The sequence below is a fragment of the Actinoplanes sp. NPDC051861 genome, assembly GCF_040681145.1.
Classification (GTDB): domain Bacteria; phylum Actinomycetota; class Actinomycetes; order Mycobacteriales; family Micromonosporaceae; genus Actinoplanes.
In genome coordinates this window covers 336,542-451,884 of the sequence record NZ_JBFAYE010000002.1, presented here as the reverse complement: position 1 = coordinate 451,884, position 115,343 = coordinate 336,542, and the positions used below count along the sequence as shown (strand labels likewise).

At 70.7% G+C, this 115,343-nt stretch carries 106 protein-coding genes and 1 tRNA gene (2 of these 107 running past the window's edge); 50 read left to right on the top strand and 57 right to left on the bottom strand.

What is annotated here, in order from left to right; genetic code table 11:
* On the top strand, positions 1-3,626 hold the 3' portion of the coding sequence (locus AB0M02_RS08775; protein ID WP_364223687.1) for a hypothetical protein. The gene continues 1,543 nt to the left of window position 1, outside the view; the window shows 3,626 of its 5,169 coding nt (coding positions 1,544-5,169); the start codon falls outside the window, past its left edge; it ends in the stop codon at positions 3,624-3,626.
* 1 nt (position 3,627) lies between these two features.
* Here the strand turns inward: AB0M02_RS08775 and purE are convergent, their stop codons facing one another.
* The 3 genes from purE to AB0M02_RS08760 form a co-directional block, all read right to left on the bottom strand.
* Positions 3,628-4,125 carry a 5-(carboxyamino)imidazole ribonucleotide mutase gene (gene purE / locus AB0M02_RS08770; protein ID WP_364223685.1) on the bottom strand — a complete coding sequence of 166 codons (498 nt, stop codon included), beginning with the start codon at positions 4,123-4,125 and terminating at the stop codon, positions 3,628-3,630.
* Positions 4,126-5,268 (bottom strand): 5-(carboxyamino)imidazole ribonucleotide synthase, encoded by a 1,143-nt coding sequence (locus tag AB0M02_RS08765; RefSeq protein WP_364223683.1) that lies wholly within the window; start codon positions 5,266-5,268, stop codon positions 4,126-4,128.
* 221 nt (positions 5,269-5,489) lie between these two features.
* A complete protein-coding gene (locus AB0M02_RS08760; protein ID WP_364223681.1) occupies positions 5,490-7,523 on the bottom strand; it encodes a thioredoxin domain-containing protein in 2,034 nt (677 codons plus the stop codon).
* A gap of 75 nt (positions 7,524-7,598) precedes the next feature.
* On the opposite strand from AB0M02_RS08760, the gene AB0M02_RS08755 reads away from it, so the two are divergent.
* Positions 7,599-8,882: a DUF4143 domain-containing protein gene (locus AB0M02_RS08755; RefSeq protein ID WP_364223679.1), complete on the top strand. Its 1,284-nt coding sequence runs from the start codon at positions 7,599-7,601 to the stop codon at positions 8,880-8,882.
* A gap of 6 nt (positions 8,883-8,888) precedes the next feature.
* Here the strand turns inward: AB0M02_RS08755 and AB0M02_RS08750 are convergent, their stop codons facing one another.
* The 3 genes from AB0M02_RS08750 to mca form a co-directional block, all read right to left on the bottom strand.
* Positions 8,889-11,426, bottom strand: coding sequence for a bifunctional diguanylate cyclase/phosphodiesterase (locus AB0M02_RS08750; RefSeq protein WP_364223677.1), 2,538 nt, complete (start codon positions 11,424-11,426; stop codon positions 8,889-8,891).
* A 236-nt stretch (positions 11,427-11,662) separates the two neighbouring features.
* Positions 11,663-11,983, bottom strand: coding sequence for a hypothetical protein (locus tag AB0M02_RS08745; protein ID WP_364223675.1), 321 nt, complete (start codon positions 11,981-11,983; stop codon positions 11,663-11,665).
* Between the two features lie 16 nt (positions 11,984-11,999).
* Positions 12,000-12,881, bottom strand: coding sequence for a mycothiol conjugate amidase Mca (mca, locus tag AB0M02_RS08740; protein ID WP_364223673.1), 882 nt, complete (start codon positions 12,879-12,881; stop codon positions 12,000-12,002).
* A gap of 53 nt (positions 12,882-12,934) precedes the next feature.
* Between mca and AB0M02_RS08735 the strand changes: the two genes are divergently transcribed.
* Together AB0M02_RS08735 and greA are read left to right on the top strand one after the other, a co-directional pair.
* The gene (locus AB0M02_RS08735) at positions 12,935-13,411 is read left to right on the top strand and encodes a DUF4307 domain-containing protein (RefSeq protein ID WP_364223671.1); all 477 of its coding nucleotides are present in this window, start codon (positions 12,935-12,937) and stop codon (positions 13,409-13,411) included.
* 151 nt (positions 13,412-13,562) lie between these two features.
* Positions 13,563-14,057: a transcription elongation factor GreA gene (gene greA / locus AB0M02_RS08730; RefSeq protein ID WP_364223669.1), complete on the top strand. Its 495-nt coding sequence runs from the start codon at positions 13,563-13,565 to the stop codon at positions 14,055-14,057.
* Positions 14,058-14,118: 61 nt separating this feature from the next.
* On the opposite strand, the gene ilvA is transcribed toward greA, so the two are convergent.
* The 3 genes from ilvA to AB0M02_RS08715 are packed head-to-tail and all read right to left on the bottom strand — an operon-like array spanning position 14,119 to position 17,918.
* Positions 14,119-15,363, bottom strand: coding sequence for a threonine ammonia-lyase (ilvA, locus tag AB0M02_RS08725; RefSeq protein WP_364223667.1), 1,245 nt, complete (start codon positions 15,361-15,363; stop codon positions 14,119-14,121).
* Positions 15,364-15,385: 22 nt separating this feature from the next.
* Complete coding sequence (locus AB0M02_RS08720; RefSeq protein ID WP_364223665.1) at positions 15,386-16,744, bottom strand: amidase family protein; 1,359 nt, start codon at positions 16,742-16,744, stop codon at positions 15,386-15,388.
* A 22-nt stretch (positions 16,745-16,766) separates the two neighbouring features.
* Positions 16,767-17,918: a cystathionine gamma-synthase gene (locus AB0M02_RS08715; protein ID WP_364223663.1), complete on the bottom strand. Its 1,152-nt coding sequence runs from the start codon at positions 17,916-17,918 to the stop codon at positions 16,767-16,769.
* A 24-nt stretch (positions 17,919-17,942) separates the two neighbouring features.
* Here AB0M02_RS08715 and AB0M02_RS08710 point away from each other — a divergent pair, with 24 nt between their 5' ends.
* Genes AB0M02_RS08710 through AB0M02_RS08695 form a run of 4 tightly spaced genes read left to right on the top strand, consistent with a single transcriptional unit; the run spans position 17,943 to position 20,082 of the window.
* The gene (locus AB0M02_RS08710) at positions 17,943-18,389 is read left to right on the top strand and encodes an HIT family protein (protein WP_364223661.1); all 447 of its coding nucleotides are present in this window, start codon (positions 17,943-17,945) and stop codon (positions 18,387-18,389) included.
* 2 nt (positions 18,390-18,391) lie between these two features.
* A complete protein-coding gene (msrA, locus tag AB0M02_RS08705) occupies positions 18,392-19,054 on the top strand; it encodes a peptide-methionine (S)-S-oxide reductase MsrA (protein WP_364223659.1) in 663 nt (220 codons plus the stop codon).
* A gap of 29 nt (positions 19,055-19,083) precedes the next feature.
* A complete protein-coding gene (locus tag AB0M02_RS08700) occupies positions 19,084-19,428 on the top strand; it encodes a hypothetical protein (protein ID WP_364223657.1) in 345 nt (114 codons plus the stop codon).
* A gap of 3 nt (positions 19,429-19,431) precedes the next feature.
* Positions 19,432-20,082, top strand: a complete 651-nt coding sequence (locus AB0M02_RS08695; protein ID WP_364223655.1) for a nucleotidyl transferase AbiEii/AbiGii toxin family protein — start codon at positions 19,432-19,434, stop codon at positions 20,080-20,082.
* 41 nt (positions 20,083-20,123) lie between these two features.
* Here the strand turns inward: AB0M02_RS08695 and AB0M02_RS08690 are convergent, their stop codons facing one another.
* The 3 genes from AB0M02_RS08690 to AB0M02_RS08680 all read right to left on the bottom strand — a co-directional run bounded on the left by AB0M02_RS08690 (position 20,124) and on the right by AB0M02_RS08680 (position 21,743).
* Positions 20,124-20,639, bottom strand: a complete 516-nt coding sequence (locus AB0M02_RS08690) for a SigE family RNA polymerase sigma factor (RefSeq protein WP_364223653.1) — start codon at positions 20,637-20,639, stop codon at positions 20,124-20,126.
* The gene (locus AB0M02_RS08685) at positions 20,636-21,235 is read right to left on the bottom strand and encodes a permease-like cell division protein FtsX (RefSeq protein ID WP_364223651.1); all 600 of its coding nucleotides are present in this window, start codon (positions 21,233-21,235) and stop codon (positions 20,636-20,638) included. The genes AB0M02_RS08690 and AB0M02_RS08685 overlap by 4 nt, the downstream gene beginning before the upstream one ends.
* A gap of 61 nt (positions 21,236-21,296) precedes the next feature.
* Positions 21,297-21,743 (bottom strand): VOC family protein, encoded by a 447-nt coding sequence (locus AB0M02_RS08680; RefSeq protein WP_364223649.1) that lies wholly within the window; start codon positions 21,741-21,743, stop codon positions 21,297-21,299.
* Between the two features lie 150 nt (positions 21,744-21,893).
* Here AB0M02_RS08680 and AB0M02_RS08675 point away from each other — a divergent pair, with 150 nt between their 5' ends.
* Positions 21,894-22,208 (top strand): hypothetical protein, encoded by a 315-nt coding sequence (locus AB0M02_RS08675; RefSeq protein ID WP_364223647.1) that lies wholly within the window; start codon positions 21,894-21,896, stop codon positions 22,206-22,208.
* Here the strand turns inward: AB0M02_RS08675 and AB0M02_RS08670 are convergent.
* Positions 22,199-22,360: a hypothetical protein gene (locus AB0M02_RS08670; RefSeq protein WP_364223645.1), complete on the bottom strand. Its 162-nt coding sequence runs from the start codon at positions 22,358-22,360 to the stop codon at positions 22,199-22,201. The two genes, AB0M02_RS08675 and AB0M02_RS08670, sit on opposite strands and share 10 nt — an antisense overlap.
* A gap of 93 nt (positions 22,361-22,453) precedes the next feature.
* Here AB0M02_RS08670 and AB0M02_RS08665 point away from each other — a divergent pair, with 93 nt between their 5' ends.
* From AB0M02_RS08665 to AB0M02_RS08650, 4 genes are all read left to right on the top strand, one after another.
* On the top strand, positions 22,454-23,881 hold the full coding sequence (locus AB0M02_RS08665) for a CYTH and CHAD domain-containing protein (RefSeq protein ID WP_364223643.1): 1,428 nt from the start codon (positions 22,454-22,456) through the stop codon (positions 23,879-23,881).
* The gene (ppk2, locus tag AB0M02_RS08660) at positions 23,878-24,837 is read left to right on the top strand and encodes a polyphosphate kinase 2 (RefSeq protein WP_364223641.1); all 960 of its coding nucleotides are present in this window, start codon (positions 23,878-23,880) and stop codon (positions 24,835-24,837) included. The genes AB0M02_RS08665 and ppk2 overlap by 4 nt, the downstream gene beginning before the upstream one ends.
* A 295-nt stretch (positions 24,838-25,132) precedes the next feature.
* Positions 25,133-26,035 carry a ribonuclease Z gene (locus AB0M02_RS08655; protein WP_364223639.1) on the top strand — a complete coding sequence of 301 codons (903 nt, stop codon included), beginning with the start codon at positions 25,133-25,135 and terminating at the stop codon, positions 26,033-26,035.
* A complete protein-coding gene (locus AB0M02_RS08650; protein ID WP_364223637.1) occupies positions 26,032-26,538 on the top strand; it encodes a GNAT family N-acetyltransferase in 507 nt (168 codons plus the stop codon). Before AB0M02_RS08655 ends, AB0M02_RS08650 begins: the two co-directional genes overlap by 4 nt.
* 311 nt (positions 26,539-26,849) lie before the next feature.
* Here the strand turns inward: AB0M02_RS08650 and AB0M02_RS08645 are convergent, their stop codons facing one another.
* The gene (locus AB0M02_RS08645; protein WP_364223635.1) at positions 26,850-27,095 is read right to left on the bottom strand and encodes a hypothetical protein; all 246 of its coding nucleotides are present in this window, start codon (positions 27,093-27,095) and stop codon (positions 26,850-26,852) included.
* Between the two features lie 191 nt (positions 27,096-27,286).
* Between AB0M02_RS08645 and AB0M02_RS08640 the strand changes: the two genes are divergently transcribed.
* On the top strand, positions 27,287-28,219 hold the full coding sequence (locus AB0M02_RS08640) for a trypsin-like peptidase domain-containing protein (protein ID WP_364223633.1): 933 nt from the start codon (positions 27,287-27,289) through the stop codon (positions 28,217-28,219).
* Positions 28,220-28,427: 208 nt separating this feature from the next.
* Complete coding sequence (locus tag AB0M02_RS08635; protein ID WP_364223631.1) at positions 28,428-29,447, top strand: DUF695 domain-containing protein; 1,020 nt, start codon at positions 28,428-28,430, stop codon at positions 29,445-29,447.
* Here the strand turns inward: AB0M02_RS08635 and AB0M02_RS08630 are convergent.
* Together AB0M02_RS08630 and AB0M02_RS08625 are read right to left on the bottom strand one after the other, a co-directional pair.
* On the bottom strand, positions 29,444-30,802 hold the full coding sequence (locus AB0M02_RS08630) for a cystathionine beta-synthase (protein ID WP_364223629.1): 1,359 nt from the start codon (positions 30,800-30,802) through the stop codon (positions 29,444-29,446). The genes AB0M02_RS08635 and AB0M02_RS08630 overlap by 4 nt on opposite strands.
* A gap of 3 nt (positions 30,803-30,805) precedes the next feature.
* A complete protein-coding gene (locus tag AB0M02_RS08625) occupies positions 30,806-31,150 on the bottom strand; it encodes a YkvA family protein (protein ID WP_364223627.1) in 345 nt (114 codons plus the stop codon).
* Positions 31,151-31,340: 190 nt separating this feature from the next.
* On the opposite strand from AB0M02_RS08625, the gene AB0M02_RS08620 reads away from it, so the two are divergent.
* From AB0M02_RS08620 to AB0M02_RS08600, 5 genes are all read left to right on the top strand, one after another.
* On the top strand, positions 31,341-32,357 hold the full coding sequence (locus tag AB0M02_RS08620) for an SGNH/GDSL hydrolase family protein (RefSeq protein WP_364224501.1): 1,017 nt from the start codon (positions 31,341-31,343) through the stop codon (positions 32,355-32,357).
* 16 nt (positions 32,358-32,373) lie between these two features.
* The gene (locus tag AB0M02_RS08615) at positions 32,374-33,162 is read left to right on the top strand and encodes an SGNH/GDSL hydrolase family protein (protein WP_364223625.1); all 789 of its coding nucleotides are present in this window, start codon (positions 32,374-32,376) and stop codon (positions 33,160-33,162) included.
* 56 nt (positions 33,163-33,218) lie between these two features.
* On the top strand, positions 33,219-34,463 hold the full coding sequence (locus tag AB0M02_RS08610) for an acetyl-CoA C-acetyltransferase (RefSeq protein WP_364223623.1): 1,245 nt from the start codon (positions 33,219-33,221) through the stop codon (positions 34,461-34,463).
* 70 nt (positions 34,464-34,533) lie between these two features.
* The gene (locus AB0M02_RS08605) at positions 34,534-35,676 is read left to right on the top strand and encodes a hypothetical protein (protein WP_364223621.1); all 1,143 of its coding nucleotides are present in this window, start codon (positions 34,534-34,536) and stop codon (positions 35,674-35,676) included.
* Positions 35,677-35,678: 2 nt separating this feature from the next.
* Entirely contained in the window at positions 35,679-36,116 is a 438-nt protein-coding gene (locus tag AB0M02_RS08600; protein WP_364223619.1) for a GNAT family N-acetyltransferase, read from the top strand.
* Here AB0M02_RS08600 and AB0M02_RS08595 read toward each other — a convergent pair.
* From AB0M02_RS08595 to eno, 18 genes are all read right to left on the bottom strand, one after another.
* Positions 36,109-36,417, bottom strand: coding sequence for a hypothetical protein (locus AB0M02_RS08595; RefSeq protein ID WP_364223617.1), 309 nt, complete (start codon positions 36,415-36,417; stop codon positions 36,109-36,111). The genes AB0M02_RS08600 and AB0M02_RS08595 overlap by 8 nt on opposite strands.
* Before the next feature lie 86 nt (positions 36,418-36,503).
* Positions 36,504-37,340, bottom strand: a complete 837-nt coding sequence (locus AB0M02_RS08590) for a Bax inhibitor-1/YccA family protein (protein WP_364223615.1) — start codon at positions 37,338-37,340, stop codon at positions 36,504-36,506.
* Between the two features lie 180 nt (positions 37,341-37,520).
* Positions 37,521-37,603 (bottom strand) — tRNA-Leu (locus tag AB0M02_RS08585).
* 49 nt (positions 37,604-37,652) lie between these two features.
* Entirely contained in the window at positions 37,653-39,005 is a 1,353-nt protein-coding gene (locus AB0M02_RS08580) for an NAD(P)/FAD-dependent oxidoreductase (protein WP_364223613.1), read from the bottom strand.
* Positions 39,006-39,104: 99 nt separating this feature from the next.
* Positions 39,105-39,668 (bottom strand): hypothetical protein, encoded by a 564-nt coding sequence (locus tag AB0M02_RS08575; RefSeq protein WP_364223611.1) that lies wholly within the window; start codon positions 39,666-39,668, stop codon positions 39,105-39,107.
* 1 nt (position 39,669) lies between these two features.
* On the bottom strand, positions 39,670-40,950 hold the full coding sequence (locus tag AB0M02_RS08570) for a DUF58 domain-containing protein (RefSeq protein WP_364223609.1): 1,281 nt from the start codon (positions 40,948-40,950) through the stop codon (positions 39,670-39,672).
* Positions 40,943-41,932, bottom strand: a complete 990-nt coding sequence (locus tag AB0M02_RS08565) for a MoxR family ATPase (protein WP_364223607.1) — start codon at positions 41,930-41,932, stop codon at positions 40,943-40,945. Before AB0M02_RS08565 ends, AB0M02_RS08570 begins: the two co-directional genes overlap by 8 nt.
* 13 nt (positions 41,933-41,945) lie before the next feature.
* On the bottom strand, positions 41,946-42,521 hold the full coding sequence (locus AB0M02_RS08560; protein ID WP_364223605.1) for a hypothetical protein: 576 nt from the start codon (positions 42,519-42,521) through the stop codon (positions 41,946-41,948).
* Positions 42,518-43,228 carry a DUF4129 domain-containing protein gene (locus tag AB0M02_RS08555; RefSeq protein WP_364223603.1) on the bottom strand — a complete coding sequence of 237 codons (711 nt, stop codon included), beginning with the start codon at positions 43,226-43,228 and terminating at the stop codon, positions 42,518-42,520. Before AB0M02_RS08555 ends, AB0M02_RS08560 begins: the two co-directional genes overlap by 4 nt.
* A 43-nt stretch (positions 43,229-43,271) precedes the next feature.
* Complete coding sequence (locus AB0M02_RS08550; protein WP_364223601.1) at positions 43,272-44,024, bottom strand: uracil-DNA glycosylase; 753 nt, start codon at positions 44,022-44,024, stop codon at positions 43,272-43,274.
* A 54-nt stretch (positions 44,025-44,078) separates the two neighbouring features.
* A complete protein-coding gene (locus AB0M02_RS08545; protein ID WP_364223599.1) occupies positions 44,079-44,687 on the bottom strand; it encodes a hypothetical protein in 609 nt (202 codons plus the stop codon).
* A 100-nt stretch (positions 44,688-44,787) separates the two neighbouring features.
* Positions 44,788-45,765 (bottom strand): hypothetical protein, encoded by a 978-nt coding sequence (locus AB0M02_RS08540; protein WP_364223597.1) that lies wholly within the window; start codon positions 45,763-45,765, stop codon positions 44,788-44,790.
* Positions 45,762-46,091, bottom strand: coding sequence for a PadR family transcriptional regulator (locus tag AB0M02_RS08535; protein WP_364223595.1), 330 nt, complete (start codon positions 46,089-46,091; stop codon positions 45,762-45,764). The genes AB0M02_RS08540 and AB0M02_RS08535 overlap by 4 nt, the downstream gene beginning before the upstream one ends.
* A 206-nt stretch (positions 46,092-46,297) precedes the next feature.
* Entirely contained in the window at positions 46,298-47,197 is a 900-nt protein-coding gene (locus AB0M02_RS08530; RefSeq protein ID WP_364223593.1) for a Ppx/GppA phosphatase family protein, read from the bottom strand.
* Positions 47,194-47,685: an amino-acid N-acetyltransferase gene (locus AB0M02_RS08525; RefSeq protein ID WP_364223592.1), complete on the bottom strand. Its 492-nt coding sequence runs from the start codon at positions 47,683-47,685 to the stop codon at positions 47,194-47,196. Before AB0M02_RS08525 ends, AB0M02_RS08530 begins: the two co-directional genes overlap by 4 nt.
* Positions 47,672-48,169 (bottom strand): DUF501 domain-containing protein, encoded by a 498-nt coding sequence (locus AB0M02_RS08520; RefSeq protein WP_364223590.1) that lies wholly within the window; start codon positions 48,167-48,169, stop codon positions 47,672-47,674. The genes AB0M02_RS08525 and AB0M02_RS08520 overlap by 14 nt, the downstream gene beginning before the upstream one ends.
* Complete coding sequence (locus tag AB0M02_RS08515; protein ID WP_364223588.1) at positions 48,169-48,741, bottom strand: septum formation initiator family protein; 573 nt, start codon at positions 48,739-48,741, stop codon at positions 48,169-48,171. The genes AB0M02_RS08520 and AB0M02_RS08515 overlap by 1 nt, the downstream gene beginning before the upstream one ends.
* A 95-nt stretch (positions 48,742-48,836) precedes the next feature.
* The gene (eno, locus tag AB0M02_RS08510; RefSeq protein ID WP_364223586.1) at positions 48,837-50,120 is read right to left on the bottom strand and encodes a phosphopyruvate hydratase; all 1,284 of its coding nucleotides are present in this window, start codon (positions 50,118-50,120) and stop codon (positions 48,837-48,839) included.
* A gap of 170 nt (positions 50,121-50,290) precedes the next feature.
* Here eno and AB0M02_RS08505 point away from each other — a divergent pair, with 170 nt between their 5' ends.
* The gene (locus AB0M02_RS08505) at positions 50,291-50,935 is read left to right on the top strand and encodes a hypothetical protein (protein WP_364223584.1); all 645 of its coding nucleotides are present in this window, start codon (positions 50,291-50,293) and stop codon (positions 50,933-50,935) included.
* 125 nt (positions 50,936-51,060) lie between these two features.
* Positions 51,061-51,711: a hypothetical protein gene (locus AB0M02_RS08500; protein ID WP_364223582.1), complete on the top strand. Its 651-nt coding sequence runs from the start codon at positions 51,061-51,063 to the stop codon at positions 51,709-51,711.
* A 92-nt stretch (positions 51,712-51,803) separates the two neighbouring features.
* Here AB0M02_RS08500 and AB0M02_RS08495 read toward each other — a convergent pair whose 3' ends face one another.
* From AB0M02_RS08495 to mfd, 4 genes are read right to left on the bottom strand one after another with little or no spacing between them, the layout of a single operon-like run.
* Positions 51,804-53,420 carry a DUF885 domain-containing protein gene (locus tag AB0M02_RS08495; protein ID WP_364223580.1) on the bottom strand — a complete coding sequence of 539 codons (1,617 nt, stop codon included), beginning with the start codon at positions 53,418-53,420 and terminating at the stop codon, positions 51,804-51,806.
* Between the two features lie 10 nt (positions 53,421-53,430).
* Positions 53,431-54,390: a nucleoside triphosphate pyrophosphohydrolase gene (locus AB0M02_RS08490; RefSeq protein ID WP_364224499.1), complete on the bottom strand. Its 960-nt coding sequence runs from the start codon at positions 54,388-54,390 to the stop codon at positions 53,431-53,433.
* Positions 54,387-55,145: a hypothetical protein gene (locus tag AB0M02_RS08485; RefSeq protein WP_364223578.1), complete on the bottom strand. Its 759-nt coding sequence runs from the start codon at positions 55,143-55,145 to the stop codon at positions 54,387-54,389. The genes AB0M02_RS08490 and AB0M02_RS08485 overlap by 4 nt, the downstream gene beginning before the upstream one ends.
* 2 nt (positions 55,146-55,147) lie before the next feature.
* Positions 55,148-58,777, bottom strand: a complete 3,630-nt coding sequence (gene mfd, locus AB0M02_RS08480; protein ID WP_364223576.1) for a transcription-repair coupling factor — start codon at positions 58,775-58,777, stop codon at positions 55,148-55,150.
* A 194-nt stretch (positions 58,778-58,971) separates the two neighbouring features.
* Here mfd and AB0M02_RS08475 point away from each other — a divergent pair, with 194 nt between their 5' ends.
* The 5 genes from AB0M02_RS08475 to ppc all read left to right on the top strand — a co-directional run bounded on the left by AB0M02_RS08475 (position 58,972) and on the right by ppc (position 68,447).
* Positions 58,972-60,753 (top strand): enoyl-CoA hydratase-related protein, encoded by a 1,782-nt coding sequence (locus AB0M02_RS08475; RefSeq protein ID WP_364223574.1) that lies wholly within the window; start codon positions 58,972-58,974, stop codon positions 60,751-60,753.
* 96 nt (positions 60,754-60,849) lie between these two features.
* Positions 60,850-62,553, top strand: a complete 1,704-nt coding sequence (locus tag AB0M02_RS08470) for a glycosyltransferase family 2 protein (RefSeq protein ID WP_364223572.1) — start codon at positions 60,850-60,852, stop codon at positions 62,551-62,553.
* Positions 62,550-64,499, top strand: coding sequence for a galactose oxidase-like domain-containing protein (locus AB0M02_RS08465; RefSeq protein ID WP_364223570.1), 1,950 nt, complete (start codon positions 62,550-62,552; stop codon positions 64,497-64,499). The genes AB0M02_RS08470 and AB0M02_RS08465 overlap by 4 nt, the downstream gene beginning before the upstream one ends.
* Positions 64,500-64,502: 3 nt before the next feature.
* Positions 64,503-65,525, top strand: coding sequence for a glycoside hydrolase family 6 protein (locus AB0M02_RS08460; protein ID WP_364223568.1), 1,023 nt, complete (start codon positions 64,503-64,505; stop codon positions 65,523-65,525).
* 126 nt (positions 65,526-65,651) lie between these two features.
* Positions 65,652-68,447 (top strand): phosphoenolpyruvate carboxylase, encoded by a 2,796-nt coding sequence (ppc, locus tag AB0M02_RS08455; protein ID WP_364223566.1) that lies wholly within the window; start codon positions 65,652-65,654, stop codon positions 68,445-68,447.
* A gap of 220 nt (positions 68,448-68,667) precedes the next feature.
* Here ppc and AB0M02_RS08450 read toward each other — a convergent pair whose 3' ends face one another.
* The 6 genes from AB0M02_RS08450 to AB0M02_RS08425 form a co-directional block, all read right to left on the bottom strand.
* Complete coding sequence (locus tag AB0M02_RS08450; protein ID WP_364223564.1) at positions 68,668-69,378, bottom strand: ABC transporter permease; 711 nt, start codon at positions 69,376-69,378, stop codon at positions 68,668-68,670.
* Complete coding sequence (locus AB0M02_RS08445) at positions 69,378-70,331, bottom strand: ABC transporter ATP-binding protein (RefSeq protein ID WP_364224497.1); 954 nt, start codon at positions 70,329-70,331, stop codon at positions 69,378-69,380. The genes AB0M02_RS08450 and AB0M02_RS08445 overlap by 1 nt, the downstream gene beginning before the upstream one ends.
* 8 nt (positions 70,332-70,339) lie before the next feature.
* Positions 70,340-71,206 (bottom strand): ABC transporter permease, encoded by an 867-nt coding sequence (locus AB0M02_RS08440; RefSeq protein WP_364223562.1) that lies wholly within the window; start codon positions 71,204-71,206, stop codon positions 70,340-70,342.
* Positions 71,199-72,113 carry an ABC transporter ATP-binding protein gene (locus AB0M02_RS08435; protein WP_364223560.1) on the bottom strand — a complete coding sequence of 305 codons (915 nt, stop codon included), beginning with the start codon at positions 72,111-72,113 and terminating at the stop codon, positions 71,199-71,201. The genes AB0M02_RS08440 and AB0M02_RS08435 overlap by 8 nt, the downstream gene beginning before the upstream one ends.
* 42 nt (positions 72,114-72,155) lie before the next feature.
* Positions 72,156-73,382, bottom strand: coding sequence for an acyltransferase (locus tag AB0M02_RS08430; protein WP_364223558.1), 1,227 nt, complete (start codon positions 73,380-73,382; stop codon positions 72,156-72,158).
* Between the two features lie 106 nt (positions 73,383-73,488).
* On the bottom strand, positions 73,489-74,826 hold the full coding sequence (locus AB0M02_RS08425; RefSeq protein ID WP_364223556.1) for a glycosyl hydrolase: 1,338 nt from the start codon (positions 74,824-74,826) through the stop codon (positions 73,489-73,491).
* A gap of 181 nt (positions 74,827-75,007) precedes the next feature.
* On the opposite strand from AB0M02_RS08425, the gene cysC reads away from it, so the two are divergent.
* The 9 genes from cysC to AB0M02_RS08380 all read left to right on the top strand — a co-directional run bounded on the left by cysC (position 75,008) and on the right by AB0M02_RS08380 (position 85,877).
* A complete protein-coding gene (gene cysC / locus AB0M02_RS08420) occupies positions 75,008-76,528 on the top strand; it encodes an adenylyl-sulfate kinase (protein WP_364223554.1) in 1,521 nt (506 codons plus the stop codon).
* 97 nt (positions 76,529-76,625) lie between these two features.
* Entirely contained in the window at positions 76,626-78,317 is a 1,692-nt protein-coding gene (locus tag AB0M02_RS08415) for a Wzz/FepE/Etk N-terminal domain-containing protein (RefSeq protein WP_364223552.1), read from the top strand.
* Positions 78,314-79,678, top strand: coding sequence for a hypothetical protein (locus AB0M02_RS08410; protein ID WP_364223550.1), 1,365 nt, complete (start codon positions 78,314-78,316; stop codon positions 79,676-79,678). Before AB0M02_RS08415 ends, AB0M02_RS08410 begins: the two co-directional genes overlap by 4 nt.
* A complete protein-coding gene (locus tag AB0M02_RS08405) occupies positions 79,675-80,904 on the top strand; it encodes a hypothetical protein (RefSeq protein ID WP_364223548.1) in 1,230 nt (409 codons plus the stop codon). Before AB0M02_RS08410 ends, AB0M02_RS08405 begins: the two co-directional genes overlap by 4 nt.
* A 5-nt stretch (positions 80,905-80,909) precedes the next feature.
* Positions 80,910-81,788: a sulfotransferase domain-containing protein gene (locus AB0M02_RS08400; protein WP_364223546.1), complete on the top strand. Its 879-nt coding sequence runs from the start codon at positions 80,910-80,912 to the stop codon at positions 81,786-81,788.
* A complete protein-coding gene (locus tag AB0M02_RS08395; protein ID WP_364223544.1) occupies positions 81,785-83,320 on the top strand; it encodes an MATE family efflux transporter in 1,536 nt (511 codons plus the stop codon). Before AB0M02_RS08400 ends, AB0M02_RS08395 begins: the two co-directional genes overlap by 4 nt.
* Positions 83,321-84,055 (top strand): class I SAM-dependent methyltransferase, encoded by a 735-nt coding sequence (locus AB0M02_RS08390; RefSeq protein ID WP_364223542.1) that lies wholly within the window; start codon positions 83,321-83,323, stop codon positions 84,053-84,055.
* Positions 84,048-85,043 (top strand): glycosyl hydrolase, encoded by a 996-nt coding sequence (locus tag AB0M02_RS08385; RefSeq protein WP_364223540.1) that lies wholly within the window; start codon positions 84,048-84,050, stop codon positions 85,041-85,043. The genes AB0M02_RS08390 and AB0M02_RS08385 overlap by 8 nt, the downstream gene beginning before the upstream one ends.
* A 282-nt stretch (positions 85,044-85,325) precedes the next feature.
* On the top strand, positions 85,326-85,877 hold the full coding sequence (locus tag AB0M02_RS08380; RefSeq protein WP_364223538.1) for a DUF4262 domain-containing protein: 552 nt from the start codon (positions 85,326-85,328) through the stop codon (positions 85,875-85,877).
* Here AB0M02_RS08380 and AB0M02_RS08375 read toward each other — a convergent pair.
* The gene (locus AB0M02_RS08375) at positions 85,832-86,617 is read right to left on the bottom strand and encodes a WecB/TagA/CpsF family glycosyltransferase (protein ID WP_364223536.1); all 786 of its coding nucleotides are present in this window, start codon (positions 86,615-86,617) and stop codon (positions 85,832-85,834) included. The two genes, AB0M02_RS08380 and AB0M02_RS08375, sit on opposite strands and share 46 nt — an antisense overlap.
* A 62-nt stretch (positions 86,618-86,679) precedes the next feature.
* Between AB0M02_RS08375 and AB0M02_RS08370 the strand changes: the two genes are divergently transcribed.
* The 4 genes from AB0M02_RS08370 to galT all read left to right on the top strand — a co-directional run bounded on the left by AB0M02_RS08370 (position 86,680) and on the right by galT (position 90,476).
* Complete coding sequence (locus AB0M02_RS08370) at positions 86,680-87,609, top strand: sulfotransferase (RefSeq protein ID WP_364223534.1); 930 nt, start codon at positions 86,680-86,682, stop codon at positions 87,607-87,609.
* The gene (locus tag AB0M02_RS08365; protein WP_364223532.1) at positions 87,606-88,520 is read left to right on the top strand and encodes a glycosyltransferase family A protein; all 915 of its coding nucleotides are present in this window, start codon (positions 87,606-87,608) and stop codon (positions 88,518-88,520) included. The genes AB0M02_RS08370 and AB0M02_RS08365 overlap by 4 nt, the downstream gene beginning before the upstream one ends.
* Before the next feature lie 91 nt (positions 88,521-88,611).
* The gene (locus tag AB0M02_RS08360) at positions 88,612-89,388 is read left to right on the top strand and encodes a DeoR/GlpR family DNA-binding transcription regulator (protein ID WP_364223530.1); all 777 of its coding nucleotides are present in this window, start codon (positions 88,612-88,614) and stop codon (positions 89,386-89,388) included.
* Positions 89,385-90,476: a galactose-1-phosphate uridylyltransferase gene (gene galT, locus AB0M02_RS08355; protein WP_364223528.1), complete on the top strand. Its 1,092-nt coding sequence runs from the start codon at positions 89,385-89,387 to the stop codon at positions 90,474-90,476. The genes AB0M02_RS08360 and galT overlap by 4 nt, the downstream gene beginning before the upstream one ends.
* Position 90,477: 1 nt before the next feature.
* On the opposite strand, the gene adhE is transcribed toward galT, so the two are convergent.
* Positions 90,478-93,066 carry a bifunctional acetaldehyde-CoA/alcohol dehydrogenase gene (gene adhE, locus AB0M02_RS08350; RefSeq protein ID WP_364223526.1) on the bottom strand — a complete coding sequence of 863 codons (2,589 nt, stop codon included), beginning with the start codon at positions 93,064-93,066 and terminating at the stop codon, positions 90,478-90,480.
* Positions 93,067-93,149: 83 nt separating this feature from the next.
* A complete protein-coding gene (locus tag AB0M02_RS08345) occupies positions 93,150-94,367 on the bottom strand; it encodes an NADP-dependent isocitrate dehydrogenase (protein WP_364223524.1) in 1,218 nt (405 codons plus the stop codon).
* 113 nt (positions 94,368-94,480) lie between these two features.
* Between AB0M02_RS08345 and AB0M02_RS08340 the strand changes: the two genes are divergently transcribed.
* The 4 genes from AB0M02_RS08340 to AB0M02_RS08325 all read left to right on the top strand — a co-directional run bounded on the left by AB0M02_RS08340 (position 94,481) and on the right by AB0M02_RS08325 (position 96,848).
* On the top strand, positions 94,481-95,071 hold the full coding sequence (locus AB0M02_RS08340) for a hypothetical protein (protein ID WP_364223522.1): 591 nt from the start codon (positions 94,481-94,483) through the stop codon (positions 95,069-95,071).
* A 79-nt stretch (positions 95,072-95,150) separates the two neighbouring features.
* Entirely contained in the window at positions 95,151-95,717 is a 567-nt protein-coding gene (locus AB0M02_RS08335; protein WP_364223520.1) for a hypothetical protein, read from the top strand.
* Between the two features lie 3 nt (positions 95,718-95,720).
* On the top strand, positions 95,721-96,254 hold the full coding sequence (locus AB0M02_RS08330) for a hypothetical protein (protein ID WP_364223518.1): 534 nt from the start codon (positions 95,721-95,723) through the stop codon (positions 96,252-96,254).
* A gap of 18 nt (positions 96,255-96,272) precedes the next feature.
* Positions 96,273-96,848, top strand: a complete 576-nt coding sequence (locus tag AB0M02_RS08325; protein WP_364223516.1) for a hypothetical protein — start codon at positions 96,273-96,275, stop codon at positions 96,846-96,848.
* Between the two features lie 87 nt (positions 96,849-96,935).
* Here AB0M02_RS08325 and mdh read toward each other — a convergent pair whose 3' ends face one another.
* Positions 96,936-97,886: a malate dehydrogenase gene (mdh, locus tag AB0M02_RS08320; RefSeq protein ID WP_364223514.1), complete on the bottom strand. Its 951-nt coding sequence runs from the start codon at positions 97,884-97,886 to the stop codon at positions 96,936-96,938.
* A gap of 190 nt (positions 97,887-98,076) precedes the next feature.
* On the opposite strand from mdh, the gene AB0M02_RS08315 reads away from it, so the two are divergent.
* Complete coding sequence (locus AB0M02_RS08315; protein WP_364223512.1) at positions 98,077-98,955, top strand: DUF559 domain-containing protein; 879 nt, start codon at positions 98,077-98,079, stop codon at positions 98,953-98,955.
* 381 nt (positions 98,956-99,336) lie between these two features.
* On the opposite strand, the gene purH is transcribed toward AB0M02_RS08315, so the two are convergent.
* Both purH and purN read right to left on the bottom strand, forming a co-directional pair.
* Complete coding sequence (gene purH, locus AB0M02_RS08310) at positions 99,337-100,896, bottom strand: bifunctional phosphoribosylaminoimidazolecarboxamide formyltransferase/IMP cyclohydrolase (RefSeq protein ID WP_364223510.1); 1,560 nt, start codon at positions 100,894-100,896, stop codon at positions 99,337-99,339.
* Positions 100,893-101,510: a phosphoribosylglycinamide formyltransferase gene (gene purN / locus AB0M02_RS08305; RefSeq protein WP_364223508.1), complete on the bottom strand. Its 618-nt coding sequence runs from the start codon at positions 101,508-101,510 to the stop codon at positions 100,893-100,895. Before purN ends, purH begins: the two co-directional genes overlap by 4 nt.
* A 142-nt stretch (positions 101,511-101,652) precedes the next feature.
* Between purN and AB0M02_RS08300 the strand changes: the two genes are divergently transcribed.
* A complete protein-coding gene (locus AB0M02_RS08300) occupies positions 101,653-102,003 on the top strand; it encodes a DUF4190 domain-containing protein (RefSeq protein WP_364223506.1) in 351 nt (116 codons plus the stop codon).
* A 59-nt stretch (positions 102,004-102,062) separates the two neighbouring features.
* On the opposite strand, the gene AB0M02_RS08295 is transcribed toward AB0M02_RS08300, so the two are convergent.
* From AB0M02_RS08295 to AB0M02_RS08280, 4 genes are all read right to left on the bottom strand, one after another.
* Positions 102,063-103,538 carry a DUF6350 family protein gene (locus AB0M02_RS08295; protein WP_364223504.1) on the bottom strand — a complete coding sequence of 492 codons (1,476 nt, stop codon included), beginning with the start codon at positions 103,536-103,538 and terminating at the stop codon, positions 102,063-102,065.
* A gap of 107 nt (positions 103,539-103,645) precedes the next feature.
* Positions 103,646-104,527 (bottom strand): succinate--CoA ligase subunit alpha, encoded by an 882-nt coding sequence (sucD, locus tag AB0M02_RS08290; protein ID WP_364223502.1) that lies wholly within the window; start codon positions 104,525-104,527, stop codon positions 103,646-103,648.
* A gap of 4 nt (positions 104,528-104,531) precedes the next feature.
* The gene (gene sucC / locus AB0M02_RS08285; RefSeq protein WP_364223500.1) at positions 104,532-105,710 is read right to left on the bottom strand and encodes an ADP-forming succinate--CoA ligase subunit beta; all 1,179 of its coding nucleotides are present in this window, start codon (positions 105,708-105,710) and stop codon (positions 104,532-104,534) included.
* Between the two features lie 557 nt (positions 105,711-106,267).
* A complete protein-coding gene (locus tag AB0M02_RS08280) occupies positions 106,268-106,672 on the bottom strand; it encodes a cobalamin B12-binding domain-containing protein (RefSeq protein WP_364223498.1) in 405 nt (134 codons plus the stop codon).
* Between the two features lie 411 nt (positions 106,673-107,083).
* Here AB0M02_RS08280 and AB0M02_RS08275 point away from each other — a divergent pair, with 411 nt between their 5' ends.
* A complete protein-coding gene (locus AB0M02_RS08275; protein ID WP_364223496.1) occupies positions 107,084-107,827 on the top strand; it encodes a M23 family metallopeptidase in 744 nt (247 codons plus the stop codon).
* Between the two features lie 143 nt (positions 107,828-107,970).
* Entirely contained in the window at positions 107,971-108,789 is an 819-nt protein-coding gene (locus tag AB0M02_RS08270; RefSeq protein ID WP_364223495.1) for a M23 family metallopeptidase, read from the top strand.
* An 8-nt stretch (positions 108,790-108,797) separates the two neighbouring features.
* Here the strand turns inward: AB0M02_RS08270 and pcrA are convergent, their stop codons facing one another.
* Positions 108,798-111,197, bottom strand: coding sequence for a DNA helicase PcrA (pcrA, locus tag AB0M02_RS08265; RefSeq protein WP_364223493.1), 2,400 nt, complete (start codon positions 111,195-111,197; stop codon positions 108,798-108,800).
* A 169-nt stretch (positions 111,198-111,366) separates the two neighbouring features.
* On the opposite strand from pcrA, the gene AB0M02_RS08260 reads away from it, so the two are divergent.
* Positions 111,367-113,205, top strand: coding sequence for a bifunctional metallophosphatase/5'-nucleotidase (locus tag AB0M02_RS08260; protein WP_364223491.1), 1,839 nt, complete (start codon positions 111,367-111,369; stop codon positions 113,203-113,205).
* A gap of 229 nt (positions 113,206-113,434) precedes the next feature.
* A complete protein-coding gene (locus AB0M02_RS08255; RefSeq protein ID WP_364223489.1) occupies positions 113,435-113,725 on the top strand; it encodes a chorismate mutase in 291 nt (96 codons plus the stop codon).
* A gap of 114 nt (positions 113,726-113,839) precedes the next feature.
* Here the strand turns inward: AB0M02_RS08255 and AB0M02_RS08250 are convergent, their stop codons facing one another.
* A complete protein-coding gene (locus tag AB0M02_RS08250) occupies positions 113,840-114,250 on the bottom strand; it encodes a hypothetical protein (protein WP_364223487.1) in 411 nt (136 codons plus the stop codon).
* Positions 114,251-114,511: 261 nt separating this feature from the next.
* Positions 114,512-115,343, bottom strand: the 3' portion of a protein-coding gene (locus AB0M02_RS08245) for a dipeptide ABC transporter ATP-binding protein (protein ID WP_364223485.1). 176 nt of this gene lie beyond the right edge of the window; the window shows 832 of its 1,008 coding nt (coding positions 177-1,008); the start codon falls outside the window, past its right edge; it ends in the stop codon at positions 114,512-114,514.

The following is a 115,343-nucleotide window of genomic DNA, read 5'->3' as shown; positions in this document are numbered from 1 at the left end:
GGCTCGCCGACGTGATCGATCAGCGCTGGACGCTGGTCGTCGCCGGCGCGGTGGTCGCGATCGCCGGCGCGGTCGTCGGGATGCTGCCCGAGCCGGTACGCCGGGGCCCGCAGTACGCCTCCGCCGCCGCTCTCGCCCTGATCGGCCTGATCGTCGCCCTGGACGCGCTGAAGGCCGCAGTCGCACCGGTCGCCGCCGCCCGGCCGATCTGGAACGCCGACACCACCGCCTACTCGCAGCAGCTCGCCGACGCCGTCGGCCCGTCCGGCTGGCTGCTCGCGTTCAGCGCCCTGCTGCTCACCATCGGCGCCGCCCTGGCCCTGCCCGAGGGGATCCGGCACGAGGGTGCCGTGGCGGGCATCGCCCTGACCGCCCTCGCCGTGCCCGCCTCGCTCGGCCTGCCCTGGTCCGAGGCGCCCTGGCCGCTCGTGCTGGCCTCCATCGGGCTGGGCGCGGCCGGGCTGTGGGCCAGCACCCACCGGGTCGCCGTCGCCCACGTCGCCGCCGCCGGTGTGGTCGGCCTGTTCGGCGCCGGCGCCGCGCTGAGCGCCTCCTGGCTGACCGCCGCCGTCCTGACCGCGATCGCCGGTGCCGGTGTGATGGTCGCGATCGCCGCACGGCAGATCCCCGTCCGGCTCTTCGCCTGGCTCGTCGGCGACTGGGCCGCCGGCGCCGCCGCGCTCGCGCTGCCCGGCGCCGCGGTCACCGCCGCGCTCGCGATCTCCGACCCGGGCGGCGGTCCTCCGCCGACCGCCGGGTCGACCGTGCCCGCGCTCGCCGCCGGCTTCCTCGCGGTGGCCGGCACGCTCAGCTACGCGGCCGTGTTCCAGGTGGCCCGGCGCGAGATCAGCCTGCCGCTGACCGTCGGCACCGGCCTGGGTGCGGTCGCGATGGCGATCGCCGCGCTCTTCGCCCCCGGCGCCACCGCACCCGACCTGTGGGTGGGCGCGCTGCTGCTGGGCGCCGCCGGCCTGCTGTTCTTCGCCAAGTCGATCGACGCCCGCGGCCGGACCGACCGTTCACTGGACGGCCCGGACATCGCCGCCGCGGCCGCCACCGTCGCGATCTGCGGCGCGCTGGCCCGGGTCGCCGCGCTCGCCTTCCCGGACGCGCCGCTCGCCGTCGCCGGCGTGGTGGTGCTGCTCGTCGGCCTCGGTGTCACCGTGCTGCAGGACGACTGGCGGCGTGGACCGGCCCGGGGCCTGGCCATCGCCGCGGGTGTGGTCGGCGCGATCGCCGGCTGGCAGGCGCTGGTCGGCGGCCTGAAGATCCTCTCCGCGCCCGGCCCGCTCTGGGGCGCCGACCTGAGCCAGTACGCGGCCGACCCGCCACCCGGCGCCTGGCAGGCACCGTTCGCGCTCGTGATGATCGCGATCACGGCCGCCATCGCGATGCCGAAGCCGCACTCGTCGTACTTCTCCGGCCTGGCCGCCGCGCTCGCCACCGTCGGCGCGCCGTACGCCTTCGGCCTCCCCTGGTGGTCACCGCTGCTGATCGGCGGGGCGGTCGCGATCGCGTACGCCCTCGCCGCGGTCGCCGCCGTCCACCCGGCACCCGCGCGTGCCCGTGCCGCGGTCGCCGGCGCCGTCCTGCTGCACGCCTGCGCGACCGCCCTGGTCCAGCCCTGGTCGACCGCGCTCGCACTGCTGCTGGTCGTGATGCTCGGCGCCCTGGTCGCCGTGATGGCCCGGGTACCGCCCCGGCCCGTCGCCGCCACCGACGAGCCGGTGCCCACCGTCGAGTTCGTCCAGCTGGAACCGGGACAGCCCGCCGTGCTGGTGCTGCCCCGGCACCGGGCCCAGATCGGCGGCGCGGCGACCGCCTCGGCGCTGCTGGCCCTGCCCGGCGTCTTCGCCGCGTTCGCCGCCGACCAGGGTCACGGCACCCAGGTGGTGCTGACCGCCGCGCTCGCCGGTTCCAGCCTCGGCCTGGCCCTGCTCGCCGCCGTCGGCCGGCACATCGCGCAGTACCTTCCCTGGGCCACGATCGGCCTGGTCCTGGGCGCCACCATCACCGCGATCACCTCGCTGCCCACCAACTACTCGACGGCCCTGTACGCCGCCGCGGCCGCCCTGCTCGGCGTACTCGCCGAGATGCTGCGCGGCGCCGTTCCCGCGCCCATCGAGCGGATCGCCCCGATCGAGTTCCCGCCGACGTCCCGGTTCGCCCGGGGCCGCCGCGGCGCGTTCCGGTCCAGCGGCCTGGGCGGCGGCTGGCTCGAACGCTGGCTCGCCGACCCGGCCACCGGCGCGGTGGGCATGGCGCTCATCCCGACCGTCCTGGCGCTCTTCTCGCTGGCCCCGGCGCTGCGGGCCGCCTTGATCGACCCGATGCAGCAGCTGAAGGCGATCTGGGAGGGCCCGGTCGCGGCACTCGCCACCCCCGACGCCGGCAACGTCGACGCCACCGGCGCGCTCGCCGCGCTGCTGCTCACCGGCGCCGCGGCCCTGGCCGCGATCGGCTTCGGCGGCCGGGCGTCGGAGGCCGTACCGGTGGTGCTCCCCGGCATCGCGCTGACCCTGCTGATCACGCCGATCGCGCTCGGCGCGGCCTTCCCGGCGGCGACCGGCGCGGCGCTCGTCGTCTTCACCATCTCGATGCTCGGCCTGGCGCTCACCCCGCCACCGGTGGTCACCCGCGCGCCGCTGCTGCGCACCACCCGCAACGTGGTCTTCGTGATCGGCCTGCTCGCCGGCGGTGCCGGGCTGTCCGGCAGCCTCGCCGAGCAGACGCTCACCCTGTTCACGCTCGGCAGCGCGATCGGTGTCGGCCTGGTCGCGGCGATCGGCGGTCGCACCCAGATGGCCCGCATCCTGGGCTGGCTGTTCGCCGCGCTGATGGGCCAGGCGTTCGTGATGACCGGCGCGATCGCGGCCGGCCTGGAACGGCACTGGGCCGCGTTCGGCGTGCTGGCCGTCGGCGCCGCGCTGCTCTCGCTGGAGGCGGCGCTGCCACGGCTGGGGCTGCCGCAGTACCGGGCCGAGGCGGTCACCGTCGAGTGGTGCGGCTACGCGTCGGCGGTCATCGCCGGTGTGCTGGCCTACGACTCGCTGCCCCATCTGGCGGCGCTGCTGGCCGCGTGGGGTGCGGTGCTCGGCCTGACCGCGTCGCGCCCGGACCGGACCCCGAACCAGCGGCGGACACTGTTCTGGGTGGCCGTCGGCTTCGAGATCGTCGGCTGGTGGCTGTTCATCGCGCTGGCCGAGGTGGGGCTGCCGGAGGCGTACACGCTGCCGTTCGCGGCGCTGGCGCTCGCGGTCGGTGTGGTCGAGGCGCACCACCGGCCCGATCTGAGCAGCTGGGCGGCGTACGGCCCGGCGCTGCTGGCCGCGTTCGTCCCGACGGCCGGCATCGTGCTGGCCGGCAACGGCGGCGACCTGCGCGAGGTGCTGCTCCTGCTCGGCGCGGTGATCACGCTGATCATCGGCTCGCGGACCCGCCAGCAGGCGCCCGTGGTCGTCGGCACCGTCGCGACGGTCATCGCCGCGTTCCGGTTCGCCTTCACGCTGGGCGGGCCGTGGCTGATGCTCGTACCGATCGGCGTGGTGCTGCTGTTCCTCGGCGCCACGAGCGAGAGCCGCCGCCGCGCCCAGGAACTCCGCAACGCCGTCCGAGGGATGCGGTGAACTAGCCCATCAGTTTGGCGCGCAGCGCCGCGTCCTTCTCGGCGACCAGCTTCTCCAGGCTCGCCTGGAAGCCCGCCATCCGCTGCCGCAGCTCCGGGTCGGACGCGCCGAGGATCCGCACCGCGAGCAGCCCCGCGTTGCGTGCCCCGCCGATCGACACCGTCGCCACCGGCACCCCGGCCGGCATCTGCACGATCGACAGCAGCGAGTCCATGCCGTCCAGGTGCTTCAGCGGCACCGGCACACCGATCACCGGCAGCGGGGTCAGCGACGCCACCATGCCCGGCAGGTGCGCCGCGCCGCCGGCACCCGCGATGATCGCCTTGATGCCACGGCCGGCCGCCGTCTCGGCGTAGTCGACCATCTTGCGCACGGTCCGGTGCGCGGAGACGACACCGACCTCGAACGGCACCTCGAACTCGGCGAGCGCGACCGCCGCGGCCTCCATCGTCGGCCAGTCGGAGTCGCTGCCCATGATGATCCCGACCACGGGTGCCATCTAAACGCCTTCCTGAAGCCACTTGGCGGCGCGCGCCGCCCGCCCGCGCACACTGGTCAGATCGTCGCCGAGCACTGTCACATGCCCGATCTTGCGGCCTGGCCGGACCTGCTTGCCGTAGAGGTGCACCCGCGCACCCGGATCCGCCGCGAACAGGTGATGCAACCGCTCGTCGATCGAGATGCCACCCGGCTCACCACCGAGCACGTTCGCCATCACGACGACCGGCGCGGTCAGCGCGGTGGAACCCATCGGATAGTCCAGCACCGCCCGCAGATGCTGCTCGAACTGCGACGTCCGGGCACCCTCGATGGTCCAGTGCCCCGAGTTGTGCGGGCGCATCGCCAACTCGTTCACCACGATGCCGCTGTCCGTCTCGAACAGCTCCACGGCCAGCAGCCCCACCACACCCAGCGCGTTCGCCAGGTCGATGGCCAGCTGCTGCGCCTCCAGCGCCCGCTCCTCCGGCAACCCCGGCGCCGGCGCGATCACCTCGACGCAGATGCCGTCCCGCTGCACGGTCTCCACCACCGGATACGCCGCCACCTGTCCGAACGGCGACCGCGCCACCAGAGCCGCGAGCTCACGCCGCAGCGGCACCTTCTCCTCGACGATCAGCGAGATCCCGGTCGACACCAGATCCGCGGCCGCCTCCCGGTCGCCGACCATCCAGACGCCGCGTCCGTCGTACCCCCCTCGGGTTGCCTTGGCCACAATCGGCCAGGCCCCATCCGCGAAGGTCTCCATCTCCTCAGCCGTGCTCACCCGCCGCCAACGCGGCACCGGCGCACCCAGCTCAGCCAGACGCTCCCGCATCATCCCCTTGTCCTGCGCGAACACCAGCGCCTTGGACCCCGGGAAAATCTTCACCCCCTCGGCCTCGAGCGCCTCGATATGCCCGGTAGGCACATGCTCGTGGTCAAAGGTGACAGCGTCACACCCCTTGGCGAACTCACGCAGCGCCGCCAGATCGGTATGCGTCCCGATCGGCACGTCGGCCGCAACCAGCGCGGCACTGTCGTCGGGCTTCTCACTGAGCACACGCAGTGACTGGCCGAGGGAAATGGCGGCCTGGTGGGTCATCCGGGCCAGCTGCCCGCCCCCCACCATGCCGACTACAGGCAGACCGGTTCGGGTATCCATCGCACCGCAAGCCTAGCGATCCCCCAGCTCACCGCGAAAATCAACCCCGTTCTTCGGTACGCTCCCGGCCGCCCCCAACCGCAGACCCCGGGTCCCCGAGAGTCGACGCGACCACCTGCCACCCCAGGCCACAGCGCGCCTCACGCGCCCAGTCGCTCGGTCACCGGCCCGGCCGCCCAGCACTCAAGCCCAGCCGTCGCCCAGACGCCTTCGCTGAGGTGTCAGTTCGCGGAGCGGAGGCGGGCGACGAGGTCCTCCTCAGCGGTGACCGGTCGCTCGCAGACGAAACCGCGGCACACATAGGCCGTGGAACGCCCGTCGATCAGCGGCCGCTCGGCCAGCAGCGGCACGCCCGCCTGGTCCGGACGGCCGACGACGATCACGGTTCCGCCGGGCGCGTGCCGGATGGCCGCCGCAGCCAACGGATCCGCCGACGGCGCCGGCCCACCACCCGACGCCGCCTGTGCGGACACCGGGATGCTGACCGCGATCTCGAACGGGCCGGTCAGGGCGGCCTCCGCCACCGCTGCCGAGTACCCGGCGAACCGTGGATGTCCGCCGATCAGGGGCCCGAGCGTCGACAGGGCAGCGTCCGCCGCCTCCCGATAGGCCGTCTCCCCGGTCAGCGCCGCATAGCCGACCAGCGCCGCGCAGAGAGCTGACGCCCCCGAGGGTGTCGCGTTGTCGGTCGGGTCGGCCGGGCGGGTGAGCAGTTTCTCCGCGTCGTCCGCAGTGTCGTAGAAGCCGCCCTCGCCGGTGCCGAAGTGGGTCAGCGCCACGTCGAGGAGTTGGCGCGCCAGGCCCAGCCAGCGCGGGTCCGACGTGATCTGGTGGACGGCGAGGAAACCCTCCGCCACGCACCCGTAGTCCTCCAGCACCCCGGCCGGGGAGCCCACGACGCCGTCCCGGGAGACCCGCCGCAGCCGTCCGTCCACGAGGTGACGCGACGCCAGCACCTCGGCCAGCGCCACCGCGGCGTCGCGGAACGACGAGGAGCCGGTGAGGACGCCGTGCTCCGCGAGCGCGGTGATCGCCAGCCCGTTCCAGGACGCCACCACCTTGTCGTCGCGGGCCGGCTGAGGGCGGGCCGCCCGCGCCGTCAGAAGGCGGGACCGGACCTCACGCCAGCGGGTCACGATCGGCGGGTCGGCGTCGTCGATGTCTCGGGCCAGCACCAGGACGCTCTTGCCGTGTTCGAACGTGCCGGCCGTCGTCACCCGGAACAGGTCGGCCGCCCACGTCCCGTCCTGCTCGCCGAGCGCCCCGATGAGCTCCGCCGGAGTCCAGGCGTAGGTCAGCCCCTCGGTCCCGTCGGTGTCGGCGTCCAGGGCCGACGCCAGGCCGCCCTGCGGGGTGCCGAGGTCGCGGAGAAGGAACTCCGCGGTCTCGTCGGCGATCCGGCGGGCGAGCGGGTCACCGGTGATGCGCCACAGCTGGGTGTACGCCCGGAGCAGCAACGCGTTGTCGTAGAGCATCTTCTCGAAGTGCGGCACCGTCCACGTGCCGTCCACCGCGTAGCGCGCGAAGCCACCCGCCAACTGGTCGTAGATGCCGCCCCGCCCCATCTGCTCGCAGGTGTGCCGCACGACTTCCAGCGCCTGTGCCGACCCGGTGCGTTCGTGGTGGCGGAGCAGGAACAGCAGGTTCATGTGTGGGGGAAACTTGGGGGCGGCGCCGAATCCCCCGTACGTCTCATCATGCTCTTGAAAGAGGCCTTGGGCCGCGGCCGTGAGCAGCTCCGCGGAGATCGGCGCCGTCGGACCACCGACCAGCTGAGCCCCGCCGACGGCCTGGACCACCGCGGCGCCCTGCTTGAGCACACCGTCGCGCTGGTCCCGCCAGGCCGTGGTGACCGACTCGAGGAGCTTGCCGAACTGGGCCTTCGGGAAGTAGGTCCCGCAGAAGAACGGGTCGCCGTCCGGGGTCGCGAAGACCGTCATCGGCCAGCCGCCCTGCCCGGTCATCGCCTGCGTGGCGGTCATGTAGACGGCGTCGACGTCCGGCCGTTCCTCCCGGTCCACCTTGATCGACACGAAGCCGGCGTTGAGCACCTTCGCGATCTCGTCGTCCTCGAAGGACTCGTGCGCCATGACGTGGCACCAGTGGCAGCTCGAGTAGCCCACGCTGATCAAGACCGGAACGTCTCGCTGCTTGGCTTCCGCAAAGGCGTCGCTCCCCCACGGCCACCAGTCCACCGGGTTGTCCTTGTGCTGCAGGAGGTAGGGCGAGGTTGCCCGAGCGAGCCGATTAGCCATGCCTCACCCTCTCACGGCTGCCCCAAGGCGTGCTATATAGTAATCGAGACGTGTGCTAAATAGGCACCGCAAGGCGTGCTGCATCGTCATTGGCTGGAGTCTCCGCTGAACGGCTACGTCCCCCGCATCGCTGACACGGAACTCGCCGAGATCCTGGCGTCTCATCCCGCTGCGCTCGTCGTCGGCCCGCGCGCCTGCGGAAAGACCACCACGGCGCGGCGATTGTGCCGTTCCATCCTGCGGCTGGACGTCCCCGCTCAGGCCGCCGTCGTTCGCGCCGACCCCGACGCCGCGCTCCGCGCTCTCGCCGAGCCGGTCCTCGTCGATGAGTGGCAGCTCGTCCCCGAGGTCCTCGGCGCGGTCAAGAGGGCTGTCGATGACGATCCGCGCCCCGGCCGGTTTCTTCTGACCGGCTCCGCACAGACCGACCTGACCACCGCGGGCTGGCCCGCCACTGGTCGGATCGTCCGGCTGACGATGCACCCGCTCGTCGGTCGAGAGCGCCATGGTGATCCGTCCGCGCCGTCACTGGTCGACCGCATCCTTGCCGACGGGCCCGGCAGCTTCAGCGACCCCTCCTCCGGGTGGGACCTGAACCAGTACGTTGCAGACGCACTCACCAGCGGCTGGCCGGAGGCACTCCGCGCCCCCACCGAGCGGGCGCGTGACCGTTGGCTCACCAGCTATGTCGATCATCTGGTCACCAGAGAGGCCACGGCGCTCGGTATATCCCGAGACCCGGTCTTGATGCGTCGATATCTGCAGGCGCTTGCCGCCAACACCGCCGGCGTACCGAACCACAAACTGCTCTACGACGCTGCCGGAATCACCCGACACAGCGCGGTCGGTTACGACGACCTCCTCGACACCCTCATGGTCACGCAACGTGTGCCTGCCTGGGCCGGCAACCGCACGGATCGCGCTGTGCGGCTCCCAAAGCGGTACATCGCCGATCCCGGTCTGCTCGGCCCGCTCCTCCGCATCGACCAGCGTCGCGTTCTGCGTGATGGCGACCTCCTCGGGAGGGTCCTGGACACCCTCGTCGCCGCTCAGCTACGAGCCGAGTGCGCTGCCAGCGTCGTCGGCGCTGATCTGTTCCACTATCGCGACGCGAACGGCCGGCGCGAGGTCGACCTGCTCATCGAAGCCAGAGACGGCCGGATGATCGCTGTCGAGGTCAAAGCCACCGCCGCCCCCTCGGCCGCCGACGCTCGGCACCTGGAGTGGTTCGCCGAGCGCATTGGTTCAGCGTTCGCGGCCGGCGTGGTCCTCCACACCGGCCCTCGCGTCTTCCCGCTGGCCGAACGGGTGTTCGCCGTACCGATCGCGAGCTTGTGGACACCACACGTGACCGGTTGAGTCCTGTTACGAGGCGTCGTCCGCGCGCAGGGGTGTCACGTTGTCCGGTGCGGCGGCTGCCAGCTGCGACAACGCCTGCACGATCTTGTCGGCGGGCATCGGCTTGCAGAAGTGGTAGCCCTGCGCGGACGGGCAGCCGAGCGCGATCAGCGCCGCCCGCTGCTCGATGGTCTCGATGCCCTCGGCGACCACGCGCACGCCGAGGCGGGCGCCCAGTTCGACGGCGCCGCGCACGACCGCGCCGGCCGCCGCTGAGTCGATCATCTCGTCCACGAACGACCGGTCGATCTTGATCTCGTCGACCGGCATCCGGGTGACCGAGGCGAGTGAGGAGAAGCCGGTGCCGAAATCGTCGAGCGAGACCTGTACGCCGGACGACCGCAGACGCGCCAGCACCTCGTCCACGATGTCCTGCTCGCTCACCGCCACCGACTCGGTGATCTCCAGGACCAGGCGGGACGCGGGCGTACGGTGACGCCGCAGCGCCTCGGTGACCTGCGCCGGGAAGGTCGGGTCGGTGAGGCTGCGTGCGGACACGTTCACAGAGACCGGCACGTCGATGCCGTGCGCCGTCCAGTTGGCCGCGGCGGCCAGCGCCAGGTCCAGCACCCGGCGGGTGAACGGGATCAGCAGTTCGCTGCGCTCGACGGCCGGCAGGAAGTCGCCCGGCGAGAGCTGCCCGCGGCGCGGGTGCCGCCAGCGGACCAGCGCCTCGACACCGGTCGGCGCCGCGGTCACCAGGTCGACGGCGGGCTGCAGGTGCAGCACGATCTGGTCGTCGGCGGCGAACGCGTCCTGGAGCTCGGCCAGCAGCGCCAGCCGATCGGTGCTGCTCGCGTCCTGGCCGCTGTCGTAGGTCCCGACGGTGACCCCGAGCTCCTTGGCTCGTCCGACCGCCAGCGCCGCCCGGCGCAGCAGCTCGCTCACGTCGACCTGCCCGGCTCCGGCCACCGCCACGCCGACGGTCACCTCGATGGCGAGGCGCACGCCCGCCACCTCCATCGGCAGCCGCAGCAGCTCCACCAGTTCGCGGGCGCGGCGCAGGGTGGCCGGCAGCGGGGTGGACTCGCCGCGCGGCCAGCCCCCCGAGTCGGCCAGGGCCGCGATCGCCGGCAGCAGCAGCGCGAACTCGTCGTCGCCGGTCCGCGACACCATCTCGCCGGGCCGGGCCAGCTCGGTGAGCCGCTGCCCGACCAGGCGCAGCACCTCGTCGCCGCCGCGGTGCCCGAGCGTGCTGTTGACCTGCCGGAAGTCGACCAGGTCGAGCAGCAGCACGGCCACGTGCTGGCCGCGGTCGAGCGAGCGCAGCAGCGGGTCGCCGACCGCGCCGAACGCGGTCCGGTTGATCAGCCCGGTGAGCGGGTCGTGCACGCGCTCGTGTGCGGCGCGGGCGTCCAGTTCGGCGATCCGCTGGTGCGCGGCGACGTCGTGCAGGGCACCGGCGAGCGCCTCGCCGTACGCCGTGAACGCCGCCTCGTCCTGCGACCACCGTGCGGAGGACTGCGACCACCGCACGGTGGACCACGAGGACACCGGAGCCACCGGCAGGCTGGGCTCGCCGAGCCAGACGGTCAGCTCACCGACGGGGCGCCCGGCGACCGCCATGGTCCGGGTGATCGCCGGGCCGGACGGGTCGGTGTCGGCGAGACCGGGATCGTCCTGGGCGTACCGGCGGTTGCCGTGCTCGGTGTGCACCTCCAGTTCGGCGCGGCGAGCACCGAACACGTCGAGGATGCCGCGCAGGCCGGCCCGGGCCACCTCGGCCTCGCTGGTTCCGGGCAGGCGGGCGGTGGCGGTGGCGAACGCCTGCCACATCCGGCGCTCCTCGGCGGCGCGCAGGTGGAAGCGGTAGGTGCGGTGCAGCAGCCACAGGGCCGGGCCGAACGCCAGCAGCCACAGCGGCTCGCGGGAGAGCGCGTACACCGCGGCGAGGCCGACCAGCACGTTGCCGATCGACATCGGCAGCTTGGCGTAGAACACCCGGGTGGCGATCTGCCCCGGGTCGGCGCCGCTGTGCAGGGACAGCGTGAGCACCACCAGCCCGAACGTGATGACCAGGTAGGTGAGGGCGCCGGCCACCAGGGCGAACGGCAGCCGGGCGCCGGATATCGGCGCGCCGCCGGCGAGCAGCGAGGTGACCAGGGCGGCGCCGGCCACGCCGAGGGTCATCGAGGCGACCAGGTGGATCACCTCGCCCGGGTTGCGCAGCCCGGTGAGCCACGCGAGCAGCAACCACGCCATGCCGGTGCCGGCCAGGGTGGCGGCGGGCAGCCAGCCGGCCGGGGCGACGACGAAGCCGACCACGACGGCGGCCTCGGCCCAGCTGACCGAGACGGCATCCGGCCCGAGGCGGAAGCGGAGACCGGCGAGCTGCGCGATGGCGGCGAGCACGGCGGCCACACAGACACCGTCGAGCGGGCCGAGCGGGCGGTCGGGTGGCAGCGAGACCGGAAGGAGCGCGCCGAGCACGACGGCGGCGAGCGCCGCGACGACCACGGCGACGGTCAGAATCCGGACCGGCTCGGCACGTAGACGGGGCGTCACGACGACACCCACAGGGAGTGCACAGGAAGATGCACGTGCAGATGCTCCGCGGAGACCCGGCGCCGGACTATGTGCATGTCGGCGCCCCCTTCCGCGCAGGGTCCGAGGGCCGTGTGGCCCCCGGGCGGAAGGCTAAATCAATCCCGATGAACGCAACAGGGCTTGACGGACCACAGGCGGGGATGCTGGGCGCCGGGGAGGTGAAAGCGCCCACACGGCACGGGCGCTCCGCGGGCTCAGTCGCGGGCCGCGCCGGCGTCGCGGCCGGGGTCCTTGGCGGCCTCCACCTCGGCCTCCGCAGACGGCGCGGCCTGCACCGATCGATCCGCTTCGACCCCGTCGGCACTCGCGTCCGCGGTGTCGGCGATCTTTACCACAGGATCCTGCTCAGCGGAACTCGGGAAACTGTCGGGAAGCCGACGAATTCTCTTGTTCATGTTGCGGATCAGCAAGACAGTCGCTATGCACATCAGGACGATGAGGAACAACCCCATCGGGCCGGCCAGGCCGCCCGATCGGGTGTCGCCGAAGTTGTTGACCGCAATACTGACGTCCACACCCTGAGCGTACTGCTCAGTGGGCCTCGACCTTCTCGCGGATACCGGCGAAGAGGTCGGACTCCGGCACCGGGCTGTCGACCAGCGACCGGGCCAGTTCGAAGTCCTCGGTGGGCCACACCTTCTGCTGCAGCTCCAGGGGGATGTGGAACCAGAAGCCGTCCGGGTCCACCTGGGTCGCGTGAGCCCGCAGCGCGTCGTCGCGGATCGCGAAGAACTCACCGCACTCGATCCGGGTGGTGATCTTGTCGCCCCGGTCGTGCCGGTCCGACCACTTCTCCAGCCACTCCGTGTACGGCGACTCCAGCCCCGCCGCCAGCATGCCCTCGTGCAGCGCGAGCATCCGGGCGCGAGTCCAGCCGGAGTTGTAATACAGCTTGAGGGGCTGCCACGGCTCACCCAGCTCGGGGTAGCGCTCCGGGTCGCCGGCCGCCTCGAACGCCGCCACCGACACCTTGTGGCACATGATGTGGTCGGGGTGCGGGTAGCCGCCGTTCTCGTCATAGGTCGTCATGACGTGCGGGCGGAACTCGCGGATCAGCTTGATCAGCGGCTTGGCCGCCTCCTGCGGGTCCTGCAGGCCGAAACAGCCCTCCGGCAGCGGCGGCAGCGGGTCGCCCTCGGGCAGCCCGGAGTCGACGAAGCCCAGCCACGCCTGGTCGACGCCGAGGATCTCGCGCGCCCTCGCCATCTCGGCCCGGCGGATGTTGGTGATGTCCGCGAGCACCTCGGGCCGGTCCATCTTGGGGTTGAGGACGCTGCCGCGTTCCCCACCGGTACACGTAGCGACCAGCACCTGGACGCCCTCGGCGACATATTTCGCCATGGTGGCGGCGCCCTTGCTCGACTCGTCGTCGGGGTGGGCGTGCACGGTCATCAGGCGCAACTGCTCAGCCACGTAGAACTCCCTTGACCCGGCCGGTCGACGTCCCGCCGGGCTCGGCTGCGAAGATGGACCCTGCCATTCTGGCCGATCCCACCGACAACAAACGCACGAGAGGCCGTCAGGTGAGCGAGACGCACGCCACAGCTCCCGTCTTCCCCCCGGGGCGGTACGGCCGCCGCCGCGAGGGACGGCGCAACCGCTGGGTGCCGATCGTCGCCGTGCTGGCGACCGCCGCCGCGCTGCTCGGGGTCACCATCGCCTTTTATGACAAGTTCGGGCAGACCGACTACACGGCTGACATCATCGGCTGGAACGACCCGACCGACGCCGAACTGGTGATCAAGTTCCGGGTCCGGGTGCCCGAGGGCGGCACGGCCTCCTGCATGCTGCGTGCGCGCGACTACGACGGCTTCGAGGTCGGCCGGCGGGCGGTGCTCGTGCCCGCGCCCGAGGGCGGCGGCTCGGTCGAGGTGAGCGAGTCGGTCGCCACCAAGGCACGTGCCTCGGTGGGGGACATCATGGGCTGCCGCGCCGCGGGCTGATCTGTTCAAGATCCGGCAACATCGATCAATTAGTCGCTGTGCCTACCGCTGGTAAGCTTGGTGATTCGCTGCGTTCAGCATGTCGCGATTCTCGCGGCATGCTTCAGCCCTGGCTAGTACAGCCCTGCCTCGTTCAGCAAGGAGACCGACCGTGTCCAGTTCCCAGGCGCCGAAGACCTGGCTCTCCCAGGACGCTTACGACCGGCTGCAGGCCGAGCTCGACGAGATGATCGCGAACCGGCCGGCGATAGCGGCGGAGATCAACGCACGGCGCGAGGAGGGCGACCTCCGGGAGAACGGTGGATATCACGCGGCGCGCGAGGAGCAGAGCCGCCAGGAGGGCCGGATCCTCTACTTGAAGGAGTTCCTGCGCAACTCCGAGGTCGGCGAGGTCCAGGCGGCCGACTCGGTCGCGCCCGGCTCGGTCGTCACGATCTACTTCGACGACGACCAGGCCGACACCGAGACCTTCCTGCTCGGCTCCCGCGAGATCTCCTCGACGACGGACCTGACGGTCTACAGCCCGGAGTCGGCACTCGGCAAGGCGATCCTCGGCGCCCGCCCCGGCCAGACCGTGACCTACACGGCCCCCAGCGGCGCCGACATCAAGGTCACGGTGGTGAAATTCGGCCCCTTCGAGGGCTGACCCCCAGCTTGGCGGAGGGCTCGCGGTGGTTGCCGCGAGCTCTTCTTTTTACCGTACGTGACTACGGCGTCGCTTCCGCCAGTAGGGACACCCGGTAACCCGCGTCCCGCAGCGCGCTGATCAGTGCCGACGAGTGCTCCGGTCCCCGGGTCTCCACGGAGAGCGCCACCTCCACCTCGCCGAAGCTGAGGCGGGGGCTCTGCCGTGAGTGGTTGACGTCGACGACGTTGGCCCGGTGTTCGGCGATCTCGCGGAGCAGGCGGGCCAGCTGGCCGGGACGGTCCGTGCAGCGCACCGCGAGGCGCAGGAAGCGGCCGGCCGACGCGAGGCCGTGCTCGATCACGCGCAGCAGGAGCATCGGGTCGATGTTGCCGCCGGACAGGATCGCCACGACCGGGCCCTGGTCCGGCGTGTACGCCCCGGTCAGCAACGCCGCGACCGCCGCCGCCCCGGCCGGCTCGACCACCATCTTGTGGCGCTCCAGCATCACCAGCAGCGCCGCCGACAGGTCCTCGTCGGTGACCGTGACGATCTCGTCGACCAGCTTCGCGACGTGCGCGAACGTCAGGTCGCCCGGCCGCATCACCGCGATGCCGTCGGCGATCGTCACGCACGACTCCAGCTTGCGGGGCGCGCCCGCGGAGAGCGAGGGCGGATAGGCCGCCGCGCCGCTCGCCTGCACCCCGACGATCCGGATGTCCGGCCGCACCGCCTTGGCCGCCACCGCGAGGCCGGAGATCAGCCCGCCGCCGCCGACCGCGGTCACGATCGTCGCCGCCTCCGGGCACTGCTCCAGGATCTCCAGGGCGACCGTGCCCTGCCCGGCGATCACGTCCGGGTGGTCGAACGGGTGGATCAGCACCGCACCGGTCCGTTCGGCGAACTCGTGTGCCGCCTCCAGCGCGTCGTCGACGCTGGAACCGGCGTACTCGACCGCGGCGCCGTACCCCTTGGTCGCGGTGACCTTGGGCAGCGGAGCACCCTCCGGCATGAAGACCGTGGCACGCGTGCCGAGCAGACCGGCCGCGAGCGCCACACCCTGCGCGTGGTTTCCGGCGCTGGCGGCGACCACGCCGCGGGAGCGCTCACCGTCCGAGAGACGCGAGATCCGGGTGTACGCGCCACGCACCTTGTAGGAACCGGCCCGCTGCTGGTTCTCGCACTTGAGCCACACCGGCACGCCGGCGATCTCGCTGAGCGGGCGTGAGGTGATCAGCGGTGTCCTGATGGCCACCCCGGTCAGCAATTCCCGGGCGGCCTCGACGTCGGCGAGGGTGAGCAGGTCCAGCGGTGTCCCGGAGGTCATGGACACCTATCGTGCCACCCGCTCAGACCAGGGCGTGCCGCTGCCAGGGGTTCGCCACCTCGAACTGGCCGGCCACCGAGAGCAGCAGGAGTTCGGAGCCGGGCGGCCCGACGAACTGGACGGCCAGCGGCAGCCCGTCCGGCCGGAAGCCGATCGGCACCACGATCGCCGGCAGGCCCGCGTAGTTCCACGGTGCCGCGTACGGCGCGTAGGCGGCGTTGGCCCACATGTTCGTGCGCCAGCGCTGCCCCGAGTACTGCAGGGCGGGCGGCGGGGCGCTGGCCAGCGCGGGGGTCAGCAGCAGGTCGATCGACCGGTCGGCGAAGAACTGGACGGACCGCTCCCGCCAGGCGTCCCGCTGCTTCTGCCGGACCAGCCCGGCCCGCATGGCGGCCTTGCCGAGGCGGATGTGGTGGCGGGTCCGCGGCTGCAGGTCCCGCACGTTCAGGCCCTCGGAGTTCACGTACGCGCCGGCGAACCAGGTCGCCAGCACCCCGAGGGCGACGCCGGTCGGATAGGTGGGATCGGCGGTGACCGTGTCGTGCCCGGCGTCGACGAGCAGCTTCGACGCGGTGGCGACGGCCGAGACGTTCGGCTCGTCCGGCTTGACCCCGGCGGCCGGCGACCGCAGCGAGACGCCGATCCGCAGCTTCGACGGCTCGACGAGCTTCACCGGCGCCTGACCGGCCAGCACCGCGAAGCCCAGCGCCGCGTCCGCCACCGTGGTGGTGAGCACGCCGTTCTCCACCAGGCCGAACCAGTCCTTGTCGCCGAAGTCGACCGGCACCACACCGCGGCCCGGCTTCAGGCCGACCAGGCCGCAGCAGGCCGCCGGGATCCGGATCGAGCCGAGACCGTCGTTGCCCTGCGCCATCGGCACCAGCCCGGCGGCCACCGCGGCGGCCGAGCCACCCGACGAACCGCCCGGCGTCCGGTCCAGGTCCCACGGGTTGCGGGTCGCGCCGTTCTCGTCGTCGGTCAGCGCCCAGAGGCCCATCTCCGGCATCTTCGTGACGCCCACGACCACCGCGCCGGCGCCGCGCAGCCGCCGGACCACCTCGTGGTCCTCCTCGGCGACCTCGGCGGTGCGGGCCGCGGCCGAGCCGTGCCAGGTCGGCAGGCCGGCCACCGCGGTGTTCTCCTTGACCGCCACCGGCACACCGGCCAGCGGCAGATTGGCCAGATCCTCCTGGTCGTCGACCTTCTCGGCCTCGGCGATCGCCTCACCGCCGCGGATCACGCGGAACGCGCCGAGCGCCGGGTCGGAGATCGAGATCTGTTCCAGATGGTCGGCCACGACCTGGGTGGCGCTGGCGTCGCCGCGTCTCACCGCCCGGGAGATCTGCTTGGCGGTGGCTCCCACCCAGGTCGTCGCGTCCATGCCCCTGATCTCCGGTGTCAGTTCAGCCGAGCGCCTGCTCGAGGTCGGTGAGCAGATCGTCAATGGTTTCGATGCCGACAGACAGTCGCACGAGATCGGCGGGAACTTCAAGCGCTGAGCCCGCAGCTGACAGATGTGTCATCTGTCCCGGGTGCTCGATCAGCGATTCGACTCCGCCCAGCGACTCGGCGAGCACGAAGAGCTTCGTGCGGTTGCAGATCGCCATCGCCTGTTCCGGGCCGCCGGCCGCGCGGAACGAGACCATGCCGCCGAACCGGCTCATCTGCTTGGCGGCCGTCTCGTGACCCGGGTGGTCGTCCAGGCCCGGGTAGAGGATCTGCCCGACGGCCGGGTGTTCCCGCAGGTAACCGACGATCCGCTCGGCGTTGTCACAGTGCCGGTCCATGCGTACGCCCAAGGTCTTGATCCCCCGCAGGGTGAGCCACGCGTCGAACGGCCCGTTCACCCCGCCCATCGCGTTCTGGTGGAACGCCAGCTCGTCGCCCAGCCCGGCGTCCGCTGTGATCAGCGCGCCGCCCACCACATCGGAGTGCCCGCCGAGGTACTTCGTGGTCGAGTGGATCACCACGTCGGCGCCGAGCGCGATCGGCTGCTGCAGGTACGGCGAGGCGAACGTGTTGTCCACGGCGAGCATCGCGTCGTACTCGTGGGCCAGCCCGCCCAGTGCCGCGATGTCGGCGATGTTGAGCAGCGGGTTGGTCGGTGTCTCGGCCCAGATCATCCGCGTGTGCCCGGGACGGAACGCCGCGCGCACCGCGTCCAGGTCGTCCAGCGGGACGGCGGTCCAGTCCAGGCCCCAGCGCTCGGCCACCTTCGAGAACAGGCGGAACGTGCCGCCGTACGCGTCGTTCGGGATGACCACGTGATCGCCGGGCCGGCACACCGTACGCAAAAGGGTGTCCTCTGCCGCGAGACCGCTGGCGAAAGCCAGCCCCCGCCGCCCGCCCTCGATGGCCGCGAGGCACTCCTGCAACGCGTCCCGGGTCGGATTCTGCGACCGGCTGTACTCGTAACCCAGGCGGGGGGCGCCGACGGCGTCCTGGGCGTAGGTGCTCGTCTGATAGATGGGTGGCACCACCGCGCCGGTCCGCGGGTCCGGCTCCTGGCCGGCGTGGATGGCGAGGGTGTCGAACCCGTAGCTGTTAGCCGTCATGTTGCGCAAGGCTAGTCTCACCTGGTGGCCGACTGCGTGTTCTGTGGCATCGTGGCGGGGACAGTCCCGGCGTTCGTCGTGGCGTCGTCACCGTCGGGTGTCGCCTTCCTGGACACCCGCCCGGTCTTCAAGGGTCACGTCCTGGTGGTCCCCCGCACGCACGTCATCACGCTGCCCGACCTCCCTCTTTCAGATTTGCCCGAATATTTCGGATTTGTCAGGCGGATCGCCGCAGCCGTCCCGCCCGCTCTCAGCGCGCAGGGCACCTTCGTCGCGATGAACAACATCGTCTCCCAGTCGGTGCCCCACCTGCACACCCACGTCGTCCCCCGCACCAAGGGCGACGGCCTGCGCGGCTTCTTCTGGCCGCGCCGCAAATACACCGGTGACGACGAGGCCGCGGAGACCGCCGAACTCATTGGTAAGGAATACCGCCGCCTCAGCGTTGCAGAGACCGGACGAAGGGAGTGACCGTGTTCCTGCGGTACAAGAAGCTCGACCTGCCCACCGCCGAGACCGCCCTGCCGGGCCGGGACACCGAGATCCCGGTCGCCGAGACGCACACCGTCCTCGGCACCCCGCTGAAGGGCCCCTGGCCCGCCGGCCTCGAGGTAACCGTCTTCGGGATGGGCTGTTTCTGGGGCGCGGAGCGCATCTTCTGGCAGCTCCCCGGCGTGTACTCCACGTCCGTCGGATACGCCGGCGGCTTCACCGCCAACCCGACGTACGAGGAGACCTGCTCGGGCACGACCGGCCACACCGAGGCGGTCCAGGTCGTGTACGACCCCGCGAAGATCTCCTACGAGGATCTGCTGAAGGCCTTCTGGGAGAACCACGACCCGACCCAGGGCATGCGCCAGGGCAACGACGTGGGCACCCAGTACCGGTCCGCGATCTACACCACCACGGACGCGCAGGCCTCGGTCGCGCAGGCGTCGCTGGAGGCCTTCCAGCCGGTGGTGTCGGCGGCCGGCCACGGCCAGATCACCACCGAGATCAAGCCGCTGACGCGGTACTACTACGCCGAGGACTACCACCAGCAGTACCTATCCGACGCGAAGAACCCGTACGGCTACTGCAACCACGGCCCGAACGGCATGACCTGCCCGATCGGTGTCGCCAGGACCGCCGACTAGGCAGTAACGTCGCCGACGAAGGGGGCACGATGACTGCGGATTCACGGCCACCCGTGCGTGGCTACGCGAAGCCTGTCGTCGTGCCCGACCGGCTTGATCTGCTGACCGGCCCCACAACCGGCCTGGTTCATCTGCCCACGCACCTGAAGTGGTCCGGCAATGCCCGATACGACCTCGATCAGCCGGGACGGATCGTCGACCTGTATCGCACTGTCCTCAACGAAGCGGCAACGATGGATGATCTATGCCGCTACCTGGACCGCGACACGCTGGTTGCCTTGTGGCCCAGCATGTGGCTGCCCGGCGGTCTGCGCCAACGTTGGGAGCAACGCTTCCCGGAGCTCACGGCCGATTCCCACGGCTCGGTCGCCTGACACATGGACCCGCACCACAACCGAATCACCGAGATCGCGCTGGAAGCCGCCGCCGGCTACGGCTTCGCCCTGGCCGGCGGCTACGCGGTAAGCGCCCACGGCATGGGCCATCGACTGAGCGGTGACGTCGACCTCTTCACCGATTGGCAGAGCCGCGGGGATTTCGGCCGGGCCGTCGAGGCGATCATCGCCGCGATGGAAGCACATCGATACACCGTTACCGTGGTGACCAGGGCCGACACGTTCGCCCGGCTGCTCCTTGATGACCAGAGCCGGCCGGGGGCAGAGCCGGAGAAGCTCGAGCTGTCAGCCGACTGGCGAGCCCATGCCCCAGTCCTTCTCAACATCGGCCCAGTGCTTCACCCGGACGACGCCGTGGCCAACAAAATGTGCGCCCTGTTCGGTCGAGCCGAGGCGCGCGACTTCCTCGACGTGGACGCCGCGATTCAGAGCGGCCGATACACCCGCGAGAAGCTTCTCGAACTCGCCGAAGCGGCGGATGGCGGGTTCGACCGAGCCAGGTTCGCTGAAGCCATCGGCTCATTACGCCGGATCACAGATGCCGATTTCGACTTCTACGGTGTCACGCTCGAAGAACTCACTGCGGTGCGCGCCCGGTTCGAGGATTGGCGCACCGATTTACAAAACGCCTGACCCGCGTGGCCACCGCCCTGTCGGGGCGGTGGCCACGCCTCTCACTGCCGGGCGAAGTCCTCGCCCAGTAGGTCTCTCAGGCGGGCCAGTGCCCGCATGCTCTGCATCTTCACCACCGAGACGGAGACGTCCAGGATCTCGGCGACCCGTTCGACGCTGTGGTCCTCCCAGTGGCGCAGCACCACGATGGCCTGGTCGCGTACCGGGAGGGTGGACAGCGCGCGCATCAGCGTGACGTGCAGTTCCGCGGTTGGCACGGCCGGGTGGCCGGGGCGGTCCGGCAGGTCGGCGGAGACCACCTCGCTGCTGCTGCGTCGCTTGCGCTGATCGAAGACGGCGTTCATCAGCACCCGGCGGGAGTACGCCTCCAGGTCAGCGGTGCGCCAGATCCGGCTCCAGGACGCGTACATGCGGGCCAGCGTCAGCTGGGTGAGGTCCTGCGCCAGATGCCAGTCACGGCACATCAGGTACGCGGTACGGCGCAGCCGGGGTGTCGCGGCGACGACGAACGCGGTGAACTCCTCGTCGCGGGCGGCCTCCGCTGCGCGCCGCCTCACGGGCAGTCTCCACCGAAGATCTCTTCGACGCCGGGGCGGCCGGCGTACGTCGCGGCGAACTCCGCGTACTGCGACGACCGGATCAGCTTCAGGCGGAACGACTCGGGCATCGACGCCACGTCGACGGACTGAAGGAAGTCGGGGCTGTCGCGCCACAGAACCTTGAACCGCTCGTACGCCTCCTCCCGGGTCTCGTGAATCAGCCCCCGGACGGCCGGATCGGCGCCCAGAGCTTCCTGGAGCGCGTCGCGCTGCTGCTCGGTGGCCTCGTGCCGCACCGAGATGAAGACGTCGGTGGCGGCGTCCGGCGCCGGCCACGTGCACTGCGGCTCCGCTTTCGCGATCATCGCCAGGGCGGCCGGAACCTGCGTCGGCTGACCGGCCCACTCGGGCGGTGGCGCGTCGGCGGGCAACGAGACGAAGTTGAGTGCTGCCAGAACGGCGACGACGGCCGCCGCGGACCCACCGACCAGAAGCTGACGACGGCGGCGGATACCCCGGCCCTGAGCCATCACCTGCCGCGCGACTTCCCCGTCAAGGAACGCCGGCTCGTCGTCGAGCGCTCGGTCGAACAGGTGCTTCAGATGTTCCGGCACGGCTCACTCCTGGTGTCGTCGACTTCCTCCCCCTACATGACAGGTTGGGGGCGGCAATCGGTCACATGGACTTGAGCTGCTCGGCCAGCCCCACGACGATGCCCTCGGGTCCGCGGACATAACAGAGCCGGTACACGTCTTCGAACCGCACGACCTCGCCGACCAGTTCAGCGCCGCGTTTCAGCAGCCGGCCGACCACCTCGTCGATGTCGTCGACGGCGAACATGACGCGGCGGATGCCGAGCGTGTTCGCCGGGGCGTCGTGCGGAGCGCCCGCGACCGCCGCCGGCTGGTGGAACCGCGCCAGTTCGATGCGGCCGGGCCCGCCCGGGATGCTCAGCATCGCGACGTCCTGGCGTACGTCGCCGATCCCGATGACCTGTTCCACCCAGCGGCCCTCGACCGGGCCCTTCCCCTCGAGCTCCATGCCGAGTTCGACGAAGAACGCGATGACCGCGTCCAGGTCCTCGACGACGATGAGTACGTTGTCCATCCGCTGGATTGCCATGCCGGATCTCCCTGGTGTGATGTCACGTCTCCCAGGGAACGTAGCCGCCGGCCCGTTCTCGACATCGCCGGTGGACGATCACGTCAAGAGCCGTCACACCGACGATCGAAAAAAGTCGACATATCCGGAAACGCGCCACACACTCGAATCATGTCACGCGGCTTCCTCAACGACGGCGAACGTGCTGCCTGGGACCTGGCCGAGCACCTGCATCACCAGGCCCGCGCCATGATGCGCGAGGCCGAGGCGGCCATGGAGACCTGGCGCACCGGCAAGGAGATGAACCGGCAGCGCTGCGCCCGCCGTGGCATCGGTCCCACCGACGCGGACATCCGCTGGTCGGCGTCGGACACCGCGAAGAACGCGATCACCAACACGAACTTTCACATGGGCCTGGCGACCATGTACTTCAACGGCGCCAACACCAGTTACGCCCGTGCCCTGTACTTACGCACTCACGCCTGATCGTCGGTCTCCACCGTCGGCGCGGCGGGCGGGCGGGGTGTCTCGGCCTGCGCGGGCGACGCCGGAACGGCGAGAGCGAGGCCGAGGACGGCGCCGGCGCCGATCAGGCGCAGACCGGCGAGAGAGACGGGACGGCGTTCGGGCTTCTCCATGCAAGCACTCCTAACGGGGCCGGGGCACCACAATGCCAGCGCAACCTGAGACATCCCTGTGTTCCGGCGGCCGGAACGGGCACCATTGACAGGGTGGAGATCGCCACCGAGACCGAGCGCAAGTACGACGTCCCTCACAACTTCGAACTTCCCGACCTGGTCGGTGCGGCCGGCATCGCCAGCGTCGACGGCGCCGAGATCCATGATCTCGACGCCACCTACTTCGACACCGATGACCTGCGGTTGATGAAAAACCGGCGGACGCTTCGGCGGCGCACCGGCGGGAACGACGCGGGCTGGCACCTGAAGACGCCTGGTGACGGCGCCGGGCGCACCGAGCACCGGGTCTCCGGTGAGCCGGACTCGGTGCCGGAGGAGCTCAGGGAACTGGTGCGCGTGATCGTGCGGCACCGGGCGCTCGAGCCGGTCGCGCGGCTGTGCACGCACCGGGTGGAGACGCCGCTGCGTGACGAGCGGGGCCGCACGCTCGCGCTGGTCGCGCAGGACCAGGTGCGTGCCGAGGCCGACGGCGAGGAGATCGCCTGGCAGGAGGTCGAGGTCGAGCTCGTCGACGGCGGCACCGAGGTTCTGGACGCGGTCGAGGAGGCGTTGCTGGCAGCCGGTGCCAGCCCGGCCGCCGGTCCGTCGAAGGTGGCGCGGGCGCTGGCCGGGCGACTCGCCGCCGGCGAGGGGAAAAAGAGCAAGGGCAAGGTCAACCCCGTTTTCCGGTACGCGAGGGAGCAGCGCGACGCCATTCTCGGTTACGACCCGGCCGCCCGCCGTGGCGAGGAGGAGGCCGTGCACAAGATGCGGGTCGCCACTCGCCGCCTGCGCAGCACGCTGAAGACGTACCGGAAGTGGTTCCCGGAGACCGGGATCGGCGACGAGTTGCGCTGGCTGGCGCAGATGCTGGGCGCCGTCCGCGACCCGCAGGTGCTGGAGGAGAAGCTGCTCGCCGGGCTGACCGGCGCCGGGCCCGAGTTCCAGCCGGCCGCGCAGCGGATCCGCGCCAGCCTGGAGCACCGGATCGCGCAGGGCCGCGAGGAGCTGGTCGAGGCGCTCGACTCGGACCGCTACCTGGAGCTGCTGGACCGCATCGACGAGCTGGTCGACGGCACCCCGCTGCGCGACACCGACCCGGCGGCGCGCGCCCGCAAGGTGCTGCAGCGGGCCGACGACGAGCTGGACACGGCGATGGAGCACGGCGTGGACGAGGAGATCCACGACTCGCGCAAGCGGTTCAAGCAGGCCCGCTATGCGATCGAGCTGGTCGAGCCGGACGCCGGCAAACCCGCCAAGAACCTGGTGAAGGCGCTGACCGCGCTGCAGGACGGCCTGGGCGCGCACCAGGACTCCACGGTGGCCCGCCAGGTGCTCCGCGAGCTGGGTTCGGATTCATTTCACTTCGGCGTGCTATACGGACGGCAGGAACAAGTGGGTAAGGAAACGCTTGCTGCTGTGCCCGCGCTGGTGCGGGCCTCCCGGCGCAAGAAGGTGCGGCGATGGCTGGTGAAGACATGAGTACGGACATTGACCTGGATTTCGTCCCCGAGGACGCGGCGACTCCGCCGTACGCGGGGCCGATCGCCGAGCTGACCGGTTATCGCGTGGTGGACGACGAGGACGACGACCCGAGGCTGCTGAAGGCGGACGGCAGCCCGGTCGACACGTGGCGGGAGGACTACCCGTACGACGAACGGCTCCCCCGGCAGGTCTACGACCACGACAAGCGGCTGCTGCAGATCGAGCTGCTGAAGCTGCAGAACTGGTGCAAGGAGACCGGTGAGCGGCTGCTCGTCCTCTTCGAGGGCCGGGACGCGGCCGGCAAGGGCGGCACGATCAAGCGGTTCATGGAGCATCTCAACCCTCGCGGCGCCCGGGTGGTGGCCCTGGAGAAGCCGAACGAGAAGGAGAGCACCCAGTGGTACTACCAGCGCTACATCAAGCACCTGCCGGCCGCCGGTGAAATCGTGCTCTTCGACCGCTCCTGGTACAACCGGGCCGGTGTGGAGCGGGTGATGGGCTTCTGCAGCCGCGCGGAGTACCTGGAGTTCATGCGCCAGACCCCGGAGCTGGAACGGATGCTGGTCCGCTCCGGGATCCACCTGGTGAAGTTCTGGTTCTCGGTGACCCAGGGCGAGCAGCGGACCCGGTTCGCGATCCGCCAGGTCGATCCGGTACGCCAGTGGAAGCTCTCCCCCATGGACCTGGAGTCCCTGGACAAGTGGGACGACTACACCGAGGCCAAGGAGGCGATGTTCTTCTACACCGACACCGCCGACGCGCCGTGGACCGTGGTGAAGAGCAACGACAAGAAGCGGGCCCGCCTGGCCGCGATGCGGCACGTGCTGCACCGCTTCGACTACACCGGCAAGGACGCGGAGATCGTCGACGTGCCGGACCCGCAGGTGGTCGGCCCGGCCTCCCTGGTGGTGGAGAGCACCGAGATGACCCCCCGAGTATTCCCCCGTCTTTAGTGATTCTAATTCGTTGGCACCGCGCTCCCGGAGTCGTTAACGTGGCCGTACACGTGAAGGGAGGTGGTCCGAAGTTGTATAGCAACGGGACTCGTGAGGTGGCTGTCCGCTAGCCGCTGTCCTCGACAGCTTCGTTAAAACACGTCGAGACCGTGTGGCATCGGCCTTGGCGAATTCACGACAGCCACCCGACCCCAGGGGATCCGGCCTTGTCCGACCGGACCTCGCCCGCGCACGCGAGCGAGGAAGTCCCCTGGGGTCGCTTCATTTCCAGCGGGGAACAGCGGGGGCGAAGATGCGTGAGCTGGTCGTGCTCGGCACGGCGAGCCAGGTGCCCACCCGGCACCGCAACCACAACGGCTACCTGCTGCGCTGGGACGACGAGGTGATCCTTTTCGACCCGGGCGAGGGCACCCAGCGCCAGATGCTGATGGCCGGCCTACCGGTGACCCCGATCACCCGGATCTGCGTCACCCACTTCCACGGCGATCACAGCCTCGGCCTGCCCGGCGTCCTGCAGCGGATCTCGCTCGACCGGGTGCCGCATCCGGTCACGGTCAATTTTCCCGCCGGCGGCCAGGAGTTCTTCGACCGCCTGCGGCACGCCACCAGCTACTGGGACCATGCCGAGATCGTGCCCGGCCCGGTGGGCGCCGGCTTCGTCGCGGAGACCTCCGCGGGGCGCCTCACCGCGCTGCCGCTATGGCATTCCATCGAGACGTACGGGTACCGCCTCGCCGAACCCGAATCGAGGCGGATGCTGCCCGACCGGCTGGCCGCACACGGGATCAGCGGGCCGGCCGTCGGTGAGCTCCAGCGCGCCGGCCGTCTCGGTGACGTCACCCTGGAACAGGTGAGCGCGATCCGCCCCGGTCAGTCGTTCGCCTTCGTGATGGACACCGGGCTGTGCGACAACGTCTACGCGCTCGCCGAGGACGCGGACATGCTCGTGATCGAGTCCACCTTCCTGGCGGAGGACGCGGACATGGCGGCACAGGTGGGGCACCTGACGGCGGGGCAGGCCGCGTCGGTTGCGCGTGCTTCTCGCGTACGCATGCTGGTTCTGACCCATTTCTCGCAGCGTTACCAGGACGCTCAGCGTTTCCTCGACGAAGCCCGTGCCGAGTTCGACGGCCCGATCGTGATCGCCGAAGATCTCCTCCGGGTGCCCCTGCCGAGCCGGAGGCTCGTGCCGTGACCGTCTCCCTGCGCCCGGCCACCGCCGCCGACCAGCCCGGCGTCGGTGAGTTGCACCATCGTTCGCGTGCCGCCGCCTACGCCGACCTGCTCGACGACCCCGCCTCGTTCGCCACCCGCGGCCCGGAGATGTTCGTCGCCTGGTGGGTGGAGCGGTGGGGCTGGGAGCGGGACACGCACCGGATGACGGTCGCCGAGGACGACGGTGAGCTGATCGGTTTCAGCTACATCGGGCCGAGCGAGACACCCGGCGCCGCCGAGCTGTACGCGATCCACCTGGACCCGGCCCGGGTCGGCACCGGCGTGGGACGGCAGCTGATGGTGCGGGCCCTGACCGAGCTGCCCGAGTTCGGCACCGGCCGGGCCGTGCTCTGGGTGCTGGAGGGCAACACGGTGGCCCGGCGCTTCTACGAACGCGGCGGCTGGGTGCCCGACGGCGCGACCCGGGTGGAGCCGATCAACGATCAGCCGCTCCCCCAGCTGCGCTACTCGCACCCCCTGTGAGACGCAGAAAGCCCGCCGCGGGGGATGCGGCGGGCTTGCTGGTTGGGCGGGAGTACGCAACCGAGTGAATGCGGGGGAACCTGTAGCCGCGCACTCCCGCCCACCGCCCCGCCCGATCTGGTGCGCCTGGCCGGAGGCGCGGACCAGCGGAGGCGTGCCGGTCCGAATAACCAGTTCAAGGGCGGGTCTGGGCGCGGGATGCCGAAGCGCTGGCGGGGCGCTCCGGCGTCACCGCCGGGCGACGTCGGCCGGGCCGGGAAGCCGTTGCTTGCCGGGGGACGGTCAAGCTTTCTTCGGCGACGTCGAAGTCGTCAGTCCAAGTACCTCCGCATGCTGTTGATGTCGTGGCGCACGGTCCATGCCTCGCGGAACGAGCGCCGTGCCACCGCGTCGGCGCGCTCCGCGAGCCGGCGGGCCGAGCACGGCCACCGCCATCCACACCAGACGCAGTTGCCGTCCAGACCCGCCGCCATGTGGCGTCCGAGCATGTGCTGCGCGTCCCGCCACAGCAGGCGGTCCACGATGTCTCCGGGCGCCGCCTCGTCGACGTCGACCATTCCCTCTACTCCTTCGTCCGGGAGTGGTTCATAGCTCCGTCACGACACATACAACAGCAGTGAGCCATCGGCCGGTCGGACTGTCTGTGCGACCCCGGCGACTATCCGTGACGACCCCTGTGCGCGCCCCTGTTCGCCGTCGGCGGACGACGGCCGGGCATCGACGCGGGGCGCCCGCTGTTGTCTGTCACATGGACACCGAAGAATCCGAGGCGCTGGACGCCTACAGCAGGATCGTGACCGGCGTGGCCGCACGTCTGCTGCCCTCGGTGGCCGCCCTCTCGGTCCGCTCCCCGCGCGGAGGCGGGGCCGGTTCCGCGGTCACCTTCACCGACGACGGCTTCCTGCTCACCAACGCACACGTCGTCGCCGGCGCCTCCGGCGGCTCGGCGGCGTTCGCCGACGGCATCGAGACACCGTTCGACGTGGTGGGCGCCGACGCGCTCTCCGACCTGGCCGTGGTCCGCGTGCACTCCCCCGGCGCCCCGGCCGCACCGCTCGGCGACGCCGACAATCTGAAGATCGGCCAGCTGGTGGTCGCCGTCGGCAACCCGATGGGCCTGGCCGGCTCGGTGACCGCCGGGGTCGTCTCCGGGCTGGGCCGCTCGCTGCCGGCCCGTGACGGGCGCCGGCTGCGCATCATCGACAACGTCATCCAGACCGACGCCGCGCTCAACCCGGGCAACTCCGGCGGGGCGCTGGCCGACTCCACCGGCACTGTCGTCGGCGTCAACACGGCCGTCGCCGGGTACGGGCTCGGCCTAGCCGTGCCGATCAACGCCACGACCCGCTCGATCATCGGCGAGCTGGTCGCCACCGGGCGGGTGCGCCGGGCCTGGCTGGGCGTTGCCGGGCTGCCGGTGCCGCTGCCGCCGGCCCTCGCCGCACGACTCGGCCAGAAGTCCGGCCTGCGCGTGGTCGAGGTCGTGCCGGGCAGCCCCGCGGGCACCGCCGGCATCTATCTCGGCGACATCCTGGTGACCGCGGGCGGCCGGCCCGTCCAGAGTGTCCAGGAGCTGCAGCGGCTGATGCTGGGCCCGGCGATCGGCGTCGACCTGCCGATCACCCTGCTGCGCCGCAACGCCCTCGTCGACGTGGTCGCACTCCCCACCGAACTCAGCTGACCCACCCCCATTGCGTGTGAAGTTTCGCCCCGCTCCACACCCCAACTCCACACACCAAGCGCCGCACCCCATTGCGTGTGAAATTCCGCCCCGCTCCACACCCCAACTCCACACACCAAGCGCCGCACCCCATTGCGTGTGAAGTTTCGCCCCGCTGCGCACCCCAACTCCACACGCAAAGGGCTTCGTGGGGCGGTACCGTCCATCGGTGATCTTCAGGCGGAGGCGCAAGGACGATCCGGTGGCTGCGATCGACGCGTTCTGGGCGTGGTGGGCGACGGCCCGGCCGCGCGCCGAGCGGCAGATCACCGGCGACGCCGACGATCGGCTGATCGCCGAGATCGGCGCGCTCGTCTCCGCCATCCACCCCGAACTGGAGTGGGAGTTCACCGCCGGCACGGCGTCGCGGCACCTGCTGGTGGTGAGCGCGTGCGGCGACCCGGCGCTGCGTTCCCTGGCGGAGCGCTGGCGCCGGGCCGGTCCCGCACCGGACGAGACGTTCGGTTACGCGAGCGCGCGCCAGGGCAGCCCCGACGCCCTGGACGGCGGCCACCTGTCGATCGCCGGCCACGAACTCGACCTGGACGAGCTGCGGTTCTCCGCCGAGCCGGACGAGGAGCGGGACTGCGTACACGTCGAGGTGTGGCACCCGGCGTTCCCGTCCATGCCCGACGGCGCGCGCAACCAGGTGGCGTTCCTCTCGCTCGACTGGCTGCTCGGCGAGGACGGCGTGGAGATCTGGGTCGGCGGCATCGAGGCGATCACCACGCCCGGCGCCACCCTGACCGGCCCCGAACTGGCCGCCCTGGTCGCCGCACTCGACCCGGCCGACGGCGAGCCGCGCTGGCGGGCCATGTCCGGCACCGTGGACGGCCATCCGGTGGTCGCGATCGCCCAGTCACCGCTGCGCCCGGCCCGCTGGCCCGGCCACGACCTGCACGTCCGCCTGGAGGTCCCCTACCACCGCCGCGACGGCAACGGCCTGCCCACCAAGGAGGCCCTGGCGGACCTGCACGCCCTGGAGGACCACATCAGCGTGCACGCCGACGGCGCGGTCGTCGTCGCCCACGAAACCAGCGACGGCCTCCGCACCACGCACCTGTACGCCGACCGCCCGGCCGCCGCACACGCCCTGGAGCCGCTGATCTCCTCCTGGCCGGACGGCCGGGTCCGGCTGACCGTCACGCCCGACCCGGCCTGGGAGCAGATCGCCCACCTGAACCCTTAACTCAAGTGGGCCAGCAGGTCCTGGCGGGTCAGGACGCCGGCCGGCTTGCCGTCGATCAGGACCATGGCGGCGTCGGACTTCTCCAGCAGGACGACGGCCTCGGCCACCGGTTCGCCGCCGCCGATCATCGGGAGGGAGTCGCCCATGTGGCGCTCGATCGTGTCGTGGAGGTGGGCCTGGCCGGTGAAGAGCGCGTCCAGCAGCGCCTTCTCCGAGATGGAGCCGGCCACCTCACCGGTCACCACCGGCGGCTCGGCCTTGAGGACCGGGAGCTGGCTGATCCCGTACTCCCGCATGTAGTCGATCGCGTCGCGGACCGTCTCGGTCGGGTGGACGTGGATCAGCGGCGGCATCTCGGCGCCCTTGCCGGCCAGCGCGTCGGCCACGGTGGGAGTGCCGGATTGGGTACGCAGGAACCCGTACCGCGCCATCCATTTGTCGTTGAAGATCTTCGACAGGTAGCCGCGGCCGCCGTCCGGGAGCAGCACCACGATGACGTCGTCCGGGCCGGCCTTGCGGGCCACCTCGAGCGCCGCCACCACAGCCATGCCGCAGGAGCCGCCGACGAGCAGGCCCTCCTCGCGGGCCAGTCGCCGGGTCATCTCGAACGAGTCGGAGTCGCTCACCTCGATGACCTCGTCGGTGACGCTCCGGTCGTACGCCGTCGGCCAGAAGTCCTCGCCGACGCCCTCCACCAGGTACGGCCGGCCGGTCCCGCCCGAGTAGACGGAGCCCTCCGGGTCGGCCCCGATGATCCGAACCGGTCCCTGCTCCTTGAGGTAGCGCCCCACGCCGCTGATCGTCCCGCCGGTGCCGACGCCCGCCACGAAGTGGGTGATCCTGCCGGAGGTCTGTTCCCAGAGCTCCGGGCCGGTCTGCTCGTAGTGCGAGCGCGGGTTGGCGGCATTGCTGTACTGATCCGGCTTCCAGGCGCCGGGGATGTCTCGCGTCAACTGGTCGGACACGTTGTAGTAGGAACGCGGGTCCTCCGGCGCGACCGCGGTCGGGCAGACCACGACCTCCGCGCCGTACGCCCGCAGCACGTTCTGCTTGTCCTCGCTGACCTTGTCGGGGCAGACGAACACGCAATTGTATCCGCGTTGCTGTGCCACCAGGGCCAGCCCCACGCCGGTGTTGCCACTGGTCGGCTCGACGATCGTGCCACCCGGTTTGAGGAGTCCGGCCTTCTCGGCGTCCTCCACCATCCGCAACGCGATCCGGTCCTTGACCGAGCCGCCGGGGTTCACGTACTCGACCTTGGCCAGCACGGTGGCACTGATGCCCTGGGTCACACTGTTCAGCCGGACCAGCGGGGTGTTGCCGATCAACTCGACTACATTGTCGTAATAGCGCACGCTTTACTTTACGACCAGGCGACCGCCGGTCCGTTCCCACTCCAGGAACCGGTCGGTCTCGGCCAGCACCGCGCCGGCCAGCCAGGTCACCATGACAGCGTCGTCGATCAGCCCGACGACCCAGAGCAGAGCCTCCGGGACAGCGTCGATCGGTGAGACCACATAGACCGTCGCGGCGGTCATGAGCGCCAGCCGGAGCCCTCCGTCGTACTGACCTCGGGCGGTCGCTGTGAGCATCCGGGGCAGCGCGGCCAGCCGGCTGCCGAGCGACGGCCCACCTCGGGCGCCGGATGTCAGGGCCCGCATGAGAGCCGTGAACGCCGCCGCACGTTTCAACGTCTTGGCCATATCTGTTCCCCTCTCCGCCACTCCAGCATGACTTGGGTCCGCCATGATTGCCTCTCGCCATCGCGAGTTAGCCTCGAATTCCCATACCCACATTTCCGGCGCGGCGACAGCGAGGGAGACCGTGAGCAGCATCGTTTGGACCAGCGCGACGGCACGGATCCGCGATCTCTCCGCCGAGGACCGACGACGGATCCGGTCGGCGGGGCGGCTCGCCGGTCAGGTGACCGGTGCGATCGCGGGTGCGGCCGCGCTCTCGGTGGGCCTGCTGATGCGCCAGGCGGCCGAGGCACGCCGGATCATCCCGATGGCCGAGGCGCCACCACCACGCGGCGACGGGCTGTACGGGGCGAAGTTCGGTGGCAAGGCCCTCACCCTGGTCATCCTCGGTGACTCGTCCGCGGCGGGGTACGGCGTACACCGCCCCCGCGAGACCCCCGGCGCGCTCTTCGCCACCGGCATCTCACGCCGGCTGCGCCGCCCGGTCCGCCTCCACCGGCTCGCCGTCGTCGGCTCGGTCTCGGCCGGCCTGCCCTACCAGGTGGACGCCGCCCTGGAGTTCGAGCCGGACATCGCCGTCATCCTGATCGGCGGCAACGACGTCACGCATCACTCGGCGCGCGCGTCCGCCGTACGTCATCTTGCCGACACCGTGCGCAGGCTGCGGGCGGCCCGGTGCCGCGTCGTGGTCGGCACCTGCCCGGACATCGGCGCCATCAAGCCGATCAAGCCGCCACTGCGCTGGCTGGCCCGCCGCTGGAGCCGTCAGCTGGCCGCCGCGCAGACCGTCGCGGTCGTGGAGGCCGGCGGCCGGACCGTCTCGCTCGGCAACCTGCTGGGCCCGATGTTCGAGGCCGATCCGGTACGCATGTTCAGCTCCGATCGTTTCCATCCGTCCGCCGAGGGGTACGCACGAGCTGCGGCCGTGATGATGCCGACCGTGCTGGCCTCGCTCGGCGAGGACGACCGGTCGGCTCCGGCGGCCGAGGGTGTCCGCACCCTGCCCGAGGCGGCCGACGAGGCAGTCCGGGCTCCCGGCACCGAGGTCAGCCCGACCGTGGTGAACGGGCGGGCACACGGCCCGGCCGGACGGTGGGCCCAACTGCGGCGCCACCCGTGGTTCGGCTCGAGATCGGCCACCGAAGTTCCGAGCGTTGCCCCGGCGGACGGGGCCGTAGGGTATACCCCAGAGGATCATCAAGTCGGCTGATGCGGGGAGGCGGGACATGGCCGGACTGCCGGAACGACTGAGCAAGGCCGCAGCCACCAGCCTGCTGGCCGGCGCGGTGGGCGGTGCCGCCCTGATCGCCGGCGAGCTGCTGGCCGCCAAGGCGCGGCGGTACGCGAAACCCACCATGGGCCTCGCCCTGCGCACCTCGATGGGCCCGGCCTCCGCGCCGCCGCTACGGCTGGTGCTGCTCGGCGACTCGGCCGCGGTGGGTGTGGGCGTGGAGTGGCTCTCCGACACCGTCGGTGGCCAGCTGGCCCGGCTGCTGGCCGACGGCTCCCCGGAGACCGGCCAGCGACATGTGCTGCTCTCCAGCGTCGGTGTGGCCGGTTCCCGTTCGAGTGACCTCGCCACCCAGGTGGCCCGTGCGCTGCTCGGCGACCGGCCGGACGTGGCCGTCGTGCTGATCGGGTCGTACGACGCGACCTCCGGCCGCAGCGCCGAGGACTCGGCGAGTCATCTGGGTCAGGCCGTGCGCCGGCTACGGTCGGCCGGCGTCCGGGTGGTCGTCGGTACGTGTCCCGACCTGGGCGCGTCCCGCTCGATGGCACCGCCGCTGCGGCAGATCGCCGGACTGGTCGGACGCCGGCTGGCGAGGGCGCAGGCCAGGGCAGTCACCGAGGCCGGTGGAGTGGTCGTGGACCTGGCCGGGGAGACGGGTGCGGTGTTCCGGGCGGACGCGGGAACGCTCTGCTACGACGGCTTCCACCCGTCGGCCGACGGTTACCGGGTGTGGGCGCACGCGCTGTATCCGGCGGTCGCGAAGGCAGCGGTTAATCGCGTTTGAGCACGGTGTGAGAAATCTGCGCTTCCGACGATGTTACCGATGAGTAAACTGGCGGCATGCCGGAAGCTGTCATCGTCGCCACTGCCCGCTCCCCGATCGGCCGCGCCCACAAGGGTTCACTGAAGGACCTGCGCCCCGACGATCTCGCCGCCACGATCGTCGACGCCGCCCTCAACAAGGTGCCCCAGCTCGACCGCACGCTCATCGAGGACCTCTACCTCGGCTGCGGCCTGCCCGGCGGCGAGCAGGGCTTCAACCAGGCCCGCGTGATCGCCACGAAGCTGGGCCTGGACGGCCTGCCCGGCGCGACCATCACGCGCTACTGCTCGTCCTCGCTGCAGACCACCCGGATGGCGTTCCACGCGATCAAGGCCGGCGAGGGCGACATCTTCCTCTCGGCCGGTGTCGAGACCGTCTCCCGCTTCGCCCGCGGCAGCTCCGACGGGCTGCCCTCGGAGGCGCAGAAGCTGCTCGGCGGCGGCTGGCAGAACCCGTTCTTCGGTTCCGCCCAGGCGCGCACTGCCTCTTACGCCGAGGGTGGCAAGACCTGGCACGACCCGCGCGAGGACGACGCGGTCCCGGATGTCTACATCGCCATGGGGCAGACCGCCGAGAACCTCGCTCAGATCAAGAACGTCTCCCGCGAGGAGATGGACGAGTTCGGCGTACGGAGTCAGAACCTCGCCGAGAAGGCCATCGCCAACGGCTTCTGGGAGCGCGAGATCACGCCGGTGACCCTCCCCGACGGCACCGTGGTGTCGAAGGACGACGGTCCCCGCCCCGGCGTCACCATCGACGCGGTCTCGCAGCTCAAGCCGGTCTTCCGCCCCGACGGCCGGGTCACCGCCGGCAACTGCTGCCCGCTCAACGACGGCGCCGCCGCAGTCGTGATCATGAGTGACACCAAGGCCCGCGAGCTCGGCATCACCCCGCTCGCCCGCATCGTCTCCACCGGCGTCACGGCCCTCTCCCCCGAGATCATGGGTTACGGCCCGGTCGAGGCCTCGAAGCAGGCACTGAAGCGCGCCGGCATGACCATCGACGACGTCGATCTCGTCGAGATCAACGAGGCGTTCGCGGCCCAGGTCATCCCCTCCTACCGGGACCTCGGCATCCCGATCGACAAGCTGAACGTGAACGGCGGCGCGATCGCGATCGGCCACCCGTTCGGCATGACCGGCGCCCGCATCACCGGCACCCTGCTCAACTCCCTGGACTGGCACGACAAGACCATCGGCCTCGAGACGATGTGCGTCGGCGGCGGCCAGGGCATGGCGATGATCCTCGAACGCCTCAGCTGATCCACACCCCCAGCGGCCCGGCACGCTCCCCGCGCGCCGGGCCGCTGCGGTGCCCGGTCAAACTGGTGTGGTGCGGGATGAGGAGATCGTCGAGCGAATCACGGCGATGCGGCAGCGGGACTCGGTGCCGGCGCGGATCGGGCGGCATGACGTCCGGATGGAGACGATGCGACTCGGCGCGGCCGTCGGGGAGTTGACCACCATCTTTCGGGTACGGGACGGCGCCGTCACGCTGCTGCGCGCCGATCGGGGCAGCTTCCGCGAGGACGTGGCGGCGGCGCTGCTCGACGCGGCCGACGAGACGCCGGACGAGCTGAGCGGTCGCGTCCACGTGCAGCCGCTGACCGTGGATGACCTGCGGCTGGACCGGGTCGTGGCGTACCGGTCGGAAATGGGTTGGACGGGCGACCCGGAACTCGACGCGGTCACGACCACGATCGCGCCGGTGCACCGCAGCGAGGTGCGGCCGGACGAACCCACGGCGGCGTTCGAGGACAACATCGGCATGCTGATGCGTCTGCCGATCAACACCTGGTCCCGGCCGCCGAAGCCCCGGGCCGACACCCGCCAGCTCGACGACTGGCCGGGCGGCCGGATGCGCCGCTCCCGTCGCACCGCGCCGTGGCCCGCCGAGTACCTGTTCACCGAGGTGGCGCCCGACCTCGGCAGCGGCGTCCGGGTGGAGGCGAGCGACGTCCGCGGGCACCGCCTCGTGGTGAGCCGCTCCTGGGACCGCCTGACCGGCACCCTCACCCTGCCCGGTACCGACACCGAACTCCCGGTCGACGTTCCCCGGCTCGCCGCGTGGCCCGCGCTCGCACCGATCTTCGCCGGCGGCGACGTGACGCTGGCCACCCTGACCGGGAGCGGGAGACGCGAGCGGGACGTCCTCGACGTGACCTACGGGACCGAGGAGGGCGGGATCGAGGTGCCGGCCCTGCGGAGCCTGGACTACTGCATCGACCTGCTCGACGTGATCCTCCGGGAGCTGGAGAGCTGGGCCGTCTTCGCCTCCCGCTCGGACGCCGTCGTGCAGGTGCGCTGCGAGGGCGACAAGCTGCTCTGGCTGGAGACGCCGGACGCGGAGGCGGGCAGTTCGGTGGGCAAGTACGCGAGTCTCGACGAGGTCGTCCAGATGCTGACCGTGCTGGCCCGCGAGGACCGCAGCGCGGTCGCCGAACTCGAGGACCTGACCACCGTCATCTGGGGTTAGCCGTGGAGATTCGAGCGATCACCCCGGCGGATGCGGAGTTCGGGCGGGCGGCGGGGCTCTTCGACGACTACCGGGTGCACTACGGGGAGCCCGCGGAGCCGGAACGGACCCGAGTCTGGCTGGCGTCACAGATCACCGGACACCGCCTGCGTCTGGCCGCGACGCTCCCGGGCGGCCTGATCACGTACACGGTCATGCCCGCCTCATTGCGATTGGCGAGCTTTTACGCCGTACGCGATCTGTTTGTTGCTCTTGATCATCGGCGAAGCGGAATCGCGCGCGCCCTGCTGGACCACGTCGTCGCCGAGGCGAAAGCCGAGGGTGCGCTGAGGGTGTCGTTGCAGACCGAGCCGGACAACGCCGCTGCCCTGGCCCTCTATGCCGCCGCCGGATTCCGTCCCGTGGAGGGGCTGACGTCGCTGAACCTGACCCTCAGCTGAGGGCGGCCCGGACCCGGTCGACCTCGGCCGTCGCGCGGGCCAGGAGGTCCTCCGACGGCGAGGCGGCCAGGATGTCGTGGGCCATCACCTTGATCTGATCGGGGAGCACCAGGTGATGCACGCGGGGAACCGGCCGGGACGGGAGCTGCTCGGCCTCCGCGCCCAGGAAGGCCAGCCGCTGAACCAGGGTGTGCACCATCTCGGCCCGGCTGCCCGCGCCGGAGGGCGCCGACCAGCGGGTCTCCGCCCAGTGGTGGACCAGGTTGAGCAGGCGGTCGATCGAGGTGGCGAAGTCGGACACACCCCAAAACTACCCGACAACGGGACAACGCCCGGTCCGCGGGGAGACGGACCGAGCGTTGCATTATGAGACGACGTGACGAACCGTCAGTCGTCTGACTGGAGGTACGCCAAGAGGCGGAGGATCTCCAGGTAGAGCCAGACGAGGCCGACGAGGATGCCGAAGGCCGCGGTCCAGGAGTAGCGCTGCGGCAGACCCATCCGCACGCCCTCCTCGATCTCGTTGAAGTTCAGGATGAAGCTCAACGAGGCGACCACGATGCAGACGAGACTGAAGATGTAGCCGACCGGGCCACTGTCACGAAGACCGGTGTTGACGCCGAAGAGCGCCAGCACGAAGTTGATCAGCATGACCGCGAAGAGGCCACCCATGATCGCGATCATGGCCTTGGTGAACTTGGGCGTCGCCCGGATGAGCCGCGCCTTGTAGAGCATCGCCATCAGGAAGAAGACGCCGAAGGTGGCGACCACCGCCTGTAGGACGATCCCCTCGTAACCGAGGATGTTGGTGAAGAACTTGCTCACCATGCCGACGAAGACGCCCTCGATGACCGCATAGACCACGACGAGCGCCGGGTTGGCCATCCGCATGAAGGAGATGACCAGGCCGAGCACGAGGCCGGTCAGCGCGGCACCCATCCAGGCCGCGCCGGTGAGCGCGTCGGGGATCAGGTTCCACGCGGCGATGGCGGAGATGCCGGTGATGCCGAGAAGGGTGACCGTCTTGACCACGACGTCGTCGATGGTCATCGGTCGGACGGCGGGCGGAGAGGCGGGGTAGCCGGTCGCCGTCGGGTATGGCTCGCCGTATCCCGGCTGACCGTAACCCGGCTGACCGGCCGGCGCGTATGGCCCGTACCCGGCCGCCCGCTCCCGCTCGGCCGCCTGGCCGAGGCGCGAGAGCACCGGGTTCGATGTCTTCACTGTTTCCAGCCTCCCTTTGGGGATGGGCACGATGCGTGTCGTTCAAGAGTAAGCGCTATCTGCACATCGCGCCCTACCCCGAAGCTGTGAGCAGCCTGAGAGTGGCCCATATCATCGCAGGTCAACACAGGTGCGAACAAAATCGCGGCCGCGGCAGCAAGCCGCGACCGCGGGAACCGGTGCCCGGGGCGGGTCTCGAACCCGCACGCCTTGTGAGGCAGCCGCTTTTAAGGCGGCCGTGTCTGCCATTCCACCACCCGGGCGGGGCCTGCGAACACCGTAGCTGGTGCCGCCCGGGCAGTGGAAACGGCCTCAGCGCGATCCGGCGCCGACCCTGTCGGCCTTGGCCGACACCGGCGGGGTCACCTCGGTGAACTCCTCACGCGGGTGGTGCAGCTGGCCGAGCGCCACGGTCTCGCGCTTCAGCAGGAAGGCGAGCGTCCAGTCGGCGAGCACGCGGACCTTGCGGTTGAACGACGGGATGCGGCTCACGTGGTACGCCCGGTGCATCAGCCACGCCGGGTAGCCCTTGAGCTTGATCCCGTACACGTGGGCGACGCCCTTGTTGATGCCGAGACCGGCGACGCTGCCCGCGTACTTGTGCCGGTACTCCTTCGGGGCGCCGCCGAGGATGACCTGGCGGATGTTGTTGGCCAGGACGGTGGCCTGCCGGACCGCGTGCTGGGCGCTCGGCGAGCACCAGCCACCCGGGTTGGTCAGGTCCGGCACCTGAGCGCAGTCACCGGCGGCCCAGGCGCCCTCCCAGACCTCGCCCTCGAGCGAGGCGACCTGGAGGGTCGGCAGGCAGTTGACGTGCCCGCGCGGGCCGAGCGGCAGGTCGGTGCTCTGCAGCATCGGCGACGGCTTGACGCCGGCCGTCCAGACCAGGGTCTCGGCGCGGAACTTGTCGCCGTCGGAGAGCACGATCCGGCCGTCGACGCAGGAGTCCAGTCGGGTGTCCAGGCGCAGGTCGACGCCGCGGGCGGCGAGCTGGCGAGCCGCGTACGCCCCCATCTCGGGGCCGACCTCGGGCAGGATCCGGTTGGTCGCCTCGACCAGGATGAAGTGGACCTCCTTGGGGTCCAGCTCCGGGTAGTACTTCAGCGCGTCGGAGACCACGTCCTGCATCTCGGCGAGCGCCTCGATGCCGGCGAAGCCGCCGCCGACGAAGACGAAGTTGAGAGACGCCTTGCGCACCTCCTCGTCGGGCGTCACCGCGGCGACGTCCAGCCGGTCGAGGATGTGGTTACGCAGGTAGATGGCCTCACCGATGGTCTTGAGACCGATGCCCATGTCGCTCAGGCCGGGGATCGGGAGGGTACGCGAGACCGAGCCGGGCGCCACGATGATGTGGTCGTACTCCATCTCGTAGGCCGGGCCGTCGATCGGCTGGACCGTGACCGTCTTGCGTGCGTGCTCGACCCGGGTGACCTCGCCGGAGACGATCCGGCACTTCTTCAACTCCCGGCGCAGCGGCACCACAGCGTGTCGCGGCGAAATGCTTCCAGCGGCTGCCTCGGGCAGGAACGGCTGGTAAGTCATGTGCGGAACGGGGTCGATGACAACGACCTCGGCCCGATTCCGGTTCAGCTTCTTGGACAGGCGGAGTGCGGCGTAAAGCCCGACGTGACCTGCTCCTACGACGACGATGCGCGGCGGATTCACGCCCCTATTGTCGCGCGCGCGAGCCGTTTTATGCGTTGTTCTGTGACCATCGCAACCAAGCAAAGTCAAGTGTCGTAAGGCACAGTTCAGCGGGGATTTCTATCGCCGTCGAACCGTATGCGCGAGGACCAGAGTCACACCCGCGGCGGCCGCGAGACCCACCAGAGTCGCGAGCTGGAAGGCGCCTCCGCCGAGGTCCGCGGTGAGGCCGAGCGCGAGCACGATCAGCACCGCCGAGATCAAGATCACGATGCCGGCGCGGCCCAGCCAGAGTGCCGGGACATCGGCGTTGACCATCGCGTCGTACGGCAGCAGGGCGGCGAGAGCGGTCAGCGTGTGTGCCAGGTAGAGCAGCGTGGCGAGGGCGAGCACCCGCCACAGCGCGACGCGGGAGTCGTACCCGGCGGTGTCGGCCAGCCACCCGCCGACCGTGACCAGCGCGGAGACCGTGCCACCTCGCCCGCGGGGCGCGACGGCCGGCCAGATCACGACGACCAGCAACGGGATCAGCAGCCGGCCGGCGAGCAGTTGCGGCGGCCAGGCCACCAGCATGGCGAGCAGGCCGCTGAGCAGCACCCCGAAACGGACCAGCAGGGGTACGGCGGTCGCGCGCCCCATCGCCACCCGGGCCCGGTCCACCCGCCGGGCGATCGCGGTCAGCACGTCAGCGCCCCCTCGGTGCCGAGGCCATCCGGGCCACGTCCCGCAGCACCAGGTCGAGGCTGCCGGCCCCGGCCCAGGACACCACCGGTACGCCGTGCTCGCGCATCCGTCCCAGCACGTTCTCCCGCTCGACGCGCCACAGCCGGGTGGCGAGCGGCGTCCACTGGTTGCGCACCGGCGGCGCGGCGTCCGGCGGCAGGGTGTCGACCGCCACCACGTAGCGGCCGGACTGGGTGAGCTGGGCCAGCATGTCGGCGGCCCGCGGATCGACCAGCGGGGTGAGCACCACCACGAGCGCGGTCGACGAGATGTGGTGCACGCCGAAGGCGGCGTCATCCGGTTCGGCACGCACGTCCAGCAGCCACTCCAGGACGGTCAGGTACTGCCGGCGGCCGGACGCCGCCCGAAGCCGCCGGGCCTGCGCGCCGAACTCGATCATCGACACCCGGTCGCCTCGATGCAGGTAGTGCTCGGCGATCGCGGCCGCCGCCCGGACCGTGGTGTCCAGCACCGACGCGCTGCCGCGTACCCCGCCCGGCAGGCCCACCTCGCCCAGCACGTCGAGCAGGAGCAGGACCTCCGCGTCCCGGTCCGACAGCGTGTACGCCACGTGCAGATCCCGGGTCCGCAGCGAGACACGCCAGTCGATGCGGCGCAGCCGGTCACCCGGCGCGAACTGGCGCACGCCGGCCAGCTCGCCGCCCTCGCCCGGCCGCCGGGACCGGTGCGCGCCGACGAGACCGGCCGCGGCGGGCATCGCCTCGGTGGCGTTGAACGGCTCGGTCACCGGGTAGACGCGTACGCCCCGCGCCGGTGTGACCTGCGGGCGCGAGGCCAGCAGCCCGCCGCAGGCCGCGGCACGGGCGGCGGCCGGACCGACGTCCTGCCGTCCCCAGCGCAGCGCCTCGCCGGGCAGGTCGATCGCGGCCCAGCCGTCGGACGGCACGGTGATCGCGAACGGCCGGTCCGCCTGCTCCAGGCGCAGCCAGGGCGAGGTACGCGCACGGACGACGACCAGGTCGTACGCGATCGCCTCCGGGTTGGTGACCGTGAGCCCCGCCTCCACCTCGCCGCCCTCGACGATGTGCTCCTCGGCGGTGGTGATGGTGATCTCGGGCGCGGCCCGCGGGGTCCGGCGCAGGTGCCACGCGGCCCCGATCGCGAACGGCGCGGCCAGCAGCACCAGGTCGACCCGGCCCAGCGCCACCCCGAGCAGCAGCAACAGTCCGGTGACCAGGACCGTGCGGCCGAGTGCCCGGGTGGGCACCCAGTTCTCAGTCATGCCGGGCGTACGTCGGAAGCGCCCCGCTGGCCGGCGCCGGCACGGCGGTGAGCACCTCCTGCACCACGAACGACGGGTTCACCTGGCGCAGCCACATCTCTGGGCGCAGCGTTATCCGGTGCGCGAGCGCCGGCACCGCGACGTCCTTGACGTCCTCGGGCACCACGTAGTCCCGGCCGGCCATCGCGGCACGGGCCCGCGCCAGCAGCAGCAGTGCCAGCGAGCCACGTGGCGACGAGCCGACCAGCACCGCGCCGTGCTCCCGGGTGGCCGAGGTGAGCGACACGATGTAGCGGCCGATCGAGTCCTCGACCGCCACCGACTCCAGCGCGCTCTGCATCAGCTGCAGGGTCTGCGCGTTCACCACCGGGGCGAGCTGGGCCTCCTCCTGGCGCCGCGACATCCGGCGGCGCAGCACGTCCCACTCCTCCTCGGCGGTGGGATATCCGAACGAGACCCGCAGCAGGAACCGGTCCAGCTGTGCCTCGGGCAGCGGGTACGTCCCCTCGTACTCGATGGGGTTGGCCGTCGCCAGCACGTGGAACGGCGGGTCCAGACGGTAGGTCACACCCTCGACCGAGACCTGCTTCTCCTGCATCGCCTCGAGCAGGGCGGCCTGCGTCTTCGGCGGCGTCCGGTTGATCTCGTCGGCCAGCAGCATGTTGGTGAAGACCGGGCCGGCCCGGAACGCGAAGTCGCCCTTGCGCTGGTCGTAGAGGAACGAGCCGGTGACGTCCGCGGGCAGCAGGTCCGGAGTGAACTGAAGACGGCGGAAGTCCAGGCCGAGCGCCTGCGCGAAGCACCGGGCGGTCAGCGTCTTGCCGAGGCCGGGGAGGTCCTCCAGCAGCACGTGCCCGCCGGCCAGGATGCCGGCCAGCACCAGCTCCAGCGAGTCCCGCTTGCCGACCACCACGGTGCCGACGGAGTCGAGGACCGCTCCGGCCAGCCGCCCGACCTCGTACGGGGGAAGAGCCTGGGTCACCGGCGCGCCTTTCTCACAGTCTTTCCAATGCGTTGACAAGGGTCTCGACGTCGCGCGCCCGCAGGCCACGCCGGCCTGGTTCGTCCAGCGCCGACCAGAGTTCCTCCCCGAGCAACTCCCGGGCGCGGCGGGGGTCACTGGCCCGGGTGATGCCGTGGCGCAACCGCAGCCGTTCGTCGGTCAGCTCGGCGAGCACCGGCAGAACGTTACGCGCATACAGCTCGGGGTCGGAATGTGCCTGGTCGAGGTTTCGCTCCCAGCGCCGGACCGCGGCACGCAACGCGTCGGCCGCCCGCGCGGTCTCGGTGCGGGTCAGCGAGCGGGCCCGGGGCACCGGCGGCGGCGCGAGCCGGGATGCCGCGAACATGATCACGCGGAGGCCGATCAGCGACGCGACGATCAGCACGATCGGGATGCTCACCGAGGCGGACCGCAGGCCGGCCACGATCACGATGGTGGTCACGGCGATCAGCAGCGCCTCACCGGCGATCCGCGGTATCCGGGACCGCGGTTTCTCGGCGGCGACGGCGACCGCCTCGGCCGGTTCCTGGGGAACGCCGAAGAGATCGTCCAGCCCACCGTCGCTCATGCGGGCACCCCGGAGCGCTCGGTGCCGAGGTCGGCGCGCAGCCGCTGGAGCGCCAGCCGCGCCTGTGTCCGCATCTGATCGTCCACGGTGTGCGTCGCGTAGCGCGCCTCGCGATAGACCTCCAGCAGCGCGGCGAGCACGCCGGCGTCCACCTGCTGCTCGGCGAGCAGGCGTCCGACCAGGTCGGTCGGGCTGTCACCGGGATGCCGGGGCGTGCCGGCCGCGGCGGCCGCGTCCTCCAGCCGCACCCAGCAGGCGATCACCGCGCGGCGCGGGTCACGGTCGGCGTCGGAGAGCTCCTCCAGGCCGGCGTCGAGCGCGGCCACCAGATCCTCGGCGGTTCGCGGCGCCCGTCGCGGGTCACGCTTGCCGGCCCGGCGGACCCGGCGGCGCAGATGGTCGCGGATCAGCGCCCAGGACAGGCCCACGACCATCGCCACCGAGGTGACACCGAGCACGGCGAGGGCCGCGTCACCCATCCAGGACGGCAGGCTGCGGGCCGCCTCCGGCACCGGCTCCTCGGTGGGCACCGCGCTGGGCGCCGCGGTCCGGGGCGGCAGCAGCGGAGGCGCCGTCGTGGTCGGGGTGGCCGACGGGGTGATGTGGTCCAGCTGCGGCGACGAGCGGGTGGCTGCGAGCGAGAGCACGAAGAGCAGCCCGACGACGGCGGCCAGCGGCCACCATCGGCGCAGTGCGGCGAGGTCCATGCGGGGGCTCAGATCCGTGACTCGAGGTTTGTCGGCGCTCGCATCATGCCAGGCCTGCCAGAGCCTTCGCACGGGCGAACACGCCGTCGAGCATCGCGGGGGTGAGCCTCCCGGTGAACGTGTTCTGCTGGCTGACGTGGAAACACCCCAGCAGATCGGGTACGCCGGGGACGCGCACCAGGGCACCGTGCCCGAATTTCGGACGGGGGACGGGCGGGCTCTCGCCGTACACCGAGATCATGGCCGGCCACCACGCCTGCCAGGCGAACGCACCCAGCGCGACCACCACCCGCAGCGTGGGTCTGATCAGTTCCAGCTCGCGCCGCAGCCAGGGCGCGCACGTGTCGCGCTCGGCGGGCAGAGGCTTGTTGTCCGGCGGCGCGCAGCGCACCGCCGCGAAGATCCGGGTGTGCCGCAGTTCGAGGCCGTCGTCGATGGACACGCTGGTCGGCTGATTGGCCAGCCCGGCGCGATGCAGCGCGGCGAAGAGCACGTCGCCGGAGCGGTCGCCGGTGAAGATCCGGCCGGTGCGGTTGCCGCCGTGCGCGGCGGGTGCCAGGCCGAGGATCGCGATCTCGGCGCCGGCCGGGCCGAAGCCGGGCACCGGCCGTCCCCAGTACTCCTGGTCCCGGAAGGCGGCGCGGCGGGCGACGGCGATATCGGTGCGCCAGGTGACCAGTCTCGGACAGGCGAAGCAATCCGCGACGTGGGCGTCCAGCACGCTCAGTGAGGCGGCGCCGGCCGCCTGTGCGACAACCCCGTCAGGGGTACGGGCGGACGCGTCGGACGGGTGCACCGCAACAGCACACCATTCCGGCGGGTCCGGCCCGCACCCGGGTCGGACGAGGCCTCAGTTGGCCTTGAGGCAGAGCAGGTAGCCGTCGCCCTCGGGCATGGCGATGGCGTAGCCCTCGTCGCCCTCCTTGAGCTTGGCTTCGAAGGTCGGGTCACAGGCGGTGCTGTTCACGTCCTTCACGCCGTTGACGCGCTCGAGGACGGTGAACTTCGCGTCGGACGCGGTGCACTCGACGATCTTCGCGTCGACCTCACCGGCCGTCTCGGTCATCTCGCCGCTGATCGAGATGCAGTCGCCGGCCTTGGCGTTCTCGGTCGGGTCCTTGGCGAGCGCGCTGCCGAGGAAGCTCTTGATGAGCACCACGACGATCACGGTGACCACGATGCCGAGGATCCGCTTGACCCAGCCCTTCTTCTTCGGGGCCTCGGGCTGCACCGGCGGCGGGATCTCGCCGGGAGCGCCGGCGTTCGGCGGCGGGAAGCCGGGAGCGCCCGCGTTCGGCGGCGGGAAACCGGCTGCCGCGTTCGGAGCGGGGTAGCCGGGCGCGGCCGCGTTCGGAGCCGGGTAGCCCGGGGCACCCGCGTTCGGAGCCGGGTATCCCGGGTTGCCCTGCGGCGCCGGGTAGCCAGGTGCGCCGCCGGGCGGCACGACCGGGTCAGTCATGGGAAATCCTAAATTGTCGAAGGTCGCGGCCGGTCGCACCGACCGCCAGCACGGGAGGATAGTCACCGCCGTCGCTCCCGCGCGACCCCACTACCAGGCTTTATTTGCCCGCGGACGGGCCTATCGACGGACTCTCGCTCGGAGTTGGCTGAGAACTTGCTGAGGGTGACGACGACGGTTCGGACGGCGACGGCGCCGCACGGAACGGCGCGCGCTCGGGACAGTACGGATAGCCGAGGCCACGGGCCGGGTACCAGTTTCCGGTGGCCTCGTCGACGCAGCCCGGCTCGCCGAAGCGGATCGGATTGCCGTTCTGGTCGAAGAGCTGGGCGCCCTGGACGAGGCGGCCCTGCCCGTCATAGACGAACACGTCCTGCACGTCCTGCACGCCCTGCACGTCCTGGTAGTCGTTGATGTAGGTGACCGTGTCCGGAGAGTCGGTGAAATCGCGGGTGTCACCGTCCGCCTCGAAGAACCCGACGACGGCGAACAGGGCCAGGCCGACGGTGGCGGCCCGCATCGCCAGCCGGGGCAGCCGTTTCGCGGGTACGCCGCGGCGGCCCAGCCAGATCGAGCCGACGATGAACGCGGCCGCCAGCAGCAGACCGACCAGCTCGTTGTCGCCGAGTCGGGGCAGCAGTCCGAGCGGGCCGGCGTTGCCGTCCACCAGGATCGCGAACGCCATCGCGGCCAGGTAGCCGCGGAGCACCCACCAGCCCGGGCGGAGCAGCGCGAGGAATTCGCTCGCTTTCGCGTACCCCAGCAATGGCCCGACCCGGACGTCGGCCCGCCGCACCGCCTCGCCGAGCCGCCCCCGCAGCTCGGCGAGGCGTGCCGCCCCACCCGGCGGCCGCGGCACGGACCCGGTGACCCCGGCGCTCGCGCGCAACTCGGCGGCGTAGGCCTGCGGCGTGCCCAGCCGCTCGGTCAGCGTGCCGGGCCCCTCGGCGAGCACCTCGGCCAGATGCTCCGGCAGATCCTCGAGCAGCTCCTCGCGGGTGGTCGCGGGCAGGTCGGCGAGCGCCTGACGGACCTCCTCGACGTAGAGGGCGATCTCGGTTTGTTCCGTCAGGTTCACGCCGTCCCCCGCTCGCGAAGCAGATCATCCATGATCGATGCGAAGCCCTTCCAGACCTTGCCGGACCGTTGCAGCTCGGTGCGGCCGGCCTCGTTGAGGGCGTAGTACTTCCGGTGCGGGCCCTCGTCGCTGGGCACCACATAGCTGTTCAGCAGGCCGCTGGAGAACAGGCGGCGCAGGGTGCCGTAGACCGAGGCGTCGCCGACGTCCTCCAGGCCGGCGGCTCGCAGCCGGCGCAGGATGTCGTAGCCGTAACCGTCCTCGTCGCGCAGCACGGCGAGGACCGCCAGGTCGAGCACGCCCTTGAGTAGTTGGGTCGCATCCACGCGACGCACACTACTGTGCAATCCGAAGTACCGTCAACAGCACACTACCAACCCCTCCAGCGTGTTGAGTACGGCCCACCCACGCACCCCAACTCCACACGCAACCGGGCACACCGCGCACCACCCAGCGTGTGGAGTACGGCCCACCCACGCACCCAAACTCCACACGCAATCGGGCGGCGGGCGGCGGGCGGCGGGGTGAGTGGTCAGTCGGTGGTGAGGCCGAACGCGATGCCGTCCAGGATGTCGTGCTCGGAGGCGATCACCGCGGACTGCCCGGAACGCTCCTGGATGATCTGCATGATCAGGGCGCCGGCGCCGATCACGTCGGCCCGCCCCGGGTGCATCACCGGCAGCGCGCGGCGCTCCGCGACGGTCATCCCCAGCAGCTCCTGGGTGACCCTGGTGACGTCGGAGGCTTCGACGCGGCTGTGGTGGATGCGCGCGGAGTCGTACACCTCAAGGTTGTGAGCCAACGCCGCGACGGTCGTGACCGTCCCCGCCAGCCCGACCAGCGTCCTGGCCTGCCGGCCACCCACGGCCGCAAGCGCGGTGTCCACAGCGGCCACGATGTCCGCCTCCGCCGCCGCCAGCTCAGCCGGCGTCGGCGGATCGCTGTGCAGGTGACGCTCGGTCATCCGCACGCAGCCGATGTTCACGGAGATGGCGCGCGTGCCGGTGACGAACTCGGTGGAGCCGCCACCCAGGTCGTAGACGAGATAGGGCCCCTCGGCGGAGAGGCCCTGAACAGCCCCGAGGTAGGAGAGCTGAGCCTCCTCCTCGCCGGTGATCACCTCGGGGTCGACGCCGAGCACGCCGCGGACCATGTCGCGGAAGTCCTGCGCGTTGGAGGCGTCCCGGCTGGCCGAGGTGGCGCACATCCGCACCGCGGTGACGCCCAGCTCGGCGATCTCGGCGGCGTACCCGAGCAGCGCGTGCCGGGTGCGCTCGATCGCGGCCGGCGCGAGCATGCCGGTGCGGTCAACGCCCTCGCCCAGCCGGACGATCTCCATCCGGCGGGCGACGTCGGTCAGCTTGTCCCCGGACACGTCGGCGATCAGCAGGCGGACCGCGTTGGTGCCGCAGTCGATGGCCGCGACTCTCATAGGTGCAACAGCATTCGCTTGTTCCCCAGCGTGTTCGGTTTGACCCGCTCCAGGTCCAGGAACTCGGCGACACCCTCGTCGTACGAGCGCAGCAGCTGCTCGTAGACCGAGTGCGGCACCGGGGCGCCGTCGATCTCGGAGAACCCGAACGAGCCGAAGAACCGGGTCTCGAAGGTGAGGCAGAAGACCCGGGCCACACCCAGTTCGCGGGCCTGGTCGAGAAGGGCGGCCACGATCTTGTGACCGATTTTGCGGCCCCGGCGGTCCGGGTCGACGGCGACCGTACGAATCTCGGCGAGGTCCTCCCACATGACGTGCAGGGCACCGCAGCCGACGACCGTCTCGTCCTCCTCGGCCACCCAGAACTCCTGGACCGACTCGTAGAGGGTGACCGTCGCCTTGCTCAGCAGGCGCCGATCGGTGGTGTACGTGTCCACCAGGGAACGGATGGCCCGGACGTCCCCGGTTCGCGCCCTACGAATCTGCATGGACGCAGGGCCCGCCGGACCAGTACTCACCGATCGCGTCGCGGACCTCGTCGCCGAACGGGTTCACCCCGCGGCCGGCCGCCAGCGCGTGCCCGAGGTGGACGTGCAGGCACTTCACCCGGTCCGGCATGCCACCCGCGGAGACCTTGGCGATCTCCGGGACGTCCTCGATGGCGGTGCGGCGATCCAGATAGTCCTGGTGCGCCTCCGCGTACTGCTTCGCGAGGACCGGATCGGTGCTCAGGCGCTCCTGCATGTCGCGCATCACGCCGGCCGACTCCAGGCGGCTGCAGGCGGCGGTGGCACGCGGGCAGGTGAGGTAGAAGAGCGTGGGGAACGGCGTCCCGTCGTCCAGGCGCGGCGAGGTCTCCACCACGTCCGGGTTGCCGCAGGGGCATCGGTGCGCGATCGCCCGGGTGCCACGCGGGCGGCGGCCCAGTTGGGCGGCGACCAGGTCGAGATCCGCCTGATTTGGATCTTCCATCAGTTTGGGGGCTCCGCGTTCGCGGCTTGGACGCTGCTCCACAGCGTGTCGTACCAGCGGTCCGGGGCGGCCGCCGGCGTTTGTTTCTCGGCGTCGCGAGCGGCACCGCTCTCATCGTAGTAAACGAGCAGCGGCGTCTCGCCGGGACGCACGTAGAACCACGTGTCCCTGGCCTGGATCCGCAGATATTCGTCGTCGTTCCACTTCGCCAGCTCACTGGCGGTCTCAGTGATCTTCGCCTGCTGCGCGGCCTTGGCGCGCTCCATCTCGGCGATCTGGGCGTCCTGCTCCAGATACACCCGGAGGGGGTAGGTGTAGGCGAGGGCCAGGGCGACGAAGACCGCGATCAGGACGGTGGCCCGGCCGGTGAGGGCGCGCGGGCGTGGTGCGCCGGTGCGCTTCGCGGCTGCGCCGCTTTCGCGCTTTGCGGCTGCGCCGCTTTCCGAGCCAGATCCAGATGTACGCCGTGACGGCATCCGAATCGGACCGGTGTTACGAGTCGCGTTACGGCTCCGTGCCACGGGCTGGCGGCGGGCCGGGCCCTGCCCGCTCGGCGTTCGGCGTTGCGGCATCCTGACCTCCCCGTCTCACGTGTCGTGGCCCCGCCCCGGGAAACCTATGTCGCCCGGGACGGGAACCACAAACTTCATGATCTGCCGCTGAGGTGTCAGCCGACCCGGTAACGCGGGAACGCGCCCGCACCGGCGTACCGCGCGGCGGTCTCCAGCTGCTCCTCGATGCGCAGGAGCTGGTTGTACTTGGCGACCCGGTCCGAGCGGGCCGGGGCGCCGGTCTTGATCTGGCCGGAGCCGACCGCCACCGCCAGGTCGGCGATCGTGACGTCCTCGGTCTCGCCGGACCGGTGCGACATCATGGTCTTGAAGCCGGCCCGGTGCGCCAGGTCGACGGCGTCCAGCGTCTCGGTCAGCGAGCCGATCTGGTTCACCTTCACCAGGACCGCGTTGCCGGCGCTCTCGGCGATGCCGCGGGCGATGCGCTGCGGGTTGGTGACGAACAGGTCGTCGCCGACGATCTGGATCTTGTCGCCGAGCTCAGCGGTCATCGAGCTCCAGCCGGCCCAGTCGTCCTCGGCCAGCGGGTCCTCGATGGAGACGATCGGGTAGTCGGCGGCGAGCTTCGCGTAGTACGCGATCATCTCGTCGGTCGACTTCGGGGCGCCCTCGAACAGGTACGACCCGTCCTTGTAGAACTCGGTCGCGGCGACGTCCATGGCCAGGACGATGTCGCTGCCCAGGTTGAAGCCGGCGGCCTGGACGGCCTCGGCGATCAGGTCCAGCGCGGCGGCGTTGGCGGGCAGGTTCGGCGCGAAGCCGCCCTCGTCACCGAGACCGGTGGAGAGGCCCTTCTTCTTCAGCACCGACTTGAGCGCGTGGTAGACCTCGGCGCCGGTGCGCAGCGCCTCGCGGAAGGTGGGAGCGCCGATCGGGGCGATCATGAACTCCTGCACGTCGACGTTCGAGTCGGCGTGGGCGCCACCGTTGACGATGTTCATCATCGGCACCGGCAGGACGGCGGCGTTCGGGCCACCGACGTAGCGGAACAGCGGCAGTTCGGCGGAGAGCGCGGCGGCCTTGGCGACGGCGAGCGACACGCCGAGGATCGCGTTGGCGCCCAGCTCCGACTTGGTGTCGGTGCCGTCCAGGTCGAGCATCTTCTGGTCGATCAGGCGCTGCTCGGACGCCTCGTAACCGATCAGCTCGTCGGCGATCCGGTCCTCGATGTTGGCGACCGCCTTCTCGACACCCTTGCCGAGGTAGCGGCCCTTGTCACCGTCGCGGAGCTCGAGAGCCTCGAACGCACCCGTGGAGGCGCCGGAGGGAACCGCAGCGCGGCCGACCGTGCCGTCGTCCAGGCCGACCTCGACCTCGACGGTGGGATTGCCCCGGGAATCGAGGATCTCGCGGGCGACGATAGCTTCAATGGTGGCCATTGGTGTGTCGCTCCCTAACAGTTGAACGAATACAGTTCCGGTCCGCGACCCTGCGGGCCGACCACACGGGAGAGCGTATCGAGTCCGGCGATGACCCGTCCGCGGGGCCGGTGAACTCTCCCGCCGGTATCCCTCAAACCCCGGCCCGGCCTGCCGAACCGTTGGGCACTATGACCAGTAGCCTGTTTCCCGCCGGCGGCTCGCGCGTCGAGATGGACACCGGGGACGAACGCCTCGGCGGCGTCCGCGTGGTCCGGGTCACCGACGCTGCCGTGACCCTGTCTCTCGCCCTCGACGACGTGCCGCCGCAGGGGTCGACCGTGATCCTGCGCTGGCCGGCCGGCATCCGCGGCCTGTACGCCGTACGCGCCGCGATGCTCTCGGCCGACGAGAACCGGGTGGACTTCCGCCTCCTCGAGGAACCGGCCGTCGAGCAGCGCCGCAACTTCGTCCGCGGCGGCGGTGGCGAGGACGTGCTGCTCGTACGCCCCGGCCGGCGCGAGTCGATCGGCCGCGTGCACGACATCAGCGAGCGCTCGGTCCGCGCGCACTTCACCGACGTCGACCTGCGGCCCGGCCAGGAGATGCGGCTGCGGGTCCAGCTCGGCGGCGAGGTGGTGGAGTTCCCCGCCATCGCGATGCGCGTCAGCGCCGTACGCCAGCAGGTCCCGTTCCGCGGCCCGCTCTCGGTGGAGATGGTGGCGATCTTCGAACAGGACGAACGCCAGGCGAAAATAATCCGCCGATACGTTCTGCGTCAGCAGGTCGCCCGTGCCCGCGAGGCAGCGGCCGCCGCCGCTCTGACCGCGGTCTGAATTCATTGTCGAAATATTCGGGTACTTCGACCCGACAATTGTCCTGCCATTCGCCCTGATTCAACCGCGGCCGCATCCGGATACTCGATTGCGCGGGGTTGTGCGGGTGCGACAGGGTGGTCTTCGTGCCCGCCACCCCGCGCCGCCTCACAGCCCTGCTGATCCTGGCCGCGACTTCCTCGGCGCTGGCATCCTGCGGCGACCTCGACCAGGCCAGCGCGGCCGGCGCCACTCCGGGGGACCTGGTCGCCTCACTGGCCGACCAGCTGGCCGGAACCCCCCGCCTCACCTACACCGCGACGTACCGGTTACCCGGCGGCGAAACAGCCCGCGCCACCCGCACCGCCGACCCGGCCCGCGCAGCCTACGTCTTCACCGGCGGCCGCCTCATCCGCACCGAAGCCGCCCTGACCCGCTGCGACCCGAAGACCTGCACCACCACCGACCCGACCCCCACCGACGGCCTGCCACCCACGTCGGGCATGGTCACCCCCGAAGCGGTGCTGGCCCTGATGGAGACCGCCGCCATAGACCCGGGCGTCGAGGTCACCCAGGAGGACACCACCCGAGCCGGCCGCAACGCCACCTGCCTGACCGTCCGAGGCCTCGAGTCCTTCGACACCTGCGTAACAGTCGAAGGCGCCCTGGCCGGCTTCACCGGCAGCATCGAAGGCACCCCGGTGGAGATGGTCCTGGTCGACTACGCCGACGAGGTCGAAGAACTCGACTTCATGCCCCCACCCTCCGCTCACCTGATCGACAAACGGAACAAATAACCCACCCCCGCCGGCTCCCTCAGCCCGCTCTCGCACCTCCCAACGCACACCCCACCCCGGGGGAGGGGGGAGAGCAACGAGACCAAACAACCTCAAACACCAAGCAAAGACCTCAAATGCCGAGGCGGCGGCGACCCATGCCCCAACATCGCGTCATGCCAAGCCTTGGGAGTAGCCCCGAACGGCCGAGCCCCCGCGATCCCCGCCATCTCCGTATAGCCCACGAAGTAGGTCGAGAGCTGCGTAGAAGTCAGCAACGCCCTCCGCCACTTCCCCGCCGCCTCCCCCTCCTCCTGGAAGCCGCGCCCGATCATCAGCTCCATCGCCTCCGCCTCGGCCAGCCCCTCACAATGCGTCAGCTGGTCGATGATCGCGTTGAGGCTCATCCGCAGCTGCATCTTCAGCTGCTGCAGCCGCACCGGTAGCCCGCCGAAGCCGAGCCCGGTCATCAGCTCCTCCGCATAGACCGCCCAGCCCTCGACGAACGGGCCGGACCAGCCCAGCGCCCGGACGCGGGTCGCGGCCCGGAAGCGCCGCGAGTGTGCGATCTGCAGGAAGTGGCCGGGCATCGCCTCGTGCACGGTCAGGTTGCGGAGCATCTCGTTGTTGTACTCCCGGTAGAAGCTGGCTATCCGCTCCGCGGGCCAGTCCGCCGGTGCCGGGGCGATGCAGTAGAAGGTCGGCACGTCGGCCGTCTCCAGAGGACCGGGCGGGTCGCAGTAGGCCACCGCGACGCCCCGGGCGAACTCCGGCATCTCCTCGATGACGCAGGGGTCGTCCACCAGCGACACGATGTCGTGGCGGCGGACGAACTCGGTCGCCTCGTCCATCGTGCCCTTGGCGAGCCCGACGATCGAGGTGTTGTCGGGGTGCTGCTCGGCGATCAGGGACAACGCACGACGGATGCTGTCGTCGGAAGCGGGACCACCGACCAGCTCGGCGGAGGCCGCCCGCAGCTCCTCACTCACCCTGTCCAGGTTGGCCCGGGCTCGGGAGAGCACCTCGGCGGCGGACAACTCGGTGTCCAGCGTGTGCCAGAGCCGCGCCTCCCAGAGGCGGCGGCCGAGTCGAGGGTCGCGGCCGGGCTCACCGCTGTCGATCAGACCGCGCAGCCACGCGTCGAACTCGCTCAGCGCGGCCAGCGCGGCGCCCGAGGCCGGCTCCACCACGCCGGCCATCCCCGGCGCCTGGGCCAGCATCGCGGGCACCTCGTCGCGGATCAGCGCGGCCGTGCCGGCGAACTGGCCGGCCGCCGTCTCGGCGTGGATGCGCGGCACGTCGCGCAGCGCGGCACGGGCGGTGGCCAGCGCGTCCGGGATCGCGGCGAGGCGACCCGCCAGGCTCTCCAGCCGCTCTTCGACCGGGGCGAACGGGCGCGCGATCAGGCCGTGCAGCAGCGGGCCCGGGTTGTGGACCAACGGGTTCCACTCGTGCTCGCGGATCTCGCCCAGCTCGAACAGCGCCTGCTCCACGCGGGCCGTGAGGATGGCGTGGTCCACCTGGTCCTCGGCGTCCAGGCCGTCGGCGTCGACGCCGCTGAGCGCGTCGGCGGCGTCACGCAGCATGGCGGCGGTCGCCGTGGTGGCGGACTCGGAGAAGTCGGGCAGGCGGTCGTCGAAGCGATGGTCGCCCGCATCGGACGCCGTCGCGGGATTGCTTTCCAGCAGGGCGTCGACGATGCGCTCGGCGAGTGGAACGAACTCCGGCATGCCGAGAAAACTACTCCGGGGGACCGACATTTTCCGCCGCACGCACCGCGTCCGCGAAGTCCAGTGCGGCACGGCGCAGCTCGGTCTCCGGGTCGAGGCCGGCGGCGCGGGCGTCGGCGACCAGCCGCAGCAGGCCGGCGCCGAGGTCGTCGCCGTGCGGCAGCGCAACGTCCAGGCCGGCACGCTGGACGCGCTGAAGGATCTTGGCGGCCAGGGCGAGGGCGGGCTGGCTCAGTGCGATCCCGTCCAATACGGAGTCCCGCTCCTTCTCCGCCCGCTTGATCCGCTCCCAGTTGGCGGTGATCTCCTCGATGTCCGCCACCTGCTCACCGGCGAAGACGTGCGGGTTGCGCCGCACCATCTTCTCCACGAGCCCGCCGGCCACGTCGTCGATCGTCCACCCGTGCCCGTCCGGCTGCTCCTCGGCGAGCCGCGCGTGCAGCACCACCTGCAGCAGCACGTCGCCGAGCTCCTCACGCAGGGCTTCCAGGTCGCCCGACTCGATCGCGTCGTACGCCTCGTAGCTCTCCTCGAGCAGGTACGGCGCGAGCGTCTGGTGCGTCTGCTCCCGTTTCCACGGATCGCCGCCCGGCGAGACCAGCCGGTCCATGACCGTCACCGCGTCGAGCAGCCGCGCGCCCGCCGGGTCCCACGAGCCGTACATGAGCTCCAGCTCTGCCAGCGCCGGTTCGCGGGCGAGCCGCAGCCCGAGTTGCCGCGCGAAGTCCTGGTCGCCGTCCGGTCCCGCCAGCCACACCGCGGCCGGCTGCCCCGCGATCGCGTCGAGGAGCCCCTGCGCGTCGGTGTGCAGCACGGTGACCGGCACACCGCTCACCCGCAGCGCCTCGGCCTGCGGGCTCTCGGCGCCGGCGAACACCGGAAATGCCCGGAGCGCGTCCCACGCCTCCGCGGTCAGCAGCCCGGCGGGCAGCCTCGGCGACGTGACCAGCAGGATGATGCGCATGCTCAGCGGGCGTCGGTCACCGGCGCGCTGAGGTCCTCGCCGACCTGCGCGCCGAGCAGGTTCACCAGGCCGTTCTCACCCTGGGTGCTGAGCAGGTCGAACTCGAAGGGGTGGTAGCGGGGGCTGACCTCGATGTCCATCGTATCGACGGTCTTCTCCAGCTCCTGGCGGATCGCGCCGGCCCGGGCGACGGCCTCCTGGTTGGCCGGCGTCACGGCGGCGCTCCAGGCAGCGAAGTCCTGGCCGGGCTCGACCATGCCGCCCTCGGCCAGCGCGTCGTAGACCGAGCGCATGTCCTCCTCGGTGGGCGCGGCCGGCGCGGTGACCTTCTGGCCGAGCTCCTGGCGGTAGACCGCGACCTGTGCGGCCAGCCGGGCGTACTCGGTGCCGGCCGGGACGCCGAGCTGCTGGGCGATCTCGTCGTACGGCACGCCGGCCGGGAAGCTGATCCCGCGCTGCTTCGCCAGGTTCGCGTAGACCTGCTGGCCGATCAGGGCCCGCAGCACGTCGGCACGGCTGATCGGCATCCGCACACCGGCGGGCGCGGCCTGCTCACCCTCGGCCGGGGCCGGCTGCTGCGCGGCGGCGTCGGTGAGCCCGGTGTGCACCTCGTCCCAGACCTCCTGGACGCGCTGCTCCGAGATCCGCCCACTGTCCCCGATGTACGCGGCGACGTTGGGCTGCGACCGGCAGGCGGACAGGCCGCCCAGCGCGAGGGACGCGACGGCAACAGCGGTGGCGAGTCGGCGAGCAGACAACATGGTCAAACTGTCTCACGCGCGGTGTGACGTACGTCGCCCACCCCCGGTGCGTCGCCGAGGACGTCCTTGAGCAGCTGGGCACACCACTCGAGGAGTCCCTGGTCGCGCAGCGGCTCGCCACCGACCCGCCGGGTGCTCGGCCGCGGGACGCTCACCTGTTCATTGACGGACTTGTACACCGAGTCCGGGTGGTACCGCTTGAGCCGCATCTGCTTGGAGTCCGGCAGGGCCAGCGGCGAGAACCGGATGTGCTTGCCCTGCATGGAGACGTCGGTCAGTCCGTACCGCCGGGCGAGCTGGCGGAAGCGGGCGACGGCGATGAGGTTGACGACCGGGGCGGGCGGCTCGCCGTATCGGTCGGTCATCTCGGCGATGACCTCCTCCAGGCGGGTTTCGTCGCGGGCCTCGGCGAGCTTGCGATACATCTCCAGGCGCAGTCGTTCGACGGAGATGTACTCGGTGGGCAGGTGCGCGTCGACCGGCAGATCGATCTTGACCTCGGGCTCCTCCTCGGGACGCTCGCCCTTGAAGGCCTGCACTGCCTCGCCGACCATCCGCACGTACAGGTCGAAGCCGACGCCCTCGATGTGACCGGACTGCTCACCGCCGAGCAGGTTGCCGGCGCCTCTGATCTCCAGGTCCTTCATGGCCACGTACATGCCGGCGCCGAGCTCGGTGTGCTGGGCGATGGTGGCGAGGCGCTCGTGGGCGTGCTCGGTCAGCGGCTTGTCGCGGGGGTAGAGGAAGTACGCGTACGCCCGCTCGCGCCCGCGTCCGACCCGGCCGCGGATCTGGTGCAGCTGGGCGAGGCCGAGCAGGTCGGCGCGCTCCAGGATGAGGGTGTTGGCGTTCGGGATGTCGATGCCGGACTCGACGATCGTGGTGCAGACCAGGACGTCGAACTCCTTCTCCCAGAAGCCGACCATCACCTTCTCGAGCTGCTCCTCGCTCATCTGGCCGTGCGCCACCGCGACCCGCGCCTCGGGCACCAGCTCGCGAAGTTTGCGGGCCGCCCGCTCGATCGACTCGACCCGGTTGTGCAGGTAGAAGACCTGGCCGTCGCGGAGCAGCTCGCGGTGCACGGCCGCGGCGACCTGCTTCTCGTCGTACGCCCCCACGTACGTGAGGACCGGGTGCCGCTCCTCCGGCGGGGTGGCGATCGTGGACATCTCCCGGATGCCGGTGATCGCCATCTCCAGGGTCCGCGGGATCGGCGTGGCGGACATGGTCAGCACGTCCACCGACGCGCGCAGCGCCTTGAGCTGCTCCTTGTGCTCGACGCCGAAGCGCTGCTCCTCATCCACGATGATCAGGCCGAGGTTCTTGAACCGGGTGGCCTTGGAGAGCAGCCGGTGCGTGCCGATCACGATGTCGGCGGTGCCTTCGGCCGCGTTCTCCAGCGTGAGCGCCGCCTCCTTGGGCGTCTGGAACCGGGACAGCTGCCTGATCTGGATCGGGAACTGGCTCATCCGCTCGGTGAACGTGTTGAAGTGCTGCTGGGCCAGCAGGGTGGTCGGCACCAGCACGGCCACCTGCTTGCCGTCCTGCACCGCCTTGAACGCCGCGCGCACCGCGATCTCGGTCTTGCCGTACCCCACGTCGCCGCAGATCAGCCGGTCCATCGGCACGGCCAGCTCCATGTCGTGCTTGACCTCGTGGATCGCGGCCAGCTGGTCGGGCGTCTCGGTGTACGGGAACGCGTCCTCCAGCTCACGCTGCCACGGCGTGTCCGGCCCGAACGCGTGTCCCTGCGAGGCCTGGCGAGCCGCATACAGCTGGATGAGCTGGGCGGCGATCTCCTTCACCGCCTTGCGTGCCCGCGCCTTGCTCTTCTGCCAGTCGGCGCCGCCCATCTTGTGCAGGCTGGGCGACTCGCCACCGACGTACCGCGAGAGCTGGTCGAGCTGGTCGGTGGGCACGTAGAGCCGGTCGCCGGGCTGGCCACGTTTGGACGCGGCGTACTCGATCACGAGGTATTCGCGGTCGGCGCCGTTGACCGTGCGCTGCACCAGCTCGACGTAGCGCCCGATGCCGTGCTGCTCGTGCACCACGAAGTCGCCGGTCTTCAGCTCGAGCGGGTCGATGGTGTTGCGCCGCCGGGCCGGCATCTTGCGCATGTCCTTCGTGGACGCGCCGCGGCCGCCGGAGATGTCGTTGCCGGTGATCACCGCGAGCCGGGACGCCTCGTCGACGAAGCCGTGGTTGAGCCCGCCGCACGTGACCAGCAGCTGCCCGTCCTCGATCGGTGCCGAGATCGAGTCGACCGGTGTCACGCCGAGGCCGGCGTCGCGCAGCAGCTCGGTGGCCCGCTGGGCGGTGCCCTTGCCCTCGAAGACCAGCGCGACCGCCCAGCCCCTGCCCACCCATTCGGACAGGTCGCCGGCGAGCTTGGCGGTGTCACCGTGATAGAGCGGCACCGGCTGGGCGGCCAGGGCGATCGCGTCACCCGCGTCCGGCGAGACCTCGACCGGCGCCGAGTCCTCCCACGGAAGTGCCTCGGGAGTCTCCGCGGTGGCCAGGCCGAACGGGGAGATCGTCCACCACGGTTGCCGCAGGACCCCGGCGTGCGCGCGGACGTCGGCCAGCGTCCGGAAGGCGACGGCGCCGACGTCGATGGGTGCCTGGCCTCCGACGGCGGCCGCGGCCCAGGACGCTTCGAGAAATTCATCAGATGTACGGGTGAGGTCATGCGCTCGCGTCCGGATGCGCTCCGGGTCGCACAGCAGCACGTGTGTGCCCGCCGGCATGCAGTCGATCAGCAACTCCATGCTCTGAGTCCCGTCCAACAGAGCGGGCGCCAGCGACTCCATGCCCTCGACCGGGATGCCCTCGGCGAGCTTGTCCAGGATCTCCGCCAGCTCCGGGTGCGCCGTCGACAGCTCGGCGGCTCGCGACCGGACCTCGGGGGTGAGCAGCAGCTCCCGGCAGGGCGGAGCCCAGAGCCGCTCCACCTGGTCGATGGTCCGCTGGTCGGCGACCGCGAACGTGCGGATCTCCTCGACCTCGTCGCCCCAGAACTCGACCCGTGACGGGTGCTCGTCGGTGGGCGGGAACACGTCCAGGATGCCGCCGCGGACTGCGAACTCGCCGCGCTTGGTGACCAGGTCCACCCGCGCGTACGCCATGTCGGAAAGCCGCCGGGCGACCCCCTCCAGCTCGGCCTCGCGCCCGGAGACCAGCTCGACCGGCTCCAGGTCGCCCAGGCCCTTGAGCTGCGGCTGCAGCAGCGACCGGACCGGCGCGACGATCACCTGCAGCGGCTGCTCACCGGGGTGCGCGAGGCGGCGCAGCACGGCCAGGCGGCGGCCGACCGTGTCCGAGCGCGGTGACAGCCGCTCGTGCGGCAGCGTCTCCCAGGACGGGTAGACCGCCACCCGGTCCGGCTCGATCAGGCAGCCGAGCGCGTCGGCCAGGTCGTCGGCCTCGCGGGAGGTCGCGGTGACGGCGAGCACCGGCCGCTGCGCCCCGGCGTCACCGCTGCCGGCCACCGCGGCGACCACGAAGGGCCGCAGCGAGACGGGCGCGGTCAGATCGAGCGAGTCCGAGTCGACGAAGCCCTTGCGGGCCAGGTCACGAGCGCGGGCGAGGCCGCGATCGCGCAGGGCGGCTGGGATCAGTCCGGAAAGCTGCATGGCAGGAAATCCCCCTGAGGGCACGACGAACAACCCCTGACGACCAGAAGGGCGGGGGTGTAGGGAACAGCTTAGTCCGACACGCCGACAGTTCCGGGAGGCCGCGTCTTATCGCACAGCATGTCCGACATGAGATCCGGCGCGTCGTGAAAAGTGCCCGTTCGGTGTGAGCACGTCATCCGGGGAGGCAACACGTGCGGATCCTGCTGCTCGTCTCGGCGTTCAACGGCCTGAGTCAACGGGTGTGGTGCGCTTTGCGGGAGGCGGGGCACGACGTCGGGGTGCTGCTCGCGGCGAACGGCCGGGAGATCGTCGACGGCGTGCACGCGGCCGCGCCGGACCTGATCATCTGCCCGTATCTCACCGAGCGCGTGCCCGCGCAGGTCTGGCAGCGCTGGCGCACGGTGATCATCCATCCCGGCCCGGTCGGCGACCGCGGTCCGTCCTCGTTGGACTGGGCGATCAGCGACGGCGCCCCGGCCTGGGGCGTCACCGCGCTGCAGGCCGTCGAGGAGTTCGACGCCGGGCCCATCTGGGCCACCCGCACGTTCCCGATGCCGGCCGCGCCGCCGCGCAAGTCCGCGCTCTATCTCGGCCCGGTCTCGGACGCCGCGCTGGAATGCGTCTTCGAGGTGGTCGCGAAGGCGTCCGATCCGTCGTTCGTGCCGGTGCCGGCGGAGAACACACCCACCGAGGCACCCGGGGCACGACCGCGGCCGCCGATCCGGCAGCGGGACCGGGCCTTCGGCTGGGCGGAGCCCAGCGAGAGCATTCTGCGAAGGGTCCGGGCCGCGGACGGCTCACCCGGGGTGCGCACCGAGGTGGGTGGCCTTGAGGTGTACGCGTACGACGCGCACCTCGGCCTGGCTCGCGGCGGGCGTCCCGGCTCGATCCTGAGCCGCCGCCAGGGCGCGGTGCTCGTGGCCACCGGTGACGGCAGCCTCTGGATCGGGCACCTGCGCCCGGCGGCCGAGGGCGGCATCAAGCTCCCCGCCACGACCGTGCTCGGCGAGCGGCTGCGCGGTGTGCCGCACTCCCCCGCGGGCCCGCAGGCCGACCCGGAGGCGCCGTCGGCGTACCGGCAGGTCCGATACCGGCGCACCGGTGCGGTGGGCTGGCTGCACTTCGACTTCTACAACGGCGCGATGGCGGCCGGGCACTCGCGCCGCCTGCTCGCCGGCCTGCGCCACGCCGTCGCGCAGGACACCAGGGTGCTCGTGCTGCGCGGCGGTACCGAGGCGTTCAGCAACGGCATCCACCTCAACGCGATCGAGGGCGCGGCCGACCCGGCGGGCGCGGCCTGGGCCGGCATCCGGGCGATCAACGAGGTCTGCCGGGAGATCATCACCTGCACCCGGCAGATCGTGGTGGCGGCGTACGCGGGCAACGCCGGCGCGGGCGGTGTGATGCTCGGGCTCGGCGCGGACATCATCGCGGCCCGGGACGGGATCGTGCTCAACCCGTACTACGACATCGGGCTGTTCGGCTCGGAACTGCACACGTTCACGCTGCCCCGGCGGGTGGGCACGGACAGCGCACAGCGGCTCATCGACGACAAGCTCCCGATCAGCGCCGGCCAGGCGGCACGGCTCGGACTGGTGGACGAGGTCGGGCCGAGGCATCCGGAGGCGTACGCTCAATGGCTCGCCGCCCTGGCCGACCACCACAGTGACGTGCGCACCGCGCGCAAGCGACGCGCGGCGAAGGCGAAGCGGCTCGCCGCTGAGCGGATCCCCCTCGAGGTCTACGAGACGCGCGAACTCGCCGAGATGAGCCGCGACATCTACACCGACCGGTCCGGTTTCGCCGCGGCGCGCCGCGGCTTCGTCCGCAAGACCGAACCGCAGGGCACGCCGCGCCGGCTGATCCTCGCCGCCAACGCGGGACCGGCCACAGCGACCCGGCCACGGCCCACCAACGCGGGACCGGCCGAACGGCGACCGGCGATCCGCCCGGCGATCCCGGTGTCGGCCTGATCCATGAGTGTTCTGCGAACCCCGGGCTCCGGGGCGACTCCCCCTGCCCACAACCGGCCCGTTCCCGCTCAGCGCCCGCCCGCCGGGCGCGCACCGATGCCTCGCGATCAGCTCGGCAGCACGCTCGTCATTCCGACGCAGTTCGAGTACGCCGCCTACAGCGTGCTCGCCGGTCCGGCCGGGAAGCCGCCCGACGACCGGCCCTACCGGGTCGAGATGCGCCCGCTGGCCCGCCGCCGCCCGATCCGGACGCTGCTGATCACGCTGTTCGCGTTCGCCTTCGAGAGCACGTTCTTCGGCTGGCTGGTCGCCTCGATCGAGCTGCCCGACCAGCGCCTGCACACGATCCTCTACCTGGCCACCGTCTTCATGATCGTGGCGACCGCGGCGATCGAGCTGTTCCGGCTGGTCAACGTCGTGACCCTGTGCCTCGCGACGCTCTGGGCCTGTGACCCTGTGCCGGTCGTGCCGGACACCCGGACGCGGGTCGCGTTCCTCACCACGATCGTTCCCGGCAAGGAACCGATCGCGATGGTGGAGAAGACGCTGCGGGCCGCCCGGGAGATCCGGCACGCCGGGCAGTACGACGTCTGGCTGCTCGACGAGGGCGACGACCCGGTCGTCAAGCTGATGTGCCGGCGGCTGGGCGTGCGGCACTTCACGCGCAAGGGCGTGCCCTGCTGGAACACCGACGGCGGCATCTTCAAGGCCAGGACCAAGCACGGCAACTACAACTCCTGGCTGGACGCGTACGGCGACGAGTACGACGTGTTCGTGTCGGTCGACCCGGACCACGTTCCGGCGCCGAACTTCTGCGAGCGGCTGCTCGGCTATTTCCGCGACCCGGACGTGGCGTTCGTCGTCGGACCGCAGATCTACGGCAACTACGACAACCTGGTCACCCGGTGGGCCGAGTCCCAGCAGTACCTGTTCCACTCGCTGTTGCAGCGGGCCGGCAACCGGCGCGGTATCGCGATGCTGGTCGGCACGAACAACGCGGTGCGGATCGCGGCGCTGAAGGAAGTCGGCGGGCTCCAGGACTCGATCACCGAGGACATGGCGACCAGCCTGAAGCTGCACGCGTCGAAGAACCCGGCGACCGGGAACCGGTGGCGGTCGGTCTACACCCCGGACGTGCTGGCCGTCGGCGAGGGACCGTCCTCCTGGACCGACTACTTCACCCAGCAGGACCGCTGGTCGCGCGGCACCGACGAGGTCGTCGTACGCCGCTTCGCCGGGCTGTCCTGGCGGCTGGGCACGGGGCGGGCACTGCACTACGCGCTGCTGATGTCGTACTACCCGCTCACCGCGCTCGCGTGGCTGCTCGGCGCGGCCAACGCGGCCGGGTTCCTGCTGCTGGGCGCGAAGGGCGTGCAGGTGCCGGAGCAGGTGTGGCTGATGCTCTATGTGGACGCCGCGCTGTTCCAGATCGCCCTGTACCTGTTCAACCGGCGGCACAACGTCAGCCCGCACGAGGGGTCCGGGTCGTCCGGACTGTCCGGGATGCTGGCGTCCACGCTGTGCACCCCGGTCTACGTGTCGTCGCTGGTGTCGGCGGTGCTCGGCCGGCGTACCGGTTTCGTGGTGACGCCGAAGGGCGACTCGGCCAGCCCGGATCGGCTCGCCACGTTCGCGCCCGGCCTGCGCTGGGCCGCCCTCTACGCCGCGATGCTCGCCGTCGCGCCGTTCATCGACCACGTCGACGCGGCCATGTACGCCTGGCCCGCCCTCAACCTGGTCATCTGCCTCACCCCGGCAGCCGTCTGGCTGTCCCGTTCCCGAAAGGAAGTCCCCGCATGAAGCCCCGCTCGCGTCCCACCCTCGCCCGCCGCCTGGCGAGCGGTCTGGCCACGCTGGTGGTGCTGGCCGGAGTGGCGGTCGCCAACCGGCCGATGGTCGCGGTCGCCGGCGAGGCGCTGCACACGTACCAGATCAACCGGGAGTCCTACAAGAAGAGGTACGGCCACTGGGCACGCCTGCCGGTGCCGCACGACTTCCGGGTCAACGCGATCCACGCCGCCCTGCTGCACACCGGAAAAGTGCTGATCATCGCGGGCAGCGGCAACAACCGGGACGCGTTCGAGGAGAAGTCGTTCCGGACCGTGCTGTTCGACCCGGGCACCGAGGAGTTCACCGAGGTGCCGACCCCGACCGACGTGTTCTGCGCGGGACACACCTTCCTGCCGAACGGGAACCTCCTGGTCGCCGGCGGCACGAAGTCGTACGAGGTGCTCGAGGCGGACGTGGAGCACGCGGCCGGGGTCATGAAGATCAAGAACGAGTCGCCGGACCACGGTGACCGGGTGTTCGACAAGGGCACCCGGCTGCGGTCGCCGGCCGGGCTGATCTATCTGACCCGGACCAGGGTGACCGTTCCGGCCGCGAGGAAGGTCACGCACGGCGCGCACATTATGGTGCACGCCGGCGCGGCCGAGGTGTGGGTGGACGCCGAGCAGAAGGGCGACGGCGCGGTCGTCCAGGACCCGGCCCAGTACACGATCGACGGCCTGACCGGCGACGACGCGAAGAACCTGTACGGGGTCGCCGACAAGATCACTCGGGAGAAGCAGGAGTACGGGGGCGACCGGACGTCGTACGAGTTCGACCCGGTGGCGGAGCGTTATGTGCGTACCGGGAACATGCGCGACCATCGCTGGTACCCCACGCTGATCGGGCTCACCAACGGCGAGGTGCTGGCGGTCTCCGGGCTCGACCAGTTCGGCCGGATCCTGCCCGGCCGCAACGAGCGCTATCTGCCGGGCGAGCGCCGCTGGGTGCGCGCGCCCGAACTCAAGCGGTACTTCCCCACCTATCCGAGCCTGCACATGATGGCCGACGGGCAGGTCTTCTACTCCGGGTCCAACGCCGGGTACGGCTCCGACACCGAGGGGCGCACGCCGGGCGTCTGGGACGTGGAACGCAACAGGTTCCGTGCCGTACCCGGGCTGCGCGACCCGCGGATGACCGAGACCAGCTCGTCGGTGCTGCTGGCGCCGGCACAGGATCAGAAGGTGATGATCCTCGGCGGTGGCGAGATCGGTGAGTCGCCGGTCTCTACGGCACGCACCGACATCGTCGACCTGGACGAGCGGCAGCCGCGTTACCGGCCCGGACCGGACCTGCCGAAACCCGCCCGCTACCTCTCGACGGTGCTGCTGCCCGACGACACCGTGTTCACCACCGGCGGGTCGTCCGGGTACCGGGGCGGGGCGTACCGAGGCGAGCCGCGCAGCGACCTGTTCAACTCGCAGATCTACCGGCCGGCCGAGAACGCCTTCGCCACCGCCGCCGACTCCACGGTGGGCCGCAACTACCACTCCGAGGCGATCCTGCTGCCCGACGGCCGGGTGATCACGCTGGGCGGTGACCCGCTCTACGACGAGACGGGTAAGAACGCCGGGACGTTCGAGCAGCGGATCGAGGTGTTCAGTCCGCCGTACCTCTTCCGCGGGACGCGGCCGACGATGGCCGGCGGCCCCACCGAGATCTCCCGCGACGAGACCGCGTCGTTCGCCACCCCGGACGCCGCGCGGATCACCTCGGCCCGGCTGATCCGGCCCAGCTCGGTCACCCATGTGACCGACACCGATCAGCGGTCGGTCGCGGTGGACGTCGTTCCGGCCGCGGGTGGCGTGGAGATCACCGTGCCGAAGCGGGCCGGGCTGGTGCCGTCCGGCTGGTACATGCTCTTCCTGATCGACGACCGGGGCGTGCCGTCCGTCGCGCGCTGGGTTCGGGTGCGCTGACCGATGCCCCGCCACCTCCGGGTGGACCGCCGGCGACGGCGGGCCGCCCTGCTCACCGCGCTGCTCGCGGTGTCGGCCGGAGGAGTGCTCCTGCAGCAGCGGGAACCGGCGCCGGCCGTCCGTGTCCCGGAGACGGCCGGCGCCTCGTACCCCGGCCTCTACGTCGACCCGCAGGGCGCCGCGGCCGACCACGTCCGGGCCCTGGAACGCGGCGGCCGCAAGGCCGACGCGGCGGTCCTGCGCCGCATCGCCGACCGGCCGGCCGCCACCTGGTTCACCGACGCCAGGCCGGGCTATCAGCTGCGGGCCCGGCGGCTGGTGCACGCCGCCGCGGCGAACCGGCGGCTGCCGGTGCTCGCGCTCTACTACATCCCGCACCGGGACTGCGGCAGCCACTCGGGCGGTGGCGCGCCCGGCGCCCGCGGCTACCGGGCCTGGATCGCGTCGCTGGCCGCCGCGCTGCGCGGCCGGCCCGCGCTGGTGATCCTGGAACCGGACGCGGTCGCCCAGGCGGTCCGCGGCGGCTGCCTGACCGCGCGTGCCACCGCCGAGCGATACGCCCTGCTCGCCCACGCCGTGGACACCCTGCGCGCGCTGCCCGGCGTCACCGTCTATCTGGACGCGGGCAACCCCACCTGGATACCGGTCACCCGGATCGCGCCCGCCCTGCGCCGGGCCGGCGTGCTGCGGGCGAACGGCTTCGCCCTCAACGTCGCCAACTTCGAAACCACAACCCTCAATCTCAGGTACGGGACACAGCTGTCCCGTCTCGTCGGCGGCCGCCACTTCGTCGTCGACACCAGCCGAAACGGCAACGGGCCGGCGAGACGGGGCGGGGGTGACCGGCACTGGTGCAATCCACCCGGGCGGCGGCTGGGCATCCCGCCGACGCTGCGGACCGGGTATCCGCTCGCGGACGCGTACCTCTGGGTGAAGAGGCCCGGAGAATCGGACGGCGCCTGTGGCAACGGCGCCCCGCCCGCAGGTCAGTGGTATCCCGCCTACGCCATGGCCCTCGCCAGGTGACCCCGCGCGCCGCCCGGCGCGCATGAGACTCTTGACTCAATTCGCCCCCGGTCGGGGGTACGCCGATACGATCGGCGAAGTCGGGACAGCGCCGTCCTGGAGCCATCCGAGCTAAGGAGCGCCCCGATGTCCGACCAGCCTGCCCACCTCGACCGAGAGGGTTCCGACGCCGCGTTACGTGCCGACATCCGCCGGATCGGCACGCTCCTCGGTCAGACCCTGGCCCGCCAGGAGGGCCGTCCCCTGCTCGACCTCGTCGAGGAGATCCGCGCGCTGGTCCGCCAGGACGCCTCGGCGGCCGCCGAGCGGCTCACCGCCCTGGACATCACCACCGGCACCAAGCTGGCACGGGCCTTCTCCACCTACTTCCACCTGGCCAACATCACCGAGCAGGTGCACCGGGCCCGCGACCTGCGCCGCCGCCGCGCCAAGGTGGGCGGCTGGCTGGACCAGGCCGCCGAGCGGATCGCCGCGAAGGGCGTGCCGGCCGACGAGATCGCCGCGGCCGCCCGCCGCCTCGCCGTCCGCCCGGTCTTCACCGCGCACCCCACCGAGGCCGCCCGCCGCTCGATCCTGTCGAAGCTGCGGCAGGTCGCCGACTCCCTCGACGCCGAGTCCGCCGCCGCGGCCCTCTACGGCGCGACCGACACCAGCGCCTCCACCAAGCGTTTCGCCGAGCTGATCGACCTGCTCTGGCAGACCGACGAGCTGCGCCTGGACCGGCCGGACCCGACCGACGAGGCACGCAACGCCGTCTACTACCTCAAGGACCTGTACGCCGACGCCGCACCGCAGGTCCTCGACGACCTGGCCGAGACGCTGCGCCGGCTCGGCGTGGAGACCGCCCCGACCGCCCGGCCGCTCACCTTCGGATCGTGGATCGGCGGCGACCGCGACGGCAACCCGTTCGTCACCCCGGCGGTCACCCGCGACGTCCTGCTGATCCAGCACGAGCACGGCATCCAGGCCACCGAGAAGGCCATGGACCTGCTGATCGACGAGCTGTCGGTCTCCCGCCGGCTGCGCGGGGTGTCCCTCGACCTGTCCGCCAGCCTGGCGCAGGACCTGGACAACCTGCCGGAGATCGCGTCCCGGTTCCGCCGGGTCAACGCCGAGGAGCCGTACCGGTTGAAGGTGCGGGCGATCAAGTCGAAGCTCGCCAACACCCGTGCCCGGCTCCAGCACGGCACCCCGCACGTGCCCGGCCGCGACTACCTCGGCAGCGACGAGCTGATCTCCGACCTCGAGCTGATGCGCGCCTCGCTGGCCCGAAACTCCGGCCAGCTGCCCGCGATCGGTGTGGTCGCCACGGCCATCCGGCAGGCGTCCGCGTTCGGACTGCAGCTCGCGACCCTCGACGTCCGCGAGCACGCCGAGAAGCACCACGAGGTGCTGCAGCAGATGTTCACGCAGGTCGGCGAGGTCGACGACTACGCGACGCTGGAGCGGGCGGACCGGACAAAGCTGCTCGCCGACGAGCTCACCGGGCGGCGGCCGCTCTCCAGTGCCGACACGCCGCTCACCGACTCGGCTCGCAAGACGTTCGACGTGTTCCACACGATCCGTGAGTCGCAGGACCGGTTCGGCGCGGACGTGATCGAGTCGTACATCATCTCGATGACCCTCGGCGTCGACGACGTCCTCGCCGCGGCCGTGCTGGCGCGCGAGGCCGGCCTCATCGACATCCACACCGGCCGCGCCCGCATCGGCATCGTCCCGCTGCTGGAGACCCCGGCCGAGCTGGACGCCGGCGGTGACCTGCTGGACGAGATGCTCTCGCTGCCGGCGTACCGGGAGATCGTCCGCGCCCGGGGCGACCTCCAGGAGGTCATGCTCGGCTACTCGGACTCCAACAAGGAGGCCGGCATCACCACCAGCCAGTGGCGCATCCACAAGGCGCAGCGCTCGCTGCGTGACGTGGCCGCCCGGCACGGTGTCCGGCTGCGCCTGTTCCACGGCCGGGGCGGCACGGTCGGCCGGGGCGGCGGTCCCACCCACGAGGCGATCCTGGCCCAGCCGTACGGCACGCTCGACGGCGCCATCAAGGTCACCGAACAGGGCGAGGTCATCTCCGACAAGTACACGGTGCCCGCGCTGGCCCGCGAGAACCTGGAACTCACCGTCGCGGCCGTGCTCCAGGCCACGCTGCTGCACACCAGCATCCAGGTCGACCCGGTGCGGCTGAAGGTCTGGGACTCCACCATGGACACCGCCTCGGACGCGGCCTTCGAGCAGTACCGCGCGCTCGTCGAGGACCCGGACCTGGCCGCCTACTTCTGGGCCGCCACACCCACGGAGCTGCTCGGCGCCCTGAACATCGGCTCCCGCCCGGCCAAGCGCCCCAACGCCGACGCGGGCCTCGGCGGCCTGCGCGCCATCCCGTGGGTCTTCGGCTGGACACAGACCCGCCAGATCGTCCCCGGCTGGTTCGGCGTCGGCACCGGCCTGGCCGCCGCCCGCGAGGCCGGCCTGGGCGACGTCCTCGACGAGATGCACACCAACTGGCAGTTCTTCCGGACCTTCCTCTCGAACGTCGAGATGATGCTCGCCAAGACCGACCTCTCGATCGCCCGCCGCTACGTCGAGACCCTGGTCCCGGAAGACCTCCGCCCCATCTTCACCAAGATCGAAGAGGAGTACGACCTCACCGTCCGCGAGGTCCTGGCCATCACCGGCGGCTCAGAACTCCTCTCCTCCCAGCCCGAACTCTCCCGCACCCTGAGCGTCCGCGACACCTACCTGGAACCCTTGCACCACCTCCAGGTAGCCCTGCTCCGCCAGTACCGCGACCTGGGCGAAGCCGGCCGCCAGATGCCAACGGCGCCGGGCGCCCGCCGAGGCCCCTCCGACTCGACGGCCCTGGAACGAGCCCTCCTGACAACCGTCAACGGCATCGCCGCCGGCATGCGCAACACCGGCTGACCCCATCGGCCAAGGCATGACGAAGGGCTTCCGGCATTCCACCGGAAGCCCTTCGCGTTCCCCCAGCCCGCCCGCGACCTTGGGCCTTCGAACCGCCCAGCGCCGGCTCGGAAGCCCGCGGTCGCGCGCCCGCTGGAGACCTTGAGCGTTCGAGATGCGGTGACAGGCGAAGCGGCGAGCCCGGAGGTAGTCCCGGGCCCGCCGCTTCGGAGAAGGGCTGTCAGCTGGTCTCGCCCGCGAGGCTGAAGCTGCCCAGCCTGTTGATGGCGAAGATCGTGCAGACGACAACGAAGACCGCGCTCATCACGACCGCCGTCGTGATGCCGACCTCGGCGTCCAGGATCGGCGTCGGGGAGATCTTGTGGGCGATCGTGATGACGTACTGCTCGATGGAGAGGACGCGGGTGCCGCTCAGGAAGCGGCCCAGCAGGCCCTCCCAGACCAGGATGTAGACCAGGCCCAGCAGGACCGGGCGCCGGGTCAGGAGGCTGAGCAGGACGAACAGCGCGGAGTACGCGAACGAGCCGGCAACGGCCGCGACGGCCAGGGCGGCGCCCAGGTCGGCGGAGCCGGCCAGCAGGCCGACGAAGAAGAGCGGTGTCGCTGTGGTGACGGCGGTGGCGGCGACCGCTACCGCGTATTTCGCGATGATGATGTCGCGGCGCGGGAGCGGCTTGGTGAGGATGTGGACCAGGGTGCCGTCGTCCACTTCGGAGCCGAGGACGCCGGTGCCGACGATCAGGGCGATCACCGGGAGCACGACGGCGAAGCCGAGACCGACGATGACGGCCTCGCCCCACTGGTCGGGTGACAGGTCGTAGGCGCGGCAGATCGCGGCCAGGCCGACCAGCAGCAGGGGCAGCGGCAGGAGCAGCAGCGCCCGGCGCCGGCCGAAGAGGCCGCGCGCCGTGATCATTGCGACGGTCGACATCAGGCCTCCAGCAGGTAGGAGAAGACGCTCTCCAGGGACTCGTCGGACGGCACCAGCTTCTGCAGCCGGATGCCCTGGTCCAGGGCGATGCGCGGCAGCGCGCGGGTGAAGCTGCCGTAGTCGGACGCGCGGACGGTGAGGCCGCCGCCGGATTCGATCTCGATGCCGCTCACCGACTTCTCGCCGATCAGCGCGACCGCGAGGCGGCGGTCGTCCGAGCTGCGTACCGCAAAAACATGCGGCCGGTTCGTCATGAGCCGCCGGATCTTGCGGTAGTCGCCGGACGCCGCGAGCCGGCCCGCCACGATCACCTGGACCAGGCCGGCGACCTGCTCGACCTCCTCCAGGATGTGCGAGCTGAACAGGATGGTGTGCCCGTTGTCGCCGAGCCGGTGCAGCAGCTCCATCATGTGCATCCGCTGACGCGGGTCCATGCCGTTGAACGGCTCGTCGAGCAGCAGCACCCGCGGCTCGTGCACGAGGGCCGCGGCGACGCGGGTGCGCTGGCGCATGCCCTTGGAGAACGTACCGATCCGGCGGTGGGCCGCGTCGGTCATCTCGACCAGTTCCAGTGCGCGGCGGGCCGCGCCGGCCGGGTCCGGCAGCTTCTGCATCTTGGCGCAGGCGAGCACGAACTGTTCGGCGGTGAGGAACGCGTGCACCGCCTCCCGTTCGGTGACCAGGCCGAGGTCGCGGTAGACGCCCGGGTTGCGCCAGGTCGGCTTGCCGTCGATGGTCAGGGTGCCGCGGGACGGCGCCAGGAAGCCGGCCATCATGTGCAGCACCGTGGTCTTGCCGGCGCCGTTCGGGCCGAGCAGGCCGGTGACGCCGGTGCCGAGCGACATGGTGATGTCGTTGACCGCGACGACGTTGCCGTACCACTTTGTCACGTTCTGCAACTCGACGACGCCGGGTCCAGCGGCCGGGGTGACGGCGGGCGACGTGGGTTCGATCTGTGTCGTCACAGCGAGGCCACCTTCCGGTAGCGAGCGAGCAGGAGCAGCAGGCAGGCGGTGATCAGGCAGACCGCCTCGATCGCGTAGACCGGCCCGAAGCGGCCGATGTCCAGCTCCATGTCGGCGGGCCCGTCGGACAGCCAGGCGCCGATGCCGGCGATCAGGGTCATCGGGCTGGTCAGGCCGGCCATCTGGTGCGCGGTGGTCGACGGCAGCACGGTCAGCACACCGAAGACCGGGGTGGTGAGCAGGAAGACCGCGACGATGCCGCCGGCCGCGAACGCCTGCTTGCCGGTCAGCGACGCGATCAGCAGGCCGATGCCGCTGAACAGCAGCGCCCACAGGAGGCTGTAACCCCAGCCGGGCACCAGGTCGAGGACCTCGTTCCACACGCCCTGGGCGCCGTCCTTCGTGGTGAACGCCGCGCCCAGGAACATGATCAGCTGAGGCACACCGAGCAGCAGCCACACCGCCGTCACCATGGCGGCGTACTTGGCGATCACGTAGTCGGCGGCGCGCAGCGGACGGCTGAAGTAGAGCGGCAGCGTTCCGGACCGGATGTCGCGGGACATCAGCACCGGCGCGAGGATCGCTACGAAGAAGATGATCAGCCAGCTCATCTGGTCGTCGAACTGGACGTAGGTGAAGATCACTTCACCGATCTGGGAGCGGACCGCGGCCAGGATCACGGCGACCAGCAGCATGATGCCGGCGACCATCCAGGGGAAGATCTTCGCCTTCGCGGAACGACCGAAGCCGAACGCGGCGCGCAGGCCGTGCACGTAGAGCGCGGTCAGCGCGGCGCCGCGGCCCAGTCGCTGGCCCGTGTACCGCTGGTACCCGATGTCATGGATGACGCCGGCCTCAGACATCGGCGGTCTCCTTCTTGGTGAAGAGCTCGGCGACCCGGTGCCGGCGCTGGTCCAGGCGGTGCAGGGAGAGATCCAGGTCGGTCACCGCGTGCAGGATCCGGTCGTACGCCGCCTCCGACTCCATCGGCACGAGCAGCATCCGGCCCTCCCGGGTGACCGCCAGTCCCCGTTCGATGAGGGCGGCGGCGAGTTCGTCGGTACCCTCGCTGACCTCGACGGCCAGCACGTCGGAGGCCGCGGTCATGCTCGAGATGCGGTCGGCGCGCAGTAGCCGGCCGCCCTCGATCGCGATGAGCGAGTCACAGATCCGCTCGACCTCGCCGAGCAGGTGGGAGCAGACGACGACGGAGATGCCGAACTCGTTGCCGATCCGGTGGACCAGGGCCAGCATGGCGTCGCGGCCGGCCGGGTCGAGACCGTTGGTCGGCTCGTCCAGCAGCAGCAGGTCGGGGTCGTGCACGAGCGCCTGCGCGAGCTTCACCCGCTGCTTCATGCCGGTCGAGTAACCGCCGATCTGCCGGTAGCGCTCCTCGTAGAGACCCACGTGGCGCAGCGCCTCGGAGGCGCGCTCGCGTGCGGTGGTGCGGGGCAGCCCGCTCATCCGGCCGAGGTGGGTGACGAACTCGGCGGCTGAGACGTCGGGTGGCAGACAGTCGTTCTCCGGCATGTAGCCGACGCGTGCGCGGACCCGGTCCGTCTGGGTCACCGGGTCGAGGTCGAAGACCCGGACGCTGCCCCGGGTGGGCGGCACCAGGCCGAGCATGATTTTGATGAAGGTGCTCTTACCGGCGCCGTTGGCGCCGACGAGGCCGATGACGCCCTCGTCGACAGCGACGGTCAGGTCGGCGAGGGCTGTCACCCCGCCGCCGTACGTCTTGGTCAGCGCCTCGGTAGCGATGATGGTCACCGCGTCAGCGTAAAGAGCGCTGTCATCACGCTGGATCGGGTTTTACCCCGAGATGCCCCTGAGGAGTCTCAGCTGACTCTCAGCTTTGTGTGCGCCGCCCAGCCGCCGGCCGAGATCCTGTGCCGGTAGTTCGACGTATCGGAAGACCAGATGAGCCGCGGTCAGCACGATCGCGAGGAAGCCGCCCAGGGCGAGAACCCGCAGCGCCAGACGCTGCTCGTTGATCTCCGGCAGCACCTTCGTGAAGATCACCAGCAGCGGCAGGTGCAGCAGGTAGACCGAGTAGCTGATCCGGCCCAGCCACATCGCCACCGGCGGCATCGAGCGGTTCCGCAGCAGGAGTCCCACGGCGAAGCCGGTCGCCGCGATCAGCAGCGTGGTGATCCAGACCCGCCGCGTCTGGCCGGGTTCCAGGTACCACCAGCCGCCGGCCAGCCAGCAGCCCGCCACGGCAGCCAGCGTGACGGCGCCGAGGAGCCGCGACGCCTGCTCCTGATGCATCCGGTAGATGACGGTGCCGCAGAACATCACCGCCATCAGGAGCAGCGCCTGCCAGGTGTCACGTGCCGTCGACTGCCCGCCGTTGAGCAGCGGGATCAGCGCCATCGAGACGCCGACGACCGAGGCGGGCAGCACCAGGCTCCGGCGTCCGTCGACAGCGGCGGCGATCACCGCGATCAGGCAGATCAGGACCGTGACGGCGACGAGATAGCGCCGCTCGGTGCCGCCGGTGAGCAGATCACGCGGCAGGTCCGGGCCGGCGACCAGGGCGATGCCGGCGGCGGCCACGGCGATCCAGGCGCTGCGTTTGTGCAGGCCCAGACCGAAGAGTCCGGCCACGATCAAATAAAAGATCATTTCGTACGAGAGAGTCCAGTACACGCCGACCACGTTCGGGATGCCGAGCAGGCCCTGGGTCATGCTGAGCTGGCCGAGCACGACGCCCAGCGGGTCCCGGGTGATCGGCTCGGGGACGGCCTGGATGCCGGTGGCGAAGATGGCCAGCACCAGCAGAATTGAGACCGCCCACGCCGGGTAGAGCCGCAGGACCCGGGACACCCAGAACTTGCGCAGGTCGCCGTGCCGTTCCAGCGACATCGGAATGACATAGCCGCTGACCAGGAAGAACAGCACCACGCCGGACTTGCCGACGTCGACGTGACGGTGCAGTTCCTGCAGGTCGACGATCGCCCGCGGCCCCAGATGCCACCAGACGACCGCCATGGCGGCTACGCCCCGCAAGGCGTCGAGCCACGCAAGGCGTCGCATAGGTTCCCGCTCCCTTGATGATCCGGAGCGGAAACCTATGCAGCCGTGGAAGACCTGTGTAAGCGCTGAGATGACCATGTGAGGGCGCCCGGTTGAACAACGGCGTTCAGCTGACGGACACCTGGAACACCGGAAGTTTGCCGAGACGGCGGTATTCGCGCAGCGAGGCGGGTGTGCTGTCCACCGACGAGTCCTGGCCCTTGTGGTTGCTCGGCGTCTCGAAGTGGACCATCGCCTTGATGCCCGGGAAGTCCTTGATCTGCTGACCGACCTCCCGATAGAAGTCGGCCATGTGGGTCGGGTTCCGCTTGGAGAACCAGACGCCCCACTCCGCGACCATGAGCGGCTTCTTCGGGTGCTTCGCGCGCACCCAGTTGTAGAAGCCGGGCCAGCCGGGCTTGCTCGCCGAGCGGCGGTTCAGCAACTCCTTGAAGTCGCCGTGCCCGTAGCCGGGGTCGCTGTACGAGTACGTGTCGAACCCGATCCAGTCGACCACGTCATCGCCGGGGTACATGTGGGTGAACCAGCTCTTGGTGGTGTGCGGCACGTACGCCATGTGGACCAGAACGGTCACCACGTTCGTCGCGCCCTTGGCCCGCAGCCGCTTGACCACGTGCCGGAACATCGCCGCGTAGTCCCGTGCGGTGTAACCGGAGCCGGCCCGCTCCCGCACCTGGTCCTCGGCCTCGTGGTGTACGGCGAAGAAGAACTTCTCGCGGTAGTTCTTCTTCAGGTGCACGGCGAGCCGGTCCAGGAACTCGTCGGTCCGCTCGTCCCCCTTGGCGATCTTCGCCCAGGTGGTGGACTCGGGCTTCCAGTTGAGCAGCAGGATCCGCTTGCGACCCGGCTCCCGGGCGATCCTGATCTCCTGCTCGGTCGGGAAGACCTGCCGCACCCCACTGTGGTACGCGTGGAAGATCGCCTGATGCCGCCCGGTCTTGCGCTCGAACTCGGCGAGGGCGGAGCCGCTGCTCTCCTCGGTGTGCGCCCCGGGCGCCACGCCCCAGAGGATGCCGCAGGTCGGCACGAGGTTGGCGCCGGTGTGGCACTTCTTCTTCGACGAGGACGACGACCGGGGCCAGTCGTACCGGACCGGCACTCCGCCGAGCATCGGTGCGGAGAAGCCGCGCGTCACGGGTGCCCGGTATTCGGGCAGCCCGGTGTACCGCGGCAGCGCCATCGGGGGCGCCGAGGACGCCGGGTCGGGCAGGACTGTCTCTCGCAGGGGTGAGACACCCGGGTCGGCGCCGCGCGTCAGCGGCGGGCTCATGGCCGGCACCCGGGGGGCCGGTGCCGCGACCGTGGGATCGCCGGGTGGGCCGTAGGGCAGTCCGATCTGGTCGACGCCGCCGGTCCACGCCCAGGCGAGCGTGGCTGTCACCGACATGGCGAATGCCGTGGTCAGGGCTGCGAAGTGGAAAAGCCGGGAACGGGTCTGTCTCACAACGGCCCAGTATCAAAGGATCATGCTTAATTGTCCAGGAACAAGCGGGTTTATACCGATATTGGGCATAAGATGGTCATCGGAAGATCCGAGCCGGACATGCCCGGAAGCGGAGAGCCCGGCTCGACCGGCGCGATCGAGGCTGCGAAACTGTCCCCCAAATCGTCTAGGGGGATTCGAAGTGAATGGTTCGGTACTACCCGAGGACGTTCTGCGGGACGCCCCGTCCTTCACGCCGCGTCCCCACGAGCTCGCCGACCTCGAACTGCTGCTCTCCGGCGCCTACGCGCCGCTGACCGGATTCCTCGGGCGCACCGACCTCGCCTCGCTGGCCCGCACCGGTCGGCTCGCCGACGGCACGCTGTGGCCGGTTCCGGTCACCTGCGAGATTCCGGCCGAGCTCGCCACCTCATTGGACCTGGCCGACCCGCGGCGCCGCACGGTGGTGCTGACCGATCTCGAGGGTGCCCCGGTGGCCGCCATCGAGGTCACCGACGCGTGGCCGACCCGGGACCAGCGTCACGGCATCGCCGGACCGGTGCGCCGGATGGGCGACGGCGGTCACGGCCCCTTCCAGCGTCTGCGGCGTAACCCCGCGGAGGTGCGGGCGCTGCTCCCACCCGGCCGTGTCCTCGGTGTGATCGCCGACCGGCCACTGCACCGGCCACAACTGGCACAGATCGCGCACGCCGCGCGTACGCTTGCTGCTCATCTTTTGATCTTGATCCCGGTCTCCGGACCGGGACCGGACGGACTGCCGCCGGAGTCCCTGGTCCGCTCGATCTTCGCGGCCCGTGACCGGATGCCGCCGGCGACCATCGTGGCCGTCCCCCTGCTGACCCGGCGCGACGAGATGCGTGACGCGCTGCTGCGAGCCCGCGTGGCACAGGCCTACGGGGTGACCCACGTCCTCTCCACCGGCGACACCCTGTCCGGCGGCGGCCTCCGCGTGCTGGTGCCGCGCGAGCTCGCCTACGACAACCGGGACGGGCAGTGGCGCTGGCGCGACGACATCCCGCCGCGCAACCGCCGGCTCGCGATGAGCCCGGCCGAGATCGACGACCTGCTGGACCGCGGGTTCCCGCTGCCGGAGTGGCACACCCCGCCGGCCGTGGCCAAGGAGCTGGGCCGGGTGCGCCCGCCGCGCCGGCACCGCGGCCTGGTGGTCTTCTTCACCGGCCTGTCCGGATCCGGCAAGTCGACGATCGCCCGCAACCTGGCCGACGCCATGCGGGAGAACGGCGAGCGCACGATCACGCTGCTCGACGGCGACGTGGTCCGCCGCGAGCTCACCGCTGGCCTGGGCTTCAGCAAGGCCGACCGGGACCGCAACGTACGCCGGATCGCCTGGGTCGCCGCCGAGGTCGGCCGGCACCGCGGCATGGCCGTGGCCTGCCCGATCGCGCCCTACGAGGCGGCCCGCGCGGCGGCACGGCGGATGGCGGTCGAGGCCGGCGCCGGGTTCGTCCTGGTGCACGTCGCCACGCCGCTGGAGGTCTGCGAGGCCCGCGACCGCAAGGGCCTGTACGCGCGGGCCCGCGCCGGCCAGCTGCGCGGGATGACCGGGATCGACGACCCGTACGAGGAGCCCGCGAACGCCGAGCTCACCATCGACACGACCACGATGACCGTGCCCGAGGCGGTCGAGGTCGTGCTCAATTACCTGGTCGAGAACGGCTGGGTGGAGCCCAAACTGACCTAGACCCATCACGTTCGGCGGGAGTCCAGCGTTACCCCTCTGGGGCGAAACGCCCAAAGCTGGCAACTCTCACTCCTCTTGGAAGGGCCGCCGAACTCTCATGGAAGCGTCTCGTCCCGCGTCCGCCGATGTCTCGCACTACCTGGGAGTATTCCGCCGGCACTGGTGGATCGCGCTGGTGGCTACGGGGGCGGGCCTGAGCGCGGGCGCGGTCCTGTCGCAGACCATGCCGAAGGTCTATGAGTCGTCCACCTCGGTCCTGGTCCAGTCGGTCGACCAGGACACCAACGCGCAGGGCGGCCGGACCAAGGGCGCCGTGAACCTCGACACCGAGGCACAGCTCGTCGGCTCCGGCGCGGTCTCGGTGAAGGCCGCCGCGCTGATGCGCTCGAGCATGTCGCCGATCGAGCTGGCCAAATCGGTCTCGGTGCAGGTACCCGCCAACACCACGGTCCTGGTGATCACCTATCGGGCGGACACGCCGGCTGGTGCCCAGCACGGGTCGCACGCGTTCGCCGAGGCGTACCTGCGCAACCGGGAGGAGACCGCCCGGGCCCAGCTCGACAGGCAGATCCAGTCGCTCAACCTCAAGGTGAAGCAGCTGACCACGTCGCTCACCAACATCAACGCGAGGCTGGCCGTCGCACCGCGGGGCAGCTCCACCGAGAGCAACCTGCAGAGCCTGCGGAACAACTCGCAGAACCAGCTGAACTCGCTGACCGGGCGGCTCAACGAGCTCACCACGACGATGGTCGGCGGCGGCAGCATCATCAGCGACGCACGGCAGCCGGACGCCCCGACCAGCCCGAACACCCTGCTCAACGTCGGCACCGGCGGCATGGTCGGCCTGCTGCTCGGCCTCGCCCTGGCGTACCTGCGGGAACGCTTCGACCGGCGGCTGGTGACCGCGAACGACGTCCGCGACCGCGGCCGGGTTCCGGTGCTGGCCGCGCTGGACGAGCGCAGCACGCCGCACTTCGACGACGTGCTGCAGCCGTACGGCCCCGGCGGCCGGGTGTTCAACCGGCTGCGCAACGAGGTGCTGGCCAGCCTGCAGAGCGGCGACCAGATCATCGTGGTCACCGGCACCAGCCGTGGCTCGGCGAGCACGCTGGTCGCGGCGAACCTCGCGGCCGCGCTGGCGCGTACCGGAAGTGATGTCGTCCTGATCGGGGCGCACCTGCCGGACAGCGTCGTGGACGTCGCGCCGCTGGCCCGGATGCTGGGTGTCTCCGCCGTGCCCGGCCTCTCCGACCTGCTGGCCGGCCGGGTCGGCCTGGGCCGTGCGCTGCAGCGCACGCCGCGTATCCCCTCGCTGCGGGTGATCACCACCGGCGGCGCCGCCACCGCGGCCGGGCTGATGCAGTCGCAGCGGCTCCGGGACACCCTGGAGGCGCTGCGCCGGCAGAGCCAGTACGTGGTGATCGAGGCGCCCTCCACCAGCAGCAGCGCCGACGCGCAGAGCCTGGCCAGTCTGGCCGACGCGGCCATCCTCGCGGTCGAGCTGCGCCGCTCGCGCCGTCCCGCCCTGCTGGACGCCACCGAGCAGCTGCAGCGGGTCGGAACCCGGCTGCTCGGCGCGGTGGTCCTGCCGCGGCTGGCGCCGATGCGGCCCGGAGCGGTGGCCACACCGGCGGTCACCCTGCCGCCCCCGCCGGAGTCGGCCGAGGGCCCGACCCAGCAGCTCTCGTTCGTGGGCCAGCGCCCGGCCGGCAAGGAGCTCGACGACGCCACCGCGGTCATCGACCTTTCCGGCACCGGCACCGGCAGCGCGGAGGGCGACGACAAGTGACCGCGGTCGCGGCGCTTCCGCCCGCCGGACCGTCACACCGCCCCGCCAAGAAGAGCACGCTCCCGGCCTGGCCGGTTGCGGGGATCCTGCTGCTCTATCCGCTGTGGTGGGCGCTCGGCCTGGGTGTGCTGATCTTCCCGCTGATGGCCGTGCCGATGCTGTTCCTGCTGGTGCGGCGCCGGGCGGCCGGGCGGCCGCTGCGGCTGCCACCCGGCTTCGCCTGGTGGGCGGTCTTCCTGATCGCGGCGGTGGTGAGCATCGCGGCGCTCGGCGCGGACCCGGCCGGCACGGTGGTGGAGCGGGCGAGCAACCGGCTCCCGGCGGTCGTCTACAAGCTTTCGATGTACGCGTCCCTGACGGTCCTCCTGGTCTACGCCGGGAACCTGACCGAGGCGGAGCTGTCCCGCCGCCGGCTCGTACGACTGCTCGCCGGCATGTTCGTGGTGACCGTGCTGGGCGGGCTGCTCGGGATGGTCGCCGGGAACTTCGAGTTCACCTCGCCGGTGGAGTGGATGCTGCCGTCCGGCGTACGGAACAAGGGCTTCGTCAGGTCGCTCGTCCACCCGTACGCCGCACAGATCATGGACCTCGTCGGCGGCGAGAAACCGCGCCCCGCCGCACCCTGGGGTTACACCAACACCTGGGGCAACAACTTCTGCCTGCTGGCGGGCTGGCTGGTGGTGGCCGCCTGGGCGAGCCGCAGCGCCGGCAAGAAGCTGCTCGCCGTACTCTGCCTCGTCGCCTCCGTCGTCCCGGCGGTCGCCTCGCTCAACCGCGGCCTCTGGATCGGCCTCGGCGTGGTGATCCTCTACGTCGCGGCCCGGTACGTGCTGGCCGGCCGGATCTGGGTGATCGGTGCGGTGCTGGCCGCGGCCGGCGCCCTGTCCATCGCCATGATCGCCACTCCCCTCGGTGGCACCGTGCAGGCCCGGCTGGACAACGGCAAGTCGAACGGCGTCCGCTCGTTCCTGATCGAGAAGGCGATGGACGGCTTCGCCGAGTCGCCGGTGATCGGATACGGCGGCACCCGCAACACTCTCGGCGGCCGTAACTCGATCACCGTTGGGGAGAGTGCCGGCTGCGAGCGCTGCGGCAACTTCACCGTCGGCGGCAACGGCCAGCTGTGGCAGCTGCTCTACGCGCACGGCGCCACGGGAACAGCGGGATACCTCGGCTTCTTCGCGTACGGGCTGTGGCGGTTCCGCCGCGACCGGAGCCCGATCGGGATGGCCGGCAGCGCCGCGCTCGTCACCTCGTTCTCCGCGATGCTCTGGTACAACTCCCTGGTCACCCCTCTGGCCTTCATGGTTCTGGCGTACGCGCTGCTCTGGCGCAACTGGATCGAGGGGAACAAGACATGAGCCCAGTCAAGACCGCCCCCGCGGAGCTCACCGCCGACGACGCGGCCCTGCGGACCCAGTACCTGAACGAAGTGCTCGGCCTCCTCTACCCGCCACCGTGCGACACCGACGGCGGGCCCGGCCCGGTCATCGCCGACTACCTGGTGGTGCCGAACGCCCGTAAGCCCCGCCTGCTCGTACCGTCGCTGTCCACCAAGGTCGCCGCCGCGGCGGTCCGCCGGTACGCCGAACCGCAGTCCCGCCTGGCCCGGCTCAAGCGCGACGCCGTGGTGGCGGCCGTGCACACGCGTACCAGTGGGCTGCTGTTCCGCGACCGGATCCGGGTGACCGGGCCCGCCTCGGCCGGCATCGACGGCTACCTGAGCGAGGCGCTGCGCCGGGACCTCGCGGTGAGCATCCACATCGGCCCGGCCCGCGCCAACCGCAAGCCGGTGCTCCAGCTGCTCAGCACCGACGGCGACACGTTCGCCTTCGGCAAGCTGGGTGTCGGCCCGCTCACCCGGAGCCTGGTCAAGGCGGAGACCGCGGCGCTCATCTCGCTCGCCGGCAGCGGCCTGACCAAGCTGACCGTGCCCCGGGTGCTGCACGCCGGGCAGTGGCGCGGCATGGAGGTGCTGATCCAGTCGGCACTGCCGGTGTGGCTGCCCCGGGCGCCGGTGACCCGGCGACGGCTCACCGCGGCCATGCTCGACATCGCCGGCTGCTGCGGGTACACCACCGGGCCGCTGACCGGCAGCGCGTACTGGCAGGAACTGCGGACCCGGCTCGACGCGGTGGCCGACCGGCCGGAGGGCGCCGGGCTGGCGGCCGCCGTCGACGTGCTGGCCGCGCACAGCGGCGAGACAGCACTGCGGTACGGCTCCTGGCACGGCGACTGGGCCCCGTGGAACATGGCCGGTCTCGCCGACGCGCTGCTCGTCTGGGACTGGGAGCGGTTCACCAGCGGCGTGCCGATGGGCTTCGACGCGATCCACCACGAGTTGCAGTGCCGCATCCAGTCCACCGGCGACGCGCGCGGCGCGGTGGAGGCCACGGTGCAGCGTGCCGACGAGTTGCTCGCCCCGTTCGGGGTGGCGCCGGTCGCCCGGGAGATCACCGCGCTGCTGTACCTCGTCGACCTGGCCGTCCGTTACCTGACCGACCGGCAGGCGGAGGCAGGCGCCCGGCTCGGCGTGCTCGGCACGTGGCTGCTGCCGGTGCTGATCCGCCGCGTAGAGGAGCTGTAGACACCATGCACGTACGCAATCTGCCCGCACCGGTCAAACGGGTGGTGCACCTCGGCTCCCGGTCGCTGGGACGCCTCACCGCGGACAACCGGATGCTGCCGTCGTTCCTGATCTGCGGCGGCCAGCGGTGCGGCACGACGTCGTTGTACCGGGCACTCGCCGCGCATCCGGTGGTGCTCAAGGCGGTGCTGCACAAGGGCGTGCACTACTTCGACACGTCGTACCACCGGGGACTGGAGTGGTACCGGGCGCACTTCCCGTTGCTGCGCAGCGCCGAGAAGGTGGCGGAGAAGTACGGCGTACCGGCTCAGACGTTCGAGTCGGCGCCGTACTACATGTACCACCCGCAGGCGGCGGCACGGATCGCGCGCGATCTCCCGTACGGAAAACTTGTTGTTCTTGTCCGCGACCCGGTGGAACGCGCCTATTCGCAGCATCACCACGAGGTCGCCCGCGCCTTCGAGTCCGAGCGTGACTTCGGCGCCGCGCTGGCGCTGGAACCGGCCCGCCTGCACCGCCAGGAGGAGAAGCTCGCCGCCGACCCGGACTTCTACAGCTTCGCCCACCAGCACCACGCCTACCGGGCTCGCGGCGAGTACGCCCGCTACCTGAGCGTGATGGCACAGCACGTCGGCCGGGAGCGGATCCACGTGGTGGAGAGCGAGCGGTTCTTCGCCGATCCGGGTGCGGTATACGACGAGGTCTGCGCGTTCCTCGGCCTGCCGTCCGACCTGGAGAGGCCGCCGTTCGAGCGGCACAACGCCCGGCCCCGGCAGAGCGACATGGACCCGGGCCTGCGGCGCGAGCTGAGCGTCCACTACCAGCCGCACGACGAGGCGCTGGGCGGCTGGCTCGGGCACACCCCGATCTGGCGACGGGCGTGACGACGACCGCGGCGCCGGAACGAGCCACCCGCGGCGCCGCTCGCGGCGGGCTGGCCAACATGGCCGGATCGGCGCTGGCCGGCGGCACCGGGGTGGTGGTGACCTGGATCGTCGCCCGCGTCCTCGGCGCTGAGGAGGCCGGCGCGTTCTTCGCCGCCACCGCCGCGTTCGTGCTGGCCGGCGGCCTGGCCAAACTCGGCACCAACACCTCGCTGGTGTACTGGCCGGCCCGGCTGCGGGCGACCGGTCAGAGCCATCTGCTCGGCGCCTGCCTGCGCACCGCGCTCCCGCCGGTCGCTGTCCTGTCGCTGCTGCTCGCCGCCGCGATGTGGGCGGGCGCGCCGGCGATCGCCCGGCTCACCGCCGGCGAGACGCCGCACGTGATCGCCGAGCATGTGGCCGGGCTGCGGGTGCTGGCCGTCTTCCTGCCGTTGCAGGCGCTGACCGACGTGCTGCTGACAGTGACCCGCGGGTATCGGAGCATGCGGCCGACCGTGCTGCTCGACCGGGTGCTGCGCAGTGTTCTGCAGTTGGTCGCCGTCGGTGCGGTGGGTGTCGCTCTTCTCGCGTCCCTGCCGGTCTTCGCTCTGGCCTGGGCCGCCCCCTACCTACCGGTGGCCCTGCTGGCGGGATTCGCGGCCCGAAGGGCATATCGGGACAACTTACGGCCGGGCACATACACATCGCCCGAGATGCGGCAGTTCCGGCGCGACTTCTGGCGCTTCACCGGACCCCGGGCGGTCGCCGGAGTCGCCCAGCTCGCGCTCCAGCGCGTCGACGTGCTGCTCGTGGCCGCCCTGGGTGGGCTGGTCCCCGCCGCCGTCTACGCGGTCTCCGGGCGGTTCGTCGTGCTGATCCAGTTCGCCAACCAGGGACTTTCCCAGTCGGTCCAGCCGCGGCTCGCCGAGGCGCTGAGCACCGGCGACCGGGCCTCCGCCGGGCACCTCTACCAGACCGCCACCGGCTGGCTCGTGCTGGTCACCTGGCCGATCAACCTGCTGGTGATCGCGTGCGCGCCCTACTACCTGCGGCTGTTCGGCGAGGAGTACGCGGCCGGCGTGCCGGTGGTGTGTGTGCTGGCCGGGGCGATGCTGGTGGCGACCGGCTGCGGGATGGTCGACATGGTGCTGGCGATGGCCGGGCGCACCTCGGCCAACCTCGGCAACGTGCTGATCGCGCTGGCCCTGATGATCGGCGTGGACGCGCTGCTGGTGCCCCGCTGGGGAGCCCTCGGCGCCGCCGGCGGGCTGGCCTGCGCGGTCGTCGCCAACAACCTGCTGCCGCTGGCACAGGTGTACCGCGGCACCGGGCTGCACCCGTTCGGAGCGGGCACCCGGGCCGCCGCGCTGCTGTCGATCGGCTGCTTCGGGCTGCTGCCGGCCGGTGCCGTCTTCTTCGCCGGCGCGGGTCCGGCCGCACTGGCACCGGCGCTGGCCACAGCGGTGCCGGCGTACGCCGCGGGGGCCTGGCTGCTGCGGCGGCAACTGGCACTCGGCGCCTTCACGTCCATCAAATCCCTCAAGGAGGATTAGTTGACCAGCGACTACACCCAGGTTTTCCAGGACACCGAGGCGGTCGAGAAGTACGAGACCGTGACGTACGCCCCGGACAGCTACGCGTCGCGGATCAACGAACGACAACGGGACTACCTGCGCTCGCTCGTACGCCGCGAGTTCCCCGAACATCCGCCCGTGCAGCACGATTTCGCCTGCGGCACCGGCCGCGCGATCCGCGCGCTGCAGGGCCTGGTCCGCGAGGCGCACGGGTACGACACGTCCGCCGAGATGATGGCGAAGGCGGCCGAGGTGGGGTCGCGGGCGTACTGGCACCAGATCCCGATGGACGGCCCGGTCCCGACGCCGGTGGCGGCCGGCTTCCCGGCGCTGGTGACGATCTTCCGGCTGCTGCTCAACGTGAACGAGGGCGTCCGCGACCGGGCGCTGGCGTTCGCGGCCAAGGTGCTGCCGCACCGCGGTTCCGGCCTGCTCGTGGTGGAGAACCACGGCAACGCCGGCTCGGTACGCCACCTGCGGGCCCGCCGGCACAGTGGCGAGCGCTGGTTCGCCGAGCTCTCGCACGACGAGGTCGAGCGGCTGCTGGCCCGGCACGGCTTCGAGATCGTCGAGCGGCGCGGGTTCTCGATGCTCACCCCGTCACTGCACGACAACCGGGTGGCGCGGGCCGCCGACGCGGCGGCGCGGCGGATGCCGGGCAGTGACGCGTACGCGGTGAACGTCCTCTACACCGCCCGGCGGGTCCATGCGTAGGGCGGTAGCGGCCGTCGCCGTCGCGTTGCTGTTGCTGACCGGCTGCACGAAGGACCGGAAGGACCGGCCCGAGCCCGAGCCGTCACCGGACCTGAAGAGCCCGCCCCGGGCCGTCGCGATCAACCCGGGCCCGTTCGAGGCCGGACCGTACGAGCCGCCGGAGCACGGCGCCCTCGTCGGCGCCTGGATCAAGCCGGACCAGCTCACCCACGTGGGCCGGCTCGCCGCGGTCGGCGGCCTGGAGGAGTCGCTCGGCCGCCGGCTCGACTTCATCAACACCTACCGGCGCTTCGACCAGATGATGGGCACCCCGTCCGACAAGGAGTTCCTGGACCAGGGCGCCAACCTGATGATCAGCTGGGCCACCGGCGACAACCGGTCGATCCTGGCGGGCGAGCACGACCACATGATCCGCGAGCAGGCGCGGGCGGTCCGGAAGATCAGGAAGCCGGTGCTGCTGCGGATGCGCTGGGAGATGGACCGGCCCAACCTGCGGGCCACCATGTGGTCCGGCGCCGATTACATCGAGGCCTGGAAGTACGTCCGGGAGATCTTCCGGCAGGAGCGGGCGAAGAACGTCTCCTGGGTCTGGTGCCCCACCGCCGAGGGCTTCGTCCGCGGCGAGGCACCCGACTTCTACCCCGGCGACGACCAGGTCGACTGGACCTGCGTGGACGTCTACGCCGGCGCCACGTTCCAGCCGATCGGCAAGCTGATGGGCCCGTTCCTGGACTGGGCCGCCCAGCGCCCGAAACCGATCGTGATCGGCGAGTTCGGTGTGGCCAAGGTGTGGGGCTCGGCGGCGCGGGCGGCGTGGCTCAAGGACGCCGAGCGCACCTTCAAGGCGAACCGGCAGATCAAGGCGGTCGCCTACTTCGAGTCCAACCCGGAGGGCAACGGCCCCAACCAGCAGTTCCAGCTAATGGACGACAAGGCCGCCTTCCGCGCCTTCCACAACCTGGTCCGCGACCCCTATTTCAACCCCTGATTCATTTCGTACGCGACTCGCGCTCTGCCTCCGCCAGACCCGCGGCGCCATCGCGCCACCGGGCCGCAGCGCGGCCGCCGGGACACCTGCAACGCGATCGCTACGCCCGCACCGCCGGCGTAGCGATCGCTGGTCAGGCGGCCACGTCCGGCTCTAGGAACTCCGGCCGGTTGCCGTGGCTGTCCGCGGAGTAGACCCGCCGGTGTCCCGGCCGGAAAAGTGTCGTACACCTGTTCCATAGTTAGTGGGACAGAACGCGTACGACTCCCGGGGGTGTCACCGATGTCCTTCCGCGACGACTTCTTCGACCGCCAGAGTGAGCTGATCGACGAGTATGGCTGGGCCGTCGTGCACGTCGTTCCCTCCGAGGACGACCCGGACGAGGCGGTGCCGTTCGCGTACACCGTCGGGCTGACCGGCTTCGGGCTCTCCGAGCTGGCGATCGCCGGCCTGCCGCCCGAGGTCGGCCACTCCATCCTCAACGAGCTGGCCGTTCGCGTGCGCGACGAGGGCCTGCAGCTGCGCCACGGTGAGCGGCTCACCGACCTGATCGTCGACCAGGACGTCGTCATCGTCGCCGGCGACCCCACCGCCGACGTCTTCCCCGGCGCCGCCCTGGCACGTTACGGCGACGACCGGGTCCACCTGCACCAGGTGGTCTGGCCCGACCCCTGGGACACCTTCCCCTGGCAGGAGGGCTACGAGTCGGTGCTCTACCCCCAGCCCACCATCGCGGCACCCGGCCGCCCCGCGCAGCGCCGGCACACCTTCCGCGGGATCCCGCACTCTCACGGGCGGCGGCGCGGGGCACGCGCCAGGAGACGCAGCGCGTAAGGGGCGTCGTGCCGGAGATACCGGCCGGCCAGCCGCCGGGGTTCGGTGCCGAGGCGGTGCGCCCACTCCAGGCCGGTCCGCTGCATCCAGCGCGGCGCCCGGTGCACGTCACCGGCGACGAAGTTCACCGCGGCGCCGCATCCGACGAACCAGGTGCGCGGCAGGTGCTCGCGGAGCCGCTCGATGACGTTCTCCTGCTTCGGGAAACCGAGCCCGACGAACACCAGGTCCGGCTCGGCCCGCACGATCCGCTTGCACACTCTGGCGTACCGTGCCTGGTCGTATTCGAATCCAAAACTCGGGCTGAGGCTGCCCGCGATGCGCAGGCCCGGGAACGCCGCGGCCAGCCGGGCCGCGGCACGGGCCGCACCGTCCGGCTTGCCCGCGCTCGGCGGCGCACCGCCCACAACGAAGATCGAGCGACCGTCCCGGCCCAGCCCTTCGGAGAGCGACCAGATCAGGCTGCTGCCCGCGACCCGCTCGGGAAGCGGCGCGCCGCCGAGCCGGCTCGCCCAGACCAGCGGCATGCCGTCGGCGACGATGAGATCGGCGTCGTCGAGGTGCCGCCGCACCCGGGGATCGGCGGAGGCACGGCGCAGGATGTCGACGTTCGGGGTGATGATGCGGCCGCCCCTGCCTCCCGCGAGAGCGTCACGCACCACGGCCACGACCTCGTCCTCGGTGATCCGGTCGATACCGGTCCCGTCGAGGTGTACCCGGTCGAAAGCCTCGATAGTCACCTAACGCCTCCTTTTGCTTGCTTCACTCGTTACCAGAGCGAAACGAGCGAAGGTGAGCCAAAGTGGCACAGGTGCTTTTTCTGGGCGGATTGGGGCGAAGCGGAACCACGCTCGTGGAACGCCTGCTCGGCGAGCTGCCCGGGATGTGCGCCCTCGGCGAGGTGGTCCACCTGTGGCAACGCGACATCCGCGACGACGAGCGCTGCGGCTGCGGCGCCCGCTTCTCCGGCTGCACCTTCTGGCGCCGGGTCGGTGAGATGGCCTTCAACGGCTGGGCCAACGTCGACGTGGACCGGGTGCACGCGCTGCGCGACGCCGTCGAGCGCACCCGGCACATCCCGCGGCTCGCGTCCGCGGCGGCCGCCTCCGACGAGGTACGCGAGTACGCCTCCTACTACTCCCGGGTCTACGCCGCCGCCGCCGAGGTCTCCGGTTCGCCGGTCGTGGTCGACTCCTCCAAACACTCCGCTCTCGCCCACGTCCTGCGCTGGGCCGGGGACATCGATCTCCGGGTGATCCACGTGGTGCGCGACGCCCGCGGGGTGGCGTACTCCTGGACCAAGACCGTCTCCCGCCCGGAGACCGACGGCGCGGACGAGATGACCCGCTACTCACCCGGCCGCTCGGCCCTGCTCTGGAACGCGCACAACGCCGCGTTCGGCCTGCTCGCCCGCCGCGGCGTCCCGGTGCGCCGGATCCGCTACGAGGAGTTCCTCGCCGACCCGCGGGCCGGGCTGATCCGCCTCGCCGACTTCGCCGGTGTCACCCTGCGCCCCGAGGACCTGGACTTCCTCCGGTCCGACCACGCCGACCTGCGGGTCGGGCACAGCGCGGCCGGCAACCCGATGCGGTTCACGGTCGGCCGGCTGCCGCTGAGCCGTGACGACGCCTGGAAGCGGGCGCTGCCCAGTGCGCAGCGCCGGCTGGTGGGCGCGGTGTGCGGCCCGATGCTGCGGGCGTACGGCTACCCGATCAACGTGGAGGCACGATGAACTGGCCGTCCGTCGGGGTGGTCATCCCCACCCGGAACCGTCCCGAGCTGGTCCGCCGCTCGATCGCCGCGGTACGGGAGCAGCACTACCCGGGCGAGATCAAGATCGTGCTGGTGTACGACCAGACCGAGCCCGACTACCTGCTCGCCTCGACCGAGGGCGTACCGGTCCTGGTCCTCACCAACTGGCGCTCCCCCGGCCTGGCCGGCGCCCGCAACACCGGGCTGCTGGCGCTGGACACCGAGCTGGTGGCGTTCTGCGACGACGACGACCGGTGGCTGCCCGACAAGCTGCGCCGCCAGGTGGCCGCGCTGCTGGCCGAGCCGGACGCCGAGTTCGCCACCTGCGCGATCGAGGTCGAGTACGAGGGCCGCACCACCCCGCGACTCGCCGGCCGCCCCCGGGTGACAGTGGACGACCTGGCCCGCTCGCGGATGGCGATGCTGCACTCGTCGTCGTTCCTGATCCGCCGCGAGGCCCTGGCCGAGGACCGGATCGGCCTGGTCGCCGAGGACGCGCCGGGCAGCCAGAACGAGGACTGGGACCTGCTGCTGCGCGCCGCGCGCCGGGCGCCGATCGTGCACCTGGACGAGCCGCTCGTGCGAGTACTCTGGGGCCGCACCTCGCACTACGCGTACGAGTACGCCACCAAGATCTCCTCGCTGCGCTGGATGATGCGCCGGCACCCGGAGATCAGCGGTTGCCGCCCGGGCGCCGCACGCGTGTACGGCCAGCTCGCCTGCTGGTCCGCAGCCACCGGAAACCGCAGCCAGGCCTGGCAGTACAGCAAGGAGGCGGTACGCGCGAACTGGCGCGAACCGCGTGCCGCCATCGCCATCGCCGCGATCACCGGAGCGGTCAAGGTCGAGAACGTCCTCTCGGCACTGCACAAACGTGGCCGGGGTATCTGAACTCACCCTTCCGCACCGACCCGATCACACTGTAGTGTTCGAGTGTGTTCGAAATAGTTCGGTTACCGGTTGGAAAGCGGAGGATCCGCGGGTGCTAGCTCAGCAGCGTCAGGCAGCGATCCTCGATCGGGTCCGTGCCACCGGTGGCGTCCGGGTCAGCGAGCTCGCCACGGAGTACGGCGTGTCCGACATGACCATCCGCCGCGACCTGGAGGCCCTGGCAGACCGGGGTTTGCTCGCGAAGGTACACGGTGGCGCCACCACCGTAAGCCCCGGTTCGGCTCACGAACCCGGTTTCGCCGCGAAATCGGACCGCCAGCGCGACGAGAAGACCGCGATCGCCATCCGGGCCGCCGGTCTCGTCTCCCCCGGCGACGCCATCGCGCTGTCGGCCGGCACCACCACCGCCGAGCTCGCGCAGCGCCTCGTCGACGTGCCCGCGCTGACCGTCGTGACCAACTCGATCCCGGTCGCCGACGTCTTCTACCGGGCCGGGCGCCCGGACCAGACCGTGGTGCTGACCGGCGGGACGCGGACCCCGTCGGACGCCCTGGTCGGCCCGGTGGCGGTGGCCGCGATCGGCACCCTGCACCTGGACGTGCTCTTCCTCGGCGTGCACGGGATGAGCGAGCGCGCCGGTTACACGACGCCCAACCTGATGGAGGCCGACGTCAACCGGGCCCTCGTGGAGGCGGCCGAGCGCCTGGTCGTGCTCGCCGACCACACCAAGTGGGGCACCGTGGGCATCTCGTCGATCGTGGCGCTGGGCCGCGCCGACGTCCTGATCACCGACGACGGGCTGGACGCGGATGCCCGGGCCCTGCTCACGGAATCCGTTCCTGAACTCGTGGTGGTGAACCCGCAGTGACCCCGACCCGCTCGGCCGTCCGTCTCTCGGACGGCCGCGAGCTGATCTACTTCGACGAGAAGCCCGGTTCCGGCCGCTCGGCCTATGCGGACTCCCGGCAGCTCCCGCCGCCCCCGCCGGCCTCCCAGCTGCGTTACGACCCGCTGGTCGACGAGTGGATCGCGATCGCCGCGCACCGTCAGACGCGCACGTTCCTGCCGCCCACCGACGCCTGCCCGCTCTGCCCCACCACCGACCGGTTCGCCAGCGAGATCCCCGCGCCGGACTACGACGTGGTGGTCTTCGAGAACCAGTTCCCCTCGTTCAGCGACCGCATCGTCCCCGACGAGATCAGTGAGCTGACCGAGATGGTGCCGGTCAGGCCGGGCCTCGGCCGCTGCGAGGTGGTCTGCTTCACCAGCGACCACAACAGCGCCTTCGGCTCCCTGCCGCCGTCGCGTGTGCGTACCGTGGTCGAAGCGCTTGCGGACCGCACCGCCGAGCTGTCCGGCCTGCCCGGCGTCGCGCAGGTCTTCCCGTTCGAGAACCGGGGCGTCGAGATCGGCGTGACGCTGCACCACCCACACGGCCAGATCTACGCCTACCCGACCGTGCCGCCGCGGACAGCGGCCATGCTCCGCGCCGCGGAGCGGCACGCGACGAAAACCGGCGGGCGCAATCTCTACGCTGACGTCCTGGCCGCGGAGCAGACCGCAAAGGTACGCGTGATCGCGTCCAACGAACACTGGACCGCCTACGTCCCCGCCGCCTCCCGGTGGCCCTTCGAGGTCCACGTCGCCCCGCACCGGCGGGTGCCCGACCTGCCCGCCCTCTCGGACGCCGAGCGCGACGCGTTCGGGCCGCTCTACCTGGACGTGCTGCGTCGCTTCGACGGGCTGTTCGGCAAGCCGATGCCGTACATCTCGGCGTGGCACCAGGCGGTCGTCGGCGAGGGGCGCGACCTGGGCTACCTGCACCTGCAGCTGTTCAGCATCCGCCGCGCCGCCGACAAGCTGAAGTTCCTGGCCGGATCGGAGTCGGCGATGGGCGCGTTCGTCAACGACGTCGTCCCGGAGCAGGCGGCTCAGCTGCTCCGGGACGCGGCATAGGTCACTCGCCGTAGTAGGCGTTCTTCATGATCCGTTTCATGTCCTCCAGCATCGGCATCCGCGGGTTCGCCGGCGCGCACTGGTCCAGGTAGGCGTTCATCGCCTGCTGCGGCAGCGCGCCGAGGAACTCCTTCTCGTCGACGCCGGCGCCCTGGAACGACGGCGGGATGCCGACGGCGTCGCGGAGGCGTTCGACCGCCCTGGCGTACGACTCGACGCCCTGCTCCGGGGTATCCGCCGGCAGCCCGAGGTGACGGGCGATGTCCTGGAACCGCTCCGGTGCGATGTACCGCTCGTACTTCGGCCAGCTGTTCAGCTTGGACGGCACGGTGCCGTTGTGCCGGATCACGTGCGGCAGCAGGATCGCGTTGGTCCGGCCGTGCGCCACGTGGAACGTCGCGCCCAGCGTGTGCGCCATGGCGTGCACGATGCCGAGGAACGCGTTGCCGAACGACATGCCGGCGATCGTCCCGGCGTTGTGCATCTTCTCCCGGGCCAACGGGTCGTCGCCGCCCTGATTCACGGCCCGCTCCAGGTTGCCGAAGATCAGCTTGATGGCGTGCAGGGCCAGACCGTCGGTGTAGTCGCTGGCGTAGACCGACACGTACGCCTCGGTGGCGTGGGTGAGCGCGTCGAAGCCGCTGTCCGCGGTGACCACGGCCGGCAGGTCCTTGGTCAGGTGCGGGTCGATGATCGCCACACTCGGGGTGAGCGCGTAGTCGGCGAGCGGGAACTTCTGCCCGGTGGCCGTGTCGGTGATCACCGCGAACGGGGTGACCTCGGCGCCCGTACCCGAGGTGGTCGGCACGCAGACGAGCTGGGCCAGGTTGCCGAGCTCCGGGAACTTGAACGCCCGCTTGCGGATGTCGAAGAACTTCTCCTTCATGTCACCGAAGTCGACGTCCGGGTGCTCGTAAAGCAGCCACATCACCTTGGCGGCGTCCATCGGCGACCCGCCGCCGAGCGCGATGATGGTGTCCGGGCGGAACGAGCGCATCAGGGCCGCGCCGGTCTGCACGGTCTCGATGCTCGGTTCCGGCTCGACACCGTCGATCACCTGGATGGTGACCGGCTCGGCGCGTTCCCGCAGCACGTTGCTGATCCGGTCGACGTAACCGAGCTTGGTCATCGTGTGGTCGGTGACGATGGTGATCCGGGTGACGCCGGGCATGTCCCGGAAGTACCGGATGGCGTGCGGCTCGAAGTACATCTTCGCCGGCACCTTGAACCACTGCATGTTGTTCGTCCTCCGGCCGATCCGCTTGATGTTGAGCAGGTTGAGCGCGGACACGTTGTCGGAGACCGACGTGTGCCCGTAACTGCCGCAACCCAGCGTCAGCGAGGGCCGGAACCCGTTGTAGATGTCACCGATGCCGCCCTGCGAGGCGGGCGCGTTCCAGATGACGCGTACGGCCTTCATCCGCTTGCCGAACCGCTCGGAGAGCTCGGGGTCCTTCGCGTGCACCACGGCACTGTGGCCGAGGCCGTGGAACTCGACCATCTGCTCGGCGTACCGGATGCCCTGCTCCTCGTCGGCTGCCGTCAGCACGGCCAGCACCGGGCAGAGCTTCTCGCGGCTCAGCGGCTCGGCCGGGCCGACCTCGCCGATCTCGGCCAGCTGGACCGAGGTGTCCTCGGGCACAGCGAAGCCGGCCTGCTCGGCGATCCACGCGGACGGCTGGCCGACGACGGCGGGGTTGAGCTTCCGGCCGTCCGGGAAGATCAGGTCCTGCAGGAGCACCTTCTCCTCGGCCGTCACGACGTAGGCGTGCAGCCGCTCGAACTCCGCGATCGCGCGAGCGGCGATCGAGTGGTCCAGCACCACGGCCTGCTCGGACGCGCAGATCATGCCGTTGTCGAACGTCTTCGAGACCACGATGTCGTGCACCGCGCGGACCACGTCGGCGGACGGGTGAACGTACGCGGGAACGTTGCCCGCACCCACGCCGAGTGCCGGCTTGCCGGTCGAGTACGCCGCCCGGACCATCGCGTTGCCGCCGGTGGCCAGGATTGTGGCGACGCCCGGGTGGTTCATCAGCGCGGCCGTCGCCTGGATCGACGGCTGCTCCACCCACTGGACGCAGTTCTCCGGCGCGCCGGCCGCGATCGCGGCGTCGCGCACCACCCGGGCCGCCTCCGCGCTGCACCGCTGCGCGCTCGGGTGGAAGGCGAAGATGATCGGGTTGCGGGTCTTCAGTGCCAGCAGCGCCTTGAAGATCGTGGTCGAGGTCGGGTTGGTGACCGGGGTGACCGCGCAGACCACACCGACCGGGTCGGCGATCTCGGTGATCCCGTCGACGTCGTCGCGGTGGATCACGCCGACCGTCTTCATCCCGGCCATGCTGTTGGTGACGTGCTCGCAGGCGAAGATGTTCTTGACGGCCTTGTCCTCGAACACGCCCCGGCCGGTCTCCTCGACCGCCAGCGCGGCCAGCTCGCCGTGCTTGTCGAGCGCGGCCACCGAAGCCTTGCCGACGATGTGGTCGATCCTCTCCTGGGTGAAGTCCGCGTACTCGGCCAGCGCCTTCTCCGCGTTGCCGACCAGACCGTCGATCTCACTCATCCCGCTCTCCTTCTTCGTCAACTCCATCGTCGTCGCCGGCGAGAAGTCCCAGGAGAGCCGAAAGTCCCGCCGGCACAGAGGCCGACGGGACTGTTCGGAGCTTTCGAGAATCAGGCGCCGAGCTTGCGGGCCAGGTTCTCGTCGAGCGCGTTCATGAACTCGTCGGTGGAGAGCCAGGGCGCGTCCTTGGCGATCAGCAGCGCGAGGTCCTTGGTCATCTGACCGCCCTCGACGGTCTCGATGCAGACCTTCTCCAGCGTCTCGGCGAACTGGGTCACCTCGGGGGTGCCGTCCAGCTTGCCGCGGTGCTTGAGGCCACCGGTCCAGGCGAAGATCGACGCGATCGGGTTGGTCGAGGTCTTCTCGCCCTTCTGCCACTGCCGGTAGTGCCGGGTGACCGTGCCGTGCGCGGCCTCGGCCTCGACGGTCTGGCCGTCCGGGGTCATCAGCACCGAGGTCATCAGGCCGAGCGAGCCGAAGCCCTGCGCCACGGTGTCGGACTGCACGTCACCGTCGTAGTTCTTGCAGGCCCAGACGTAGCCGCCCTCCCACTTGAGCGCGGCAGCGACCATGTCGTCGATCAGCCGGTGCTCGTACGTGAGGCCGGCCGCCTTGAACTGGTCGGCGAACTCGGTCTCGAAGATCTCGGCGAACAGGTCCTTGAACCGCCCGTCGTACGCCTTCAGGATCGTGTTCTTGGTGGAGAGGTAGACCGGGTAGTTGCGGGCCAGGCCGTACCGGAACGAGGCACGCGCGAAGTCGCGGATCGACTCGTCGAAGTTGTACATCGCCATGCCGACGCCGCCGGCCGGGAAGTCCGCGACGTGGAACTCGAGCGGCTCCGAGCCGTCCTCCGGCGTGAAGGTGACGGTGAACTTGCCGGCCTTCGGCGCGACGAAATCGGTCGCCTTGTACTGGTCGCCGTGGGCGTGACGGCCGATGATGATCGGCTTGGTCCAGCTCGGTACCAGCCGGGGTACGTTCGACATGATGATCGGCTCGCGGAACACGACACCGCCGAGGATGTTGCGGATCGTGCCGTTCGGCGACCGCCACATCTTCTTGAGGCCGAACTCCTGCACCCGCGCCTCGTCCGGCGTGATCGTGGCGCACTTGACGCCGACGCCGTGCCGCTTGATGGCGTTGGCCGAGTCGATCGTCACCTGGTCGTCGGTCTCGTCCCGGTACTGGATCGACAGGTCGTAGTACTCGAGGTTCACATCGAGGTACGGCAGGATCAGCTGCTCACGGATCTGCTTCCAGATGATCCGGGTCATCTCGTCGCCGTCGATCTCCACGACCGGGTTCTTGACCTTGATTTTCGCCATCGGCCGGCGCTCCTCTCCCGAAACACACGCTTAGCAGTACGAGCGTACTGCCCGCCCGTTGAAGATCGCCGGGCGGCCCCGACCCCGGCGGTCTCCCTCTACCATCCCAGGCGATGAAGATGCGGCGAGCCGATAAGCGCTATCAGCCTCGGCACGGCGGCACATGGGGCGAGGACCTCCGCCGCCGCGCGGCCGGGGCCGGCAACGCGCTCGGCTGGCTGGCCGCGATCGGTGTGGTGGGCGTCACCGGGTTCCTCCTCCGGGACGACCTGATCGGCGGTGTGCGGGACCTGTTCGGAGAGAGCGCGGGAGCGCGCGCCGCAGCCGGCTGGCTCGTCGTGATCGCTTCCGCCGGCACCACCGCGGGTTTCCTGCTGGCCGCAACCCGGCTCCGCCTGCGCAGCCAGGCCCTGCTTCTGTCGCTCTACGCGGCAGGCGCGGCCAGTGCGGCACCGGCGCTCTGGTTCCTGCCGACCCGCGGCTCGGCGACCATGTTCGGTCACGCCGACCTCGATCTCGTCCGCGGCACCGAGTTCGGCTGGGTGACGCTCGCCCTCGCCGGCTGCACCGTGCTGGCGGCGAAGATCCTGCGGGCCGCCCGCCGGGTGGCGGACCCGTGGAACCGGCGGTGGCTGCTCGGCACCGCGGCTGCCGCAGCCGTCATCGCGTCGCTCGTACTCGCGGTGGCCGTGGCGCACGCGTGACACGTGTCAATATCATCTGGCGATGACCTCCCAAGCTCGCCGGAAGCGGCCCCGGAAACGCCGCGCGCCGGTGAGACACGTGCCGCGTCCGGTGCCGAGGGCGTGGATCCTGCGGCAGCGCTGGAGGCGGATCCGCATCGGCTACGGGCTCCTGCTGGCGGGCGGGTTCGCCGCGCTGATCTGGTTCGCCGGAGCGATCATCAGCGGATACGCCGGCTTGGCCCGCGCGGTCACCGGCGGAGAACCGTGGGGCATGGCGATCGCCGGATGGCTGCTGGTCTTCGCGCCGTTCGGTGTGGTCCTCGCACTCGCGATGATGGGCAGCGAGCGACTCGAGACGAAACCGGCGTGGGCTCTCGGCGTTCTCCTCGCCGCGCTGGTGCCGCTGGCCGTGTACGCCACCCCGTACCCCGAACGGCTCGACCTGGCGCACCTGGTCGGCGGGCCGGGCGGCGCGGGCTTCATCGCCGGTCTGCGCAACGGCGCGCTCGCCGGCGTCGTGTCCCTCCTCGTCGCGGGGGACATCGGCCGCGACGGGGACGACGGCGACTCCGACGCCCGCGCCGAACGGCGGATGTCGTTTCTCATCGGCCTCGGCACGTTCGCGCTCGCGACGCTGGCCGCCGCGACCGTCCTCGCGGGCTGACCGATGATCTTCAACGAGGACGGCGAGCTCCGCGTGTGGGCGGGCATCGTGCTGGTGATCGGCTGGATCGCGATGTTCGCGGCCGGACCGGTCGTGGCCGGCGCCTGGATCGACGCCGCACGCGTGCTCACCTTCGGACATCCGTCGGGCATGGCGGTCGCCGGCTGGCTGATCTACTGGCTGCCGTGCGTGCTGTTCCTGGTCACCGTGCCACGGTGGACGCGGCGGCCGATCCCGCGCTGGGCCTACCTGATGATCACCATCGCGCTCGCCCTCGTCGCGGTCGACGTCTGCCTGTTCCCGGCCGGCAACCAGGAACTCCTGCCGCTGGTCGACGGCCCCGGCGGCGCGGGTTTCGTCACCGGCCTGCGCTGCGGGCTGGTGGCCGGCGCCGTCACGACCTTCGTGATGCCGCCGCTGCTCTTCAGCGACGCGGCGCGCCGCAGCCCCGACCCGGTCGTCCGCCTGGTCGCGGTCCTCGCCCCGTTCGTGACGTTCCTGATCGCCACGCTGCTGGCGGCGATCGTGCTGGCGTGACCTTCCTAGAATCGACTGATGAGCTCCGATGACTCGGCCATCGAGTTCCGGAACCCGAAATCCGACAACAGCGGATGCCTGACGGGCTGCCTCGTCTTCCTGGGCGTCTGCGTCGCGTTCACGCTGATCCCGCTCCTGGCCTTCCTCGTCGTCGCGCCCACGTTCGGCGTCCTGTTCAACGAGACGGCACGGTCGATCACCGGCGGCGCGACGGCGGCGATGGCCGTGTCCGGCTGGCTGATCTGCTACGCCGGAGGAGCCGCCATCGGGGCGCTCGTGTTGTGGCACCGGCGGCTCGGTAAGTGGCTGCGGGTGACGGCCGGCGTGGTGGCCGGTGTGCTGGCGCTCACCGCCATCTCCTACCTGCCGAGCCGGGACTGGGATCCGGTCGAACTGGTCAGCGGGGTGGGCGGCGCGGCCTTCCTCGTCGGCGCGCACTGGGGACTCCTCGCCGGGGCGATCACCCTGGCCCTGGCCTGGCTGGCGGCCAAACTGAGGAAAGAACCCGATCACGGCCGTGCCATGGCCACTCTGCTGGGTGTCGCGGTGGCGGTCGCGGCCACCTCGCTCGTCGTGGCGGTTGTCCGCGTGTGATCGTGCGTGCTTTACCTCGTACCCATGACGCAGGAAGGCCGGGGCGCACGGCCCCGGCCTCTCCCGATCAGATCTCGCCCGCGTGGATCAGAGGTGAGCGACGTCCGCCTGCTTGGCCCGGACCGCCTCGGCGGCCTCCTTCAGACCGGCGACCTCGCTGTCGGTGAGCTTGTCCTCGACGACCTTCTTGATGCCCTGCGCGCCCAGCTCGGCCTCGACGCCCAGGTAGACGCCGGAGATGCCGTACTCGCCCTCGACCCAGGCGCAGACCGGCATGACCACACCGGAGTCCTCGGCGACGGCCTTCGCCATGCGGGCGGCGGCGGCCGACGGAGCGTAGTAGGCAGAACCGGTCTTGAGCAGCGCGACGACCTCGGCGCCACCGTTGCGGGTGCGAACCACCAGCTCCTCGATCTTGTCGGCCGGGAGCAGCTCGGACAGCGGCTTGCCGTCCACCGTGCAGCGCGAGGGAACCGGAACCATGGTGTCGCCGTGCGAGCCGAGCGTCAGCGCCTTGACGCTGGCCACCGGAACCTTGAGCTCCTCGGCGATGAAGTTCGTGAAACGGGCGGTGTCGAGCACGCCGGCCTGGCCGAAGACGCGGTTCCTCGGGAACTGGGTGGCGATCTGGGCGAGCGCGGTCATCTCGTCGACCGGGTTGGACACGACGATGACGACGGCGTTCGGGGCGTACTTCGCGATGTTCTCCGCGACCTGGCGCACGATCTTGGCGTTGACCTCGAGCAGGTCCATCCGGGACATGCCCGGCTTACGCGGCAGACCGGCGGTCACGACGACGACGTCGGAGCCCTCGATCGCCTCGTAGCCCTCGCCGTTCGGGCCGGTGGTCGCGCCGATGACCTTGGTCTCGTAGCCCTCGATCGCACGGGACTGGTTGAGGTCGAGTGCGATGCCGGCGGGCTTACCCTCGAGGATGTCGGTGAGGACCACCGTGTCGAAGATGTCGTACTCGGCGAGACGCTGCGCGGTCGTGGACCCGTAGAAACCGGCGCCTACGACGGTTACCTTCTTGCCCATAGCTCTCTCTCCCAGTGTCCTGGCGATTTTTCGCGACCGTATCAGCCGGTAAACGGGGCATTACGAGCCGGTCGGCTTAACGGGACGTAAGCCACTCGATCCTTTCATCCCACCCGCTTGTCCACAGGCGGTCGAGGGTTGTCCACAGCCTCACAAGCGATCTTCCGTCGCGTTGCTCCACCCTGTCCCGGTGCCCGCTCTCTCCGCCGGCCCGTTCGTCGGCTCCCACGCCGTCGCCTCCGGCCTCCTCACCAAGAAGATGCTGGCCGGTCCGCGCTGGCAGCGGCTGTTCCCGGACGTCTACGCGCATCGGGACGCCGAACTCGATCACCGGTCCTGGTGCGTGGCCGCCATGCTGACGACGTCGGCTCCGGCAGCCGTCGGCGGGCCGAGCGCCGCCTGCCTGTGGGGTGCCGCCACGCTGCGGACACCGACACCGGTGCATCTGGTCGCGCCACGCACTCGCGGGATGCGACGGGACGAGCGGATCGCGGTGCACTACACGACCATCGCCGCCACGGATGTGACAGTGCGGGACGGTCTGCGGGTCACCACGCCGGAGCGGACCGTCTTCGACCTGGGACGGCGTGCCCCGCGTCCGGAAGCCCTCGCCGTCGTGGACGCCATGCTGCACCGGCACCTGCTCAACCCGGACGTTCTGCGACGCATGATGCGCGCACGGCAGGGATGGCCCGGTGTGGCGCGGCTCGCACGGCTGCTCCCGCTCGCCGACCCGGGCAGCGAGTCGCCGATGGAGACACGGCTACGACTGCTCCTCGTCGACGCCGGAACACCGCGGGCGGTGACCCAGTTCGAGGTGCGGAACGCCGGCGGCGTCCTGGTCGGCAGAGTGGACCTCGCGTGGCCGGACCTGCGGCTCGCGGTCGAGTACGACGGCGATCACCATCGGGAGAGGGCGCAGTTCCGGCGGGATGCGGAGCGGGGGAACGCGTTGCGGCTCGCGGGGTGGACGGTGCTGCGCTTCACCGCTGATGACGTGCTGCGGCGGCCGGAGGAGACGACTCGGGTGGTGCTCGCGGCGATGGCGCAGCTGGGCCGCCGCGCGTGAGGGCCCGCCCAAGCGAGCCGCACGCCAGCCCCCCACCACGCCGCTCCAGGGACGCTGACGCACGGCCGCCCCGGACGAGCCGCACACCAGCCCCCCAACCACGCCACTCCAGGGCTCTGACGCACGGCCGGCCCGGACGAGCCGCGCGTCAGCCCCCCACCACGGCCACTCCAGGGCGCTGACGCACGGCCGACCCGGACGAGCCGCACACCAGCCCCCCACCACGGCCACTCCAGGGCGCTGACGCACGGCCGACCCGGACAAGCCGCACACCAGCCCCCCACCACGGCCACTCCAGGGCGCTGACGCACGGCCGACCCGGACGAGCCGCACACCAGCCCCCCACCACGGCCGCTCCAGGGCGCTGACGCACGGCTCCCCTCAGTGGAAGAAGTGCCGCGTCCCCGTCAGGTAGACGGTCACCCCCGCCTTCTCCGCCGCCTCGATGACCAAATTGTCCCGAATAGACCCACCAGGCTGCACCACAGCCCTGACCCCAGCCCCGATCAACACCTCAAGCCCATCCGGGAACGGAAAGAACGCATCCGAAGCCGCCACACTCCCCACAGCCCGCTCCCCAGCCCGCGAAACCGCCAACCGAGCCGAATCCACCCGGTTGACCTGCCCCATCCCGACCCCGACAGTCGCACCACCGGACGCCAGCAGGATCGCGTTGCTCTTCACACTCCGCACCGCCCGCCAAGCGAACGCCAGATCCGCCAGCACGGCCGGAGAAGCCGGCTCTCCGCAGGCCAGAGTCCACGCGGAAGGAGAGTCCCCCGGAGCCGAGATCCGGTCCGCCATCTGCACCAGCACACCGCCGCCGACCTGCTTGATCTCCGCAGGAGCCGGATTCCACGGTGGCGCCACCAGCACCCGCAGGCTCTTCTTCTCCATCAGCAGGGAGAGCGCGTCCGGCTCATAACCGGGCGCCACGATCACCTCGGTGAAGATCTCGGAAAGCTGCCGGGCGAGCTCAACCGTCACCGACGCGTTGACCGCCACGACGCCGCCGAACGCTGACACCGGGTCGCACTCGTGTGCCTTGCGGTGCGCGGCCGCCACGTCCTCGCCGATCGCGATCCCGCACGGATTGGCGTGCTTGATGATCGCCACACAGGGTTCGGTGAAGTCGTTCGCACTCCTCCAGGCCGCGTCCGCGTCGACGTAGTTGTTGTAGGACATCTCCTTGCCGTGCAGCTGGGTGGCCTGCGCGAGTCCGGCCGGCGCACCCGGGTCGACGTAGAGCGCCGCCTCCTGATGCGGGTTCTCGCCATAGCGCAGCACCGACGACCGTTGCAGCGCGATCCCCGCGAACGCCGGCCACTCCGAGGGCGCCAGCACGGTCGCGCACCAGTTCGCCACCGCCACGTCGTACTCCGCGATGTCCGCGAAGGCGCGAGCCGCGAGCGCTTTGCGCTGCGTCAGCGAGAAGCCGCCGTTCGTCAGGGCGTCAACCACCAGGGGGTACGCGGAAACGGCCGTCACCACCGCGACCGACGCGTGGTTCTTGGCCGCCGCCCGGACCATGGCCGGTCCACCAATATCGATCTTGGCGACGCAGTCCTCCTCGTCCGCTCCGGACGCGACCGTCTCGCTGAACGGGTAGAGGTTGCTCACCAGCAGGTCGAACGGCGCGATGCCGTGCTCCTCGAGCTCCGAGACGTGGCTCTCCAGCCGCATGTCGGCGAGCAGCCCACCGTGAACCGACGGGTGCAGCGTCTTGACCCGGTCGCTCAGGATCTCGGGGAACCCGGTGATCTCCTCCACCCGGGTCACCGGCACGCCCGCCTTCTCCACGGTCGCCGCGGTCGAACCGGTCGACACGATCTCCACACCGGCCGCGTGCAGCGCCCGGGCGAGCTCGACGATCCCGTCCTTGTACCAGACGCTGAGCAGCGCCCGCCTGATCGGCCGGCGACCCTCATCAACGGAGCTCACGGAATACGTACCTTTCTGTCCTCGATGGTCCAGCCCTCGCGGACCAGGCGGCCGACGCACTCGACCAGCTGTGCCCGCTCGGCCACCTTGATCCGCTCGGTGAGCGTGTCCTCCGTGTCGTCGTCGAGCACGGGCACGGCGACCTGGGCGATGATCGGGCCGGTGTCGACTCCGGCGTCGACGAAGAAGAGTGTCGCGCCGGCGATCTTGACGCCGTACGCGATCGCGTCCCGCGGCCCGTGAATGCCGGGGAAGGCCGGCAGCAGCGCGTTGTGCGTGTTGATGTACCGGTCGCCGAACGCGTCCAGGAACTGCTTCCCGACCAGCTTCAGGAAACCTGCCGAGATCACCAGGTCCGGCTGATGGGCGGCGACGTGTGCGGTCAGCGCCGCGTCCCAGTCGTCACGGCTCGGGTACGCCTTCACCGAGTCCACGAAAGTGGGAACGCCCGCCGCCGCGGCCCGGTCGAGCCCCGCGATGCCGTCCCGGTCGGCGCCGACTGCCACCACCTCTGCCCCGTACGCCGGGTCGGCGGCCGCGTCGAGAAGTGCTTGCAGGTTGCTGCCCGATCCGGAGATGAGGACGACCAGGCGGGCGGGCGCGGGGTCAATCACCTGTGCACCCTATCTCCGCAGCATGAGGCCGCTGACAACGGGGCATTCCGGGACACGCGGATCGGCTGACATCCATTACGCTGCGCCAGCAGACTGAACGTGTTCTGATCGCCGATCAACGGCGAACACGGAGGAGATAAAAGTGGCATACCCGCCTCCCGCATACGGACCGCCCCCTGGCCAGCAGCCCTACGGTGCCGCACCGCAGAACGGCTTCGGCCTCACCAGCATGATCTTGGGCATCATCTCGATCCCGATCTCGTGCTGCTGGTACATCAGCGGTGTGGTCGGCATCATCGGCCTGATCTTCGGTTTCCTCGGCAAGAAGAAGGCCGACGCCGGTCTGGCCAACAACCGCGGCATCGCCATCGCCGGCATTGTGACCAGTGTGGTCGGCCTCGCGCTCGCCATCCTGTTCATGATCCTGGCCGTCGCCCTGCGCGACTTCGACGTACAGGAGTGGGTCCGCCAGCAGCAGGAGCAGGCTGCCTGATCCACCGGCAACGGTGGCCCGGCGCCCGAGAGCGCCGGGCCACCAGCCGCAAAGAGAAGTCAGGACCGCCGGCCGGCCTTGTACAGCCGCGCCGCGCACGCCCCGCCCGCCACCGCGGCACCCGCCACGATCGACCCCACCAGCACCACCTGCAGCGGATCCGGTCCGATGTGGGAGAGCCGGCCCGCGCCCAGCCCGCCGCCGGACATCCACGAGAGCGCTCCGAGCACCGCGCCCGCCGTCGGCCCCGCGATCAGGCTCGAACCGATCAGAAACAGCCACGGCGGCTCGACCACGTCCGCGCCGCCCCGCCGTCCGGCGCGCGGTCCGCCCCGGCCGTACCGCAAGCGCTGTGTCAGCAGCCAGCCCGCGGCGGCTCCGGCGATCACGGGTAGCACCAGCAGCGCCGTACCGACCGTACCCATCGGCCCGTCCGGGAGCCCGGCCAGCAGCGGCAGTGTGGGAAGCGGGCCGACAGTCACCTCGGTCAGACGGATCGCCGAGTCGGTGCCGAGCGCGAATCCCGGCCCGAGGAGGTAGGCGGCGGCCCAGATCGAGGCGTTCACCGCGTACGCGATGCTGATGAGGGTTATGCCGGCCTGGCCGGCCACCCCGGTGCGGTAGGCGGCGATCATCTCGGCGGCTTGCCCGCCGCCGAGGGCCAGCGAGAGGCCGCCGGCGATCGCACCGGTGCCGAGGATCAGGAACGCCGCCATCAGGCCCGCGCGGGCGCCGTGCCGCAGCACCGGTGGGACACGCCGGGCGATCACGGAGATGGCGTCGGTGCCGCGCAGCGAGCCGATCAGCGCCCCGGCGATGCCGAGGGCGAGGAAGTGCCACGCGGCCTGCGAGGGTGAGACGTCCGTGCCGCGACCGTCGACGAGGCGGGCGCCGAGATAACCCACCGATGCGTACGCGCAACCGACCGCGACCGCGACGAGGAGCGCCTTTCCGACCGACCCGGTCCGGCGAGCGCCCACCGCACGGGTGACGTGCAGGCCTGCCCGGTTGAGCCGCCAGATCACCAGGAGTGTCAGCAGCAGCGGGGCGATCGCGAGTGGCCCGATGGACGTACCGATCGGAACGCCGTGCCCGAGCAACCAGCCCGCCAGACCCGCGTGCGCGGCCCCGCCGATGCCGCCGGAGCCTTCCAGGGTTCGTGCCAGCCCGATCACCGCGGCCACCGGCAGATACGTCAGCGCGGCCGCCCAGATCGTGGCGAAGGCGACCGCCACCAGCAGCGGGGCGCGGCGGCCGGACGGCTCCGGCGGGCGGCGCGGCCCGGGCAGCCGGACGGTGTCGCGCCGGCCGAGCACCTCGTCGTCGACCAGCACGGTGTCGCGCTGTTCCGGGATCGTCGTGGTGGTGCGCTCACCCGGCGCGAACTGTTCGGTGTCGCGCTGCTCGGTGTTGCGCTGCTCGGTGTTGCGCTGCTCGGTGTCGCGGACGGCCGGCTCCCGCACGACGGACTGCAGCGCCTCGGCGACCGCGAACGGGTCCTCCGAGCCGTCAGGCCGGTCGGTTGTGCTGGGCATCGCCGCCTACTTTTTCACGCCGCGGCGGTTCCGGCGATGCAGAAACAGCGGCGCGCCGCCGATCGGGTCTCTCCGGACCCGGCCGACGGCGCGCGTGAGGTGCTGCTTCAGCTCATGACCTCACGCATGAGCCGGGCGGTCTCGCTCGGCGTCTTGCCGACCTTGACGCCGGCCGCCTCGAGGGCCACCTTCTTGGCGTCGGCCGTACCCGCGGAGCCGGAGATGATGGCGCCGGCGTGGCCCATCGTCTTCCCGGGCGGCGCGGTGAAGCCGGCGATGTAGCCGACCACCGGCTTGGTCACGTTCGCCTTGATGAACTCGGCGGCACGCTCCTCGGCGTCACCACCGATTTCACCGATCATGACGATCGCGTCGGTGTCCGGGTCGTCCTGGAACGCCTTCAGCGCGTCGATGTGCGTGGTGCCGATGACCGGGTCACCGCCGATGCCGACGCAGGTGGAGAAGCCGAAGTCGCGCAGCTCGTACATGAGCTGGTACGTCAGCGTGCCACTCTTGCTGACCAGCCCGATCCGGCCCTGCGGGGTGATGTCGGCCGGGATGATGCCGGCGTTCGAGGCGCCCGGCGAGGCGATGCCCGGGCAGTTCGGGCCGATGATCCGGGTCCTCTCACCCTTGGCAACGTTGTACGCCCAGAAGGCGGCCGAGTCCTGCACCGGCACGCCCTCGGTGATCACCACGGCGAGCGGGATCTCGGCGTCGATCGCCTCGACCACGGCGGCCTTGGTGAACGCCGGCGGCACGAAGATGACCGACACGTCCGCGCCGGTCTCCTTGATCGCCTCGGCCACCGTCGCGAAGACCGGCAGCTCGGTGCCGTCGAAGTCCACCTTCGTACCGGCCTTGCGCGGGTTCACGCCGCCGACCACGTTGGTGCCGGCCGCGAGCATCCGCTTGGTGTGCTTCGAGCCCTCCGAGCCGGTGATGCCCTGGACGATGACCTTGGAGTCCTTGGTGAGCCAGATAGCCATTAGTTCACTTCCCCGCAGCCGCGAGCTCGGCGGCGCGCTCGGCCGCTCCGTCCATCGTGTCCACCCGCTGCACCAGCGGGTTGTTCGCTCCGTCCAGGATGGCACGGCCGGCCTCGGCGTTGTTGCCGTCGAGGCGTACGACGAGCGGCTTGGTGACCTGCTCGCCGCGCTCCGCGAGCAGCGCGAGCGCCTGGATGATGCCGTTGGCGACCGCGTCGCAGGCGGTGATGCCGCCGAAGACGTTGACGAAGACGGACTTCACGGCCGGGTCGCCGAGGACGATCTCCAGGCCGTTCGCCATCACCTGGGCGCTGGCGCCACCACCGATGTCGAGGAAGTTGGCGGGCTTCACGTTGCCGTGCTTCTCACCCGCGTACGCCACCACGTCCAGCGTCGACATGACCAGGCCGGCGCCGTTTCCGATGATGCCGACCTCGCCGTCCAGCTTGACGTAGTTGAGGTTCTTCGCCTTGGCGGCCTGCTCCAGCGGGTCGACCGCGGACTTGTCCTCCAGCGCCTCGTGGTCGGGGTGCCGGAAGCCGGCGTTCTCGTCCAGCGTGACCTTGGCGTCCAGCGCGAGCACCCGGCCGTCGCCGACCTTGGCGAGCGGGTTGACCTCGACCAGCGTGGCGTCCTCGGCGACGAACGCCTGCCACAGCTTCACCGCGATGTCGACGACCTGGTCGGCGACATCGGCCGGGAACTTGGCGGCGGTCACGATCTCGCGCGCCTTCGCCTCGTCCACGCCCTTGCTGGCGTCGATCGCGACCTTGGCGACCCGGTCCGGGTCCTCCTCGGCGACCGTCTCGATCTCCATACCGCCGGCGACGCTGGCGATGCAGAGGAAGGTACGGTTCGCGCGGTCCAGCAGGTAGGAGAAGTAGTACTCCTCCTTGATGTCGGCCGTCTCGGCCAGCATCACCTTGTGAACCGTGTGCCCCTTGATGTCCATGCCCAGGATGTCGGTCGCGCGAGCCTGCGCCTCGTCCGGGCCGTCGGCCAGCTTCACACCGCCGGCCTTGCCACGGCCACCGACCTTGACCTGCGCCTTGACGACGACCTTGCCGCCCAGCCGCTCGGCGATGGCCCGGGCCTCCTGCGGGGTCTCTGCGACGCCGCCGCCCAGCACGGGCAGCCCGTGCCGTTCGAACAGGTCGCGCCCCTGATACTCGAACAGGTCCACGTGTCTCCTTTCGCTCGCGACGCCAAGCGCCGGCAAGCCGCACCGTTGCGTCCCGACCTGTGTGCGCGGCGACTCGCAGCAGCAGCGCCGCCAGCGTGAGGATCGTCCGGCCTCTGAAGAAGCCTCATTCGCAGACTAGCGACCGATTCGACCCCGGTTACCGCGCGGGTGCACGGTGTGCAAGACCACACACTGGAGTGACGAAATCGCAGGTCCGGGGCGGTGGAGACCATCGCGCACAGTGTGCGTTGTGCGGCTCCTCCACACTCACCGGCCACACCGGCCACTCCCGTGGCGCTGATCGATCTTGGCGCGCCGGAAAAAGTCATGGAGGCGCACGTAACCCGCTTGAGAAGGGCGTCGTTGAGTGTGATGTCGGAGCGCTACGGCGCACCGCAAGGAAAGCGGCCGATGCCCTGTCGGTCGAGGGGTGGCGGCGGGGCATCGCGCATAGAGGGGCCGGACGTGTGAGGGGTGCGTCCGGCCTCTCCCCTTGCGGGGTCACCGGACGCCGCCGCCCTGATCACCAGTGGAAATGCTCCCGCGGACGGCCGAAATCAGGCCACCGGCGTGGCCACATTGGCGCGTACCCATTCGACGATGGACGCCATCGTCGCACCCGGAGTAAATATCGCGGCTACGCCGAGTGATTTCAATTCAGGGATGTCGTCGTCGGGAATGATGCCGCCACCGAATACTTTGATGTCGGCTGCGTCACGTTCCGCCAACAGCTCGATCACCCTCCGAAAGAGTGTCATGTGCGCCCCGGAGAGGACCGACAACCCGATCGCGTCGGCGTCCTCCTGAATGGCGGTCTCCACGATCTGCTCCGGCGTCTGATGCAACCCGGTGTAGACGACTTCCATGCCGGCGTCGCGCAACGCCCTCGCCACCACCTTGGCGCCGCGGTCGTGCCCGTCCAGCCCGGGCTTCGCGACGACCACCCTGATCCGTGCTTGCATGCCTGACCCCTTCGGGTTCCGACCCCGGTGGCGGGCGCCCGGCACCGGGCCCCTCCGTGGTCACCTGAACGAACGGTAACCCGCGGCGCCGAGCCGGGGTAGCGCACGGTCCGACCTGGCAAGCGAGTTGAATAGTTCTCCCGGTCACATTACTTTCCGTTTCTGGCGCGATCACACTGGGTTGCCATTTCAGCGACCGAGAAAGGTAACCAATTCGGACAATCGCTGATCAATGCAGACTAGGAACTGTCACGAAATTGGCGCTGCGACTTGTGACCCGGCGGCCGTTTCGTTACCGTGGCCACGGCTCTCGCAGAGGTTCACTCCATAGCGAGGGTCCGGCCAGCCACCGTTTACCGCTGTTCGGGGACGTGGTGGTGCCGCCGAAATGCCACTGACGGAGGGTTGTTCGTGCGCCAGCGCTTGTCGTCTGAGCCCGATCGCTATCGCGGCCGCCGCCGTGTACCTACCCCTCCGCGCAGCCGTTACGCCGTCGTCATCACATCGGCCTTCGTCGGAGCCGGCGTCGTCGCTCTCGGAGCGGCCTCCAACCTCCCGGACGCCAAGGCGGTCAGCCCCGACGTCCTGGAGAGCCTGCACAGTTCGAACATCGCGGCTGACGCTCTCGACAACCGCGCGCAGGAGGACTCCCGGGCGTCCCGGAGCAACGACCGCGGCGAGACCACCGAGCTGTCCGCCGAGGTCTCGGCAGAGGACATCTACGTCCTGCCGGTCGACGACTACACGTTCTCCTCGCCCTACGGCGTCCGCTTCGGCAAACTCCACGCCGGCATCGACCTGGCCGCCGCCGACGGCACGCCCTACAAGGCAGTCCACGGCGGCGAGGTGACCAAGGCCGGCTACGACGGCGGCTACGGCTACTCGATCACCATCCGCCAGTCCGACGGCACCGAAATGATCTACGCCCACTCCCGCCGCCTCCTCGTCAAGAAGGGCGAGCAGGTCAAGGCCGGCCAGGTGATCGGCGAGATCGGCAACACGGGCTACTCCTACGGAACGCACCTCCACCTGGAGGTCCACGTCAAGGGCACCCCGGTCGACCCGATCGTCTTCCTCCAGGACAACGGCGTGGACATCAAGCTCCAGATCGAATCGGTGTACGCAGGAATGGCCGCGGCCGACGCCGCCTCCTGATCCCGCTTCACTCCCCGCCGACTCCATCCCTCCCGCTGTCGGTTGCATGTTGGTAGAAGCCACCCAACTCCCTTCAGCGCCCCCGCACCCCGTACCGACAGGAACGTGACAGCCGAAGTCACGCAATCCGGGGGGCAAGTTCCGTGGGGCAGCACTCAACATCAGGCCGAGGCGGCAAACACCGTCAGGAGCTGCTGCACCGTCACCGCGCCCCAGCCTTTCCGGAGCTCTTCGCCACCCGGAGCCGCTCAGCCCTCTCGGTAACCGCCCTGAGCGCCACCCTGGCCGCCGGCATCGGCGCAGCCGGCGTCTCCGCCACCGCCGCCCCTCTGTCCGGCGCGGACAACTCCCCGGTCAGCCATGTAACCGCCGCTCACCCACCAGCCACCCTGCCGATCGAGCCCCCCACCGGCGACGAGGCGCCCGGCAAGGCCTTTCCCGACGGCATCCGGCTGTCCCTCCCCGCGGGCCCGGCCGCTGCGGCGGTGGAACTCAAGGAACGCCCACTTCCCCCGGCCGAGTGGGTCCACCCCCTCTCCGCCGCCACCGTCACCTCCTGCTTCGGCCAGCGCTGGGGCCGCCTGCACGCCGGCGTAGACCTGGCCACCGCCTTCGGCACCCCCATCGTGGCCGCCGGCGCCGGCACCGTAGTAGCAGCCGGCCCCAACGGCGGTTACGGCAACGCCGTCCTCATCGACCACGGCAACGGTTACCTGACCCACTACGGCCACATGTCGGCGATCGCCGTCACCGTCGGCCAGCAGGTCAAGACCGGCGAACACATCGGCGACGAGGGCTCCACGGGACACTCCACCGGCCCGCACCTGCACTTCGAGGTCCACCAGGGCCATTTCCAAAACCCCGTGGAACCCACGGCCTGGATGCGCGCCCACGATGTGGAGATCCCCGGCTGTTCCACCGCGGCCCCCGAGACCGCACCCACCACCGCCGCCGCCAAGTAGGTGGTTGATCAGAGCTTCTCGATCGGGGCGTGACGCAGGACCAGCCACATGACCTGGTCGCCGAAATCGATCTGGGCGCGGGTCCCCGGGCCGTGGCCCTCCACCGCCAGGACACGGCCCAGGCCGTAGCGCTGATGGTTGATGCGGTCCCCAGGGTCGACCTTGGGGGCCTGTTTCAGGTCGCTGGCGGTGGCGAGCTTGCTGGCGTCGATGCCGAGCCGCTCGGCGATGCGCTGGGCCTTGGGCGTACCCCCGGCGAAGCCCCCGCCTCGCTGGCGGTCCCCGCCCCCTCGGCCACCCACGCCGCCGCCGGTGCCGGACCATGACGTGTACGAACCGCCGGTGCGCTCCCACCGGACCAGCTCGGTGGGCAGCTCGTCGGTGAAGCGTGAGGGCGGGTTGTACTGCGGCTGGCCCCACGCCGAGCGCGTGACCGCCCGGGAGAGGTAGAGGCGCTGGCGGGCGCGGGTAATCCCCACGTACGCCAAGCGGCGCTCCTCCTCCAGCTCGGTGTTGTCGCCCAGCGCCCGCATGTGCGGGAAGACGCCGTCCTCCAGCCCGGTGAGGAAGACCACCGGGAACTCCAGGCCCTTCGCCGTGTGCAGCGTCATCAGCGTGACCACCCCCTGGTGCTCGGGGTCGTCGCTCGGGATCTGGTCGGCGTCCGCGACAAGGGCGACCTGCTCCAGGAAGCCCGCGAGCGTGGCCACCTGCACCTCGCCCTCGGCGGCGAGCGACTCGACCCGTTCCGTGTACTCCCGGGCGACGCTCACCAGCTCCTGCAGGTTCTCCACGCGGCCCTGGTCCTGCGGGTCGAGACTCTCCTCCAGCTCGCTGAGCAGGCCGGAGCGTTGCAGCACCGACTCCAGCACCTCCTCCGGCGGAGCCGTGGCAGCGAGCTCGCGAATGTCGTCGAGGAGCTGGACGAAATCGCCGATGCTGTTGACCGCGCGCGTGGAGATGCCGGGTGCGTCCTTCGCGTGGCGCAGCGCCTGGCCGAACGAGATCCGCTCCCGACTCGACAGGGCCTCGATGCACGCCTCGGCACGGTCGCCGATGCCGCGCCTCGGGGTGTTGAGGACGCGGCGGATGCTGACGGTGTCGTCGTCGTTCACGATGGAGCGTAGGTACGCCAAGGCGTCCCGAACCTCCTTGCGCTCGTAGAAGCGCACACCGCCAACCACCTTGTACGGCAGCCCGACGCGAATGAACACCTCCTCGAACACACGGGACTGCGCATTCGTCCGGTAGAAGACCGCAACGTCGCCCGGCCGCACCTCGTGGTTGTCGCAGAGCCGGTCGATCTCGCGTGCCACCCAGTCCGCCTCGGCGTGCTCGGTGTCCGCGACGTAGCCCACGATCTGCTCGCCGGCACCCTGGTCGCTCCAGAGGCGCTTGGGTTTGCGGGAGGTGTTGCGGTCGATCACCGCGTTGGCCGCGCTGAGGATCGTCTGGGTGGAGCGGTAGTTCTGCTCCAGCAGGATGGTCCGCGCGTCCGGGTAGTCCCGCTCGAACTCCAGGATGTTGCGGATGGTCGCGCCGCGGAACGCGTAGATCGACTGGTCCGCGTCACCGACCACGCACAGCTCGCCCGGGTCCTCGGTGCCGATCAGTTCGCGGATCAACGTGTACTGCGCGTGGTTGGTGTCCTGATACTCGTCCACCAGGACGTGGCGGAACCGCTTGCGATAGACCTCGGCGACGTGCGGGTGCGACTGGAACAGGTGGACCGTCGCCATGATGATGTCGTCGAAGTCCAGCGCGTGCGCCTCGCGCAGCCGCCGCTGATACAACTCATACGCCTCGGCGACGGCCCGCTCGTTCGGTCCCTTCGCCCTGGCCTTGAAGTCCTCGGGCTCGACCAGCTCGTTCTTCAGGTTCGACACCTGGGCGGCGAGGCCGCGAGCCGTGTATCGCTTCGGGTCCAGGTCCAGCTCGCGGGCCACCAGCTGCATGAGCCGGCGGGAGTCGTCGGCGTCGTAGATCGAGAACGTGCTCTTCAGCCCGGCGTGCTCGTGCTCGGCGCGCAGGATGCGCACGCACGCCGAGTGGAACGTCGACACCCACATGAGCCGGGCGCGCGGGCCGACCAGGTGGGCCACCCGCTCCTTCATCTCGCCGGCGGCCTTGTTGGTGAAGGTGATCGCGATGATCTGGCCGGGATGCACGCCGCGTTCGGCCAGCAAATACGCAATACGGTGCGTCAGCACCCTCGTCTTGCCCGAGCCGGCGCCCGCCACGATGAGCAGCGGCGCGCCGGAGTGGGTCACGGCGTCGCGCTGAGGACCGTTCAGCCCGGTCAGCAGCGCCTCGGGATCGAGTCGCCGGGCAGCCGGGCGGGCCGCCTCCGGAGCCCGGACCGCGGGCACGGAGAACAGAGTTTCGGGGGGTTCTGAGGAAGGTCGCATCGCGGGAGCAAGTGTAAGCCGACCCACCGACAGAAATTCCGCGCCCGACCGGCGCCGCATCGGGGTTCAGCAATTGATTTGTCACCCCGAAGTGGTAGCGCCGGATCAGGTGATCCACGAGGCTGACCGGGTTGGTGAAAAAGTCACTCCCGTTAGGGGGATCGATAACGTGAGTTCCTCCCAGCTCCGGGGCCGGGCCGCGCTGACCGCCGCGCTCGTGACCGTCGCGGGCGCCCTCGCCGCGATACCGGCCGCGCAGACCGCCGTCGCCGCACCGCCGGAGTTCAACCCGGTCTCGGCGTCGTACGGCAATCCCACCGGAGCCACCGTCAAGGGCCAGTTCCTCAGCTACAACGACTTCCACGGTGCCATCGACCCACCCACCGGCAGCGGTGCGGTGGTCAACGCGAGCGGGACCAGCACCCCGGCCGGCGGCGTCGAGTACCTTGCCACGTACCTGAAGAAGCTCCGCGCGGAGGCCAAGGCCGAGGGCCGTTCGACGATCACCGCCGGCGCCGGCGACCTGATCGGCGGGACGCCACTGGTCAGTGCCGCGTTCCACGACGAGCCCACGATCGAGCTGATGAACGAGGTCGGGCTGCAGGTCAGCTCGGTCGGCAACCATGAGTTCGACGAGGGTGTCGACGAGCTGATCCGTATCCAGCGCGGCGGCTGCCACCCGACCGACGGCTGCCAGGACGGCGACGGGTACAGGGGCGCGAAGTTCACCTACCTCGCGGCGAACACGATCAACAACAAGACCGGCCTGCCGATCCTGCCGCCGATCGACATCAAGTACGTCGGTGGCGTACCGGTCGGCTTCATCGGCATGACCCTCGAGGGCACGCCGACCATCGTCAACCCGGCCGGCATCAAGAACGTGCACTTCACCGACGAGATCGAGACCGCCAACAAGTGGAGCAACCTGCTCAAGCTCTTCGGGGTGAAGGCACAGGTGCTGCTGCTGCACGAGGGCGGCTCGCAGGGTTCGGCCACCCCGACGCCGGGCGTCTCGGACTGCACCGGCTTCACCGGGCCCCTGGTGCCGATCGTGGCGGGCCTCAACCCGGCGATCCGGGTCGTGATCTCCGGGCACACGCACCGCTTCTACTCCTGCAAGCTGCCGAACAGCTCGGGCACCGAGACGGTGGTCACCAGCGCCGGCAGCAACGGGCAGCTCATCACCGACATCGACTACACACTGGACAAGCGGACCGGCAAGTTCCTGGACGTCACCGCCAAGAACGTGATCGTCGAGAACGGCGTGCCGGACGGCAGCGGCGGCTGGGTGCGGGACGCCTCCGGCGCCTTCGTGAAGAATCCGGACACCGTCGACGCCGCGGCCAAGAGGGTCGCGGACAAATATCGTACGGCCGTCGCGCCGATCGCCAACCGGATCGTCGGCAGCATCAGCGCGGACATCGTGCGTACCGCCACCGCGGCCGGTGAGAGCCCGCTCGGCGACGTGATCGCCGATGCCCAGCTGGCGTACACGCAGAGCGCGGGTGCGCAGATCGCCCTGATGAACCCGGGCGGCATCCGGGCCGACCTGGACGCCGACCAGTCCAGCGGAGGGGAAGCCTTCGGTGTGGTGACGTACGGCGAGGCGTTCACGGTCCAGCCGTTCAACAACCTCGTGGTCACCCAGACGTTCTCCGGCACTGAGCTGAAGGACGTCCTGGAGCAGCAGTTCGTCGGCTTCGGCGGGCAGACGACGCAGCGGATCCTGCAGGTGTCGGCGGGCCTGACCTACACCTGGAGCGCTTCCGCCGCGCCGGGTTCCAAGGTCAGCAACCTGGCCCTGAACGGCACACCGATCGACCCGGCCGCCAACTACCTGGTGACGACGAACGACTTCCTGGCCAACGGCGGCGACGGGTTCAGCAACCTGACGCTCGGCGACGGGCGGGTCACCGCTCCGGGCTTCGACGTCGACGCGCTGGTGGCGCACCTGGCCACCGGCCCGATCGCGCCGGGCCTGGCGAACCGGATCACCAGGACACCCTGACGGTTCTTTGTCCCAACACTCGGGCCGTTTCCTTGCGGGGCGGTCCGAGACGGGGGCATACTCGGCTCGTGATCCAGGCAGAGCGATTTTTTTACTACGGCACCGGAGGTCCGGCAGCCGTAGGTCGCTCCTGAACCACAGACCTACATCAAGCCCCGGGCTTCACCGCCCGGGGCTTGATGCTGTCCGGGGCGTGTCGACCGGAACACCAGCACCCGAGGAGCAGGACATGACCGCCGACGTGATCGACGAGGCCACCGGCGCGGGCGAGGCACCGGCCGCCGACAAGATCCGCGCAATGCGTGAGCGGATCAACGAGATCGATCAAGCCATCATCGACCTCTGGCTGGAGCGCGCGAGCCTCTCGCAGGAGGTCGGCAAGACCCGCATGGCCAGCGGGGGCACCCGCCTGGTGCTGGCCCGCGAGCGGGAGATCATCGAGCACTTCCGCAACGCACTCGGCCCGGACGGCACCCAGGTCGCCCTGTTGCTGCTCCGCTCCGGCCGCGGCCCTCTCTAGGCCGCAGAGCCGCTACGCCGGAACCGGCATGCCACGAGGCCCGGGACGGCGAGCGGCGGAAACGCTGTGGCCGGGCCCCGTCCGCCGGGCCCGGCCGCATGCGCGTTCGGTGACTCAGTAGCTGGTGCCGTAAGCGGTGCCGCCCAGCTTGTAGCCCGGCTTCACGTACACGCGGTCGTCGAACGAGCGGACGTGGCCGAAGCTGCGGGTGCGAAGGTACGAGGAGCGGCAGTCATCCGCCTTCAGCACCCACAGCCCCCGCCGGATGCCGACCCGCACCGGGTAGCAGCGCGCGTTGTCGAACTTGCCGACCGCCTCACCGATGTAGCCGGCCTTACGGCAGGCGCCCAGCGTGCGGTACCAGCCGCGGACCTCGTCGCGGTCCCGGAACTGCTGCACCTGACCGCCCGAGGACTTTCCGCCGGCGTGCGTGCCACCGTCAGCGGCCAGGGCCGGCGCCCCGATGGCGGCCGAGGCCAGCAGTCCCAGGCCCGTCATGGTGAGCGTCCGTGCGATCTTGTTCATTGTCTTCCCCCTCCGGTTGGTGTTGCCTCCGTTGAGAAAGACGATGTCATAACGGACATAAGTAATTAAAGGGCTTATAGCCGTACTTTTGGTCAACTCTTTTTTGATCATTGGACAGGTTCTGCCCGCAAATGATCCATTTCGGCCAGATGACGACTCCGTGTCCGGCGAGGCCGTCGTTGACGAAGTTGCGGTGCTCCCTGCGTACCGAAGAAAGCGAAACGGCCCGGACCAAAGTCCGGGCCGTAACGATGTGGCAGGTCAGTGACCATGCACCACGTCGCGGATCTCCGCGAAGTGGCACGCGCTCGGGTGCGGCGAGCGCTCACGGGGGACGAGCGTCGGATCCTGCTTGGCGCAGACGTCCTGCGCCTTCCAGCATCGCGTGCGGAAGCGGCAACCCGACGGGGGGTTGGCCGGCGACGGCACGTCACCCTCAAGGACGATTTGGTCACGGTGACCGCGAAGGCGCGGGTCCGGGACCGGCACGGCCGAGAGAAGAGCCTGAGTGTACGGGTGAGTCGGCTGGTCGTAGATCTCCCGGTCGTAACCGAGCTCGACAACCCTGCCGAGGTACATCACGGCGACCCGGTCGGCGATGTGCCTGACCACCGACAGGTCGTGCGCGATGAAGATGTACGACAGGCCGAACTCGTTCTGCAGCCGCTCCAGCAGGTTGATGACCTGCGCCTGGATCGACACGTCGAGCGCGGAGACCGGCTCGTCGCAGACGATGATCTCGGGCTTGAGCGCCAGTGCCCGGGCGATGCCGATGCGCTGCCGCTGACCGCCGGAGAACTGGTGCGGGTAACGGTTGATGTGGTCGGGGTTCAGACCGACCGTGTCCAGCAGGTCCTGCACCGCGCGCTCACGTCCCTTGCGCGGGACGACCTCCGGGTGGATCTCGAACGGCTCGCCGATGATGTCGCCGACCGTCATCCGGGGGTTGAGCGAGGTGTACGGGTCCTGCAGCACCATCTGGATGTTGCGGCGAGCCTTCCGCAGCTCGTTGCCCCGCAGCCGCACCATGTCCTGGCCCCGCACCATGATCGAACCGGCCGTGGGCTTCTCCAGGCCGACCAGCAGCTTCGCC

Coding starts and splice junctions, on each gene's coding strand:
- AB0M02_RS08640 (WP_364223633.1), top strand. CDS start 27,287: ATGGACACCGAAGAATCCGAGGCGCTGGACGCCTACAGCAGGATCGTG.
- AB0M02_RS08465 (WP_364223570.1), top strand. CDS start 62,550: ATGAAGCCCCGCTCGCGTCCCACCCTCGCCCGCCGCCTGGCGAGCGGT.
- AB0M02_RS08680 (WP_364223649.1), bottom strand. CDS start 21,743: ATGGCAATCCAGCGGATGGACAACGTACTCATCGTCGTCGAGGACCTG.
- AB0M02_RS08295 (WP_364223504.1), bottom strand. CDS start 103,538: ATGCCCAGCACAACCGACCGGCCTGACGGCTCGGAGGACCCGTTCGCG.
- AB0M02_RS08280 (WP_364223498.1), bottom strand. CDS start 106,672: ATGCAAGCACGGATCAGGGTGGTCGTCGCGAAGCCCGGGCTGGACGGG.
- AB0M02_RS08325 (WP_364223516.1), top strand. CDS start 96,273: ATGAGCTCCGATGACTCGGCCATCGAGTTCCGGAACCCGAAATCCGAC.
- AB0M02_RS08415 (WP_364223552.1), top strand. CDS start 76,626: ATGGAAGCGTCTCGTCCCGCGTCCGCCGATGTCTCGCACTACCTGGGA.
- mdh (WP_364223514.1), bottom strand. CDS start 97,886: ATGGGCAAGAAGGTAACCGTCGTAGGCGCCGGTTTCTACGGGTCCACG.
- AB0M02_RS08715 (WP_364223663.1), bottom strand. CDS start 17,918: ATGACGGCTAACAGCTACGGGTTCGACACCCTCGCCATCCACGCCGGC.
- AB0M02_RS08655 (WP_364223639.1), top strand. CDS start 25,133: ATGCGTGAGCTGGTCGTGCTCGGCACGGCGAGCCAGGTGCCCACCCGG.
- AB0M02_RS08440 (WP_364223562.1), bottom strand. CDS start 71,206: ATGTCTGAGGCCGGCGTCATCCATGACATCGGGTACCAGCGGTACACG.
- AB0M02_RS08430 (WP_364223558.1), bottom strand. CDS start 73,382: ATGCGACGCCTTGCGTGGCTCGACGCCTTGCGGGGCGTAGCCGCCATG.
- pcrA (WP_364223493.1), bottom strand. CDS start 111,197: ATGCGACCTTCCTCAGAACCCCCCGAAACTCTGTTCTCCGTGCCCGCG.
- ppc (WP_364223566.1), top strand. CDS start 65,652: ATGTCCGACCAGCCTGCCCACCTCGACCGAGAGGGTTCCGACGCCGCG.
- AB0M02_RS08545 (WP_364223599.1), bottom strand. CDS start 44,687: ATGACTGACCCGGTCGTGCCGCCCGGCGGCGCACCTGGCTACCCGGCG.
- AB0M02_RS08495 (WP_364223580.1), bottom strand. CDS start 53,420: ATGCCGGAGTTCGTTCCACTCGCCGAGCGCATCGTCGACGCCCTGCTG.
- adhE (WP_364223526.1), bottom strand. CDS start 93,066: ATGGAGTTGACGAAGAAGGAGAGCGGGATGAGTGAGATCGACGGTCTG.
- AB0M02_RS08470 (WP_364223572.1), top strand. CDS start 60,850: ATGCCTCGCGATCAGCTCGGCAGCACGCTCGTCATTCCGACGCAGTTC.
- AB0M02_RS08670 (WP_364223645.1), bottom strand. CDS start 22,360: ATGGAGAAGCCCGAACGCCGTCCCGTCTCTCTCGCCGGTCTGCGCCTG.
- AB0M02_RS08460 (WP_364223568.1), top strand. CDS start 64,503: ATGCCCCGCCACCTCCGGGTGGACCGCCGGCGACGGCGGGCCGCCCTG.
- AB0M02_RS08450 (WP_364223564.1), bottom strand. CDS start 69,378: ATGTCGACCGTCGCAATGATCACGGCGCGCGGCCTCTTCGGCCGGCGC.
- mfd (WP_364223576.1), bottom strand. CDS start 58,777: ATGCAGCTTTCCGGACTGATCCCAGCCGCCCTGCGCGATCGCGGCCTC.
- ppk2 (WP_364223641.1), top strand. CDS start 23,878: ATGAGTACGGACATTGACCTGGATTTCGTCCCCGAGGACGCGGCGACT.
- ilvA (WP_364223667.1), bottom strand. CDS start 15,363: ATGACCTCCGGGACACCGCTGGACCTGCTCACCCTCGCCGACGTCGAG.
- AB0M02_RS08675 (WP_364223647.1), top strand. CDS start 21,894: ATGTCACGCGGCTTCCTCAACGACGGCGAACGTGCTGCCTGGGACCTG.
- AB0M02_RS08380 (WP_364223538.1), top strand. CDS start 85,326: ATGTCCTTCCGCGACGACTTCTTCGACCGCCAGAGTGAGCTGATCGAC.
- AB0M02_RS08530 (WP_364223593.1), bottom strand. CDS start 47,197: ATGAGAGTCGCGGCCATCGACTGCGGCACCAACGCGGTCCGCCTGCTG.
- AB0M02_RS08405 (WP_364223548.1), top strand. CDS start 79,675: ATGAGCCCAGTCAAGACCGCCCCCGCGGAGCTCACCGCCGACGACGCG.
- AB0M02_RS08570 (WP_364223609.1), bottom strand. CDS start 40,950: ATGACTGAGAACTGGGTGCCCACCCGGGCACTCGGCCGCACGGTCCTG.
- AB0M02_RS08555 (WP_364223603.1), bottom strand. CDS start 43,228: ATGGACCTCGCCGCACTGCGCCGATGGTGGCCGCTGGCCGCCGTCGTC.
- AB0M02_RS08625 (WP_364223627.1), bottom strand. CDS start 31,150: ATGGCCAAGACGTTGAAACGTGCGGCGGCGTTCACGGCTCTCATGCGG.
- AB0M02_RS08560 (WP_364223605.1), bottom strand. CDS start 42,521: ATGAGCGACGGTGGGCTGGACGATCTCTTCGGCGTTCCCCAGGAACCG.
- AB0M02_RS08255 (WP_364223489.1), top strand. CDS start 113,435: ATGACCGCCGACGTGATCGACGAGGCCACCGGCGCGGGCGAGGCACCG.
- eno (WP_364223586.1), bottom strand. CDS start 50,120: ATGGCCACCATTGAAGCTATCGTCGCCCGCGAGATCCTCGATTCCCGG.
- AB0M02_RS08525 (WP_364223592.1), bottom strand. CDS start 47,685: ATGCAGATTCGTAGGGCGCGAACCGGGGACGTCCGGGCCATCCGTTCC.
- AB0M02_RS08250 (WP_364223487.1), bottom strand. CDS start 114,250: ATGAACAAGATCGCACGGACGCTCACCATGACGGGCCTGGGACTGCTG.
- AB0M02_RS08520 (WP_364223590.1), bottom strand. CDS start 48,169: ATGGAAGATCCAAATCAGGCGGATCTCGACCTGGTCGCCGCCCAACTG.
- AB0M02_RS08700 (WP_364223657.1), top strand. CDS start 19,084: ATGACTGCGGATTCACGGCCACCCGTGCGTGGCTACGCGAAGCCTGTC.
- AB0M02_RS08765 (WP_364223683.1), bottom strand. CDS start 5,268: ATGGATACCCGAACCGGTCTGCCTGTAGTCGGCATGGTGGGGGGCGGG.
- AB0M02_RS08345 (WP_364223524.1), bottom strand. CDS start 94,367: ATGGCGAAAATCAAGGTCAAGAACCCGGTCGTGGAGATCGACGGCGAC.
- sucD (WP_364223502.1), bottom strand. CDS start 104,527: ATGGCTATCTGGCTCACCAAGGACTCCAAGGTCATCGTCCAGGGCATC.
- AB0M02_RS08485 (WP_364223578.1), bottom strand. CDS start 55,145: ATGTTGTCTGCTCGCCGACTCGCCACCGCTGTTGCCGTCGCGTCCCTC.
- AB0M02_RS08365 (WP_364223532.1), top strand. CDS start 87,606: ATGAACTGGCCGTCCGTCGGGGTGGTCATCCCCACCCGGAACCGTCCC.
- AB0M02_RS08695 (WP_364223655.1), top strand. CDS start 19,432: ATGGACCCGCACCACAACCGAATCACCGAGATCGCGCTGGAAGCCGCC.
- AB0M02_RS08720 (WP_364223665.1), bottom strand. CDS start 16,744: ATGGACGCGACGACCTGGGTGGGAGCCACCGCCAAGCAGATCTCCCGG.
- AB0M02_RS08760 (WP_364223681.1), bottom strand. CDS start 7,523: ATGGCTAATCGGCTCGCTCGGGCAACCTCGCCCTACCTCCTGCAGCAC.
- AB0M02_RS08400 (WP_364223546.1), top strand. CDS start 80,910: ATGCACGTACGCAATCTGCCCGCACCGGTCAAACGGGTGGTGCACCTC.
- AB0M02_RS08505 (WP_364223584.1), top strand. CDS start 50,291: ATGACCAGTAGCCTGTTTCCCGCCGGCGGCTCGCGCGTCGAGATGGAC.
- AB0M02_RS08330 (WP_364223518.1), top strand. CDS start 95,721: ATGATCTTCAACGAGGACGGCGAGCTCCGCGTGTGGGCGGGCATCGTG.
- AB0M02_RS08385 (WP_364223540.1), top strand. CDS start 84,048: ATGCGTAGGGCGGTAGCGGCCGTCGCCGTCGCGTTGCTGTTGCTGACC.
- AB0M02_RS08615 (WP_364223625.1), top strand. CDS start 32,374: ATGGCCGGACTGCCGGAACGACTGAGCAAGGCCGCAGCCACCAGCCTG.
- AB0M02_RS08515 (WP_364223588.1), bottom strand. CDS start 48,741: ATGCCGCAACGCCGAACGCCGAGCGGGCAGGGCCCGGCCCGCCGCCAG.
- AB0M02_RS08340 (WP_364223522.1), top strand. CDS start 94,481: ATGAAGATGCGGCGAGCCGATAAGCGCTATCAGCCTCGGCACGGCGGC.
- AB0M02_RS08610 (WP_364223623.1), top strand. CDS start 33,219: ATGCCGGAAGCTGTCATCGTCGCCACTGCCCGCTCCCCGATCGGCCGC.
- AB0M02_RS08735 (WP_364223671.1), top strand. CDS start 12,935: ATGGACCCTGCCATTCTGGCCGATCCCACCGACAACAAACGCACGAGA.
- AB0M02_RS08645 (WP_364223635.1), bottom strand. CDS start 27,095: ATGGTCGACGTCGACGAGGCGGCGCCCGGAGACATCGTGGACCGCCTG.
- purE (WP_364223685.1), bottom strand. CDS start 4,125: ATGGCACCCGTGGTCGGGATCATCATGGGCAGCGACTCCGACTGGCCG.